The organism is Mycobacterium botniense, from assembly GCF_010723305.1.
GTDB lineage: Bacteria > Actinomycetota > Actinomycetes > Mycobacteriales > Mycobacteriaceae > Mycobacterium > Mycobacterium botniense.
Window position 1 is genome coordinate 856,198 of sequence record NZ_BLKW01000002.1, and the last position, 115,343, is coordinate 971,540.

At 65.5% G+C, this 115,343-nt stretch carries 89 protein-coding genes, 1 tRNA gene, 3 pseudogenes and 1 riboswitch (2 of these 94 only partly in view); of the genes and pseudogenes, 36 read left to right on the top strand and 57 right to left on the bottom strand.

The genetic code is table 11. The annotated features are described in order from the left end of the window. From G6N08_RS04290 to G6N08_RS04310, 5 genes are all read right to left on the bottom strand, one after another. A protein-coding gene (locus tag G6N08_RS04290; RefSeq protein WP_163756673.1) for an O-succinylhomoserine sulfhydrylase crosses the window boundary here: on the bottom strand, nt 1-402 show its beginning. It extends 819 nt beyond the left edge of the window; the window shows 402 of its 1,221 coding nt (coding positions 1-402); the start codon lies at nt 400-402; its stop codon lies off the left edge, out of view. Nucleotides 403-449: 47 nt separating this feature from the next. Continuing rightward, nucleotides 450-854 (bottom strand): rhodanese-like domain-containing protein, encoded by a 405-nt coding sequence (locus tag G6N08_RS04295; RefSeq protein ID WP_163754729.1) that lies wholly within the window; start codon nt 852-854, stop codon nt 450-452. Between the two features lie 34 nt (nt 855-888). Further along, on the bottom strand, nt 889-2,199 hold the full coding sequence (gene purT, locus G6N08_RS04300) for a formate-dependent phosphoribosylglycinamide formyltransferase (protein ID WP_281352691.1): 1,311 nt from the start codon (nt 2,197-2,199) through the stop codon (nt 889-891). Between the two features lie 102 nt (nt 2,200-2,301). Further along, nucleotides 2,302-2,937 carry a PaaI family thioesterase gene (locus tag G6N08_RS04305; protein ID WP_163754733.1) on the bottom strand — a complete coding sequence of 212 codons (636 nt, stop codon included), beginning with the start codon at nt 2,935-2,937 and terminating at the stop codon, nt 2,302-2,304. Then, complete coding sequence (locus tag G6N08_RS04310) at nt 2,934-4,232, bottom strand: adenylosuccinate synthase (protein WP_163754735.1); 1,299 nt, start codon at nt 4,230-4,232, stop codon at nt 2,934-2,936. The genes G6N08_RS04305 and G6N08_RS04310 overlap by 4 nt, the downstream gene beginning before the upstream one ends. On the opposite strand from G6N08_RS04310, the gene G6N08_RS04315 reads away from it, so the two are divergent. Together G6N08_RS04315 and G6N08_RS04320 are read left to right on the top strand one after the other, a co-directional pair. Beyond that, the gene (locus tag G6N08_RS04315; protein WP_246216599.1) at nt 4,231-4,947 is read left to right on the top strand and encodes a peptidase M50; all 717 of its coding nucleotides are present in this window, start codon (nt 4,231-4,233) and stop codon (nt 4,945-4,947) included. The genes G6N08_RS04310 and G6N08_RS04315 overlap by 2 nt on opposite strands. 85 nt (nt 4,948-5,032) lie before the next feature. After that, nucleotides 5,033-5,812: a site-2 protease family protein gene (locus tag G6N08_RS04320; protein WP_163754737.1), complete on the top strand. Its 780-nt coding sequence runs from the start codon at nt 5,033-5,035 to the stop codon at nt 5,810-5,812. Between the two features lie 85 nt (nt 5,813-5,897). On the opposite strand, the gene G6N08_RS04325 is transcribed toward G6N08_RS04320, so the two are convergent. Next, nucleotides 5,898-6,311 carry a DUF3151 domain-containing protein gene (locus G6N08_RS04325; RefSeq protein ID WP_163754739.1) on the bottom strand — a complete coding sequence of 138 codons (414 nt, stop codon included), beginning with the start codon at nt 6,309-6,311 and terminating at the stop codon, nt 5,898-5,900. A 94-nt stretch (nt 6,312-6,405) separates the two neighbouring features. Between G6N08_RS04325 and G6N08_RS04330 the strand changes: the two genes are divergently transcribed. Next, nucleotides 6,406-7,296, top strand: a complete 891-nt coding sequence (locus G6N08_RS04330; RefSeq protein ID WP_163754741.1) for an Rv0361 family membrane protein — start codon at nt 6,406-6,408, stop codon at nt 7,294-7,296. A 46-nt stretch (nt 7,297-7,342) separates the two neighbouring features. Here the strand turns inward: G6N08_RS04330 and fbaA are convergent, their stop codons facing one another. Continuing rightward, nucleotides 7,343-8,380 carry a class II fructose-bisphosphate aldolase gene (fbaA, locus tag G6N08_RS04335; RefSeq protein WP_163754743.1) on the bottom strand — a complete coding sequence of 346 codons (1,038 nt, stop codon included), beginning with the start codon at nt 8,378-8,380 and terminating at the stop codon, nt 7,343-7,345. A 141-nt stretch (nt 8,381-8,521) separates the two neighbouring features. Here fbaA and G6N08_RS04340 point away from each other — a divergent pair, with 141 nt between their 5' ends. Continuing rightward, nucleotides 8,522-9,208, top strand: a complete 687-nt coding sequence (locus G6N08_RS04340; RefSeq protein ID WP_163754745.1) for a VTT domain-containing protein — start codon at nt 8,522-8,524, stop codon at nt 9,206-9,208. Nucleotides 9,209-9,246: 38 nt separating this feature from the next. Here the strand turns inward: G6N08_RS04340 and G6N08_RS04345 are convergent, their stop codons facing one another. From G6N08_RS04345 to G6N08_RS04400, 12 genes are all read right to left on the bottom strand, one after another. Further along, nucleotides 9,247-9,384, bottom strand: a complete 138-nt coding sequence (locus G6N08_RS04345; RefSeq protein WP_163754748.1) for a hypothetical protein — start codon at nt 9,382-9,384, stop codon at nt 9,247-9,249. Further along, nucleotides 9,381-10,730 (bottom strand): 3-oxoacid CoA-transferase subunit B, encoded by a 1,350-nt coding sequence (locus G6N08_RS21025; RefSeq protein ID WP_163754750.1) that lies wholly within the window; start codon nt 10,728-10,730, stop codon nt 9,381-9,383. Before G6N08_RS21025 ends, G6N08_RS04345 begins: the two co-directional genes overlap by 4 nt. Before the next feature lie 76 nt (nt 10,731-10,806). Next, the gene (locus G6N08_RS04355) at nt 10,807-11,904 is read right to left on the bottom strand and encodes a glycoside hydrolase family 76 protein (RefSeq protein WP_246216600.1); all 1,098 of its coding nucleotides are present in this window, start codon (nt 11,902-11,904) and stop codon (nt 10,807-10,809) included. A gap of 52 nt (nt 11,905-11,956) precedes the next feature. Beyond that, nucleotides 11,957-13,123: a vWA domain-containing protein gene (locus tag G6N08_RS04360; protein WP_163754754.1), complete on the bottom strand. Its 1,167-nt coding sequence runs from the start codon at nt 13,121-13,123 to the stop codon at nt 11,957-11,959. Next, nucleotides 13,120-13,734 (bottom strand): SRPBCC family protein, encoded by a 615-nt coding sequence (locus G6N08_RS04365; RefSeq protein WP_163754756.1) that lies wholly within the window; start codon nt 13,732-13,734, stop codon nt 13,120-13,122. Before G6N08_RS04365 ends, G6N08_RS04360 begins: the two co-directional genes overlap by 4 nt. Nucleotides 13,735-13,756: 22 nt before the next feature. Continuing rightward, nucleotides 13,757-14,599, bottom strand: a complete 843-nt coding sequence (locus G6N08_RS04370; RefSeq protein WP_163756677.1) for an AAA family ATPase — start codon at nt 14,597-14,599, stop codon at nt 13,757-13,759. Between the two features lie 26 nt (nt 14,600-14,625). Then, complete coding sequence (locus G6N08_RS04375) at nt 14,626-15,207, bottom strand: nucleotidyltransferase family protein (protein ID WP_163754758.1); 582 nt, start codon at nt 15,205-15,207, stop codon at nt 14,626-14,628. Beyond that, nucleotides 15,204-15,959 carry an XdhC family protein gene (locus G6N08_RS04380; RefSeq protein ID WP_163754759.1) on the bottom strand — a complete coding sequence of 252 codons (756 nt, stop codon included), beginning with the start codon at nt 15,957-15,959 and terminating at the stop codon, nt 15,204-15,206. Before G6N08_RS04380 ends, G6N08_RS04375 begins: the two co-directional genes overlap by 4 nt. A gap of 9 nt (nt 15,960-15,968) precedes the next feature. Continuing rightward, nucleotides 15,969-18,368, bottom strand: coding sequence for an aerobic carbon-monoxide dehydrogenase large subunit (locus tag G6N08_RS04385; protein WP_163754761.1), 2,400 nt, complete (start codon nt 18,366-18,368; stop codon nt 15,969-15,971). Next, nucleotides 18,365-18,847 carry a (2Fe-2S)-binding protein gene (locus G6N08_RS04390; protein WP_163754763.1) on the bottom strand — a complete coding sequence of 161 codons (483 nt, stop codon included), beginning with the start codon at nt 18,845-18,847 and terminating at the stop codon, nt 18,365-18,367. The genes G6N08_RS04385 and G6N08_RS04390 overlap by 4 nt, the downstream gene beginning before the upstream one ends. Nucleotides 18,848-18,859: 12 nt before the next feature. Next, nucleotides 18,860-19,750 (bottom strand): FAD binding domain-containing protein, encoded by an 891-nt coding sequence (locus G6N08_RS04395; RefSeq protein WP_163754765.1) that lies wholly within the window; start codon nt 19,748-19,750, stop codon nt 18,860-18,862. A gap of 66 nt (nt 19,751-19,816) precedes the next feature. Next, nucleotides 19,817-20,962: an XdhC family protein gene (locus G6N08_RS04400; protein ID WP_170301260.1), complete on the bottom strand. Its 1,146-nt coding sequence runs from the start codon at nt 20,960-20,962 to the stop codon at nt 19,817-19,819. A gap of 24 nt (nt 20,963-20,986) precedes the next feature. Here G6N08_RS04400 and G6N08_RS04405 point away from each other — a divergent pair, with 24 nt between their 5' ends. Beyond that, nucleotides 20,987-21,949 carry a LysR family transcriptional regulator gene (locus G6N08_RS04405; protein ID WP_163754767.1) on the top strand — a complete coding sequence of 321 codons (963 nt, stop codon included), beginning with the start codon at nt 20,987-20,989 and terminating at the stop codon, nt 21,947-21,949. Between the two features lie 12 nt (nt 21,950-21,961). On the opposite strand, the gene G6N08_RS04410 is transcribed toward G6N08_RS04405, so the two are convergent. The 6 genes from G6N08_RS04410 to clpB all read right to left on the bottom strand — a co-directional run bounded on the left by G6N08_RS04410 (nt 21,962) and on the right by clpB (nt 28,589). Next, the gene (locus tag G6N08_RS04410) at nt 21,962-22,606 is read right to left on the bottom strand and encodes a TrmH family RNA methyltransferase (protein ID WP_174813249.1); all 645 of its coding nucleotides are present in this window, start codon (nt 22,604-22,606) and stop codon (nt 21,962-21,964) included. Then, nucleotides 22,599-23,504: a hypothetical protein gene (locus G6N08_RS04415; protein ID WP_163754768.1), complete on the bottom strand. Its 906-nt coding sequence runs from the start codon at nt 23,502-23,504 to the stop codon at nt 22,599-22,601. The genes G6N08_RS04410 and G6N08_RS04415 overlap by 8 nt, the downstream gene beginning before the upstream one ends. A 2-nt stretch (nt 23,505-23,506) precedes the next feature. Continuing rightward, a complete protein-coding gene (gene pyrE / locus G6N08_RS04420; protein WP_371868991.1) occupies nt 23,507-24,055 on the bottom strand; it encodes an orotate phosphoribosyltransferase in 549 nt (182 codons plus the stop codon). Between the two features lie 115 nt (nt 24,056-24,170). After that, entirely contained in the window at nt 24,171-24,947 is a 777-nt protein-coding gene (locus tag G6N08_RS04425; RefSeq protein ID WP_163754771.1) for an SDR family NAD(P)-dependent oxidoreductase, read from the bottom strand. 75 nt (nt 24,948-25,022) lie between these two features. Then, nucleotides 25,023-25,925, bottom strand: a complete 903-nt coding sequence (gene ttfA / locus G6N08_RS04430) for a trehalose monomycolate transport factor TtfA (protein WP_163754773.1) — start codon at nt 25,923-25,925, stop codon at nt 25,023-25,025. A 117-nt stretch (nt 25,926-26,042) separates the two neighbouring features. Then, nucleotides 26,043-28,589, bottom strand: coding sequence for an ATP-dependent chaperone ClpB (clpB, locus tag G6N08_RS04435; RefSeq protein WP_163754775.1), 2,547 nt, complete (start codon nt 28,587-28,589; stop codon nt 26,043-26,045). Between the two features lie 220 nt (nt 28,590-28,809). Here clpB and G6N08_RS04440 point away from each other — a divergent pair, with 220 nt between their 5' ends. From G6N08_RS04440 to G6N08_RS04450, 3 genes are all read left to right on the top strand, one after another. Next, the gene (locus G6N08_RS04440) at nt 28,810-29,481 is read left to right on the top strand and encodes a GAP family protein (RefSeq protein WP_163754777.1); all 672 of its coding nucleotides are present in this window, start codon (nt 28,810-28,812) and stop codon (nt 29,479-29,481) included. A gap of 103 nt (nt 29,482-29,584) precedes the next feature. Continuing rightward, nucleotides 29,585-30,745, top strand: a complete 1,161-nt coding sequence (locus tag G6N08_RS04445; protein WP_163754779.1) for an FAD-binding oxidoreductase — start codon at nt 29,585-29,587, stop codon at nt 30,743-30,745. Nucleotides 30,746-30,864: 119 nt separating this feature from the next. Beyond that, on the top strand, nt 30,865-31,755 hold the full coding sequence (locus tag G6N08_RS04450; protein WP_163754781.1) for an aldose 1-epimerase: 891 nt from the start codon (nt 30,865-30,867) through the stop codon (nt 31,753-31,755). Between the two features lie 58 nt (nt 31,756-31,813). On the opposite strand, the gene G6N08_RS04455 is transcribed toward G6N08_RS04450, so the two are convergent. From G6N08_RS04455 to dnaK, 4 genes are all read right to left on the bottom strand, one after another. Then, complete coding sequence (locus G6N08_RS04455; RefSeq protein ID WP_163754783.1) at nt 31,814-32,185, bottom strand: heat shock protein transcriptional repressor HspR; 372 nt, start codon at nt 32,183-32,185, stop codon at nt 31,814-31,816. Beyond that, nucleotides 32,182-33,372 (bottom strand): molecular chaperone DnaJ, encoded by a 1,191-nt coding sequence (gene dnaJ, locus G6N08_RS04460; protein ID WP_163754785.1) that lies wholly within the window; start codon nt 33,370-33,372, stop codon nt 32,182-32,184. Before dnaJ ends, G6N08_RS04455 begins: the two co-directional genes overlap by 4 nt. Nucleotides 33,373-33,562: 190 nt before the next feature. Further along, complete coding sequence (grpE, locus tag G6N08_RS04465) at nt 33,563-34,294, bottom strand: nucleotide exchange factor GrpE (RefSeq protein WP_163754787.1); 732 nt, start codon at nt 34,292-34,294, stop codon at nt 33,563-33,565. Continuing rightward, nucleotides 34,291-36,150 (bottom strand): molecular chaperone DnaK, encoded by a 1,860-nt coding sequence (dnaK, locus tag G6N08_RS04470; protein ID WP_163754789.1) that lies wholly within the window; start codon nt 36,148-36,150, stop codon nt 34,291-34,293. The genes grpE and dnaK overlap by 4 nt, the downstream gene beginning before the upstream one ends. Before the next feature lie 537 nt (nt 36,151-36,687). Here dnaK and G6N08_RS04475 point away from each other — a divergent pair. The 3 genes from G6N08_RS04475 to G6N08_RS04485 all read left to right on the top strand — a co-directional run bounded on the left by G6N08_RS04475 (nt 36,688) and on the right by G6N08_RS04485 (nt 41,686). Next, complete coding sequence (locus G6N08_RS04475; protein WP_163756685.1) at nt 36,688-37,647, top strand: PE-PPE domain-containing protein; 960 nt, start codon at nt 36,688-36,690, stop codon at nt 37,645-37,647. 343 nt (nt 37,648-37,990) lie between these two features. Continuing rightward, complete coding sequence (locus G6N08_RS04480) at nt 37,991-39,889, top strand: hypothetical protein (protein ID WP_163754791.1); 1,899 nt, start codon at nt 37,991-37,993, stop codon at nt 39,887-39,889. Nucleotides 39,890-40,129: 240 nt separating this feature from the next. After that, complete coding sequence (locus tag G6N08_RS04485) at nt 40,130-41,686, top strand: amino acid permease (protein WP_163754792.1); 1,557 nt, start codon at nt 40,130-40,132, stop codon at nt 41,684-41,686. Between the two features lie 126 nt (nt 41,687-41,812). Here the strand turns inward: G6N08_RS04485 and G6N08_RS04490 are convergent, their stop codons facing one another. The 3 genes from G6N08_RS04490 to G6N08_RS04500 all read right to left on the bottom strand — a co-directional run bounded on the left by G6N08_RS04490 (nt 41,813) and on the right by G6N08_RS04500 (nt 45,724). Continuing rightward, on the bottom strand, nt 41,813-43,411 hold the full coding sequence (locus G6N08_RS04490) for a PPE domain-containing protein (RefSeq protein WP_163754794.1): 1,599 nt from the start codon (nt 43,409-43,411) through the stop codon (nt 41,813-41,815). A 365-nt stretch (nt 43,412-43,776) separates the two neighbouring features. Next, a riboswitch (cobalamin riboswitch) is annotated at nt 43,777-43,985 on the bottom strand. Between the two features lie 75 nt (nt 43,986-44,060). Then, nucleotides 44,061-44,603: a nucleotidyltransferase family protein gene (locus tag G6N08_RS04495; protein WP_163754796.1), complete on the bottom strand. Its 543-nt coding sequence runs from the start codon at nt 44,601-44,603 to the stop codon at nt 44,061-44,063. Next, nucleotides 44,600-45,724: an XdhC family protein gene (locus G6N08_RS04500; protein ID WP_170301261.1), complete on the bottom strand. Its 1,125-nt coding sequence runs from the start codon at nt 45,722-45,724 to the stop codon at nt 44,600-44,602. Before G6N08_RS04500 ends, G6N08_RS04495 begins: the two co-directional genes overlap by 4 nt. Nucleotides 45,725-45,892: 168 nt before the next feature. Between G6N08_RS04500 and G6N08_RS04505 the strand changes: the two genes are divergently transcribed. The 9 genes from G6N08_RS04505 (at nt 45,893) to G6N08_RS04545 (ending at nt 53,344) form a co-directional block, all read left to right on the top strand. Then, a complete protein-coding gene (locus tag G6N08_RS04505) occupies nt 45,893-48,220 on the top strand; it encodes a xanthine dehydrogenase family protein molybdopterin-binding subunit (RefSeq protein ID WP_163754798.1) in 2,328 nt (775 codons plus the stop codon). A 3-nt stretch (nt 48,221-48,223) separates the two neighbouring features. Then, nucleotides 48,224-48,850 (top strand): SRPBCC family protein, encoded by a 627-nt coding sequence (locus tag G6N08_RS04510; protein WP_163754800.1) that lies wholly within the window; start codon nt 48,224-48,226, stop codon nt 48,848-48,850. After that, entirely contained in the window at nt 48,847-49,731 is an 885-nt protein-coding gene (locus G6N08_RS04515) for an FAD binding domain-containing protein (RefSeq protein ID WP_163756689.1), read from the top strand. Before G6N08_RS04510 ends, G6N08_RS04515 begins: the two co-directional genes overlap by 4 nt. Further along, complete coding sequence (locus G6N08_RS04520) at nt 49,724-50,230, top strand: (2Fe-2S)-binding protein (protein WP_163754801.1); 507 nt, start codon at nt 49,724-49,726, stop codon at nt 50,228-50,230. The genes G6N08_RS04515 and G6N08_RS04520 overlap by 8 nt, the downstream gene beginning before the upstream one ends. Before the next feature lie 84 nt (nt 50,231-50,314). Next, entirely contained in the window at nt 50,315-50,854 is a 540-nt protein-coding gene (locus G6N08_RS04525) for a hypothetical protein (RefSeq protein WP_163754802.1), read from the top strand. 20 nt (nt 50,855-50,874) lie between these two features. Next, on the top strand, nt 50,875-51,804 hold the full coding sequence (locus tag G6N08_RS04530; protein WP_163754804.1) for an LLM class F420-dependent oxidoreductase: 930 nt from the start codon (nt 50,875-50,877) through the stop codon (nt 51,802-51,804). A gap of 46 nt (nt 51,805-51,850) precedes the next feature. After that, nucleotides 51,851-52,360: a hypothetical protein gene (locus G6N08_RS04535; RefSeq protein ID WP_163754807.1), complete on the top strand. Its 510-nt coding sequence runs from the start codon at nt 51,851-51,853 to the stop codon at nt 52,358-52,360. 102 nt (nt 52,361-52,462) lie between these two features. Beyond that, nucleotides 52,463-53,110 (top strand): oligopeptide transporter substrate-binding protein, encoded by a 648-nt coding sequence (locus G6N08_RS20230; protein ID WP_174813250.1) that lies wholly within the window; start codon nt 52,463-52,465, stop codon nt 53,108-53,110. Nucleotides 53,111-53,197: 87 nt separating this feature from the next. Further along, nucleotides 53,198-53,344: a hypothetical protein gene (locus tag G6N08_RS04545; protein WP_163754809.1), complete on the top strand. Its 147-nt coding sequence runs from the start codon at nt 53,198-53,200 to the stop codon at nt 53,342-53,344. Between the two features lie 126 nt (nt 53,345-53,470). Here the strand turns inward: G6N08_RS04545 and G6N08_RS21030 are convergent, their stop codons facing one another. Next, on the bottom strand, nt 53,471-55,696 hold the full coding sequence (locus G6N08_RS21030) for a PE family protein (protein WP_163754811.1): 2,226 nt from the start codon (nt 55,694-55,696) through the stop codon (nt 53,471-53,473). Nucleotides 55,697-56,164: 468 nt separating this feature from the next. On the opposite strand from G6N08_RS21030, the gene G6N08_RS04555 reads away from it, so the two are divergent. Further along, entirely contained in the window at nt 56,165-58,867 is a 2,703-nt protein-coding gene (locus G6N08_RS04555) for a (Fe-S)-binding protein (RefSeq protein WP_163754813.1), read from the top strand. Nucleotides 58,868-58,900: 33 nt separating this feature from the next. Beyond that, the gene (locus G6N08_RS04560) at nt 58,901-60,175 is read left to right on the top strand and encodes a pyridoxal phosphate-dependent aminotransferase (protein ID WP_371868954.1); all 1,275 of its coding nucleotides are present in this window, start codon (nt 58,901-58,903) and stop codon (nt 60,173-60,175) included. A 34-nt stretch (nt 60,176-60,209) separates the two neighbouring features. On the opposite strand, the gene rfbA is transcribed toward G6N08_RS04560, so the two are convergent. The 6 genes from rfbA to dcd all read right to left on the bottom strand — a co-directional run bounded on the left by rfbA (nt 60,210) and on the right by dcd (nt 66,494). Next, nucleotides 60,210-61,076, bottom strand: coding sequence for a glucose-1-phosphate thymidylyltransferase RfbA (gene rfbA, locus G6N08_RS04565; RefSeq protein ID WP_163754817.1), 867 nt, complete (start codon nt 61,074-61,076; stop codon nt 60,210-60,212). A gap of 10 nt (nt 61,077-61,086) precedes the next feature. Next, nucleotides 61,087-61,455, bottom strand: a complete 369-nt coding sequence (locus tag G6N08_RS04570; protein WP_163754819.1) for a nuclear transport factor 2 family protein — start codon at nt 61,453-61,455, stop codon at nt 61,087-61,089. A gap of 28 nt (nt 61,456-61,483) precedes the next feature. Further along, the gene (locus tag G6N08_RS04575) at nt 61,484-62,239 is read right to left on the bottom strand and encodes a maleylpyruvate isomerase family mycothiol-dependent enzyme (protein ID WP_163754821.1); all 756 of its coding nucleotides are present in this window, start codon (nt 62,237-62,239) and stop codon (nt 61,484-61,486) included. Between the two features lie 203 nt (nt 62,240-62,442). Then, nucleotides 62,443-63,783, bottom strand: a complete 1,341-nt coding sequence (locus tag G6N08_RS04580) for a UDP-glucose dehydrogenase family protein (RefSeq protein WP_163754823.1) — start codon at nt 63,781-63,783, stop codon at nt 62,443-62,445. Nucleotides 63,784-64,168: 385 nt separating this feature from the next. After that, the gene (locus G6N08_RS04585) at nt 64,169-65,698 is read right to left on the bottom strand and encodes a DUF7159 family protein (RefSeq protein WP_443093832.1); all 1,530 of its coding nucleotides are present in this window, start codon (nt 65,696-65,698) and stop codon (nt 64,169-64,171) included. A gap of 199 nt (nt 65,699-65,897) precedes the next feature. After that, complete coding sequence (gene dcd, locus G6N08_RS04590; protein ID WP_163754825.1) at nt 65,898-66,494, bottom strand: dCTP deaminase; 597 nt, start codon at nt 66,492-66,494, stop codon at nt 65,898-65,900. Nucleotides 66,495-66,575: 81 nt separating this feature from the next. Here dcd and G6N08_RS04595 point away from each other — a divergent pair. Further along, nucleotides 66,576-66,649, top strand: a tRNA-Gly gene (locus G6N08_RS04595). 147 nt (nt 66,650-66,796) lie between these two features. Here the strand turns inward: G6N08_RS04595 and G6N08_RS04600 are convergent. The 9 genes and pseudogenes from G6N08_RS04600 to G6N08_RS04640 form a co-directional block, all read right to left on the bottom strand. After that, the gene (locus tag G6N08_RS04600) at nt 66,797-69,937 is read right to left on the bottom strand and encodes an Eco57I restriction-modification methylase domain-containing protein (RefSeq protein WP_163754826.1); all 3,141 of its coding nucleotides are present in this window, start codon (nt 69,935-69,937) and stop codon (nt 66,797-66,799) included. Nucleotides 69,938-69,941: 4 nt separating this feature from the next. Continuing rightward, nucleotides 69,942-71,342 carry a site-specific integrase gene (locus G6N08_RS04605; protein WP_163754828.1) on the bottom strand — a complete coding sequence of 467 codons (1,401 nt, stop codon included), beginning with the start codon at nt 71,340-71,342 and terminating at the stop codon, nt 69,942-69,944. Then, nucleotides 71,342-72,019 carry a recombinase family protein gene (locus G6N08_RS04610; RefSeq protein WP_246216602.1) on the bottom strand — a complete coding sequence of 226 codons (678 nt, stop codon included), beginning with the start codon at nt 72,017-72,019 and terminating at the stop codon, nt 71,342-71,344. Before G6N08_RS04610 ends, G6N08_RS04605 begins: the two co-directional genes overlap by 1 nt. Before the next feature lie 1,260 nt (nt 72,020-73,279). Next, on the bottom strand, nt 73,280-74,191 hold the full coding sequence (locus tag G6N08_RS04615) for a hypothetical protein (RefSeq protein WP_163754831.1): 912 nt from the start codon (nt 74,189-74,191) through the stop codon (nt 73,280-73,282). 40 nt (nt 74,192-74,231) lie between these two features. Further along, nucleotides 74,232-75,425 (bottom strand): annotated as a pseudogene (locus G6N08_RS04620) (bifunctional DNA primase/polymerase); the annotation flags it as partial. Nucleotides 75,426-75,440: 15 nt separating this feature from the next. After that, the gene (locus G6N08_RS04625; RefSeq protein ID WP_163754833.1) at nt 75,441-75,632 is read right to left on the bottom strand and encodes a hypothetical protein; all 192 of its coding nucleotides are present in this window, start codon (nt 75,630-75,632) and stop codon (nt 75,441-75,443) included. A gap of 84 nt (nt 75,633-75,716) precedes the next feature. Further along, nucleotides 75,717-75,980: a hypothetical protein gene (locus G6N08_RS04630; RefSeq protein ID WP_246216603.1), complete on the bottom strand. Its 264-nt coding sequence runs from the start codon at nt 75,978-75,980 to the stop codon at nt 75,717-75,719. 406 nt (nt 75,981-76,386) lie between these two features. Beyond that, nucleotides 76,387-76,710 (bottom strand): hypothetical protein, encoded by a 324-nt coding sequence (locus G6N08_RS04635; protein WP_163754835.1) that lies wholly within the window; start codon nt 76,708-76,710, stop codon nt 76,387-76,389. A gap of 111 nt (nt 76,711-76,821) precedes the next feature. Further along, nucleotides 76,822-77,064, bottom strand: a complete 243-nt coding sequence (locus G6N08_RS04640) for a hypothetical protein (RefSeq protein WP_163754837.1) — start codon at nt 77,062-77,064, stop codon at nt 76,822-76,824. A gap of 161 nt (nt 77,065-77,225) precedes the next feature. Here G6N08_RS04640 and G6N08_RS04645 point away from each other — a divergent pair, with 161 nt between their 5' ends. Continuing rightward, nucleotides 77,226-78,386 (top strand): hypothetical protein, encoded by a 1,161-nt coding sequence (locus tag G6N08_RS04645; RefSeq protein ID WP_163754839.1) that lies wholly within the window; start codon nt 77,226-77,228, stop codon nt 78,384-78,386. A gap of 443 nt (nt 78,387-78,829) precedes the next feature. Here the strand turns inward: G6N08_RS04645 and G6N08_RS04650 are convergent, their stop codons facing one another. Continuing rightward, on the bottom strand, nt 78,830-79,507 hold the full coding sequence (locus G6N08_RS04650) for a hypothetical protein (protein ID WP_246216604.1): 678 nt from the start codon (nt 79,505-79,507) through the stop codon (nt 78,830-78,832). Between the two features lie 692 nt (nt 79,508-80,199). Between G6N08_RS04650 and G6N08_RS04655 the strand changes: the two genes are divergently transcribed. Next, nucleotides 80,200-81,006, top strand: a complete 807-nt coding sequence (locus G6N08_RS04655) for a L,D-transpeptidase (RefSeq protein ID WP_163754844.1) — start codon at nt 80,200-80,202, stop codon at nt 81,004-81,006. A gap of 164 nt (nt 81,007-81,170) precedes the next feature. On the opposite strand, the gene G6N08_RS20560 is transcribed toward G6N08_RS04655, so the two are convergent. The 4 genes from G6N08_RS20560 to G6N08_RS04670 form a co-directional block, all read right to left on the bottom strand. Continuing rightward, nucleotides 81,171-81,962 carry a beta-xylosidase gene (locus tag G6N08_RS20560; RefSeq protein WP_246216605.1) on the bottom strand — a complete coding sequence of 264 codons (792 nt, stop codon included), beginning with the start codon at nt 81,960-81,962 and terminating at the stop codon, nt 81,171-81,173. A 328-nt stretch (nt 81,963-82,290) separates the two neighbouring features. Then, nucleotides 82,291-82,686: an Rv0313 family protein gene (locus G6N08_RS04660; RefSeq protein WP_163754846.1), complete on the bottom strand. Its 396-nt coding sequence runs from the start codon at nt 82,684-82,686 to the stop codon at nt 82,291-82,293. Between the two features lie 60 nt (nt 82,687-82,746). Then, nucleotides 82,747-84,159, bottom strand: coding sequence for a DUF7159 family protein (locus G6N08_RS04665; protein WP_163754848.1), 1,413 nt, complete (start codon nt 84,157-84,159; stop codon nt 82,747-82,749). A 291-nt stretch (nt 84,160-84,450) separates the two neighbouring features. After that, complete coding sequence (locus tag G6N08_RS04670; RefSeq protein WP_163754850.1) at nt 84,451-86,292, bottom strand: Hsp70 family protein; 1,842 nt, start codon at nt 86,290-86,292, stop codon at nt 84,451-84,453. A 365-nt stretch (nt 86,293-86,657) separates the two neighbouring features. Between G6N08_RS04670 and G6N08_RS04675 the strand changes: the two genes are divergently transcribed. Continuing rightward, nucleotides 86,658-87,824 (top strand): hypothetical protein, encoded by a 1,167-nt coding sequence (locus G6N08_RS04675; RefSeq protein WP_163754852.1) that lies wholly within the window; start codon nt 86,658-86,660, stop codon nt 87,822-87,824. Between the two features lie 262 nt (nt 87,825-88,086). Here the strand turns inward: G6N08_RS04675 and G6N08_RS04680 are convergent, their stop codons facing one another. Further along, entirely contained in the window at nt 88,087-89,316 is a 1,230-nt protein-coding gene (locus G6N08_RS04680) for a hypothetical protein (RefSeq protein WP_163754855.1), read from the bottom strand. 236 nt (nt 89,317-89,552) lie between these two features. Between G6N08_RS04680 and G6N08_RS04685 the strand changes: the two genes are divergently transcribed. Then, nucleotides 89,553-90,026, top strand: a complete 474-nt coding sequence (locus G6N08_RS04685) for a nuclear transport factor 2 family protein (RefSeq protein WP_371868955.1) — start codon at nt 89,553-89,555, stop codon at nt 90,024-90,026. Nucleotides 90,027-90,066: 40 nt separating this feature from the next. Here the strand turns inward: G6N08_RS04685 and G6N08_RS04690 are convergent, their stop codons facing one another. Next, the gene (locus tag G6N08_RS04690; RefSeq protein ID WP_163754858.1) at nt 90,067-90,723 is read right to left on the bottom strand and encodes a L,D-transpeptidase family protein; all 657 of its coding nucleotides are present in this window, start codon (nt 90,721-90,723) and stop codon (nt 90,067-90,069) included. A gap of 322 nt (nt 90,724-91,045) precedes the next feature. Here G6N08_RS04690 and G6N08_RS04695 point away from each other — a divergent pair, with 322 nt between their 5' ends. From G6N08_RS04695 to G6N08_RS04705, 3 genes are all read left to right on the top strand, one after another. Continuing rightward, nucleotides 91,046-93,622, top strand: a complete 2,577-nt coding sequence (locus tag G6N08_RS04695) for an FHA domain-containing protein (protein ID WP_163754860.1) — start codon at nt 91,046-91,048, stop codon at nt 93,620-93,622. A 371-nt stretch (nt 93,623-93,993) separates the two neighbouring features. Further along, nucleotides 93,994-95,046, top strand: a complete 1,053-nt coding sequence (locus tag G6N08_RS04700) for an NAD-dependent epimerase/dehydratase family protein (protein WP_163754862.1) — start codon at nt 93,994-93,996, stop codon at nt 95,044-95,046. A gap of 239 nt (nt 95,047-95,285) precedes the next feature. After that, entirely contained in the window at nt 95,286-96,050 is a 765-nt protein-coding gene (locus G6N08_RS04705) for a phthiotriol/phenolphthiotriol dimycocerosates methyltransferase (protein WP_246216695.1), read from the top strand. 252 nt (nt 96,051-96,302) lie between these two features. Here the strand turns inward: G6N08_RS04705 and G6N08_RS04710 are convergent, their stop codons facing one another. After that, nucleotides 96,303-97,544: a hypothetical protein gene (locus tag G6N08_RS04710; protein ID WP_163754864.1), complete on the bottom strand. Its 1,242-nt coding sequence runs from the start codon at nt 97,542-97,544 to the stop codon at nt 96,303-96,305. 385 nt (nt 97,545-97,929) lie between these two features. On the opposite strand from G6N08_RS04710, the gene G6N08_RS04715 reads away from it, so the two are divergent. Both G6N08_RS04715 and G6N08_RS04720 read left to right on the top strand, forming a co-directional pair. Beyond that, nucleotides 97,930-99,051, top strand: a complete 1,122-nt coding sequence (locus tag G6N08_RS04715; protein ID WP_163754866.1) for a class I SAM-dependent methyltransferase — start codon at nt 97,930-97,932, stop codon at nt 99,049-99,051. Nucleotides 99,052-99,176: 125 nt separating this feature from the next. Continuing rightward, nucleotides 99,177-99,887 carry a class I SAM-dependent methyltransferase gene (locus G6N08_RS04720; protein WP_163754868.1) on the top strand — a complete coding sequence of 237 codons (711 nt, stop codon included), beginning with the start codon at nt 99,177-99,179 and terminating at the stop codon, nt 99,885-99,887. A gap of 84 nt (nt 99,888-99,971) precedes the next feature. Here G6N08_RS04720 and G6N08_RS04725 read toward each other — a convergent pair whose 3' ends face one another. Next, nucleotides 99,972-100,880, bottom strand: a complete 909-nt coding sequence (locus G6N08_RS04725; protein ID WP_218033339.1) for a rhamnosyl O-methyltransferase — start codon at nt 100,878-100,880, stop codon at nt 99,972-99,974. Between the two features lie 221 nt (nt 100,881-101,101). Here G6N08_RS04725 and G6N08_RS04730 point away from each other — a divergent pair, with 221 nt between their 5' ends. The 4 genes and pseudogenes from G6N08_RS04730 to G6N08_RS21415 form a co-directional block, all read left to right on the top strand. Continuing rightward, a complete protein-coding gene (locus G6N08_RS04730; protein ID WP_163754870.1) occupies nt 101,102-102,370 on the top strand; it encodes a glycosyltransferase in 1,269 nt (422 codons plus the stop codon). 271 nt (nt 102,371-102,641) lie between these two features. After that, on the top strand, nt 102,642-102,869 hold the full coding sequence (locus G6N08_RS04735) for an MbtH family protein (protein WP_163754872.1): 228 nt from the start codon (nt 102,642-102,644) through the stop codon (nt 102,867-102,869). Between the two features lie 27 nt (nt 102,870-102,896). After that, a pseudogene (locus tag G6N08_RS21410) lies at nt 102,897-110,659 on the top strand (amino acid adenylation domain-containing protein). Then, a pseudogene (locus tag G6N08_RS21415) lies at nt 110,644-115,343 on the top strand (amino acid adenylation domain-containing protein) (its annotated part continues 4,571 nt past the right edge of the window); the annotation flags it as partial. The pseudogenes G6N08_RS21410 and G6N08_RS21415, both read left to right, overlap by 16 nt.

Consider the following 115,343-nt stretch of genomic DNA (forward strand, 5'->3'; position numbering starts at 1 on the left):
CGGCAGAATCTCGTTGCACACCACGAAACAGGAGCCGAACAAGCTGCGCGAGGCGACTAGACGATCACCGGCACCCAGCAGCGCGCCCAACGCGACGAACACCGCCGCCATCCCGCTGGCGGTCGCAAACGCCGCAGCCGCGCCTTCGATCAGCCGCAGTCGTTCCTCGAACATGGTGACGGTCGGGTTGCCGTAGCGCGAGTACACGTAGCGGTCCGTCTCACCGGCGAATGCCTGCTCGGCGGCCGCGGCGGACTCGTAGACGTAGCCGGAGGTCACATAGATCGCCTCAGCGGTTTCTTCGAAGCCCGACCGCATGAGGCCGCCGCGGACACCCACTGTGGCGGGGCTGATGCCCTCGGGCAGCGGCGCCGGTGTGCGAATCGACCGCTTTTCCGTCACCGGGGGCCGCTCCTCCTCATCGCTGCGCCGCGCGTCGTTGCGGGCGCTCACGTCTGCTTCCAGGGCAGCCCGACCGCCCGCCACCCGGCACCGCCGCGATGGCCAGCGGCGTCGAGATGCCCCTCGAAACCGTCGAGCACGTTGTAGGCCGGAGTGATCCCGGCCGCGGTCGCCGCCGCGGCGGCGTCGGCGGAGCGGTGGCCCGAGCGGCAGATGAAGACCGCGGGACCGGTGGGAACACGGTCGAGCAGCTCGGCGAGGAAGTTCTCGTTGGGTGTGCCCTCGGTGGTATTCCACTCGATGAAGACCACATCACGGCCAAGGCTGGAGAGGTCGGGCACACCGACGAAGCGCCATTCGGCTTCGGTGCGCACATCGACCAGCACCGACCGCGGGTTGTCACGGAGCAGCTTCCAGGCCTGCTCGGGGGTAATATCGCCGGCATAGCTCACTGAGCTGAGTTTCGCACATCCGCTCACCCCTCGCTCACGGCTGCCACAACTGGTGCAGCGCGGCCGACACCTGTCGGGCACGGTCACGTGCGGCCCTCACATCAGGCGCGGTGGCCAGCGCCACACCCAATCTGCGTGGCCCGTCGGCCTTGTGCTGCCGATAAACCCGCACGTCGCTTTCCGGCACACGCAGCGCATCGACTAGCGCGCCCTCACTGTTCGGCGTCGCGCCGAGCGCGTCCGGGACGGAATAGATCACCCGCGCAGCACCCGGGGAGATCATGATGGTATCCACCGCCAGGCCAAAAACAGCCCGGGCGGCCAGCTCGAAGGCCGAAAGCCGTTGGGTGCGCAGCGTCACCAACCCGCACTCGAAGGGACGAGCGCTCACGTCACAGAAGTAGACCTCGTCGCCGCGGACCATCACGTCCACCCCGAACACGCCGCGACCACCGAGTGCCTTGACGATACGTGCGGCGATCGATTTGCCGGCGTCCAGCGCGGCCGTGCTCATCGATTGCGGCTGCCAGAATTCCCGGACACCGTTCGCTGGCCCTCCGCGGCCAATCGGTGTGCAAAATTCGATCGCCGGCCCCGCCGGGCCGGCGCTGCACACGGTGAGCAGGGTGGCGTGAAAGTCGATTTCGACCACCGTCTCGGCCAATACCCGGTTCGGCGCTCCCGGTGTGGTGGTGGCTGCCGCGCGCTGCCAGGCCGGCTCGACGTCGTCCGGCCGGCGCAGCACCGACTGCCCCTGGCCGGCGGCCGCCGCCACCGGGCGCACCAACAGTGGGAACCCGGCATGCGCGGCGACCGCCTGAAGTTCGTCGAGCGATCCCGCGAACCAGAACGGCGCGGTGGGCAGGCCCAGCTCGTCGGCAGCCAACCGTCGCAGGCCCTCCACGTCGGCGGTGAGCCGGATGCTGCGGGGGCTGGGAACCACGTGGGCAAATCCGGTTTCGGCCGCGGCGTTCAGCGCGTCGACCGCGAGCGCGTCGGTCGCGGTGACCACAAAATTCGGTCGCTCACGCCCGATCACCTCCGCCAGCTCGTCGGTGTCGGTCATGTCAACCACCAACGAGTGGTCCGCTACCCGGTGTGCGGGGGCATCTGGGTACCCATCGACCGCAATCACTTCGGCGCCAAGATGCTGAAAGGCGATCACCAGCTCACGACTCAGCTCGCCGGACCCAAGAAGCATCACCCGCCTCGAATGCTCAGCGTCCTCGTCATCAGGCTCATCCCGAAGCCGCTCACCCGACGCCAGTTGCGTCGTTTCCGCCGCGTCACAGGCCTCGTGCTTGCCGGGGGGTTCGTGCTCTTCTTCGGTCAGGCCCTCGCTCACGGGCTCACCCTCTCGGTCGGTCATTGCCACACACACTTCCCCGCGCTCCCCATGCTGCCCAAGGATAGGGGGCACGCCCGCAGCAGTGACGGCCGCAGAGCCTCAGGGCTGGCCGGGCAGCAGCCGCACCATCAGCGCGTGCACCTCGGCCAGCACGGTGTCGGCGTCGTCGACGAGCTCCCCGGAGATGAACGCCTTGCGCCCCTCGGTGGAGTCGACGCGGCCGCGCGCAATCAGCGGGGTGTTGATCGGGGTGACCTTGCGGTAGTCGACCTTCAGGTAAGCGGTCCGGCTGATCGGGCGGTTCGCCGCGTGCACCACCATGCCGCACAGCCAGTCGAACACCAGCGGGATCACCCCGCCGTGCACCGCCATATTGCCGCCCACATAAAAGCGGCTGAACTGGCCGCGCATTTCCACACCGTCGGGACCGAATTTCGTCATCGTCCACGGCGGCATCAGCAGGCTGCCCATACCGGGCAGCGAGACAACCCGGCCCGCCGGCGCGACACCCTCCGGCACCTGGTACGGATCCAGCAGCTTGACCAGTGCTTCGGCCCACTCGGCTGCCTGCTCCCAGGTGTCGCTATCGGGGTCGGTGGACACCGCGAGATCCTGCACACGGCGCATCGCGGTGACGAACCGGGCGAAACCCGGGCCGGGATCTGCGGGCTCGTAGCGCGGGAAACCGCCGTGATGTTCGTAATCGGGGTCCACCGACTCGGGCTGATCCGTCATGGCCGGGCCGCCAGGACATCGCGGCGCACAATGGTCTGATCCCGGCCCGGACCCACCCCGATGCAGGAAACCTGTGCCCCGGCAAGCTCTTCGAGCCGCAACACATAGTCACGCGCTTTGGCCGGCAGGTCGTCGAACTGCCGCGCCGCCGAGATGTCCTCCCACCAGCCCGGCATCTCCTCGTAGATCGGCTGAGCGCGGGCGAGGTCGCTTTGTGTCATCGGCATCTCCCGGGTGCGTTTGCCGTCGATGGTGTAGCCCACGCACACCGGCACGGTTTGCAGGCTGGAGAGTACGTCGAGCTTGGTCACAAAGTAGTCGGTGATGCCGTTGACCCGGGTGGCGTAGCGCGCGACGACCGCGTCGAACCAGCCGCACCGGCGCCGCCGGCCGGTGGTCACTCCGTACTCGCCGCCGGTCTTGACCAGGTATTCACCGGTGTCACCGAAAAGCTCGGTGGGAAACGGCCCGGAACCGACCCGGGTGGTATAGGCCTTGAGGATTCCCAGCACGGTGCTGATCCGGGTGGGGCCAATCCCGGAGCCGACCGCCGCGCCGCCCGCCGTCGGGTTCGACGACGTCACATACGGGTAGGTGCCGTGGTCGACGTCGAGCAGGGTGCCCTGTGAGCCTTCCAGCAACACGGTTTCGCCGCGCTCCAGCGCCGTGTTGAGCAGCAACCGGGTGTCGGCGATGCGGTGCTTGAAACCGTCGGCTTGCGCCAGCAGCGACTCAACGACCTGCGCCGGCTCCAGCGCCTTGCGGTTGTAGATCTTGACCAGCACCTGGTTTTTGAATTCCAGTGCGGCCTCGATCTTTTGGGTGAGCAGGGGCGGGTCGAACACGTCGGCGACCCGGACCCCGATGCGGGCGATCTTGTCCTGGTAGCAGGGCCCGATGCCGCGGCCGGTGGTGCCGATCTTCTTGGTGCCCAAATAGCGCTCGGTGACTTTGTCGATCGCGACGTGATACGGCAGCAGCAGATGCGCGTCGGCGGAAATCAGCACCCGGGAGGTGTCCACACCGCGCTGTTCCAGGCCCTGCAACTCGTCGAGCAGCACACCGGGGTCGACCACCACGCCGTTGCCGATGACATTGGTGACGCCGGGGGTCAGCACACCCGACGGGATGAGATGCAGCGCGAAGTTCTCCCCGGTGGGTAAGACGACAGTGTGCCCGGCGTTGTTGCCGCCCTGGTAGCGCACCACCCACTGCACACGCCCACCGAGCAGGTCGGTGGCCTTGCCTTTGCCCTCGTCGCCCCACTGGGCGCCGATCAGGACGATTGCCGGCATGACTCTTCCCGCCTCGGGTCTTCCGCTTAGTGTGGTCCAGCCGGTGACCCACACTATCCCAGTGGCGCACGGGGCCGAGACCAAGACGGCGGTGCTGGTGTTCGGGGAGCGGGGTGTACCCCGCCCGCTGACCGGCCTACCCGTCCGGCACATCGCCGCTGCCCCCGACGTCGACACCGTGATCGGCGTCCACCGGCGGCTGGTGGTGGTCGGCGCCGACACTGAGCTGGCGCTCGTGCTGAGCCGACTGTTGCGCGCCGAGCGGCTCGATATCGAAGTCGGTTACGCACCGCCGCGGCGCACCGCGGCTACCCGGGTCTACCGGCTGCCGGCGGGGCGCCGCGCGGCGCGGCGGGCACGGCGCGGTACCGCCCGGCGGGTGCCGCTGATCCGTGACGAGACCGGTGCAGTGATCGTCGGGGGCGCGCTTTGGCGGGGCGCAAACGGGCCGCTGCACGGCGAGGCGGTGGTCGACGACGCGGTGCTCTTCGACGGTGAGGTCGCCGGGGTGTGCGTGGAGCCGATGGCGGTACCGCCCGGTGTGCGCGCGGCGGTGCTGACGCGGCGAGGACGTCCCCGTCGCTGGTTGAGCGGGCGAGCAGCACAGCTGGGCAGCACCGGAGTGCTGGTCACCCGCGACGGCGTCGGCGCCCCGAGGCCGCTGACGCGCTCGACGTTTTATCGGCACACCGAGGGCTGGCTGCTGGTCCGCTGAGACAGCACCCGCCCGGCCACGGCGCGGCTGGCCGCAGACGCCCGAGACCGGCCTGGTGTTCGGTACGTTTGTGGCGTGGGCGCGTATGAGCATTAGGGGCACACACGAATCCGTGCGGCCCAGCCCGATCTTTTTGGCGATCGTCGGGTTGACGGCGTTCGGCGGCGCGCTGGCCTGGTGGGCCGGGGCCAGCATCCGGCCGCTGGCGTATACCGGGGTGTTCATCTTCGTGATCGCGGGCTGGCTGGTGTCGCTGTGCCTGCACGAGTTCGGGCACGCGGTCGCCGCGTGGCGATTCGGCGACCGCGACGTCGCGGTGCGCGGCTATCTGACCCTGGATCCCCGGCGCTACAGCCATCCGATGCTGTCACTGGGCCTGCCGATGTTGTTCATCGCGCTGGGCGGCATCGGCCTGCCCGGCGCCGCGGTATATGTACAGACATCGTTCATGACCACAATCCGACGCACCCTCGTGGCGCTGGCGGGGCCGGCCGCCAACGTCCTGCTAGCGGCGCTGCTGCTGATCTCGACTCGGGTGTGGTTCGACCCGGTGCATCCGGTGTTGTGGGCGGGGGTGGCGTTCCTGGGGTTCCTTCAGGTCACCGCGGTGGTGCTGAATTTGCTGCCGATCCCGGGTTTAGACGGATACGGCGCGCTGGAGCCGCATTTGAGTCTGGAGACTCAGCGCGCGCTGGAACCGGCCAAGCAGTACGGCCTGCTGTTTCTCCTGGTCATACTCCTTGCCCCGGCGCTTAATCGCTGGTTCTTCGGCGTGGTGTTCTGGTTCTTCGACCTGTCCGGGATACCCGGGGGGCTTGTGGCCTGGGGCGCCCACCTGACCCGGTTCTGGAGCGCGTGGTTTTGAGCCTTACCAGACAGATGCGCGGGCGGCCCCGGCGCCGGTACCGTCCCAGCGCCAGTCCGCGACCCGGTGGGCAGGTTCTTCGACGTCAGAGGCCAAGCTCTGCTCGCGCATCCGGGTCACAGTCATCGAGCAGCTCCAGGCAGCGCACATGCTCGTCGGTCTCACCGATAGCTTCGGCAGCACGCGCCAGCGCGGCCACACAGCGCAGGAAGCCACGGTTAGGTGCGTGCGAGTACGGCACCGGCCCGAAGCCTTTCCACCCGTTGCGGCGGAGCTGATCCAGACCACGGTGGTATCCGGTGCGGGCATAGGCGTACGCGGTGATGGTCTTGTCCTCGGCCAGCGCCTCTTCGGCCAGGGCCGCCCAGGCCACCGAGGCCGCGGGATGCGCGGCGGCCACGACGGCCGGATCCTGGCGAGCACGCAGCTTGGCCTCGGCCTCGGTATCACCAGGCAGCAGAATCGGATCCGGCTGCAGCAGATCACCCGTCGGTGTCATGGCTCCTATTCTGCCGTCGGTCGTCACACCACCCGGAGGGGCGGGTCGCTAAGCTTCCACACAGCGACTCGATAGCGGGAGGACTGTAGCGCTCATGGCCAACCCTTCAGAGCCCGACCGCGACGAAGCGCCCAACCAGTCCGCACCTGATCCGGACGCCACCGCGAACGACTCCGCCCACTCCGATGCTGACCCGGTCGAGCAGCAGATGGCGGGTGCGGACGAAACAACGGACGAAACAGCGGATGACGACGTCACCGAGCACCATGAGGCGGCTTCTGCTGACACCGAGCCCGCTACCGAGGTGATCGCCAAACCGGATGCGGACACTCATTCCCACACCGCGCAGCCGCAGCGCAAGCCGACGGAGCGGCGCTTCACCGCCCCCGGTTTCGACGCCAAGGAGACCACGGTCATCAAGACCCCCGCCGAACCCGCCACCGAAGTCTTGCACACGCGGGTGCCCCACTTTCGTCCCAAACCAGCAATGCCGCAATTGATTCCCCCACGCCTGGGGAAGAAGCTGCGTCCGTCGACTCAACGCAACTGGGGCTGGGTGCTGGCGTTGATCTTGGTCATCCTGGCGTTGGCCGCGATCGCGGTGCTCGGCACCGTGCTGCTCACTCGCAGCAAGGCGCCCAAAGCCTCGCCGGAAGAGCAGGTGCGCACCACGATCCAGAACTTCGATATCGCGGTGCAGAAGGGCGACCTCGCGGCGCTGCGCAGCATTACCTGCGGCGCCATGCGGGACACCTATGTCGGTTACGACGAACATGAGTGGTCGGATACGTACCGCCGCGTAGCGGAGGCCAAACAGTATCCGGTGGTCGCGAGCATCGACCAAGTCGTCGTCAACAAAGACCACGCCGAAGCCAATGTCACCGCCTTCATGGCCTACGATCCGCAGATCCGCTCCACCCGCAGTTTCGATCTCCAGTTCCGCGACGACCAGTGGAAGATCTGCCAGTCCACCGCCGGTAACTAGCACATACGGCAGTGCGGGCCGGCACGGCCCGACAAAAGCCGGATCATCAGCTCGCGCTCAACGACTTTCCGGCACAGGCCAGGTCGTTACAGGCCTCGATCACCCGCTCGGTCATCGAGGCTTCGGCTTTTTTGAGGTAGCTGCGCGGGTCGTAGTCTTTTTTGCGGCCCACATCACCGTCGATCTTGAGCACGCCGTCATAGTTGGTGAACATGTGACCGGCGACCGGGCGCGTGAACGCGTACTGGGTGTCGGTGTCGACATTCATCTTCACCACGCCGTAGCGGACCGCTTCGGCGATCTCCGACTTCTCCGAGCCCGACCCGCCGTGGAAGACGAAGTTGAACGGCTTGGCGTCCTCGGGCAGTCCTAGCTTGGCTGCGGCGACCTTCTGTCCCTGAGCCAGGATGTCGGGGCGCAGCTTGACATTGCCGGGCTTGTAGACCCCGTGCACATTGCCGAAGGTGGCAGCCAGCAGGTATTTGCCGTGTTCACCGGTACCCAGTGCGTCGACGGTCTTCTCGAAGTCTTCGGGTGTGGAGTACAGCTTTTCGTTGATCTCACCGACGATGCCGTCTTCTTCGCCACCGACGACACCGATCTCCACCTCGAGAATGATCTTGGCAGTTGCGGCCGCTTTGAGCAGTTCCTGCGCGATCGCAAGGTTTTCTTCGATCGGTACCGCCGACCCGTCCCACATATGCGACTGGAACAGCGGATTCTTGCCGGCAGACACCCGCTCGGCGGAGATTGCCAGCAACGGCCGGACATAGCTGTCGAGTTTTTCCTTGGGGCAGTGGTCGGTGTGCAGTGCAACGTTGATCGGGTATTTCGCAGCGATGACATGGGCGAACTCAGCCAGCGCTACCGCGCCGGTGACCATATCTTTGACACCGAGCCCGGAGGCGAACTCCGCACCGCCGGTAGAAAACTGAATGATGCCGTCACTGCCGGCGTCGGCGAACCCTTTGATGGCCGCATTGATGGTCTCCGAGGATGTGCAATTGATCGCCGGAAACGCGTAGGTGTTTTTCTTGGCGCGTTCCAGCATCTCCGCATAGACCTCGGGCGTTGCGATAGGCATGAAACTTCCTTTCCTGGCTGCTGTGGCAGAGCAACCTGACGACCATGTGGGGACCGTATCTGTTCAGTATCGCAACAACACGATGGTGTGGACAGCCCGCCTCGACGAGCCGGGTGAGCGGCACCGGTATGTTGGGAGGTCATGGACACCGCCGTGCTGGCCTTGCCCGATCTGCTCGACCCGATGTACTGGCTGGGCGCCCACGGCGTGTTCGGGCACGCGGTGCTGCCCGGCATCCTGTTGATCGTGTTCATCGAGACCGGGCTGTTGTTCCCACTGCTGCCGGGCGAATCGCTGTTGTTCACCGGGGGGTTGCTGGCTGCGAGCGCGCACCCACCGGTCAGCATCGAGGTATTAGCCACCTGTGTTGCGGTGGTCGCGGTGCTCGGCGATCAGACCGGATATTTCATCGGGCGAAAAATAGGGCCGGCCCTGTTTAAAAAGGAGGACTCCCGGTTCTTCAAACAGCACTATGTGACCGAGTCACACGCATTCTTCGAGAAGTACGGTCCGGTGACGATTATCCTGGCGCGCTTCGCGCCGATTGTGCGAACGTTCGTCCCGGTGGTGGCCGGCGTCTCGTATATGCGGTATCCGGTGTTTTTGGGATTCGACATCGTCGGCGGTGTCGCCTGGGGTGCGGGCGCGACGCTGCTGGGCTATTTCCTGGGCACTGTTCCGTTCGTCAACACGAACTTGGAGCTGATCGTGTGGTGCATCCTGTTCGTATCGCTGCTGCCGGCCCTGACATCGGCCGGCCGGGCGTACCTCAGGCGCCGCCGCGCACCCAGCAGCGAGCAGCTTGTCGTCCCGGAAGAAGCCGCCTAAGCGTTGACCGGCCGATACCCCGCCCCCGAGTGCGGAAGTTACCCCGCCCCGGCAGGGCAGCGGCCGCCGGGCAATTGGTTGATGCGGCCGGAGAGCCAGCCGGTGAGTTGGTCAAGTTCGGAGATTCCAGCGGCCACTGTGCCGTTCCTGCCCGCATCGTCGCCGGGGCGGGTCACACAGCGACTTTGAAATCGCAACCCGTCTTGGCCCGCACGTCCCCGACAGTCACCCCGGGATGCAATTCCTTGAGCACGAGCCCTTTTCCCGGCTCGACATCGAAAACGCACAGATCGGTGATGATCATGTCCACCACACCCTTGCCGGTGAGGGGCAGCGTGCATTGCTTGAGAATCTTGGGACTGCCGTCTTTTGCGGTGTGGTCCATGACGACGATCACCCGCTTTACCCCTGACACCAGATCCATGGCTCCGCCCGGCCCCTTGACCATCCTGCCCGGCACCATCCAGTTGGCCAGGTCGCCGTTCTCGGCTACCTGAAGGGCGCCCAGGATCGACAGATCGATGTGGCCGCCGCGAATCATGGCGAAAGAATCGGCACTGTTGAAAAAGCTCGAGCCGGGAAGGCTGGTGATGGTTTGCTTGCCGGCGTTGATCAGATCGGGGTCTACCGACTCCTCACTCGGGTAGGGGCCGATGCCGAGCAGGCCGTTCTCGGACTGCAGCGTCACATTGATGTGCTCGGGAATGAAGTTGGCCACCAGTGTGGGAATCCCGATGCCCAGGTTCACGTAATAACCGTCGCGCAGCTCCTGGGCGGCGCGCCGGGCGATGCGCTCGCGGACGGGGTTGTCGCTGCGCAGCGCTCCGCCGTTGCTCACGGTGCGAAACTCGATGCGTTTCTCATAGCCGCGCCCCTCGATGATGCGGTCCACGTAGATGCCGGGGGTATGGATCTGGTCGGGGTCCAGCTCGCCGACCTCGACCATCTCTTCCACCTCGGCGACCGTCACCGCGCCGCAGGTGGCGATCATGGGGTTGAAGTTGCGCGCCGTCTTGCGATAGACCAGATTGCCCGCCGCGTCCCCTTTCCAGGCTTTAACGAGGGCTATATCGGCGCGGATGGCTTCCTCGAGCAGGTACTCGGTCCCGTCAAATACCCGGGTCTCCTTGCCTTCCGCGAGCGGGGTGCCGTAGCCGGTGCGCGTGTAGAAGCCGGGAATGCCCGCGCCGCCGGCGCGCAACTTTTCCGCCAGCGTCCCCTGGGGTGTGAGGGTGAGATCCAGCTCGCCGGCCAGCACCTGGCGCTCGAACTCTTTGTTCTCCCCCACATAGGAGGCGATCACCTTCTTGACCTGCCGCCCCTTGAGCAGCAGGCCCATGCCGAAATCATCCACGCCCGCGTTGTTTCCAACAATGGTGAGATCTTTGACGCCGCTGTCCACCAGGGCCTGGATCAGATTCTCCGGGATGCCGCACAGACCGAAACCGCCGGCAGCGATGGTGATGCCGTCCTTCAGCAGGCCGTGCAGAGCAGACCCGGCGTCGGGATGGACTTTGTTCATGCAACTCCTCTCATTAGCGCCTCTCATTAGCGCCCCCAGCGCGACGACGCTGTGCGGGCGTGCCGTCCCACCGGTGTCATCCAGTGACCGCACAGGCGGCCTCCATCAGCATCCAACCCGACAACTGCACCGACAGATCCCGTTCGGCCACCGCCGAGCCGGTCACCGCGCCCTCGACGAACTCCGCCTGCTTGCCGCCTGCCGTGGGCAGCTCGGCGCTGCGATCCCACGACGCGCCGAACAGTGGCAGCCCGTCGACCGTCTGCCGATAATCCCAGGCTGACCGCGCCGAGCAGAGGACCAGCGCGCGCGCCGTGTCACGGGCGGTGACATCATCAGCGGAGTTCGTGGGCAAGACGGTCGCAACCAGGGCAAGATAGCGGGCGGTGATACCGGAGAACAGGCCGCCATCCCCGCCGCCGGCGCCCCGGATGACTCCGTTCGGCGCCAGGTGCTCACCCACAGCCGCCACCAGCCGGCGCACTCGCGGCGCGTGCCGCGGATCACCGGTGCGGGCTGCCAGTTCGGTTTCCAGGCCGAGCACCACGCCCTGGCAGTAGGTGTACTGGGCACGCACCAGTGACCCTGCCTTGATACCGTCGAACACCAGATGTGTCTCGGGGTCGATCAGCGTGGCGTCGATCCAGTCGGCGATCTGCTGGGCGCGGGTGAGCTCACCGTAGCGGGCCAGGAAAATCCCCGCCGGACCGTTGGCGGGCGCGTTGAAGAACCGGTCTTGTCTGCGCCAGGGGATGCCGCCGCCCTCGTCGGGAGCCCAAGCGGCGCGGAACTGGCGCGCCAGCGTATCCAGCGCACGCCGAGAGTTGACCCCGGCGACCCGGGCGGCCCGCTCCAACGCCAGAGCCAGCCATGCCATGTCGTCGTAGTAGTCGTTGATCCAGCGGCCGACGTTGCGGAGCCAGTGCGAGCGAATCTGTCGTTTGATCGCGCGGAGCCGGGCCGATTGCGGGTCGCGCAGCTGCGCGTCGAGCAGGCAGTCCAGCAGATGCGCCTGCCACCAGAAATGCCAGCTGCCGAACCAGCGGTCGCGCCGCGACGGGGGCCAGGCCACCACTCCCAGCCGGGTACCGGGCAACCCCCACAGCCGGGTCAGGTGCCGCGCGGTGACCGCGGCTTCGGCGCTGGCCGCCCGGTTCGCCCATAGCTGATCCACACCTGCAGATACTGCCGTAACACGGGCCATGGTGTGGTGCCGGGTAACCCGTTCAGCGGGACGCCAATGCGTAAAAGAGCTCCCGCAAGCTCGACAGCGAGTGTGCCGGCAAAAACCGGTCGCAGTACGGCAGGGCGGCCGCCATGGATCCGGTCAGCGGCTGGAATCCGCTGTGCGCCGCGCGTGGATTGAGCCACACCAGCAGCGCCGCACGCCGACGCACCCGGGCCAGCGCATGGTCGAGCACCTCGGGGGAATCGCTGTCCCAGCCGTCAGAGGCGATGACGACCACCGCGCCGCGCAACGCTGCCCCGTGCGGCGGAGCCAGCAGCGCCGCGAGGCTGCTGCCGAGCCGGGTACCGCTGTAACGGTCGGTGACCTTGGCACTGGCCTGCTCGAGCGCGACCTCTGCGGAGCGATGGGACAGCGCCGCCGTGAGTCGAGTCAGCGACGTCGAGAATGCGAAGACTTCCGGACGGATTCCGGCTAGCACCGCAGCGCGCATCAGGTGCAGGTAGATCGTGGCATAGGGCCGCATCGACCGGCTCACGTCACAGACCAGCACCACACGCCGCGGGCGCTCGCGGCGGCGGGTCCGCGCCAAGATCACCGCTTCCCAGCCGGTCGCGCGCGAAGCGTTGAGGGTGCGGCGCAGGTCGATCCGCTTTCCCTGTTGGCTCAGCTCATGACGCAGCGTGCGCCGGCGGGGCCAGCGGGCCACCGTGGTTTCCAGCCAAGAACCCAGCCGGCGCAGGTCGTCCGGATCGAAGCGGTCGAACGGTTCATCCGCCCGCGCGACGATGCGGCTGGGCAGCACGTCAAATGCGGCGACATCAGCATCGGTTTCCTCGGCGGCCGTCATCGTCGGCATGCGGGTGGCCCACGGCAGTCCCGCCGCCCTATCGGGCGCTCCCGAAGCCGTCGCTGCACTGCCCGGTGTGGTGGGGCGCAGCCGCGCCGGACCATGACCTGTTGCGAGGCAGCCGAATACGCCCCCGAAGACTGCGTCAAAGGCAGCGAGGTCCTCGACGCGGTTGACCAACGTCAGCCGTGCCGCCCAATACAGCTCCGAGCTGCCAGGTAAAGCCAGCAACTGCAGCGCCTGCACCAGCGCTGCGGGCCCATCGGCAGAAACCTGCACCCCCGCGCCGCGCAACCGGGCGACCAGGGCCACCGCGAACGCCGCCCGGTCAACACCGCGCAGCAGCGGGCTGCTCATCTCCGTCGCCGGCGCCGCCGCACCCTGAGCACTGCCAGCACAACCAGCACACCTAGCACTGCCGCGGCGTACTTTTTGATGCTTCCAGCACCGGCCAGCTCAATCAGATCAATCGGCGCGGGTTCGGAAGTCGTTGTGGTTTCGGCGTTTTGCGGCACCTCTGTGTCGGCGGCGGCCAGTTTCTGCTCCAGTGAGGCAACGAACTCACCGAGCAGTTTCTCCGATACCTGCTGCAGCATGCCGCTGCCGAACTGAGCCAGCTTGCCGACGATCGTCAAGTCGGTGTCGACGGTGACGCGGGTGCGCTCGCCATCGCCGTGCAGCTGGGTGGTGACGGTGGCTGAGGCGTTGCCGGTGCCCCGGCTTTCCTTTCCCCTGCCGCTGATGACCGCGCGGTGCTGTTCCGGGTCACGGTCGAGGAACTGTGCTTTCCCAGTGAATTCACTGGTCACTGGGCCGACCTTGACCTTCACCTTACCCAGGAAATCGTCCCCGTCACGACCCAGCAGCTGCGCTCCCGGCATCAGCGGGATGACCTGCTCGAGATCGGACAGCACCTCCCAGGCCCGTTCGATCGGGGCGTTGACGGTGAACTCATTAACTATTTTCATTGCGCGATCCGCTTCCGTCCTGTTACCTATTGCTGTATTCGACAAGCGCCTCACGCATTACGGCGCGGTCGTCGGGTGTCTTGGCGAGAGCGCCGAGACTGGCGGACACGTCCGGGTCGACGAGGTTCGCGACACCGAGGGAAACCAACGCCGCCACCCAGTCGATCGTTTCGGCCACTCCGGGTGGCTTGTCGAGATCGAGACTGCGTGCAGCGCTGACGAATTGGGTCGCGTCCTCGATTAGTGCCGCAGTGGCGCCCGGCACGGTCCGCCGCACGATCGCAGCTGCGCGGGCGGGCTCAGGGTAGTCGATCCAGTGGTACAGACACCGCCGCCGCAACGCGTCGTGCAGGTCGCGGCTGCGGTTGGATGTGAGCACCGCGACCGGTGGGCGCTCTGCGACGAAGGTGCCCAGTTCAGGGACCGTCACGGTCGCTTCGCCGAGGAACTCCAACAGGAGCGCCTCGAATTCGTCGTCGGCGCGGTCGATTTCGTCGATCAACAGCACCGGCGGTGCCGGCCCGCGGTAGCGCACGCATTGCAGGATGGGCCGGTCCACCAGGTACTTCTCGGTGTACAGATCGGCTTCGTCGATACCGGAGCCGCGTGCTTCCGCCAGCCGAATGGAGAGCAGCTGACGCTGATAATTCCAGTCGTAGAGTGCCTCACTGGCAGTCAAACCCTCATAGCACTGCAGCCTGATCATCGGTGTATCCAGCACGGCAGCGAGTGTTTTTGCAGCCGTAGTTTTACCAACTCCGGGCTCTCCCTCCAAGAGCAGCGGTCTGCCCAGGCCAACCGCCAAATAGATTGCCGACGCTGTCCCGGTGTCCAGCAGATAATCCTGCGCGTCAAACCGGCGCATCACGTCGCCGACGTCTGTGAACAACTTCACGAGGGCACCGACTCCATCAGCCGGCGATACTCGTCCCAGGTGTCGACGTCGAGCGGGACGGCACCGTCGACGACAACCTCATGCACCGGAAACCGGCCCGAGCACACCAGCTTCCAGACCGCCTTGTCACCATGCAGCTGCGCGAGTTCACCGAACACACCGCGATCGAACCACAACGGATGACCGACCCCGTCGGCGTAGCGGCATATCGCGATCGGGGCGGCGGTCCTTTCGTCGATCAGCCGCCGCACGACCCCCGGCTGCACGCCGGGCTGATCTCCAAGCATCAAGACGATCCCGGCGGCATGCGGGCTTACCCGTCGCAGCGCGACCCGCAGTGATGCCGAACACCCGGCGGCGAAATCATCGACGCTCACCACATCGACACCGTCCAACCGCACCGCCGCGCGCACGGCCTGCTCGGCAGCTCCCAAGGTGAGGATGATCTGCTCAAGCCCGCAGCCGCGGGCGGTATCCAGCGCAGCGCCCAGTACCGTCGTATTCTGGTATGGCAGAAGCTGTTTGGGTGTACCAAGCCGGCACGACCTGCCGGCCGCCAGCATCACCCCGGTGATCATGAGCCGGCTTTCAGGTCGATGATCGTCTCCGGCGTGACTGTCGGCAGGCCTCCGATGCGGATGGCCGCCACGATCTCGGCGACAATGGACACCGCAATCTCCGCGGGGGTCCTGGCGCCGATCGCCAGCCCCACCGGGGTGTGCACCCGGGCCCGTTCGTTCTCCGACAACGCAAGCCCGTCCAGAATCGAGGCGCCGCGAACCTTGCTGGCTACCAGGCCGATATAGCCGACGCCCGCGTCGAGTGCGGCACGGATGAGCTCAGCTTCCGGTCCCCCATGGGTGGCGATCACCACGGCAGTCACCCCGGTCAGCTCACCGGAATCGTCGTGGCTCACCGTGTAGCCGACCAGCTCGCATATCCGGCTCAGCGCGTCCGCGATCGGGGTGGCACCGCAGATGCGCACCAGCGGTGCTGGAACCTGCGGTGTCAGAAAGATCTCCAGCGCCCCGCCGGACAGACACGGGTTGACGACAACGCACGCGCCGGGCGCCTCCGGGAACTGCACGTCACCGTCGGGCAAAACCCGCAACAGCACACTCTCGTTCGCCTGCAACGCGCCAAGAGCCGCTTTACGCACCGAATTCTGTGCGCAGTGGCCGCCGACGAAACCCTCGATCGTCCCGTCGGGCAGCAGGATCGCCTCGTCACCTGGACGCGCCGAGCTGGGATGCTGCGCACGCACGACCGTCGCGTGTACGAAAGGTGTACGGGCACGCAGCAGTTGCTGCACTCGTTCGCTGATCGTCATGCATACCTTCTAGATCGGCGGTGTGGCCCGCCCCTGCATGGCCTCCCATACCCGTGACGGCGTCAGCGGCATGTCGACATGGCGAACACCGTATGGCGCCAACGCATCGACCACGGCGTTGACCACAGCGGGCGGTGAGCCGACCGTGGCTGATTCGCCGATGCCCTTCGCACCGATCGGATGGTGCGGCGACGGGGTCACGGTGTAGCCGGTCTCCAGGTGTGGTACTTCCATTGCGGTCGGGATCAGATAGTCCATCAGCGAACCGCCCAGACAGTTGCCCTGCTCGTCGAAGGCGATCATCTCCATGAGCGCCATCCCGATGCCGTCGACGATCCCGCCGTGCACCTGGCCCTCGATGATCATCGGATTGATGCGGGTACCGCAGTCGTCGACCGCCAGGAACCGGCGCACCTTCACCACACCCGTGCCGGGATCGACGTCAACCACACAGAAGTAGGCGCCGTACGGGTAGGTCAAATTCGAGGGGTTGTAGCACACCTCGGCATCCAGGCCGCCCTCGATCCCGTCCGGCAGATCACCCGCGCCGTGGGCTCGCATGGCGATGTCCTGGATCGTCACCGACGCTGAGGGGTCACCCTTGACGTGGAACTTGCCCTTCTCCCACTCCAGGTCGGCCACCGACACCTCGAGCATGCCGGAGGCAATGATCTTGGCCTTGTCGCGCACTTTGCGCGCCACCAGCGCCGCAGCCGCGCCGGAGACCGGGGTGGAACGACTGCCATAGGTGCCCAACCCGAATGGAGTCTGGTCTGTGTCGCCGTGCACCACCTCAATATCTTCGGGCGGAATACCCAGCTCCTCGGCGACGATCTGCGCGAACGTGGTCTCGTGACCCTGTCCCTGAGTCTGCACCGAAAGCCGCACCACGGCTTTGCCGGTCGGGTGCACGCGCAGCTCGCAGCCGTCGGCCATTCCCAGGCCAAGAATGTCCATATCCTTGCGCGGCCCGGCGCCAACGGCTTCGGTGAAAAACGACATCCCAATCCCCATCAGTTCGCCGCGTGCCCGGCGCTCCTTCTGCTCGGCCCGCAGCTGCTCGTAGCCGAGCATCGCCATAGCCTTGCGCAAAGTGGTCTCGTAGTCGCCCGAGTCGTAGACCCAGCCGGTCTTGGTGGTGTAGGGAAACTGCTCTGGTTTCAACAGATTTCGCAGCCGCAACTCGGCTGGATCCATGTTCAGCTCGTCGGCCAGGCAATCCACCAGCCGCTCCACGAAATACACCGCCTCGGTGATGCGGAACGAGCACGCGTAGGCCACCCCACCCGGCGCTTTGTTGGTGTACACCGCGGTCAGGTGACAGTAGGCGGCCTCCAGGTCGTAGCTGCCGGTGAACACACCGTAAAAGCCGGCCGGGTACTTCGTCGGAGCGGCCTGCGCGTTGAAGGCTCCGTGGTCGGCCAGCACGTTGGACCGCAGCGCCAGAATCTTGCCGTCTTTGGTGGCGGCGATCTCACCGACCATGATGTAGTCGCGGGCAAAGCTGGTCGAGGTCAGGTTCTCGCTGCGGTCCTCCATCCATTTGACCGGTTTGCCCAGCAACAGCGAGCCGACGATCGCGCACACATAACCGGGGTAGATCGGCACCTTGTTGCCGAATCCGCCGCCGATATCGGGTGAGATCACCCGGATCTTGTGTTCGGGCAGGCCCGCAACCAATGCGTAGAGGGTGCGGTGCGCGTGCGGCGCCTGCGAGGTGGTCCACAGCGTGAGCTTGCCGGTGACCGGATCCAGGTCGGCGACCGCACCACAGGTTTCCATCGGCGCCGGGTGCACCCGCGGATAGACCATCTCTTGTTTGACCACCACATCGGCTTTGGCAAAAGCAGCTTCGGTGGCCGCCGCGTCGCCGGTTTCCCAGTCGAAAATGTGGTTGTCGGTCTTGCCCTCCAGATCGGTGCGGATCACCGGGGCGTCGGGTTCCAGCGCCTTGCGGGCGTCGACCACCGGGTCCAGGGGCTCGTATTCGACGTCGATCAATTCCAGTGCGTCGCGCGCGGAATAGCGGTCCTCGGCCACCACGAACGCCACCTCCTGGCCCTGGAAGCGGACCTTGTCGGTAGCCAGCACCGCCTGCACGTCATTGGACAAGGTCGGCATCCACGCCAGGCCCTTGTCGGCCAGATCCGCGCCGGTGACCACCGCTTTGACCTTCGGATGTGCCTGCGCGGCAGTAGTGTCGACGCCGACGATGCGGGCGTGTGCATAGGGCGAGCGCAGGATCGCCAGGTGCAACATGCCCGGCAGCACGACGTCGTCGACGTAGGTGCCGCGGCCCCGGATGAACCGCGGATCTTCTTTGCGCAGCATCCGGCCATACCCGCATGGCTTCTGGTCGTTGTCGGCGAGGTCTTCCGGAGTGGGTGGACGAGACTCGATGGTGGTCATGCGCTGGCCTCCGCGGCGGTCTTGGGGTGCTGAGCGGCCCATTGGATGGCACGCACGATGGTGGTGTATCCCGTGCAGCGGCAGATCTGCCCGGAGATCGCTTCCCGGATAGTGGCCTCGTCCGGGTTGGGATTGCGGTCGAGCAGGGCCCGGGCGGTAATCATCATTCCGGGTGTGCAAAATCCGCATTGCAGCCCATGACAGCGCATAAACCCTTCTTGGACGGGGTCGAGCCGACCGTCGACTTCCAACCCCTCCACGGTGCGCACGCTGTGCCCGGATGCCATGACCGCCAGCATGGTGCACGATTTCACCGGAACGCCGTCGACGTCGACCACGCAGGTCCCGCAGTTGCTGGTGTCGCAGCCCCAGTGGGTTCCGGTGAGCCGTAATTGATCCCGCAGAAAATGCACCAACAGCATGCGGGGTTCGACGTCGGCGGTGACCGCCTCACCGTTGACCGTCATCGTCACTTGCATCGGCTTTTCCCTTCAATTCCCTTGCGGCAGCGGAATGTTACGAACTCGCTCGACCGCGGTGCGCAGCGTTCGCGTGGTCAGCTCGGCTGCCAGGTGCCGCTTGTATTCGGCTGTGCCGCGCACATCGGTCACCGGCTCGCAGGCTGCCGCGGCGCGCCGACCGCCTTCGGCGAAAACCTCTTCGGTGGCCGGCTTGCCGACCAACGCGCCGGAGACCTCGGCCAGGGCCTCCGCGTCGGGGTTTACCGCAGTCAATCCCACTTTGGCGGCGGCGATCACATCCCCGCCGAGGGTGACCGCAGCGCCGGCGGCGGCGACAGCCCAGTCGCCGACCCGGCGTTCCACCTTTGCGTAGGCACTTGACGTGTTGTGCCGCAATGGAATACGTATCTCCAGCAGAATCTCGTTGTGCGCCAGGGCTGTCTCATATGGCCCAGTCAGAAAGTCCCCGATCGCGATCTCACGCTCCCCCGCGGGTCCACGGGCCAGACACACCGCGTCCAGCACCGTGCACACCGTTGCCAGGTCCTCGGCGGGATCCGCTTGGCACAGCGAGCCGCCAAGGGTGCCCCGATTGCGTACCACCGGGTCGGCGATCACGCGTTCGGCGTCGCGGAAGATCGGGCACCACGCCGCCAGTGCATCGGATTCCAGCAGATCCCGGTGCCGGGTCATGGCGCCGATGCGGGCCAGCGTGGGGTCGGTGATGATGTATCCCAGCTCGGGTGCCAAATCGTTGATATCAATCAGGTACTCCGGGTTGGCGATGCGCAGTTTCATCATCGGCAGCAGGCTGTGGCCGCCGGCGATCACCCGCGCGCCCTCCCCTAACCGGTCCAGTAGTCCGATGGCGTGGTCGACGCTGCTCGCGCGTTCATACTCAAAGGGCCCGGGAACTTGCATGTGACCCACCTCATAGTCAAGGGAGCCTTAGTGTGGGCCCGCTGCTGACGTTGCGTCAACAGTGAGTTAAGGGATCACTGAACTCGTCGTCGGCTGCTGGTCGTGGTGAATCGGGCCGTCGAGATCGGCCAGCCGTCGTCCCCCGCCACCCCAGCGGCGGGCGATAATGTCCGCCGCGATCGACACCGCGGTCTCTTCCGGGGTGCGGGCTCCGAGATCCAGGCCAATCGGACTGGCTAACCGGTTCAACTCGGCGTCGCGCAGACCCGCTGCCCGCAGCCGCACCATCCGATCCTCGTGGGTGCGCCGCGATCCCATGGCGCCCACGTAGCCGACATCGAGGCGCAAGGCCAGCTGCAGCACCGGAACGTCGAACTTCGGATCGTGGGTGAGTACACAGATGACGGTGTCACGATCGACCGCGCCCGCGGCGGCCTGGGCCGCCAGATACCGGTGCGGCCACTCGACCACCACCTCGTCGGCGCCGGGGAAGCGGCCCGGCGTGGCGAACACCGGGCGGGCATCACACACGGTGACGCGGTAGCCCAGAAACGAGCCCAGCCGGGCCAGCGCGGCAGCGAAGTCGATCGCGCCGAACACCAGCAGGCGAGGACGCGGCGCATAGCTGGACACGAAGATCTCCATGCCCTCACCCAGACGCTGCCCGTCGGGCCCGTAGCGCAGCACGTCGCTGCGGCCCACGGCGAGCAGCCCCCGGGCGTCGTCGGTGGCGGCGGCATCAACCCGCGCGCTACCCAACGACCCGGTGACCGCATCCGGGCGGACGACAAGCCGGCGTCCGACGCGGCCGGGGTCGGGGTGAGCGATGACGGTCGCGACCGCCACCGGTCGGCAACTGTGGATGTCCTCGGCCACCGTGTCCAGGTCGGGGAATGTGGCCTTCGACACCGGCTCGATAAACACGTCGATGATGCCCCCGCAGGTCAGCCCGACCGCGAACGCGTCACCGTCGCTGACACCGTAGCGTTCCAGCCGCGGTTTCCCGGTGCGGGCCACCTCGGCGGCGAGTTCGTAGACGGCGGACTCCACGCAGCCGCCCGACACCGATCCGCTCACCGACCCGTCCGGGGCCACCACCAGTGCCGCCCCCGGTAATCGCGGCGCCGAGGCGAAGGTGCGCACCACGGTCGCCATGCCGGCGGTAGCATCCGCATGCCAGATCGACATCAGATCCACGATCACCTCGCGCACAAGTTCCAACGTAGGCTCAATCCCATGACGCCGGCTCAACTTCGGGCATATTCGGCCGTTGCGCGACTAGGCTCGGTGCACGCGGCCGCCGAGCAACTGGGGATGTCTGACGCCGGAATCTCGATGCATGTGGCGGCGCTGCGCAAAGAACTCGATGACCCCTTATTCATCCGGACCGGGACCGGGCTGGCTTTCACTCCGGGCGGGCTCCGGTTAGCCAGCAGGGCGGTGGAAATCCTTGGGCTGCAACAGCAAACAGCGATCGAGGTGACCGAAGCCGCGCACGGGCGCCGGTTGTTGCGGATCGCGGCATCCAGCACCTTCGCTGAACATGCCGCGCCCGGGCTGATCGACTTGTTCTCGTCGCGGGCCGACGATCTGTCCGTGGAGTTGAGCGTGCATCCCACGAGCCGATTCGGTGATCTCATCTCTTCACGCGCGGTGGATATCGCCATCGGCCCGGCCGCGGAAAGTGCAACCGGCTCGGACGGGATCGTGGTGCGCCCATTTTTGAGGTATCAGATCATTGCGGTGACTTCGCCGCACAGCCCGCTGGCGCGCGGTGTTCCCAGCCCCGAACTGCTGCGTGAGCAGGAGTGGATGCTCGGCCCGTCGGCAGGCAGCGTGGACGGCGAGATCGCCGCTATACTGCGTAATTTGGCGATCCCGGAATCACGGCAGCGAATGTTTCAGAGCGACGCCGCTGCGCTCGAGGAGGTTCAGCGTGCCGGCGGAGTAACGCTGACCATCGGCTTCGCTGTCGCCAAAGACCTTGCCGCCGGGCGATTGACGCACCTCACCGGGCCGGGACTGGACGTTCCCGGCGAATGGTGCACGGCCACCCTGCCGCCGTCAGCACGCCAGCCTGCGGTGTCAGAACTCCTGCGCTTCATCACCACTCCGCGCTGCACCCAAGCGATGATCCGGGGCACTGGCGTCGGCGTGACCCGGTTCCGCCCGAAGGTGCATGTGACGCTGTGGAGTTGATGTTTTGGCGCGCTACCAGGCGCGCTCGAGGTCGCCGTGCTGGGCGATCCAGGTGTGCATCGCGATGCCGGCCGCGACGGCCACGTTGATGCTTCGGGTGGAGCCGAATTGGGCGATGGACACCGTCATGGCCGCGCCCGCCCGGGCGTTGTCGGTGATACCCGGACCTTCCTGACCGAAAATCATCAGGCAGTGTCGCGGCAGCGTGGTTTGCTCCAGACGGGCGGCGCCGGGGAGGTTGTCGACCGCGACCACGGTCAGGCCGGCGCCGGCTGCGAAGTCGAGCAGATCGGCGATCGTGTCGTGATGGCGCAGCCGCTGGTAGCGGTCGGTGACCATGGCGCCGCGGCGGTTCCAGCGCCGGCGTCCGACGATGTGCACGGTGTCCACGGCGAACGCGTTGGCGGTGCGCACCACCGCGCCGATGTTCGCGTCGTGGCCGAAGTTTTCGATCGCCACATGCAGCGGGTGCCTGCGGGTGTCGATATCGGCGATGATCGCCTCACGGGTCCAATAGCGGTATGCGTCGACGACGTTGCGGGAATCCCCGTCGCGCAACAACACCGGGTCGTAGCGGGGATCGCTGGGCGGCGGACCCTGCCATGGGCCCACCCCGGCGGCCGGGGCACCCCATTCGGTGGGACCGGGTTCACCCATGGGTGGTCCACACCGCGGCATGAGTGCCGATCACCGCCACCGTCGCATACAGTACCGCGGCGTTGATCTCGCCCTGCGTGCACAGCGACGCGCTGACGTGCACGGCGTCCAGTGACGCCTCGGGCAGGATCAGCACCGACGCCCCATACTTCGCGCAGGCCGGGCTCAGCCCGGAGCCGGGCAGGCTGGGCGCCGCCAGCAGCATCAACGGGCCGCCGCGGGCCGCGGACTCGTCGCGATAGCGGGCGGCGATGCCCTCGGCCAGCAGGCCCAGCAGCATATAACCACTGCCGGTGAATGTCCCCGGCTCACCCAGCGACGCCCGGGTCAGCTGGGTACCGTCGGCGCGCCAGGCCGCCACGCTGGTGGTTTTAACGACCAGACCGGTGTCGTTTTTGTTGGTCGGCAACATCCCCACCGGAAACGCCGCCGGGTAGGCCGCCGCCGTGCCCGCGATCCGGTCCCGCGGCGAGTAGAGATACACCCCGCGCACCGCGCTGCGGTCTTTCAGCGGGCCCAGACACACTGTGCCGGTGAGCCGGTCGGGCGCCGGCGCAGACAGCGCCGCCGCGATGGCCTTGGGCCCTCCGATCGTGGCGTCGCAACTGCCGATGCCGGTGGCTTCCAGGGGGTGCGCCAGCGCGCCGTAGAGGCCGAAGCGAATGTCTTGGGGTTTCGCGTGCGGGGACGCCGGATCGGTTGCGGTGGCGTCGACGTCGACCAGTACGTAGTCGCCGCCCCAGCGCAGGTTAGCCACCTGGATGTGGTAGCCCAGCACCGTCAGCGACTCGCCGAGGCGAACGGCCGGGGCGCCGTAGACGCTGCGCTGCCCGGAGCCGGTGCAGGCGCCCAGACCCAGCGCCGCCACCACAAGGGTCATCGCGAGGAGAGCCCGCATCGCTAGCGGATCGGTGGCGTGTGTGACGGCTCAGCCGCTGTCAGGCCCAGATCCGCCAGGCCAAGCACGCTGCGATAGGCCAGTCCCTCGGCCTGGATCGCCGCAGCGGCACCGGTATCGCGGTCCACCACGGTGGCGACGCCGACGACCTCGCCGCCGGCTTCCCGCACGGCCCGCACCGCCTGTAACGCCGAGGCCCCGGTGGTGCTGGTGTCGTCCACTACCAGGACCCGACGCCCGGTTACCTCGGCCCCTTCGATAAGCCGTTGCATGCCATGAGTTTTCACCGATTTGCGCACGACGAAAGCGTCGATGGGGCGGCCTGGTGCGTGCATGACGGCGACCGCGACCGGATCGGCGCCCAGGGTCAGGCCACCGACCGCCGCGTAGTCCCAGTCGTCGGTGAGTTGGCGTATCAGCCGGCCGATCAACGGGGCCGCCCGATGGTGCAAAGTGGCGCGGCGCACATCGACGTAATAGTCGGCTCGCTGACCCGACGACAGGATGAAACGGCCGCGCACCACCGACAGCCGGCGCACCAGCTCAGCCAATTCGTCGCGGTCGGCCGCAGCGAGCCGCGGCCCGGTTGGCCCGGCTTCCTCGCGGGGCCTGACACGGCGCGCGTCCTCCCCCAGCCGAGGCTGTCGGCCCGGCTGCTCGCCCGACCTAAGTGCGGCCACGGCCCCGACCGATCACATTGGTGGCAACACGCACCAGGTTTCGCGGCACCAACCGTCCAGCCGCGACCATCGCCTTGTACTGCACCCCCGGGATGCTGATCACCTTGCCGCGGGCGATGTCGGCCAGGCTTGCCCGGATCACGTCGTCGACCTCAAGCCACAGAAATGACGGCAGCGATGTCATATCGATACCGGCGCGGCGATGGAATTCGGTGTGCACGAAACCCGGGCATACCGCATGAACACCCACCCCCGTGCCTTTCAACCCGCGGGCCAAACCTTCGGTGAAGGCCACCACCCAGGCCTTAGACGCCGAATACGTCGATCCCCGCCCGGGCAGCAGCCCGGCCACGCTGGCCACGTTGATCACGGTACCGGCGCCGGCGTCGAGCATGGCCGGCAACGCGGCCCGTGTCAGTTCCATCACCGCGGTCACATTGACATCCAGCTGCGCGTGCAGCAGGGCCGGATCGGCTGTCCAAAATTCACCCGATGTGCCGAAGCCGGCGTTGTTCACCAAAACCCGCACCCCGGCGCTGAGCCGGTCGGCCACCGTGGCGCGGCCAGCCGAATCAGCCAGATCAGCGGGCAAAACCTCGACACAACGGCCGGCTTCGTCACGCAACTCACCCGCCAGCCGCGCCAACCGACGGGTGTCCCGGGCGACCAGCACCAGATCGTAGCCGTCGGCGGCATACCGTCGCGCGAAACCTGCGCCGATCCCGGAGGTGGGCCCGGTGATCAGGGCAACACGGCCAGCCATCACCGACAGCGTAGCGAACGCGGTGACCGGTCCGATGCGGGCCGAGACGGATCCGGACCGCCGCCGGTGCGGCTATCAGCGCAGGTGATGCGCGGCCTGATGACCATTACGCGCCGACGGTGGGGGGCTCTGCCCAGCTCGGGAGCGGCCCTCCTCGCGGGCAGTGAAGTCACCACGCGGCAGGTCGCGGTGGGCGGGTCCGCCGTGCGACGGTTCGCGGGATTCCCCGCGCGGCGGCTCGCGGTGGCTCATCTCGGGGCGGGCCGCGCCTTGGCCGCGCCGCGGCACCGCATCTGCGCGGCCAGCCGGCGCCAGCGGACGGCTCGGTGCTGCGTTACGCCGCGCTGCCGGCTGAGATGCCATGGCCTGAGGTGTGGGTGGCAATACCCGCAGCAAGTCGTTGAACTGGCGCACCGTGCGCAATCCCTCGTCCCAGTCGGCCCGGGTGCTGGAGATCGGCATGCTGACCAATGTCCAGTTCTCCTCGTTCCACATGATCTCGGCACAGTCGGGTGCGGTGTGCGCGAAGGTGACCATGCGCCGGTCGCAGGCCCGCCGGGCGGCATCGAGGTTGGTGGAGTACACCATCCGCGGTCCGATCGCCCCGAGCAGCCACGTGTCGCTTTCGCGGGGCTCTTTCAGCCCTTTGAGCCGCATATCGAGGACGACGTTGGTGCCCACCTTGCGGTGCAGCGCGATCACCGTGGCCACTTCTTCGAGATCAAAGATGTAGACGGCCTCCCCGCGAATCTGGCCCAGGACCACGTTTTTTGCCGGCACATCACCAACGGTCGAGATCACCCCGCGTGTCCAGCGTTTGACCAAGTCGGCGGATTCCGGCTCGTAATCGAACCCGTGCGATCGCGCCCAGGATTTACGGCGCCGGCCGCGCCCACGGCGTCGATCGAGGTCGACGTACAGCAGCACCGCCGCACCGACGAAGCACAGTGCGGACAGCGTGAACCAGAGCGGAACCATCCCACGTAGCCTATCGGTTGTGAGCCCGGAACCGGACGGGCTCGCAGGTCACAACCCCGCATCAGCCTCGTGACAGCACGGCCGAGGCGTGCCCCGGCGGCAGGGACGAGTGTCGTCTCAGCCCAAAATCAGCGAGTCACCGTCGGGACTGACGTTCACCGGCACGGTGTCGCCGTCGTGCACCTGCCCGGCGAGCAGCATCTTGGCCAGCTGATCACCGATGGCCTGCTGCACTAGCCGCCGCAGCGGACGCGCCCCATAGACCGGGTCGAAGCCACGTTTGGCCAGCCATTGCTTGGCCGCCAGCGACACCTGCAGCTGGAGCCGCCGCTGGGCCAGCCGTTTCTGCAGCTGGGCCAGCTGGATGTCAACAATCTGGACCAGCTCTTCCGGCTTGAGCGGGTCGAAGATCAGCACGTCGTCGAGCCGGTTGATGAATTCGGGCTTGAACGTCGCCCGCACCGCGGCCATCACCTGCTCCTCGGTGCCGCCCGAGCCCAGGTTGGACGTCAGGATCAGGATGGTGTTGCGGAAATCGACGGTGCGTCCCTGCCCGTCGGTGAGCCGGCCCTCGTCAAGGACCTGCAGCAGCACGTCGAACACATCTTGGTGCGCCTTCTCGATCTCGTCGAACAGCACGACGGTGTACGGACGCCGGCGCACCGCCTCGGTGAGCTGGCCGCCTTCCTCGTAGCCGACATAGCCCGGTGGGGCGCCGATCAGCCGCGCCACCGAGTGACGCTCGCCGTATTCGCTCATGTCGATACGCACCATTGCGCGCTCGTCGTCGAACAAGAACTCCGCCAGCGCCTTGGCCAGCTCGGTTTTGCCGACGCCGGTGGGGCCCAGGAACATGAACGCCCCGGTCGGCCGGTTGGGGTCGGCGACGCCGGCCCGGCTGCGGCGCACCGCGTCCGAGACCGCGAGCACGGCTTTCCGCTGCCCGACGACGCGCTTGGCCAGCTCGTCTTCCATGCGCAGCAACTTGGTGGTCTCACCTTCCAGCAGCCGCCCCGCCGGGATCCCGGTCCACGACGACACCACCTCGGCGATGTCATCGGGGCCGACCTCTTCTTTGAGCATCATGGCTTCCCGCGCCTGGGCCTGCGGCAGCGCGGCATCGAGCTTTTTCTCCAGCTCCGGGATGCGCCCGTAGCGCAGCTCAGCGGCCTTGGCCAGATCGCCGTCACGCTCGGCACGCTCGGACTCGCCGCGCAGGATTTCCAGCTGTTCTTTGAGCTCGCGCACGGTGTCGATGGCGTTCTTCTCGTTCTGCCAGCGGGTAGTGAGCTCAGCCAACCGTTCTTTGTGGTCGGCCAGTTCGGCGCGCAGCTTTTCCAGCCGTTCTTTGGAGGCTTCATCCTCTTCTTTGGCCAGGGCCATCTCCTCGATCTCCAGCCGCCGCACCAGCCGCTCCACCTCGTCGATTTCAACGGGGCGCGAGTCGATTTCCATGCGCAGGCGGCTGGCCGCCTCATCGACCAGGTCGATGGCCTTGTCCGGCAGGAAACGCGCGGTGATGTAGCGGTCGGAGAGTGTGGCCGCGGCCACCAGCGCCGAGTCGGTGATACGCACGCCGTGATGCACCTCGTAGCGGTCTTTGAGGCCACGCAGGATGCCGATGGTGTCCTCCACCGACGGCTCACCGACATAGACCTGCTGGAAGCGCCGTTCCAGGGCGGCGTCCTTCTCGATGTGCTTGCGGTACTCATCGAGTGTGGTGGCGCCGACCAGCCGCAGCTCACCACGGGCCAGCATCGGCTTGATCATGTTGCCGGCGTCCATCGCGCCTTCGCCGGTCGCCCCGGCGCCCACGATGGTGTGTAGCTCATCGATGAACGTGATGATCTGCCCGGCCGAGGCCTTGATGTCGTCGAGCACGGCCTTCAGCCGTTCCTCGAATTCGCCGCGGTATTTCGAGCCGGCGACCATCGAGCCCAGGTCCAGCGCGATGATCTTCTTGTCGCGCAGGCTTTCCGGCACATCGCCGGCGACGATACGTTGCGCCAAACCCTCCACGATGGCCGTCTTGCCGACACCCGGTTCGCCGATGAGCACCGGGTTGTTTTTGGTCCGCCGCGACAGTACCTGGATGACGCGGCGAATCTCGGTGTCACGCCCGATGACGGGGTCGAGTTTTCCTTCGCGCGCCGCCGCGGTCAGGTCGGTGGAGTATTTCTCCAGCGCCTGGTAGGTGGCCTCCGGGTCGGGGCTGGTAACCCGGGCGCTGCCGCGGACCTTGACGAACGCGTCCCGCAGCGCCTGCGGGGACGCGCCGTGACCGTTCAGTATCTTGGCGACGTCGGAGTCGCCGGTGGCCAGGCCGACCAGCAGATGCTCGGTGGAAACGTACTGGTCGTCCATCTCGGTCGCCAGCTGCTGGGCGGCGTTGAGCGCCGCCAGAGACTCCCGGGACAGCTGCGGCTGCGCGCTGGCTCCGGTGATCTGCGGTAGCCGGTCGAGCAAGCGCTGCGTCTCAGCGCGGATGGTGGCGGGCACGACGCCGACAGCCTCCAGCAGCGGCGCGGCGATCCCGTCGGTCTGCGTGAGCAATGCCATCAGCAGATGAGCGGGCCGGATCTCTGGGTTACCGGCGGCCGACGCCGCCTGGAGCGCCGAGGTGAGCGCCGCTTGCGTCTTAGTTGTCGGGTTGAACGAGTCCACAACAGCCTCCATCCGGGGTCATAACCGAGGTATCGACAATGCTTGTCGCGATGTTCAACGCCGTAAATGTTGAGTCTGTTCCGCTCAAGTTTAGCCCGGTTTCGGTCGCCGGGCGTGCCAACAAGGTCGTCGAGGGCCGGCCGAGCTGCCGGAGAATCGGTGTGCACGCCGACTGGCGGGTCTGATCCGGAGGATTTGTCGGTCGGCTACGGTTCTCGGAGTGGCAACGAGCTGGGGTTCGGCGCTGACCGGGCTTATTTCCCTTGCGCTGGTGATCGCCCTGTCGCCGCTGTCGATCATCCCGGCGGTGCTGGTATTGCACACACCGCGGCCACGGCCCACCAGCCTCACCTTCCTTGGCGGCTGGCTGGTGTCGCTTGTCACGCTGACAGCGATTTTCGTCGAAGCCTCCGGGCTGCTCGGCGGCTTGCACCGGTCGCCGCCGGCGTGGGCGTCGTGGCTGCGGATCGTCGTGGGCGCGGTGCTCATCGTGTTCGGCGTTCTCCGGTGGCTGACGCGCCGCCGTCACACGCACACACCGGCGTGGATGCGGTCGCTCACCAACCTCACTCCTGTTCGCGCCGCAGCCATCGGGGCCGTGCTGGCCGTAGTGCGTCCCGAGGTGCTGTTGATTTGCGCGGCAGCCGGTTTGGCGATCGGCAGCGCGGGGCTGGGTGCCACGCGGGCCTGGATGTCGGCGGCCATCTTCGCCGCCGTCGCCGCGTCGACGGTCGCGGTCCCGGTACTGGCCTACGCCGGGGCCGGCGAGCGCCTCGAGCGACCGCTGGCCCGGCTCAAGGAATGGATGGACCGGCACAATGCCGCGCTACTGGCGGCCATCCTGATCCTCATCGGATTGCTGGTGTTGTACAAGGGAATTCATTACCTGTAAGTTACCTGTCAGTAGCGACCGCCCAAGCCCGGGCCAGTGCGGCGCGCCGTGCGCGATCGGCTCGGCTTCGCCGGGTGGCGCCAGCGGCTTAAGATCGGGGCCCGTGGGCCTGGAGGACCGCGATGCGCTGCGGGTGCTGCATGCCGCGATCGACCCCGGTGACAACGACCTGGTCCGCCGCTTCTACACCCACTGGTTTGCTCTGGACGTCTCGGTGCGTGACCTGTTTCCCCCGGACATGCACAGTCAGCGGGCCGCCTTCGCCCACGCCCTGCACTGGGTGTACGGCGAACTGGCCGCGCACCGCGCTCAGGAGCCGGTGGCGTTTTTGGCCCAGCTCGGCCGCGACCACCGCAAATACGGTGTGACCGAGGCGCACTACCAGACTCTGCGCCGGGCGCTGTATGCGACGCTGCGCAGTGAGTTAAGCGACGTGTGGACCGAGGCTCTCGACGACGCGGCCCGCCAGTCACTGAACCTGATCACCGGGGTGATGAGTGGGGCCGCCGACGCCGAAGACGGGCCTGCCTGGTGGGAGGGGACGGTGGTCGAGCACATGCGGGTGTCGCGCGACCTGGCAGTGGTGCGGCTCTACCTGGACCGCCCGCTGCCCTACCACCCCGGGCAGTACGTGAACGTCGCGATACCCCAGTGCCCGCGGCGGTGGCGTTACCTGACCCCGGCCATCCCGCCCGACGAGAACGGCGCCATCGAATTCCATGTGCGGGCGGTCCCGGGCGGCCTGGTCAGCTCGGCGATCGTCAGTGAGACACGGCCCGGCGACCGGTGGCGGCTGTCCAGCCCGCATGGCAGTCTGCAGGTCGACCGTGACGGCGGCGACGTGTTGATGGTGGCGGGCAGCACCGGCCTCGCGCCGCTGCGCTCGATCATCCTGGATCTCGCCCGCTGGGCGGTGAACCCGCGGGTGCACGTGTTCTTCGGCGGGCGCTACCCCTGCGAGCTCTACGATCTTCCTACCCTGTGGCAGGTCGCCGCCCAGAACCCGTGGCTGTCGGTCTCACCGGTGTCGGAATATCCCGACAACCCCCCGTGGGCCGCCGACTACCCCGATGTCACCCCGCCCCGGGGACTACATGTGCGCCAAACCGGTCGGCTGCCCGAGGTGGTGAGCCGGTACGGCAGCTGGAGTGACCGGCAAATCCTGATCTGCGGCGGACCGGCCATGGTGCGCGCCACCAAGGCCGCGCTGATCGCCAAAGGCGCACCGCCGGAGCGTATCCAGCACGACCCACTCTCCGGGTAGCCGACCGGGGAAGTCCGCGACGCCACACCTCTGCATCAGCCCGCACACCGCCACCATCTCAACGTCCCGTCGGCACGCCGGTGGGCATCCCTGCCATCGCAGGCTCGTAGTCTGGCTGGATGCATGTCGTCACATTGCGCGATCCCGTGTCCGCGGTGACAGCACAGTTTGTGCCGGACGCCGGCATGATCTGCACCTCGCTCAAAGATCGTGGCGCGGAGCTGCTCGGCCAGCGCGGCGGCCTGGACAGCTATGTCGCGAAGGGCAAGACCATGGGTATCCCGATTCTGTATCCGTGGGCAAACCGACTGGGCGCCAACGTATATACCGTAGAAGGCACAACGGTGACGCTGACCCCGGGCCAAAACGGTGTGCGGCTGGACCCGAACGGGTTGCCCATTCACGGTGTGTTAGCGGCCTATTCCGGATGGCAGGTGAGAACCGAATCCGCCAGTGAGCTGACCGCCGAGCTGGACTTCGGTGCGGACCCAAAGTTGTTCGCCAGTTTCCCTTTCCCGCATCTGCTCACGATGACGGTCTCGCTCTTTGCGCGCAACCTAACGGTGCGGACCACTGTCACTGCGACCGGAGACCAAGGCGTTCCAGTGTGTTTCGGCTTTCACCCCTATCTGCAGCTGCCGGGTGTTCCCCGCGCCGACTGGGTCATCGAAACACCGCCGCTACGCCACCTGCTGCTGGACCACCAAGGACTGCCTACCGGCCAGAAAACGGAACAACCCGCAGCTTGTGAAAGACTGGGCGACAAGGCCTTTGACGACGGATACGATCAGGTCGCCGACGGCTCTGTTTTCGCCGTTTCCGGTGGCGGCCGCCGTCTGGAAGTCCACTTCGAACAGGGCTATCCGGCTGCGCAGATTTTCGCGCCGACAAGCGAAGACGTGGTGTGTTTCGAACCAATGACGGCACCCGCCGACGCATTGCGCCGCGGTGGCTACCGGCTCGCACGCCGAGGAGAACCCGCCGCCGCCGTGTTCGCGATCCGCGTCTAAACCGGCCGGCGACCCAGGGCCACGTGCCACCAGTTGAGCGAGGAACCGACCAGCTCAACTACCGCCGCGGCTGCCAGACCACCAACGCGGTGCTCTTGGGTAACAGCGCCAGATCACGGCGGCGGCTGGCCCGCAAAGCTTCCAGCTCCGCGGTCATCTCCTTGATCCGCGCCTGCAGCGCCTCAACCTGGTTGGTGAGCTCGATGATCCGCTTGATCCCGGCAAGATTGACACCCTCGTCTTGGGAGAGCCGCTGCACCTCGCGGAGCAGCTCGATGTCACGTTCCGAATACCGCCGCCCCCCACCGGAACTCCGCCGCGGGGTCACCAGCCCGAGCCGGTCGTAGGTGCGTAGCGTCTGCGCGTGCATCCCGGCCAGCTCGGCGGCCACCGAGATCAGGAAGGTGCGGGAATCGTCTTTTTGACTCATTTCCGGTTCCCCGCCCATCCGGCTCTCGGATCAAACCCGCTGGCCCGCTCAGCGGCAGCATAAGCTTCCAGCGCCTCCTTGGCCGCGCCGTTCAGATTTGGCGGAACCGCGACCTTTACCGTGACCAGCAGATCGCCGCTGCCGCCGCCGCGTTTGGGAATACCGCGTCCACGCACTCGCAGCACACGCCCGTCCGCGGTGCCCTTCGGCACCCGAACACCGACTCGGCCGTCGAGCGTTGGAACTGAAAGTGTTGTACCTAAAGCTAATTCGGCGAAGCTGACGGGAACCGTCACGGTCAGGTCGTCGCCGTCGCGACCGAAAACCGGGTCGGGGCGCACATGCACGGTCACATACAGGTCGCCGGACGGGGCGCCACGCAAACCGGCCTCACCTTGTCCGGCCAGCCGAATCCGCTGCCCGTCCTCGACCCCGGGTGGGATGCGCACGTTGATGGTGCGGGTGCGCGTCGTCACTCCGGTTCCCTTGCATTGCGCACACGGATGCTCGATGATCGACCCGCTGCCCCGGCAGTTGGTGCACGGCTCAGAGAAGCCGAATGCTCCCTGATTGCGACTGATCACACCCGAACCGTTGCAGCTGGGGCACACTTTCGGGCTGGTACCCGGCCGCGCGCCGCTGCCGTGGCAATTGGTGCACGGCGCCGGGCTGGTCAGCCGCAGCGGCATCGCCACGCCCTTGGCGGCTTCGACGAAACTCAGCTCAGTCTCGGTCTCCAGGTCGTTACCGCGTCGCGGTCTGCTCGGGCGCTGTGTCGCGCCACGGCCGAACAAGCCTCCGAACAAATCGCCGATCGTCGTTCCACCGGTTTGGCTGGCAGCGTCGAACAAATCGCTCAGGTTGAATTCGACGCCGTCACCGCCCATACCGAACCCGCCGAAGTTGGTGCCGCCATAGCCGGCACCGAACCGGCGACCGAAGCCACCGCCGGCGAACAGGCGGCGGGTTTCGTCGTACTCTTTGCGTTTGGCCGGGTCTGAGAGCACGCTGTGCGCTTCCGACACCGCTTTGAACCGTTCCGCGGCCTGCGGGTTGTTCGGGTTCGCGTCAGGGTGCAGGTCGCGCGCCAGCTTACGGTAGGCGCGTTTGATTTCCTCCGGGCTGGCGTCGGGGGAGACGCCGAGCTCCTTATAGAAGTCTCTCTCGACCCATTCGCGCTGAGCCATATCGCGTCACCCCCTCTCACCTTCCTCTATGCCGTTACCTGCCGTCGGGCCCAGCCTCATTGCCCGACTCCTCCTCACCCCGCTCCACGGGCCGCATCGTCGTCGGGCCCGGCCTGATTGCCCGACTCCTCCTCACCCCGCTCCACGGGCCGCATCGTCGTCGGGCCCAGCCTCATTGCCCGACTCCTCCTCACCCCGCTCCACGGGCCGCATCGTCGTCGGGCCCGGCCTCCGGTACTACTGATTCTGCGTCCCGCTCAGCTGAGGCGATGTCGTTATCGGATGTCGCGACAGCCTGTGTTTCAGCGGGGACATCAACCGTGTCGGTGGTGTCAGCGGCCTCGGCGGCCTCCTCGGGGATGGTGTCGACCACGACCACCAAGGCATGCCGCAGAATCTGGTCGCCGAGTTTGTAGCCCTGCCGCAACACCTTGCCGATCACCGGCTTGGTGCCCTCAGACCCGTCGCCCTCATGCTGCACAGCTTCGTGCAGCAGCGGGTCGAAGTCGTCGCCCTCGGCGCCGAACGCGGACAGACCCAGTGCGGTCAGCGCGCCGGTCAGCTTGTCGGCGACCGACTTTAACGGACCGGATTCCAAATCACCGTGGCTACGGGCACGCTCGAGATCATCGAGTACACCCAGTAACTGACTGAGCACAGTGGCTTTGGCCCGGTCTGCTGCCGCTTGCTGGTCGCGCAGCACGCGCTTGCGGTAGTTGGCGAAGTCGGCTTGCACCCGCTGCAGGTCGGCGGTCAGTTCGGCGACCTTGTCCGCGGTCGCTGCATCGGCCGGGGCCGCCGAACTCGGCGCGGTTTGCGCCGAAGCGGACGCAACGTGACGCACTTCGCCGGTTTCCGGGTCGATCCGCCGCTTGTCGGTAATCGTTACCTGTTCGTGTGCGTTGCCGTTGCCTTCTGTCACTTGGCCTCCCGATCGTCGTCAACCACCTCCGCGTCCACGACATCCTCGGCGCTGCCGGCCCCGTCACCGCTGGCGCCAGCCCCGGCAGCCTGCGCGGCCTGGGTGGCCTCGTAGATCGCCTGGCCAAGCGCCTGCGACTCGTGGCCCAGCTTCTCCATCGCGGACTTGATCGCGTTGATGTCGGTGCCTTCCAGCGCTTTCTTCGCGTCGGCGATGGCCGCGTCAACCTTGTTGAGCACGTCAGCAGGAACTTTCGAGCCGCCCTCGGCCTCACGCTGCTCCTTGACAAACTTTTCGGTCTGATACACCAGCGTCTCGGCCTGGTTGCGCACGTCGGCTTCCTCGCGACGCCTGCGGTCCTCCTCGGCATGCGCCTCGGCGTCCTTGATCATCCGGTCGATCTCTTCCTTGGACAGCGCCGACCCTTCCTGGATGCGGATGGTGTTTTCCTTGCCGGTGCCCTTGTCCTTGGCGGTGACGTGCACGATGCCGTTGGCGTCGATGTCGAAGGTGACCTCGATCTGCGGCACGCCGCGCGGTGCCGGTGGGATACCGGTCAGCTCGAAGGAGCCGAGCAGCTTGTTGTGCGCGGCGATCTCGCGCTCACCCTGATAGACCTGGATCATCACCGACGGCTGGTTGTCGTCGGCGGTGGTGAAGGTTTCGCTGCGTTTGGTCGGGATGGTGGTGTTGCGCTCAATCAGCTTGGTCATCACACCGCCCTTGGTTTCGATACCCAAGCTCAGCGGCGTCACATCAAGCAGCAGAACATCTTTGACCTCGCCCTTGAGAACGCCGGCCTGCAGCGCGGCACCCACCGCGACGACCTCGTCGGGGTTGACGCCCTTGTTGGGCTCCTTGCCACCGGTGAGCTCCTTCACCAGGTCGGTCACCGCGGGCATCCGGGTGGAACCACCCACCAACACGACGTGGTCGATGTTGGCTACCGAGATGCCGGTGTCGGCGATCACCTGCTGGAACGGTTTGCGGCAGCGGTCCAGCAGATCCTGGGTGATGCGCTGGAACTCCGCCCGGGTGAGCTGCTCGTCGAGGAACAGCGGGTTCTTATCGGCGTCGACGGTGATGTAGGGCAGGTTGATCGAGGTGCTCGGCGACGAGCTCAGCTCGATTTTGGCCTTCTCGGCCGCTTCCTGCAGCCGCTGCATGGCCATCTTGTCCTTGGTCAGGTCAATGCCGGTCTGGGCTTTGAACTTGTCGGTCAGCCACTTGACGATCCGCTGATCCCAGTCATCGCCGCCGAGGTGGTTGTCACCTGAGGTGGCCCGGACCTCGACCACGCCCTCGCCGATCTCCAGCAGCGAGACGTCGAAGGTGCCGCCGCCGAGGTCGAACACCAGAATGGTCTGTTCTTTCTCGCCCTTGTCCAGGCCGTAGGCCAGTGCCGCCGCAGTCGGCTCATTGATAATGCGCAGCACGTTGAGACCCGCGATCTGGCCGGCTTCCTTGGTGGCTTGCCGCTGGGCGTCATTGAAGTAGGCGGGCACGGTGATGACCGCATCGGTGATGTCTTCACCCAGGTAAGCCTCTGCGTCGCGCTTCAGCTTCATCAAAATCCGGGCGCTGATCTCCTGGGGCGTATATTTCTTGCCGTCAATCTCGATCTTCCAGTCGGTGCCCATATGCCGCTTGACCGACCGCACGGTGCGCTCGACGTTGGTTACGGCCTGGTTCTTGGCGGGCTGGCCGACCAGCACCTCGCCGTTGCGGGCGAACGCGACGATCGACGGAGTGGTGCGCGAGCCCTCGGAGTTGGTGATGACGGTGGGGTCACCACCTTCGAGGACACAAACGACGGAGTTGGTGGTCCCGAGGTCGATACCGACCGCACGAGCCATGATGAATCCTCCTGAGTATGAGCGTGTTCGTGCACTATGCTGAGTGAACCCCGCTCAAGCCTGCCCCCGGCCGCGCCGCCTGTCAAACGCAGGGTTGAGCTAGGTTCACTCAAGTTGTCGATCGGGTTAACGGCGCTGGTTGGTCATTTGTTCCCGCGGATGTGGATTTGTGGATTCCCGGGTGTCCTGCCGGTTCCCCGAACTCATGTGGCCCCATGTCGACGTTTCCGACCGTCTGTCGCGTTTCGCGGCTGACGGTCTGGCCCGCAAGCCGGCAGCGACCGACAGGAAGCGGCCCGGTGTCACACCTCGCGCCGCGACAAAAGCTCGCGAGTATCCCCGCTGTCCAACCACCCCACCGACATCGCCGCGGTGAGCGGGCCGCTGCGGCTACCCGCAACGGACTCACCTGAGAATGCCCGATTCCCGGGAACTTCGTGAATCGGCGATTACCTTTAGGCGCGACGATGCGACCAGATCACACGATGGGCGCGCCGGAGGGCAAACCGGAGAGCAAAGGAGGCAGCGGTGAACAAAATGCTCGCGTACGGAACCGCCGTTGGCCTGATCGTTGGCGTAGCCGGCGCGGCGATCAACCACTTCGCCCACGCCGAGGTGACCCTGCTGTCCGCGGACGGCCCGCTATCCGGGAGCGACACAGCGATCATCCTCGGCGGAACCACCGAGCCCACGCCGTCCACCGCGTTCGCGCAGGCCGTCGAGAATCTGTATCTGCACCCGCTGGGTTTCGACGACGGTGCGACCTACTCGACCGTCTGCGACATGATCGGGACCAACCCGTGCAGCGCACCGCTGCAGGTGCTGACCACACCCGAACTGGTCCAACAGGGCCCGAGCAGTCTCACCGCCGCGTCGGACGTCGTGCTCGCCGTGGAAAACGAATTCAACGCGGACCCGGGCGCTTTCAGCGCCGAGCACCCGCTGACAATCTTCGGATACTCCCAGAGCGCCACGGCCGAGTCGATCGCGATGAGCCGACTCGCAGAAGCCGGCATCCCCAGCGCCGATCTGCACTTCGTGTTCATCGGCGACCCGTCCGCCCCGGGCGGTATATGGCCCAACCTGGAACCGGACCTGGATGCGATATTCGGCCCAAGCCTGACGAACGCCATCGTCACGAATCTCGACCTTAACGGCGTGCTTGGCAACGTGACACCCGACGATGTGTACCCGGCGACGATCTACACCCTGGACACCGACGGGGTAGCCGACTTCCAAGAAGACTTTAAGGCCGGAGGTCTGCTGGATCCGTTCGTGCACTTATTCGTCCAGCACGTGGAATACCTGGGCCTGACGCCGGCACAGATCGCTGACGCGACCACGTCGACCGTTGGCGACCTCACCTACGTCGACATCTCCGACAAGATCAATAACGTTGACGCGTGGATCGGTGCAATTGAGCACGGGGTCGCCAGCAGTGGATTATTGGAGAGCGTATTCGAGTCTCTCGTCCTGTATTTCGGCAATATGTTCTGACCTGACTTGTGGGCACACCCGGCAGACGCTGCCAGCGCGGTTGCCGTGGTGATCGGTGGTCAGCGGGGTGCGCAGCAGGCCGACGGGCCTTCGTCTGGAGGGCGTCTGGCCGGGTGAGCGTGGCAGAAACCCCGCACCGGATGCGCCGCCGGCTGACAGCAATCAACCAAAACATTCGGGTGCGACCGGTTCCGGCGAGGCGCCGACGATGTTTCGCGGACATTCCGCGAGCCGAGCCGCCCCGTTGACAGTCATCTCCCGCTACTAGACAATTGCCCAATTGCCGCACTGCTTGACGGCTCCACGTGTAGCGTTGTCGGAGCAGGTGGTCAGGAGCGGGAAGATGACCGAGAACTGCACAGCTTCTCGCACCCGCCGACGGCGCAGGCGCGCAGCGCTGGCCGGCGAGGCTTTGATCGCTGCCGCGGTGGTTGGGCTCGGCGTCGCGCACCTCGATGGAGCCGCCCCGGTGCACCCGCTGAGCGCCCTGCTGCACCTGTTGACCGCAGCAAGCCCGACGGGCCCCGACGCCTTCACCATCGGCCCCTATACCTTCGATCCCTTCACCGACCTGGACTGCTCGTACTGCGCCGAGGACCGCATCGACCCGTTCGGCGTCTCCGGCTTCTCCATCCCCACCGAAACCAGCGAAGGTTGGACCACGTTCTCCCCGATCGGCTCGGCGGCACCGTTATTCGAGCTCGGTGGCGGGACAGACAGTGGTATCCCCCTTGCCCCCCAATTCCTCGCGGTGTTCAACTCCAGCGGCACCGTCGTCGGGGTCATCGACGTCTCCAACGTCATGGCGACCGTGATAGGCAACCCCAACCTGGAGATGACCATCGTTGGGTCGTGGCTGCCCGATGGGGCACCCATCTCGGAGCTGCCGTCGGGAGCGGTATACGACATCTTCAACCTCAACCTGCCCATCCCCGACTTCCCGCCCTTGGCGAACGTCTACGTCGCCAATCCGGGAATGTCCCCTACCGTGCAAGACTTCATCGTGACCTCGTCCGGCGCCCAAAACGTCGACGCTTCCGTGGTCTTGCCGAACAACTTCGGCACACTCGACCTGCAGAACCTGTTAAATGTCAACGCCGCCGCGACGATGGCGCCCGGTGACGCCTTCACCGGTCTGCAGACGACCGCTGACAGCAGTATCAGCGCAGACGCCTTCACCATTGGCGCTTTCACCTTTAACCCCATTCTGTCCAGCGGCGCCGTGGGTTATAACACGATCGATTTTCTTGGCGGCGCCCCGCCGCTGCTGGACCTCGGCGGGGGCATCATCGATGGCAGTTCTCTGCTCACCCAAGAGTTTGATGTGTACAGCGGCACCACCGAAGTCGGGTCAATCGACACCAATGAGATCGTGGCCACCTTCTTGGGCATGACCAGCACGGAGTTCACCGTCACCAGTGCCACTCCGGCCAGTGGGGAAACCACCGCAGACCTGCCGGCGGTAGGAACGGTATACGACGTGTTCAACGTGTCCCCGCTGGGCATCGGCGACGATGAGATCGTCTACATTGCCACCCCGACAAGCGCTACCGAGACCCTGGTGACGCCGACCGGCGACATCCCCCTCCCGGTCCCCTTCAATGCCGCCATCGGACCCGACATGGGCACCGCGTTGGCTGCTCTGTCAGCGAACCAACCGTACGACAGCGTCATCAGTCCCCTCGCCTTCACCATCGACGGCCTCACCTTCGCCCCCGAATCGTCTACCGGAGCATTAGCCACAGCCTTCAACGCAGTGCCTATCACGGTTACTGCCCCGGCGCTGGTCCCGTTGGACCTGCAGATCGGCGGCGGCTATGCGGACGGCTTCACCCTTGCGTCGCAAGAATTTTTCGTCTACGAAGGCAGCGGGTCAACTGCCACCAACATCGGGTCGCTGAACTCCATCGTGACCGTGACGAACCTCTTGGGCTTCACCAGCACGGAATTCACGGTCAGCAGCACCACCGAGGCCAGCGGGGCAACCACCGCCCCGCCGGCGGTGGGGACGGTCTACGACGTGTTCAAACTGGCCCCCGACATCGTCAACGTCTACAGCGCCACCCCGACCGGTGATGTCGCCGACACCCTGATAACGCCGTTGGGGCCGCTCTTCGACGTGAATCTGTTAATCCCTGGAATCGACGCCGCAGCGCCGCTCAACCCCGGCGACGCGATCCCCTCCGGACTTGATGTGGCGTCCGCGGCCGCGTCCGTTTTGGGGGCGCTCCTCCCCTTCTGACGCTGCGCTGACGTCAACGTCTGCCACTCAAGGTCGCCCCGCGGCTGCCGGCCCCGCCCACGGGCCGGCCCGTGCCCGTCGTCAGGCTGCGGGTTCGATGGTGACGTCCTGCGAGGGCATGGGTTTGGCGATGATCGGCGGGCTGCCGGGGACCGGCGGGTTGCGGTAGCCTCGCAGCCAATCCGCTCCCCGGGTGTGCCCGGGTCGCAGCGTCGCACCACGCCACGCGAGAGGAACCTGATGCCGCCCCTGCCCCACACGCCTCGCGTCGCTGACACCGTGCTGCTCACCCGCGAGGACGCCGGCTATCACCACGACCTGCATCGCCGCCAGCTGCAGATGATCGCGATCGGCGGCGCTATCGGCACGGGGCTGTTCCTGGGAGCCGGAGGACGGCTGGCGTCGGCGGGGCCGGGCTTATTCCTGGTCTACGGGATCTGCGGGAGTTTCGTATTCCTGATCTTGCGGGCGCTGGGCGAACTTGTGCTGCACCGCCCCTCGTCGGGCTCGTTCGTGTCCTACGCCCGCGAGTTCTACGGGGAGAAAGCGGCGTTCGTCGCGGGCTGGATGTATTTCCTGAACTGGGCGATGACCGGGATCGTGGACAGCACCGCGATCGCCAACTACCTGCATTACTGGAAAGCGTTAAACGCGGTGCCGCAGTGGGCCTTTGCGCTGATCGCCCTGATGGCGGTGGTGTCGGTGAACATGATCTCGGTGAAGGCCTTCGGCGAACTGGAGTTCTGGGCAGCGCTGATCAAGGTCGTGGCGCTGACCGCGTTCCTGGTGGTCGGGCTCGTCTTTGTGCTCGGGCGTTTCCAGGTCGACGGTCGCGACACCGGCTTCGGCCTGTGGAGCGATCACGGCGGGTTCTTGCCGACCGGGCTACTGCCTTTGGTGCTCGTCACTTCGGGAGTGGTGTTCGCTTATGCGGCCGTGGAGCTGATCGGCACCGCCGCCGGGGAGACCGCCGAACCGGAAAAGATCATGCCCCGGGCCATCAACGCGGTGGTGACCCGGATCGGGGTCTTCTATGTCGGGTCGGTCGCCCTGCTGGCGCTGCTGTTGCCCTACACCGCTTACCGCGCACATGAAAGCCCGTTCGTCACGTTTTTCTCCAAGATCGGTTTCACCGGCGCCGGCTCGGTGATGAACGTCGTGGTCCTCACCGCGGCGTTCTCCAGCCTGAACGCGGGACTGTATTCGACCGGCCGGATTTTGCGGTCGATGGCGGTCAACGGCAGCGGCCCGAAGTTCACCGCGCGGATGTCGCGCAACGGCGTACCCTATGCCGGCATCTTGCTGACCAGCACGATCGGGCTGTTCGGTGTCGTGCTCAACGCGGTCAAACCTGGCCAGGCCTTCGAGATTGTCCTCAACATCGCCGCTTTGGGCATCATGGCGGCCTGGGCCACGATCGTGGCTTGCCAGTTGCGGCTGTACCGGCTGACAAAGGCCGGCATCATGCAGCGGCCGCGATTCCGCATGCCGCTGGCTCCCTACAGCGGCTACCTCACCTTGGCTTTCCTGGCCGCTGTGCTCGTGTTGATGATGTTCGACGCCCAACGCGGCCCCTGGATCATTGCGACGCTGGGGATCGGAGTGCCGGCCCTCATCGGGGGCTGGTACCTGGTGCGGGACCGGGTGCAGGCCACCGCCGCGGAAATCCCCACCCACCCCGGCGACACTGCGACCGCGGCGGACATCGCAGCCGTGGCCGAGCTGCCGATCGCGGCGGACGGCCCGGCCACCGGGGATTTGCCGGTAGCCGCCAACCCGGCGGACCACAAGGACTGAGACCGGCCGGCCGCGGCGCCGCGCAGCCCGGCCGCTCAGGCGGCGCCGGGCACGCGACCAGTGGCGGACCGATCGTCAGCCGCGTGCCGCCCGCGCCAGCACCCGACGAGCGGTGCGTGACCGTCCTCACGGGCCCCAGGTGCCCGGCATCATCGGCATGTGCGGGCCGCTGCCGAATTCGTCGGGCAACGTGGTCAATCCCGCTGCGGCAGCGGCGGTCTGCTTAGCCGCGGTACCGGCAAAACCAAGCGGTTTCCCACCCTGATCTGAAGCCGTGACACTTTCTGGCTCCCGATTCAGGTATTCGTAGCCGCGCCCGCGTTCGTTGACCTGTGTCCGCCGGCGACGGTGCAGGTGTGCCTTCTCTGGGGGCGCCGCCGCGGCTGCCGGGGCCGCGGCGGCGGCGGGCTTCGACGCTATCTTCTTGACGCGGGAACCCGACGCGGTCTGCGAACCTATGCTCAGATCACCCACCAGGTAGGGGAAGGATCCCGGGCCTGCAGGTGGGGGCGGTGGCGGCGAAGCGCCGGGCACGGCGGGCGCGGAAGTCGCAGGCGGCGGTGGGGGCGGGGCCGGGGCTGTGACCGAAGCAGGGGTCGGATGTGGAAACAGCGGCGGGCTCGAGGCCGGGGTGAACGCCGCGGGCACCGGGATCGACACCGACGCCGGGTGCACCAGACCAACCAGTCCTGTCAAACCCGTGCAACCGCCGATGGCCCCCATGGGCGTGGCCAGCGCGGGAAACGCCGCACCCATCGGCAACAACGGAGTCGTCGTGGCCACAAAATACAGATACTGCAGCAGCTGAGTACTCCAGTCGAAGAAGACCTCGATCGCGTAAACCCCCGACGCGAACATCAACAGCGGCGTGTTATTCCCAATCGCCGCCACCACTCCTTCATACCCAGACCAGTAGATGCCGGGTAAGGACAGCAGAGATTCCGTTGCCCCAAGGAGGTTCAACGGTTGGCCGGTGGTGAAACTGGTGGGTGGACTGAGGATGTACGCGATCATCGCCTGCAGATTCGCAAGGCTCTCGAAGTCATAGAATGGTTCGCCGACATAGTAGGGCGGGCCGGTGAGCCGAGGGCCGAGAATCTGATCGATGAGCTGGTCCAGCTGTGCAAAGACGGTGAATATCGACTTCGCTGGAGAGGCCGGGTCGGAAGAGACTGGCGCAGCATCGGATTTCACGATCGAAGGTGCAGGCGTGGTCTGTGGCGTCGCCGCCACCGCCGCGTTGGTCACACCCTGGTAGGTGCTCATGACGGTGGCGGCCTGAACCCACATCCGCACATAGTCGGCTTCATTGAGCGCAATCGGAATGGTGTTGATCCCGAAGAAATTCGTGGCGACCAACGCCGCATGGACGGCGTGGTTGGCGGCTAGCTCCCCCAACGTCGGCATGGCCGCCAGCGCGGTGGTGTAGGCGCTGGCCGCGGTTTCGTGCTGAGCGGCCATCGCCGCGCTGTCGGCGCTGGCCTTTCTCAGCCACGCCAGATACGGGACATGAGCGGCCACATACGATTCCGCACTGCGCCCCGCCCAGGCTCCGGCCTGCACCGACGCCGTAACCGCGCCGAGTTCGTCGGCCGCCGAGGCGTATTCGGCGCTCAACGAATGCCACGCCCCGGCCGCTGTGAGGTACGATCCCGGCCCCGGGCCGCTGCTCAGCAACGCCGAATGCACCTCCGGTGGCGAGGACATCCAGATCGGCGCGGTCATCGCACGCCAGCCGCGTGCAGAGACGACCACGCCGTTCCGCCACGATCGACCCGATCCGGGCCAAGCGCGGCCCATAATGGATGGCGCAGACCGAAGTCACCAGATACCAGTCGGGCACGATTCACTGCGCCCGCCTTTTCGGCGACGCACCCGGGTTGCCGGTCTTTGCCGGCGCAGGGCGGGTCACACAAGGCTGCGGTGCATGGTGAAGGAGTCATCAAAACGCCCCTCAGTACGACGGGATGCTCGCCGCCCTACGAGACGTTTGGCCGCCGGAGCCGATCACGCGCCGTCAAAACGGCATCCGCTCGGCACCCGCTTACGGCGATCCGCCCAATCCACGAGGCGACGCGCTGCCGGACACGGCGCGCCCGGCACAACTGGCAGGTCTTCGGACTCGCAGGCCCACACCGAAAACGGTGCTCCTACTAACCGTCGCTTCCCAGCCCCAGACATCTGCCGCGGACCAGTGCTCCTGACGGCGGTCGTTCCTGCATACCGCTGCGGGACAGTCCCGGATTCGCACCGGGTTCCCTCTCACGGCGGACCCGTACCAGCATCCGCCGCTCGATGCCGTTGCCACACAGTGTGACCGCGGCAAACCAGTTGCGCACGACATACTACGTGCCCCGGCACCCCGTTGGTTTCCTCACCCCGGCTCGTCGATGTCGCGGCCGCTGGCGAGGTCGCTGCAGTCGACGACCTCCACGTCGCCGCGGGCGCGCAGGTAGGCGCCCGCACCGTGATCGCCGCTGATGCTGGCCAGGACGGTCGGCCAGTGGCGGCGGGCGATGACTACCGGATGACCGGGACGCGCGCCGAAATAGGCGCGTGCCAGCCCACTACCAGAGGCCAACGCCCGCTTAAGAACTCGCGCGATTACCGCGGGACCCACATCGGGGGTGTCGACGACGTGCAACACGGCGTAGGCCGCGTCGATCCGTTCGGCCTGGGTCAGCCCGGCGCGCACCGAGGCGCTCAGACCCTCCTGCCAGTCGGGCACGCTGACCACGGTGACCCCCGGCGGCGCCGGCACGGCAGCCGCCCCGACAACCACAATGACCTCGGTGCAGCCGCCGGAACGTAACGCCGTCACCGCGATATCCAGCCAGCCGTCGACCAGCACCTTGGGCATTCCGTAGCGGCGTCCGGCGCCGGCGGCTAACAGCACCCCGGCGATGCGGGGAGTCATGGCATCGGGTCGTGGTGAATGCGGCCATCCAGCTCAGTGAGTGGTCTGCCACCGCCGCCCCAGCAGCGCGCGATGATCTCCGCGGCGATCGACACCGCGGTCTCTTCCGGGGTGCGAGCACCCAGGTCCAGGCCGATCGGGCTGGCCAGCCGGCTCAGCTCGGCATCGGTCAGCCCCGCCGCGCGTAATCGGTTCAGCCGCTCATGGTGGGTGCGACGCGAGCCCATGGCACCGACGTAGCCGACATCGAGGCGCAACGCCACCCGCAGCAGCGGTACGTCGAATTTGGGGTCATGCGTGAGTACGCAGATCACGGTCCGGGCGTCGATCGCGCCCTGCTCGGCCTGCGCCGTCAGGTAGCGGTGCGGCCAGTCGATGACGACCTCATCGGCGGTGGGGAACCGCGCGGGTGTCGCAAAGATCGCCCGCGCGTCGCACACGGTCACCCGGTAGCCCAGAAAACTGCCCTGGCGGGCCAAGGCCGCGGCGAAGTCGATCGCGCCGAAGATCAGCATTCGCGGCGGCGGTGCGTGGCTGGCCACGAATACCTCCATGCCGACGTCTTGGCGCTGCCCGTCTGCGCCGTAGCTGAGCACCGTGGAGCGGCCCGCGGCCAGCAGCCCCCGGGCGTCGTCGGTGACGGCGGCGTCGGCGCGCGCCGAGCCCAGCGATCCGTGCACCGAATCCGCGGTGATGACCAGTTTGCGTCCCAGCCGGCCGGGGTCGGGATGGGCGATGACCGTGGCGACGGCGGTCGGGCGGTGCGCGGCGAGATCGTCGGCCACCACCTGCAATTGCGGGAAGGAACGCCGCGATATCGGTTCGGCGAAGACATCGATCTCCCCGCCGCAGGTGAGACCGACCGCGAACGGGTCGTCGGCACTGGCACCGTAGCGCTGCAGTTGCGGACGTCCGGATCGCCGCACCTCGGCGGCGAGTTCGTAGACCGCCGCCTCGACACAACCGCCCGAAACCGACCCGGCCACTGTCCCGTCCGGCCCCACGACCAGCACCGCCCCTGGTGGCCTTGGTGCTGAGTGCCGGGTGCGGACCACGGTGGCGACACCGGCGGTGTCACCGGCACGCCAGATCGTCATCAGCTCGCCGAGTACATCACGCACGATCGCTGACGTTAGTGCGGGAGGTGCCCATTCGGCGTGCGATAATGTCACTCTCGTTTTTGACAGATTGCTTCTCGATGTACGATAACCACCCTTCTATAGTTTTAGTGAGGGGTAGTCCGGCGCATTGACACAGACCCGAACAGCCGTCGGATGGGAGCGATTGCCATGACCCGGCCGCGCGAACAAACCGCCACCTCCCGCTACGTCGGCACCCGGGTCCAGCGGGTGGAAGACGCCCGACTGCTGACCGGCCACGGCACGTTCGTCGACGATGTCACCCGGCCCGGCATGCTGCATGCCTGCTTCGTCCGCAGCCCGTTCGCCCGGGCCCGCATCAACGGGATCGACGCCTCGGCGGCCCTGGCGCTGCCCGGTGTACACGCCGTGTTCACCGCCGCAGACCTCAACCCCGACGTCAAAGAAGCCTGGCACGCGGTGGCGGGCAAGGATGTTCCCGATACTCCGCGGCCGCCGCTGGCTGAAGGCGAGGCGAAGTTCGTGGGCGACCCGGTGGCCCTGGTGATCGCCGAAAACCGCTACATCGCCGAGGACGCAACGGACTTAGTGGAAGTCGACTTCGGGCCGCTGCCGGCGATCGCCGACTTCACGAAGGCGCAAACGTCGGACATCCTGGTGCACGAGGGATACCCCGGCAACATCGCGGGCGGACTGTCCGGGGCTCCGCCGGACGAAGAGGTTTTCGCAGCGGCTCCTTGTGTGGTCTCCGAGACCATCTCTCAGCAGATCTATGCGCCGGTGCCGATCGAAACCCTCGGCATCGTGGTCGAATGGCAGGCCCCCTCTGAAGAGTTGACCATCTGGGCCTCCACCCAGACCCCGCATGAGCTGCGAGCGTTCGCCGCACGGCTGCTGGGCATTCCCGCCCAGCGGGTACGGGTGATCATGCGTGACACCGGTGGCGGGTTCGGCCAGAAGGTCGTCCCGATGCGCGAAGACATGTGCATCATGCTGGCCGCGCGCAAACTGCCCGCCGCGCTCAAATGGATCGAGGACCGCCGAGAGAACCTGATGTCGGCCGGCCAGGCCAGGCATGTAACCGGCAGGGCCCGAATGGCTTTCGACGAGGATGGCAGCATCTTGGCCGCCGACATCGACTTCGTCCAAGACGTCGGCGCCTACCCGACGCCCTATCCAGTACTGACGGCGGCCGCGATCGGCATGTTCTTCCCCGGGCCCTACCGTGTGCCCAAGGCCAGCTTCAACTACACGACGGTCTTCTCCAACACGGCCGGCCTGGCGGCCTATCGCGGTCCGTGGCAATTCGAGTCGTTGTCCCGGGAAATCTTGCTCGACATCGCCGCCCGCAAACTGGGGATGGATCCGGTCGAGCTGCGCCGTAAAAACCTGCTGCGCGCCGATGAGATGCCCTACGTCAACCCCAACGGCATGCCGTATGACCATGTCGCGCCCAGCGACACCTTCGAGCAGGCGGTGAAGATCCTCGACCACGAGGGCTTCCGCAAGCAGCAGCGGGACGCGCTGGCGCAGGGCCGCTATCTGGGGCTGGGCTTCGCCGCCTATATCGAACCGACCGGCGCCGCAACCGGCCATCTGGGCACTGAGGGCGCCACCATCCGCGTGGAGCCGACGGGTAAGGTCAACGTCTACGTCAACGGCGGATCCACCGGCAACAGCATCGAGACCACCGTCGTGCAGCTGACCGCCGACGCGCTGGGGGCCGATATCGATGATGTGGCCACCATCCAGGGTGATACTGCGGTCACCCCCTACGGTGCCGGCACCCAGGGCAGCCGCAGCGGCCCGATGACCGCCGGCGCGATCCACGAAGCCGGCACGCTGCTGCGCCGGCAGATCACCGCAATGGCCGCGCACTATCTCGGCGTGGACGACTCGGCGATCGAGCTGGCCAACTCACGTGCCAGCGTTCGTGACGATCCTTCCAGAAGCGTGACTTTCGCCGAGCTCGCCTACCGCGCCTACTACCAGCCGCAGCAGTTGCCGCCGGGGATGTCGGCCTCGCTGGAGGCCACCGCCCGGTTCACCTCGCAGGCACCCATCCATTGGGCCAACGCAACACATGCCTGCACCTGTGAGGTCGACGTGGCCACCGGCAAGGTCACTCTGACGCGCTACATCGTCAGCGAAGATGTCGGCCCAATGATCAACCCGACGGTCGTGGAAGGTCAGATCGCCGGAGGCACCGTGCAGGGTATCGGTGGCGCACTGCTGGAAAACCTCGCCTATGACGACGACGGCAACCCACTGGCCACCACCTTCGTCGACTACCTGCTGCCCACAACCACCGAGGTGCCGCCCATCGAGTTCGGCCATGTCGAGATTCCCGGCCCCGGGGTCGGCGGCTACAAGGGCGTCGGTGAGGGCGGAGCGATCGGTTCGACGCCGGCGGTGATCAACGCGATCAACGATGCGCTGGCGCCGCTGGGCGTGACCATCACCCGGCTGCCCGCCAGTCCGGCAGCCATTGTCGCACTGCTTGCAGACAAAGGATGACAAGTGGAGTTAACCAACGAGTTCCGTGTTCCGGTTCGGGTGGGCCAGGCCTGGGAAGTTCTGACCGATGTGCAGCGGATAGCGCCGTGCTTGCCGGGTGCGCAGGTACTCAGTGTTGACGGGGACGAGTTCACCGGCACAGTTAAGGTCAAGGTGGGCCCGATCACGGTGCAGTACAAAGGCAAAGCTGTCTTCGAACACAAGGACAGCTCAACCCACCGCGCGGTGATCAGGGCCAGCGGCAAAGAGATTCGTGGCCAGGGCAACGCCGCCGCGGTGGTCACCGCCGAGCTGAAGGAGGACGGCGACAGCACAACTTGCCTGTTGACCACCGACCTCACCATTTCCGGCAAAGCCGCTCAGTTCGGGCGCGGCGTATTAGCCGATGTGGCAAACAAACTCATCGCACAGTTCGCCGAGCGTCTCGAGGAAGACTTGCTGTCGCAGGCCAATTCGGCCGCACAACCGCAACCTGCGCAGCCGATATCGAGCGGAGCGGCCCGCGGAACAGAGCCGATCAAGATCGTGTCGGTGGTCGCCGGGCCGCTCGCCAGACGGGCAGCACCGGTGCTGGCCGGGCTGCTTGTCGGCGCTGTGATGGGGTGGCTGCTGGGCCGGCGCAGCTCATGAAACCCGCCGCGTTCGACTATCACCGCCCCGATAGTGTCGAAGAGGCGGTGTCGCTGCTGGCCGAGTTGGGCGAGGACGCCAAGATCCTCGCCGGCGGACAAAGCCTGGTACCGATGCTGTCGCTGCGACTGGCGTTCTTCGACCACCTGATCGACATCTCGCGGCTGGATGAGCTCAAAGGCATCGAGCGCCGGGGTGACGCGCTGTGGATCGGGGCTGGGACCACCGACGCGACCGTCGGAGCCGATCGACAGGTCAGCGCCGCGGTGCCGCTGCTTACTCGGGTGACGCCATTTGTCGGGCATTTCCAGATCCGCAACCGCGGCACGTTCGGCGGTTCGATCGCACACGCCGACCCGGCAGCCGAATACCCAACCGTGGCACTGACACTCGACGCGGTGATGGAAGCGGTATCACCGCGGGGGCGACGGGAGATCGCAGCCGCTGATTTCTTCACCGGACTGTGGGAAACCGCGCTGGAGCCCGACGAAGTTCTGACTGGCGTCCGATTCCCGTTGTCCAACAGCAGGTCGGGTTTCGGTGTCCACGAGTTCGCCCGTCGCCATGGTGATTTTGCTATCGCGGGGTCAGTAGTTGCCGTGCGGCTTGAGGAGGACCGGGTGTCGCACTGCGCGATCGGCTTGATGGGCTTGGGTTCCACGCCGCGGCGGGCGGCGGCGGCGGAGGCCGCGGTTCTCGGCATGCCGCTTGGCGAGCTGGACCCCAAGCAGATCGGCGAACTGGCGATGAGCGGTCTCGACGACGTTCCCGCCGACCTGCAGGGGTCGGCATCGTACCGCGCTCGGGTCGGCGCCGTCATGACCGCGCGTGCCTGGACCGACGCCGTCGCTGAAGCCGGCGGGGAGGCAACCCATGCATGAACAGCCCGTCCGGTTGTCGATCAACGGACGTCCCACCGAAGCCAGTGTCGAACCGCGGATGACGCTGGCGGATTTCCTGCGCGAGAAGTGCGGCCTGACCGGTACTCATCTGGGTTGTGAGCACGGCGCCTGCGGGGCCTGCACGGTGTTGCTGGACGGCGATGCGGTGCGTTCGTGCCTGCTGTTCGCGGTACAGGTCGACGGGATGGAGGTGACGACGGTGGAGGGTATCGCCGCTCCGGACGGTGAACTCTCGCCGGTACAGTCGGCGTTGCGCGAGTGCCATGGGCTGCAGTGTGGTTTCTGTACACCGGGGTTTGTCATGTCGATCACCGCGCTGCTGCGCACCAACCCGCACCCATCCGACACCGAGATCCGCGAGGGCCTGTCCGGAAACTTCTGCCGGTGCACCGGCTACCAGGGCATCGTCGCCGCCGTGCACCGCGCCGCTGAACTGATGCGCGCTGTCGAGCCGGCCCCGGCCACCCATCGGGGTTAACAGCTTCCCGGGCAGCGTTGGGCTCAACGGCTGCGCGCGTCACTACAGTCACTGGCGTCACACACTGCGTAGGCTGGCTCTGATATGTCGCTGATCCTTCGTGGTGGTGAACGCGCACGCAGCTGCGGGTGTCTGCTGGTGGCGGGCGCGGCGCTGCTGGGCGGATGCAGCGTGACCGTCGACGGCAAACCGGTGGGGTCACCGCATGCGGCCGCGCCGTCCCACCCGACCCGCGGGCCGGCCCCGCCGCCGGCCCCGACCGCCCCGAGCCCGCCACCCGGTGCGATTCCGCTTCAGCCTGATAAGAACGGTTACGTGTTCATCGAAACCAAGTCCGGGCAGACACGTTGCCAGATCGCGGTCGACAACGTCGGCTGCGAGGCACCGTTCACCAACTCCCCGATTGAGGATGGCGTGCACGCCAACGGCGTCAACATCACCGCCGACGGTACCGTGCAGTGGGTTTTGGGCAATCTCGGCGCCATACCCACCGTCACCATCGACTATCGCAGGTATGACGCGCAGGGCTGGACAATCGATGCCACCGCCGAGGGCACCCGCTTCACCAACGACCGCACCGGACACGGCATGTTCGTCAGCCTCGACAAGGTGGACACGTACTGACGCGGTTTACCCTGACGCTAATGGATTTCCGGGTATTCATCGAACCTCAGCAGGGCGCCAGCTACACCGACCAGCTCGCGGTCGCCCAGGCCGCGGAAAAACTCGGCTTTTCGGGTTTCTTCCGATCCGACCACTACCTCGCCATGAGCGGCGACGGGATGCCCGGACCGACCGATTCGTGGGTGACCTTGGGCGCCATCGCCCGAGAGACATCCTCGATCCGGCTCGGGACACTGGTCACGTCGGCGACCTTCCGTCATCCCGGGCCGCTTGCCGTCGCGGTCGCCCAGGTCGACGCCATGTCCGGCGGCCGTGTGGAGATGGGTCTCGGCACCGGTTGGTTCCAACGGGAACATCAGGCCTACGGGATCCCCTTTCCGCCGGCGGGCGAACGATTCGCCCGGTTGACGGAACAACTCGAGATCATCACCGGGCTGTGGAAGACACCCCTTGGGGAGACGTTCGACTACGCCGGAGCCCATTACGCCCTCAACGACTCGCCCGCATTGCCCAAACCTGTCCAGCGGCCCCATCCACCGATCATCATCGGCGGGCTGGGCGCCAACCGGACACCGCAGCTCGCCGCGACGTTCGCCGACGAGTTCAACGTGCCGTTCGCGAGACTGGAAACCATCCGCAACCAATACCAACGCGTTCAGACCATGGCCGCATCGGTGGCCCGCGCCCCGGGTTCGATCACCTACTCGGCGGCGTTCGTCGTATGCGCTGGACGCGACGATGCGGAGATCACCCGCCGCGCCGATGCTATCCGGCGGGATGTTGCTGAGCTGCGCGTGAACTCCCCGCTGGTGGGCACGCCGGCCGAAATCGTTGACCGGCTCGGGCCGGTCGCCGACGCCGGGGTGCAACGGATCTACCTCCAGCTGCTCGACCTGTCAGACCTGGACCATCTCGAGCTGGTCGCCGCCGAGGTGATACGCCAGCTTTGAGCCGAAGCTCACCATTGGGCCTGCGGCAGTCAGTACGATCGGGTGCGTGGCATCTAACGTCCCGCCGGACGACTTCAGCAACCAGCCAACTCAGCACGCCAATTTCGGCGCGCTGCCGCGCGAAACGGCCGGACCGATCGAAAGCGAGCCGTTCGAGCCGGAACCCCTCCCCTGGTACCGCAAGCCCAGGGCGCTGATTGCCTGGGCCTTATTCGTCTTGGTCCTCATCGCGCTGATCATCTACGGCATCCTCCAGCTCATTAAAGGGGGTCCCAGCCGCCCTACCCCCACCCCGACCCCGAGTCCGACCAGCACGACCACGACCACACCGAGAACCACCACGCCCGTGACCACAACCACCGCACCGACGAGCGCGACGACACCGGCACCGCCGCCACCCGCCACCGGGCCGGTCACACAACCGCCGCAGCGGCCACCTGAGCAGCTTCCGCATCGCCCGCACCTGCCGGAGGAGATTCCGAGGCTGCCCCCGCTCCCCTCGGTGATAACGCTGCCCCAGATGCCGACCGTGATCACGCTGCCACCCGGTCTTTGACCCCGGCCGCCCCGTATTCCGTCGCAACAGCTCGGCAACGACCGCGACACCACCCGCGTGGCGACGGTGTTTTCCGCACCGGAGCCGATACCATCAGCGGCCGTGGCAGGCTACGGCCCTTCCGGTTACGGCGACGACGAACCGACACAGTACGCCGCTAACTATCGGGAGAGCAGCGACCAGCCGACCGCGTATGCGGCCGGCTACAGCGCCTATGGCGCCGAGCCCGGATACGGTGCGGGCGTTGATTACGGGGAGGGCACCGAGCAGTCCGAGCCGCAAACCACCCCCTGGTATCGCAAGCCCGTGACGCTGATCGGGTGGGGCGTACTGGTCGGGGTTCTGATCGCGGTGATCGGCTACGGCGTCGTCGTGCTGTCGAGGGGCAACCACGGCGGTGCACCCGCCACCACAACCCCGTCGGCACCGGCCACGACAACCATCCCGCCCGCCACCACGACCGCCGCGCCGATCGCGCCCGCTACGACCCCGCCGACCACCACCCCAGCGCCGACGACGACCACCACCACCACAGCGCCGACGACGACCACCACAACGCCGACGACGACCACCACCACGACCACCACGACCACGACCACGACCACCACGACCACGACCACGACCACCACGACGGCGACGACCACCACAACGCCGACCACCAGCGCAGCTGCACCGGGGGCCTTCAACCCGCCGTCGCAGATCACGTTGCCGCCGCTGCCGACCGCGATTCCCCTGCCTCCCGGCCTGTGAGGCGCTGACCTGGCCGGTATGCAGCCGTAGTCCGACGTTGTTCAGCCGGGCTCAGCAGCGCCTTGGCCGAACTCGACCGGAGCGCTCATGCCGCGCGACCACCTCGGTCCCCACGCCGGCGTGCACTGCGGGTGGCAGCTGCGGATGCGGGATCCGATCACGATGGCCGCGAACACAATTCACCACCCGACGGAGTTCGACGGCCACGTGAAACAACCGCTATATCTGGGCTGACAGACACAGGTCATCAGGGCCGATCGGTGACTCCTCGGTGATGCGCGCGGCCGCGGCTTCCGTTCGTGCAGTGCATGTCACCGGGCTGCTACGGCACGGTGAACGCATCGGCACTGCCCACAGCCGCTACGACGCCAGGTTCGCCCCCGGTGCCGCCGGCGGTGGCGGGTTGTAGACCGGCACCGGGTTCTCGGCCGAGTTGCCGCCGAGCCCGCCGACGCCGGGAGCGGTGTTGCCGTCGCTGGCCGGCCCTATGGAGCCTCCGATGTTGCCGACCGGACCGTTACCGGGCACGCCGGGCGCACCGTCCACGACCGGAGTGGTACCGCTGTTACCACCAGCCCCGCCTGTGCCGGCGGTTCCGCCAGTGCCGTCCGTCGAGGTGGCATTGCCGCCGAAGGTGCCCCAGCCTCCGTCACCGCCGGAGCCGCCCTCGCTGCCGTTGGCGCCGGCACCACCGTCCCCGCCGTTGCCGCCGACGCTGCCGCCCACACCGCCATAGCCGCCATCCCCACCATTGCCGCCGTTGCTGTCAATACCGGTCACCGTGCCGCCCGCGCCACCGGTTCCGCCGTTACCGCCGGTCAGACCGCCCGCACCGCCGTCACCACCGGGCCCGCCGGGCCCGCCGACACTGTACGCGCCACTATCGACGCCGGCGGCGCCGCCGGTACCGCCATTGCCGCCGGTGACGCTGCCAGCACCGCCATTCCCGGCGAAACCGCCAAACCCGCTGGTGCTCAAGCTGCCGCTGTCTGCACCGCCGGTCCCGCCGTTACCGCCGGTCCCGCCGGTCAGACTGCCGGCGCCGCCGACTCCACCGGTGCCGCCCATACCACCGTTACCTCCGGTGCCGCTGGGGCCGTTCACACCGACGCTGCCATCGGGTGACCCGACCCCGGCGGCCCCGCCTTGTCCGCCGGCTGCGTCGGTCCCCGCGTTGCCGCCGTCACCGCCGGTTCCGCCGGTACCACCGGTAACTCCTGTGCCCCCGGCGCCGCCGGTGCCACCGGTACCGCCGTCACCCTGCGGCCCGCCGCCGCCGCCGGGACCACCGGCGCCGCCGCCCCCGGTATGGCCGAAGATGCCGCCGGAACCACCGTTGCCACCGGCACCACCGGCCCCGCCGACACCACCATCGCCACCATTGCCCCCGGTGCCGCCGGCGCCGCCGGCACCACCGGTAGTGGAAGTGTTCACGCTGGTGACATTAGAGGTCGCATCCTCGGCGCTGACGCTACTAGTGGGCGCATTCGCCCCGGCCCCGCCGGTGCCGCCCATGCCGCCCGCACCACCGACCCCGCCGTCACCGCCGGCCCCACCGTTACCGCCGGCGCCGCCATCACCGATAAACGAGCCCGCAGCCCCACCGGCGCCACCGGCCCCACCGGCGCCGCCGGCGCCACCGACCCCGCCGTCACCGCCGGCCCCACCGGCGCCGCCCGCACCGTCATTGGTGCCCAACGCCCCGGCCGCGCCCTCCGTGCCGGTTGTGCCCGTGGTGCCGGTCGCCCCGCTCATTCCGGCCCCACCGTCACCACCAGGGCCGCCGTCACCGAACAACACCGCCGAACCACCCGCACCACCGGCCCCGCCGGCCTCACCCGCGGTGGCGGCGGCCGCGCCAGGGCCACCTTCACCACCATCGCCCAGCAGCAACCCACCGGTGCCCCCCGCACCACCAGCACCCCCAGCAATCCCGGCGCCGCCGGCGCCCCCATCACCGATCAGCCCGGCCGACCCCCCAATCCCGCCGGCACCCCCATCAACCCCGATCACCCCCGTCGCCCCGATACCGCCGTTACCGATCAAAAACCCGCCATCCCCCAGATTGCCGAACAACCCCGAGCTACCCAACAGCGAATCATTAGTCCCGGTGAAATCATTGATCCCGTTACCAATCAAATCCCGGCCAAACAACAACACAAACGGGGTGTTGATCACCTCATCAACAGGCCCCCCGATCGGGCTGGTGATCCAATCCTGAGCCACCCCGTTCACCACACTGTTGAGGTCTTGCACCACCCCCACCAGCGCCGCATCCACTCCGCCCAGCGGATCAACCGACACCGACGTGGCCGACCCCACATCAGCCAGCCCCCCGACACCCAGCGCCGCGGCGGCCCCACCCAGATCACTCATCCCCGCACTCAGCGCGCTCATCATCGGATCAATAATGGGATCGATGATCACATCCACAATGTCGGCCCGCGCCCCCGGCGCGGTAGCACCCGCGGCCACCATCAACCCCGCAGCCGCCGCACCCACACCAAAACCACGCACCACCACCCGCCGACGAGCATCCCCACCCGCCCGACGCCGCTGCCGCCGACTCCGCGAACCACCAGCCATGACCTACCCCACCTCTCACCCACCAGCCCACCTGCCTGAGCCCTGCCTAAGAACACGCTAAACCTGCCCGTCATTGCTCATATGCGAATTGAAAAAATATTTCGAGGAAAAAAAATTTTCACGGGTAGTGGTACCGAGTGGAAGTTGAGGATTGACCGGGCTGTGAACGCCCGCCGCTTGCTGACCGAACAGGTCGCTCTGACGGCGTTTAACCGGCGATCATAATCCTCATCCAGCAAACACCGACCATGGTGGATGAATCGATGGAAAGCGCCGCTCCACGCCGTCGAGGTCGCTTACCCGCATCAATGCGTCCGGGACGAAACGGAAAGCACAACAACTGGTTAGCCCAGCCCGTGTCGCGGTAAACAGCACGAAGATGGCACTATGGGCAGGTCTAAGCGATCAAGTTACCCACCAGCAACACAATTGGTTGCTGTAAGTGGCGAGCATTTGGGGAGATGATCCGTGACCACGCAAACGCTGATCAGACTGGTCGTCGGCCTGGGCATGACCGCGGTTGTGGGGGTGTTCGCCGCCCGGCGGATCAGCTGGCTGGTCAAACTCATCCGCTCCGGCCGGCCGGCCACCGGTCGCACTGCCAATCTGGGAACCCGGATGTGGACCGAACTGGCCGAGGTGTTCGGGCAACGGCGGCTGCTGAAGTGGTCGGTTCCCGGTTTGGCCCACTTTTTTACCATGTGGGGCTTCTTCATCCTGCTGACGGTCTACATCGAGGCCTATGGCCTGCTGTTTCAGCCCAACTTTCACATCCCGATCATCGGCCGCTGGGATGTGCTGGGCTTTCTGCAAGACTTCTTCGCCACCGCCGTGTTCATCGGCATCACCGTTTTCGCGATCATCCGCCTGCGCACCAAACCAAAGGAACACGGCCGCGACTCCCGCTTCTACGGCTCGCACCTCGGCGGCGCGTGGCTGATCTTGTTCATGATCTTCAACGTCATCTGGACCTATGTGCTGGTCCGCGGCTCGGCGGTGAACAACGGCACCCTGCCTTATGGCAAAGCCGCGTTTCTGTCGCAGCTATTCGGCGCGATCCTCAAGCCGCTGGGCCATACCGCCAACGAGACTCTGGAAACCGTGGCGTTGCTGCTGCATATCGGGGTGATGCTGGCCTTCCTGATCATCGTGTTGCACTCCAAGCACCTGCACATCTTCGTGGCACCGATCAACGTGGTGTTCAAGCGGCTGCCCGACGGGCTGGGCCCGCTGCTGCCGATCGAAGCCGACGGTAAGCCGATCGATTTCGAAAATCCGCCTGACGATGCCGAATTCGGCCGCGGCAAGATCGAGGACTTCACCTGGAAAGCAATGCTGGACTTCGCCACCTGTACCGAGTGCGGGCGCTGTCAGTCGCAGTGCCCGGCCTGGAACACCGGCAAACCGCTTTCCCCCAAGCTCGTCATCATGGATCTGCGCGACCACTGGATGGCCAAGGCACCCTACCTGTTGGGTGACAAAGAGCGGCCCGCTGACGGTTTCGACCCCACGGCTGCCCACGATAGCGGCCACCACGTACCGGAATCCGGGTTCGGTCGGGTGGCGGGTTCTGGTCCCGAGCAGGCCAGCCGCCCGCTGGTTGGCACCGCCGAGCAGGGCGGGGTGATCGACCCCGACGTGTTGTGGTCGTGTGTGACCTGCGGCGCCTGTGTCGAGCAGTGCCCGGTGGACATCGAACACGTCGACCACATTGTTGATATGCGCCGCTACCAGGTGATGATGCAGTCGGAGTTCCCCTCCGAGTTGTCGGTGCTGTTCAAAAACCTGGAGACCAAGGCCAATCCGTGGGGCCAGAACGCCGCCGACCGCACCAACTGGATCGACGAGGTCGACTTCGACGTGCCGGTCTACGGCCAGGACGTCGACAGCTTCGACGGGTTCGAGTATCTGTTCTGGGTGGGCTGTGCCGGCGCTTATGACGACAAGGCCAAGAAGACCACCAAGGCGGTCGCCGAACTGCTGGCCGCCGCCGGGGTGAAGTTCGTGGTGCTGGGCGCCGGAGAAACCTGCAACGGCGACTCCGCGCGCCGCTCCGGTAACGAGTTCCTGTTCCAACAGCTGGCCCAGCAGGCCGTGGAGACGCTCGACGGGGTGTTCGAGGGCGTGGAGACCGTCGACCGCAAGATTGTGGTGACCTGTCCGCACTGCTTTAACACCCTCGGCCGCGAATACCGGCAGCTGGGCGCCAACTACACGGTGCTGCATCACACCCAGCTGCTCAACCGGCTGGTGCGTGACAAGAAGCTGATCCCGGTCAAGCCTGTCGACGGCGACGGGACGTCGATCACCTACCACGACCCGTGCTACCTGGGGCGGCACAACAAGGTCTACGAAGCACCACGTGAGCTGATCGGAGCTTCGGGTGCACGACTGACCGAAATGCCCCGGCACGCCGACCGCAGCTTCTGCTGCGGTGCGGGCGGCGCGCGGATGTGGATGGAAGAGCATCTCGGCAAGCGGATCAACCACGAACGCGTCGACGAGGCGCTGGCTACCGGCGCCACCACGGTCGCCACCGCGTGCCCATTCTGCCGGGTGATGATCACCGACGGTGTCGACGACCGCGCCGGGGCTGCCGGGCGCGACGGTGTCGACGTGCGCGACGTCGCTCAACTGCTGCTCGAGTCACTGGACCGCAGCAAGGTTCAGCTGCCGCCGAAGGGCACAGCCGCCAAGCAGGCCGAGAAACCTGCTCCCAAGGCGGCCACCACGCCGGCGGCACCGGCCAGACCGGAGACCCCCGAACCGGAAGCACCGGCCCACGACAAGCCCGCCAAAGCCGTCACCGGCCTGGGTATTGCCGCCGGCGCCAAACGGCCCGGCGCCAAGAAGGCCGCCGCCCCAGCACAACCCGGGTCCGCGTCAGCACCGGAGGAGAAACCCCAAGCGGGGACCAAAGCGCCCGGGGCGCCGGTGAAGGGCCTGGGTATTGCCGCCGGCGCCAAACGGCCCGGCGCCAAGAAGGCCGCTGCCCCAGCACAACCCGCCGGAGACGCCGCCGAGCCCCCGTCAAAAGCCCGCCAACAGGGTAGTCAGCAACCCGAGTCACAATCCGAGCAGCAGGATCGCAACGCCACGGCCACGTCTAAGGCCCAACCCGTGAAGGGTTTGGGCATCGCACGCGGCGCGCGTCCACCCGGTAAACGCTGAGCCCAGCAAATCGAATTGGACGGCCATGGCAGTATGGTTGACGTGACTACTCATCAGCTGCCGTGGCACACCACCGCGCATCACCCGCGGCAGCGCATATTTGCCCAGTCATCCAAACTGCAGGATGTTCTCTACGAAATTCGCGGCCCGGTGCACCAGCACGCGGCGCGGCTAGAGGCCGAAGGGCACCGGATTCTCAAGCTGAATATCGGCAACCCGGCACCGTTCGGATTCGAGGCGCCCGACGTCATCATGCGCGACATGATTCAGGCGCTGCCCTACGCGCAGGGCTATTCGGACTCCAAGGGCATCCTGTCAGCGCGGCGCGCGGTGGTGACCCGCTACGAACTGGTCGAGGGTTTCCCGCGACTCGACGTCGACGACGTGTATCTGGGTAACGGGGTCTCCGAGCTGATCACGATGACGCTGCAGGCTCTGCTGGACAACGGTGACCAAGTGCTGATCCCGGCGCCCGACTACCCGCTGTGGACGGCGTCCACATCACTGGCAGGCGGTACGCCGGTGCACTACCTGTGTGACGAGACCCAAGGCTGGCAACCCGATATCGCCGATCTGGAATCGAAAATCACCGAGCGCACCAAGGCGCTGGTCGTGATCAATCCGAACAACCCGACTGGCGCAGTCTACAGTCGCGAAATCCTCACCCAGATGGCTGATCTCGCTCGCAAGCATCAACTACTGCTGTTAGCTGATGAGATCTACGACAAGATTCTCTACGACGATGCCAAACACATCTGCATGGCATCGGTAGCTCCGGACTTGCTGTGCCTGACGTTCAATGGCCTCTCGAAGGCCTACCGGGTGGCCGGGTACCGCGCCGGATGGGTGGCGATCACCGGCCCTAAAGACCACGCCAGCAGCTTCATCGAGGGCATCAGTCTGCTGGCGAATATGCGGTTATGCCCGAATGTCCCTGCCCAGCACGCGATTCAGGTCGCGTTGGGCGGCCACCAAAGTATCGAGGATCTGGTACTTCCTGGAGGCCGCCTGCGCGAGCAGCGTGACGTGGCCTGGACCAAACTCAATGAAATTCCGGGAGTATCGTGCGTCAAGCCGGCGGGTGCGCTCTACACGTTCCCGCGGCTCGACCCCGAAGTTTATGACATCGAGGACGACGAGCAGCTTGTCCTCGATTTGTTGCTCTCGGAGAAGATCCTGGTCACACAGGGCACCGGGTTCAACTGGCCCACTCCGGATCACCTACGCATCGTGACTTTGCCGTGGTCACGCGATCTCAGCAATGCGATCGAGCGGCTCGGCAACTTCCTGGCAAGCTACCGCCAATAGGGATGAGCCATCGGCGAATCGGGTTACGCCGCGATCAGTTTCGCTCCAACAGTTTCAGCAGGTAGTTGCCGTAGCCGGACTTGAGCAGTGCGTGCGCCCGCTGGGTCAGCTGCTCGTCGTCGATCAATCCCATTCGCCACGCCACTTCTTCGGGCACGCTGATCTTCAAGCCTTGCCGCAGTTCCAGGGTGCGGACGTAGTCGGCGGCATCCAGCAGTGAGTCGAATGTGCCGGTGTCCAGCCACGCGGTTCCACGCGCCAGCACCTCGACAGACAGCCGGCCCTGGTTAAGGTAGGTCCGGTTGATATCGGTGATTTCGTACTCACCGCGTACTGATTTCGTTAAGTGGCGGGCGATTTCGACAACGTCGTTGTCGTAGAAGTACAGGCCCGGCACCGCGTACTGCGACTTGGGAGTGGCTGGCTTTTCTTCGATAGACAGCGCTACGCCGTCGGCGCTGAATTCGACAACGCCGTACGCAGAGGGATTAGCCACCCAGTATGCAAAAATTGCTCCGCCGCTTATATTTTGGAAGCGTTGCAAGCTCGTTCCCAGACCAGGTCCATAGAAGATGTTGTCTCCCAAAACGAGTGCGACGGAATCGGTACCGATGTGGTCGGCCCCGATGACGAATGCCTTTGCTAGACCGTCGGGATGGTCCTGGACAGCGTAGCTGATATTGATGCCGAACTGTGCTCCGCCGCCGAGGAGTCGGTGAAAGGCAGGTGCGTCATGTGGGGTGGTAATCACCAGAATGTCGCGGATGCCAGCCATCATCAGCGTGGACAGCGGATAGTAGATCATCGGTTTGTCGTAGACCGGCAGCAACTGCTTGCTGACGCCCATTGTGATCGGATACAGCCGCGTACCCGAACCGCCGGCTAAAATGATCCCGCGCATGCGCGTCCCCTCAGTCGACGCGGTCCGCTTCGGTGAGTTCGGTGGCAGCCAGCGCCGACGCCAGGTTCTCATGCCGGAACACTGACGTCACCTGATCGTGAACCACCCGGAACGCCGACGCGGCCGTCGTGCTCGCGCCTTGGGGACCGGTGATCTTCTGTTCGACAACGACGACGCCGCCGCGCACGTACAGCCGTCCCGGCTCGACCGTCGTCTTTCTCGCGGTGGCCCACCTGCGCAGCGAATCGTGACCCTGCCCGGCTCCGTGGGAGTCACCGAACTCGATGTCGTCGCTGGACAGCGCGACCAGGGTATCGAGATCGACTGCGTTGAGGGCGTCATGCCAGGCCAAGACGGTGGCGATCTCCGATGTGGTCATGATCAGCAAGGTACCGTGTGCGGCGCGGTTAAAAAGGGGTGTGGTCCAGCCAGTTCTGCCAGACCGTGGTATCGCCGAAGACGGTGATAGCAGTTTCAGTGACCGGGATTCGGCGCGAGAGCGCCAGCAGCAGCTCGGTGGCGCTACCGCGCAGTGCCGCTGTGCCCTTGCCATGGTCGTGGGACCAGACGATCCGTCCGCCGCCGGCGCCGATCGTCCATTCACCCGCGGCACCTAGCCCTGGGTCGGTGGCGTGCAAGTGGATGGTGCTGCCGTCCCGCAGTGGCAGCGGTGCCCCCTCGCTTCCGGCCTGGCTCGCCACCCGCTCAAGCCATTCGCTAATACCGTCGGCAGCCAGCTCGGGTGCCAGCGCGTAGTCGACGCCTAAGGCGAGCGCCGCGTCGGCGCGGTGCACGGTTGCCTCGTGTAGCCGGCGGCGGATCCACCAATAAGCTGGCCGCGGCCCGAGGAACGTCCACACCGGTGTCTCCACACCCACTAGCTCGACAGCATCGATCAGCTCCTGCGCGCCGCTGTGCAGCCAGGAAATTGCCTCGCCGGCATCCGGAGGCGGTGTGCCGCCCTCGACAGTGCGCGGATCGAGGAAGTGGTCGGCACGGTCGCGGATGATCTGTGCGGCCCACCGGTCCCCCCGACCGACATGGCGCAACAACTCCCTGAAGGTCCAGCCGGGACAGGTCGGCACCGGTGTAGCGGGCTCACCACTGCGGATGACATCGCAGAACGCGTGGTTCTGGTCGAGAAATGCTGCCGCGTAGTCCACGCCGTTAGGCTACGCGGCTTCTCCCGCGGCTACGCCGCAGGCATCGTCGCCCGGCAACCCCCACCTGGCCGGCTCCTCCTCCCGCGGCTACGCCGCAGGCATCGTCGCCCGGCAACCCCCACCTGGCCGGCTCCTCCTCCCGCGGCTACGCCGCAGGCATCGTCGCCCGGCAACCCCCACCTGGCCGGCTCCTCCTCCCGCGGCTACGCCGCAGGCATCGTCGCCCGGCCGCGGCCGAGGCAAAACACCCGCCAACCCGCCCGCTGCCAACGGGTGATGTCCAGGCAGTTGCGCCCATCCACAATGACTCGGGCCCGGACCTGGTCAGCAAGCTCGTCGGGGTCGAGGTCGATGAACTCTTGCCATTCGGTAAGCACCAGCACAGCGTCCGCCCGCTCGCAAGCCTCCGCGACAGACACCGCATAGTTGAGGGTGGGAAACAGTCGCTGGGCGTTCTCCAAGGCCTTCGGGTCGAAGACGTTGACGGTAGCTCCGTTGAGCTGCAACTGGCCTGCCACATTGAGCGCTGGTGAATCGCGCACGTCATCGGATTCGGGCTTGAACGCTGCACCCAGCACAGCGATGTTGGCGCCCAGCAACGACCCACCGCACGCGGTCGTGGTCAACTCCACCATCCGGGTGCGACGGCGCATATTGATATTGTCGACTTCACGCAAAAACGTCAGCGCCTGATCGGCTCCCAGCTCACCCGCGCGCGCCATGAACGCACGGATGTCTTTGGGCAAACAGCCACCGCCGAAACCCAAACCCGCGTTGAGGCATTGGCGCCCGATCCGGGAGTCGTATCCGAGCGCGTCGGCCAAGACCGTGACATCCGCGCCGGCCGCCTCGCACACCTCCGAGATCGCGTTGATGAACGAAATCTTGGTCGCCAGAAATGCATTGGCGGAAACCTTCACCAGCTCCGCGGTCTGCAGGTCAGTGACCAAGAAGGGCACCCCCGCCTGCAGCAGCGGTCCGTACAACTCGCGGATCGCCGACACGGCTAAAATCGAATCAGGTTGTACACCAAGCACAATACGCTCGGGGTGCAGGGTGTCGTGTACCGCGAAGCCTTCTCGCAGAAACTCGGGATTCCAAGCCACTTCGATGTCGATTCCCGGCGGCGCCAACACGCGAGCTCGCTGGCCCAGCTCTGCTGCGGTGCCGACGGGGACAGTGGACTTGCCGACGAGGACAGCGGATCGGGTCAACCGCGGCACCAGCGTGTCGATGACGGCGTGAACATAGCGCAAATCGGCGCTGTATTCGCCTTTCTTCTGAGGAGTGCCGACCCCCAGGAAATGCACGTCGGCAAACCCGGCCGCCAGGTCGTAATCGGTGGTGAACCGCAACCGACCCCTGCTGAGGTTATCCGTTAACAGCTTGCGCAGACCGGGTTCGTAAAACGGAATGTCGCCTCCGGCCAGCTTGGCAACTTTGCCGGGATCAGTGTCGACTCCCACCACCTCGTGCCCTAGTTCCGCCATACCCACGGCGTGAGTAGCACCCAAGTAGCCCGTACCGAAGACGGTGCATCGCATACTGCCCTGTCTAGCCTGTCGCGATGAGCTAACAGCGTCACACCACTAAGCGGCAGGCGAACGGCTGGTAACGGTTGGTTGCCAGCGAACTAAAACCCGTTACCGGGATTACCCGTGAAATGGGTAGCGGAACCTGGATGCGGCGGGGAGGCCAGCTCCGCGGGACTGAATCCGGCGCGCACCGGCTGTAACGAGCAATCCGCGCCGGCGCCGGGTCGTCGGCCACCGACGCTGGCCCACTCGGCTGGTGCGCGTGCAGACATGTCGCGACTACCTGCCCGGAATGCACGGGTTGTGACTGAGGTCGTCCGATACACCAACGGCGCCCCCGTCACAACCCCTTGGCTCCTGGCGGCCCTGCCCGGGCGCTGACGGTGTCGCCGGGCTAGAAGCGGAGATGAAACCCTGGGACGGGCAGTGGGATCATCGGGCCGCCGAACCCGCCGCGGCCGCGGCCATGGCCCCAGCCCCCACCGCCGTGATCGCCGCCCCACGGGGCGACCGGCGGCCCCGGTGGGGGAGGAGCAAATATCTGCGGGAGCAGCGGCGGAATCGGTGGCGGCGGCAAGGCCGGAGCAGGCAACGGCAAGGCCGGAGCAGGCAGCGGCAGCGCCGGAGGCGGCGGCGGAACAGCCGGCGGAGGCGGCAACGCCGGCGCCACAGCCGGTGCCGGCCGCGGTGCGGCGACGGGTGCGGGCACGTGCGCAGGTGCTGGTGCAGGGGCGGGTGGCGCGGGCACCTGAGCTTTAGGGAGCGGTGGCGGTGCTGCCGGTTGAGCGGGCGTGACAACGTTTTGGCTCAGGCTGGGCTTCTGATCGATGTGCGGCCGAATCGTGATTGCCAGCGACAGCACCAATGCCACCACACCCACGACAAAGATCGTCAACACACCCATCGCGGTCAGGAACGGTGTGCGGGCCGATGGCTCGCCGGGTTCCGCCGCGAAGTCGGGGTACATCCCCGTTGTAAAGTCTTCCTCCCCGGCGACCGGGCCGTAGGCGTCGGGACCCTCGGCGGTAAAGATGTCGGCGTCCCCGTCGGGGAGAGCGCTATATGCGAGATCCCCGTCCTCCGGCGCCGCAGCTCCCCCAGGCACGGCGAGGTATCCGGCAAGCAGAAAGGGACTCACTTCGCCGGTGCCCGGATCCTGAGCGTAGGCCAGTGCCGCTGTCGACGAGGCAAATAACGGCGCATTTGCCGACGCCAGCGCTGCCCCCCGCGCCAGCGCGGTCTCGGGCTCCTCCGGGACACTCACCGGCAGCGATGTGGCTTCCTGCAATGCCGGTTTGATCATCGCCACATCCACATCGGCACCGACGACGAAGATTCCCCCTGGGGCTGGTTCTATCCGCTCGGCATCTTCGACCATGTCGGCGAGCTCTGCGACGGCCTCGTCGTCATCGTCGGGAAGAGATCGCCGGCACACATCAGAGACCGAGCCGTCAGCGGTGTTGACAACCGCCAGGGTCGCGGTGTCGGGTTCGATGAACAACAGCGCGGTGCGATCGTAATCGGTTGCGCTGCCGACGGCGTGCGCCAGCGCGGCGGCGGCCAGGAAGGCCGACACCAACATGACGTTCTCGATCTTGCGTGCGCCCAGTTCCTCGCGCAGCACGGCCGCATCGGCGGGGTCGATCCACGTCACCCCGGTTGACGCCAGCTGGTAGCCGCCCTCGGCAGCGCCTTCCCGGGTGCCCAGAATCGCTGCGATAACACGTTGCGGGGCGGTGCCGACCGGTATCTCGCCGTCACTTGTGATGTCGATGTTGTCTTGGTCGATGGTGGGACCGTCGGCGTTTCGGCCCTCCACCAGCACCATGCGGACCATCGTTGGTGCCATCGACACACCAAGTACGGTTTCCACTACCCCTCCAAGGAGTTTGCTCCCCACCCGCAATTCGCGGAGGCAGCGCACCGTCCCGCTGATCCTGGTACTTCGACCTTACCTGCCGATGCGGTGATACTGCCCGGCTGTTTCAGCCGAGGACGCCGGTGGGAGCCGCCGCGGCTGTACCCGCCGTCCCGGCACGCGCGACCCCGGAATACCCGCCGGGTCTGCCCCCACGTCGGCCCCGAAATCTGCCCCGACCGAACAAACCGTTCCTAGACCGTTGTCATTTCTCGCGGTACGAAGCGGACCGGGAGAAGTCGATGAAGTTTTGGTAGTAACGCGACGGCGTCGGCCCGCGTTGTCCCTGGTATTTCGAGCCCGCCCGGGCACTTCCGTAAGGATGCTCAGCCGGGCTGGTCAACCGCAGGATGCAAAGCTGGCCGATCTTCATTCCCGGCCACAGCGTGATCGGCAGATTGGCCACATTGGACAGCTCCAGCGTGATGTGGCCGCTGAAACCGGGATCGATGAAACCTGCGGTCGAGTGCGTCAACAAGCCCAGCCGTCCCAGCGACGACTTGCCTTCCAGTCGTCCGGCCAGGTCCTCGGGCAAGGTGAACAGTTCCAGCGTCGAACCGAGCACGAATTCACCGGGATGCAGCACAAACGGCTCACCATCAACCGGTTCCACCACGCTGGTCAGCTCATCTTGCCGCTGTGCGGGGTCGATGTGCGTGTACCGCGTGTTGTTGAACACCCGAAACAGGCTGTCGAGGCGCACGTCCACGCTGGATGGTTGCACCAAGGCGTCGTCGAAGGGATCAATGCCGAGCCGCCCGGCAGCGATTTCGGCCCTCAAATCCCGGTCAGAGAGCAGCACCCGTTGAGCCTATCTGCTGGGTCCGTCCCATGAGGGTGATGAACGGTGCTGCCTGAGATGCTAGCCTTCGGAAACGACCGCGCCGATGTAGTTCAATGGCAGAACATCAGCTTCCCAAGCTGAGAACGCGGGTTCGATTCCCGTCATCGGCTCCACATCTGAGCAGCGCCGACGTGGTGGCGCGCTGCTTCGGCGACCGGCGGCGGTACCTACCCGATACCTACCGCCACAGCTGGGTACGACCTGGGCTCAAGGGCACCCTGACACGAAAAACACCCGCCAGCTCGCCAAACGATGTGCGGTTAGTCGTCCAGCAGGCTATCCAGCGGCTCCTCGGCCACTTCGATCGCCTCGATCAATGCGCGCTCCTCGTCGGTGATCCGATAAAGCCGGTAAACGATCTCGTCGATTTCCCTCTGAGCGGCGACGGCCTGGTTTTCGAAAGCCGCACATTCGGCAGCGGTCTTGTTGAAATACGTCAGCAGCTCATCTTTCTGAGTGAGCGACAACCGGAGCCTGGCGGCCGCGAGGAACTCATCGAAGTCGAGCCGCCACCAGGTCTTCAGCTTCCTGGCGTTCCAGTTCTGCCCGCCATATTCCGACTTCATCACCGTCAGAACGTGCTCGCTGCGCTCCCGCAGGTTCGCAAGCGACTTCGCAACGCTATGAGCCAGGTCAGCAAGATCGGCTTGGTCCTTCCGCGAGATGCGCACCATCGGCAACTGCTCGATGTTGGACTTGTTGATCGCCAGATATCCGCCGGCCAGGTGCTTGTCGGCGAACTCCGTCCGGAGGTAGTAGCTCATGAAGGCACTGTTCAGGACCGCGGTCAAGGCTTCCGGGTCGATCCCGCCGAAGTCGTATATGCCGTACGCCCCAACACCTAGGGCCAGCGGTTCGGGGACGTAGACCGCCTCGATCCGCTTGGTCATGCCGGCAATGACCACCTTCGGCGCCTTCCAGAATGCGTACTTGCTCGCAGCGATTTCCGGCGAGCCCAACGTGATGTAGGGGTGCTTGTACACCGACTTCATGTACGGCACGCGGGTCGTGTCGATCTGAAACGGGTCCACGCCGCCGCTGACGGCGAACGGGATGCCCGACCCGGCCTCATTGAGTAGACCTTTCACCACCTGAGCCTCGAAACCGGTTGTGCCCGCGTTCAGTTTGATACCGAAGTCGGCAAGGGTCTTGAACCTTCGGAGGCCGTTGCCTTCGTCGGGATATTGGGTGAAGTTGCCGAGGTGCTCAGGCTCGGAGATGCTATACCGCTCCACCGTCGCCGATTCCGACCGGTTCATGTTGCCGAGCAAGATGATCGGGTACACCCCAACGCCCTTGAATACCGACAGCGTCGACACGTTTACCACCGACTCAAGCGACGACCCGGACATAAATTCCTGAGCTGGCCGCGCGTAGTCCGCGATCAGGTACTTGTTGGGGATGATCCAGCCGTACCGCCCTTCGGGCTTCAGCAGCTGGATGCCGCGCAGCAAGAACGCTACATAGATGTCGTACGAGCCGGCCAGTTGCGGGTACTTCTCCACTAGGTGGGCGCGCTCGTCCTGGGTCATTAGGCGGGCATTGATGTACGGCGGATTACCGATCACGACGTCAAAGCCACCCGATGCCATGATGTCCGGGAAGTTGTCTCGCCAGTTGAATGCCTTGCTCCCGCCCTGGTCCGGGTCGTCGACCAACGAGTTCCCACACTTGATATTGTTGTCCAGAGCGGTAAGCGGCTTGCCTTTCTCCGCCGTCTTCAGCCAAAGGCTGAGCTTGGTGATCTCGACCGATTCTTCATTAATGTCGACGCCAAAGATGTTGTCGGAGAGTATCTTCCTCACGACCTCGTCGTACGACATCAGGGTCCCGCCGAGAATCTCGTTGACGCGCAGGTTTTCCTTCAGCAGGTAATCGAACACGTACACCAGGAAAGCACCACTGCCGCAAGCGATGTCGACGACCTTGATGGCCTGGAGAACGGCCAAGTACTCCGAGTACATGCGGCGCTGCCGCTTGTCATAGCCCTCTTCGGTCTTCATTAGATTGAGCTTGTGCTTGCGCTTCAGCTCATCCTCGCGAAGCCGCAGATATGCACCGAGGGTGTTGTCGACGATGAACCGAACGATGTAATCGGGTGTGTAGTAGATGCCCTCGCGCCGCCGCCGACTTTTGAGCCCAAGCGGGTTCTTCTCCGCCCGGACTTTCCGACGGATCTCCTCCAAGTTGGTGATCGACTGCTCGAAGATGTGGCCAAGGACGTTGACGCGCAGCTCGTTACGGAAGTCGTAACGGGATAGACCCGCCAGCTTCCGCATCACCGGGTCAGAGATTGTCAGCGCGTCGATCCACGGGTCCTCAGCGAATAGGCCGCCGTTGTACCCGACCGGGATGCCCAGCGCAGCACTGCCCTTATCTATCGACCGGAACAATCGCTTGAAGAATTCGAACAACGGCTCGCCCAGCGGGTTGTGGTTCTCGGCGTGGTTCAAGACCGTCGCAACGATCTGGTCGGGCAGCAGATCCATGTCCTCGGCGAAGCACGCGAAAACCACTCGGTCGATGATCGTCTGGGCCTTGCGGATGGCGAGATCGAACTTGTCGCGGGTGGCAGGATTGTTCCGCCAGATGTCCTGCAGCAGCTCGATGCGGATGTCCTTGTACTCCGCATAGAACTGCTCGCCGACCTCCTCCTGCTCCTGCCGGATCGCGCTCAGAAGGGCCTGCGTAGCGGATGGCCCCTGGCGGGAGACCATGCTCTCCGCCCTCATCAGCACGTACCAGGTCTTGAACTTGAGGTAGTCGTCCGTGGGGTCGATCAGGTCGTCGAGCGTCCAGCGCTCGAAGTCCAGCTGGTTGTCGTTGTACAGCCGGAACTCGTAGAAGTTGCTGACCACCACGAAGGGGCAGGACGCAAACTGCGGCTTGTACTTGAAACCCTGCTGCACAGGGCTGAGGTTGCCTTGGCTCTGCTGTGGCTTGTCGAGCGAGACGTCCGCACCCTTCAGCTCAACCACGGCGGCGATGTTGTCGATCCCTGCGACCGGTTCCGCGTAACGCAGCACGGCATCCGGCGTCTGGCCGCCCTTGGCGGTGGTCGCGGCCTTCGGCGTGAAGGTGAACGGGACGTGCGGCTTCTCCCGGTAACCGAGGATCTTGATGAAGAAGTCTTGGTTGTAGGCCTGCTCCCGGCTAGTCTCGTTGTCACCCTTCAACGATCCCCGGCGGTAATCGTCGAGCCACGTCTGGATCAGATCGATGCACCACGCGATGTCCTTCGTGTCGACCTTCTGCGCCAGGCCGCGCACCTTCTTCTTGCCGAACAAGCTAGCCACGGATTCCAGCTTAGAGGGACAGGCCGAGTTTGCCGTGGCGAACCAGCTGGCCAACAGCACATCTATTGCCCCCGCACCCGGAGCATCACTGCCCACCACGGTCACCTGCTCAGCTTGACGATCCCGACCGACACCACAGAGGTATGACGTTGCCGGACGCCGCGAGGCTCCCCATTGCCCCGAGCGCGGCCATAGCGTCGGCGTGGTTGTCCTCGAACAGGTGCGCGTAGATGCCCATCGTCGTCGTCGGCTTCGCATGCCCCATGAACCGGCTGACGTCGAACGCCGGTATCCCCGCCGCGACGCACAGGCTCGCGTACGTGTGGCGGAGCGAGTGGAACTTCAGCTCCGGCGACAGGCCAGCGGTCGGCGTAAGCCTGTTGGCTCGCAGCACCGCGGGGCGGTAGACCGCCTTGTACCAGCCGCCATGCTGGAGCGGCTCCGACCAATCGAGCACTAAGCGGTCTTCCGCTTCGGCCACCGATAGGTCGGCCAAGGCGGTAGCCTGCCGCTGCACCACAGCTCGGCGCTCCCTGCTCGTGGGCTTCCCGTCCGGACCCACCGCCCGCACGCCGGTCGGCTTCGGCATCTTCAGCGTCACCGCCGGGAACAGCGGCGCGGTTGAATCGTCGGCGCGCGGGTGCTCCGCGAGGTAGTCGCGCAACAGCGCCGTCGTCACCGCCGTGAGCAGCACCTTGCGGCGGCTGCCCTTGGTCTTGGGTGCGAGGTAGGTCATGGTGGTGCCGACGAGCCGCGCCGTTCGCTCGACCCGAAGCACGCCGGGTTTCGTGGGTGCGTTGAGGTTCGGCGACGTCTTCGATAGCTCAACATCACCGACCTGTAGCCCGGCCAGCTCCGCCGCCCGGAGACCACTCCACGGGGCAATGTGCACCAACACGTTGTATGGCCGAGGCGTCGCGGCGACAAGCGCCGAAACTTGCGCCCCCGTGAGGAACTGCGCCGGGTCATCCACTACGCCGGAGTCGCCGTGCTCAGTCGGGAGCTTCACGTAATCAGCGGGATTGCTCGCCAGCCGGCCATCCGCGACCGCCTGGGCGAGAACCATCCGCACCGTGAAGTAGGCGTGCCGCACCGTGCTGGGCTTCTTGCCCGCCACAACCATCTTCTGCACCCACATTGAAATCTGGTCGCGAGTGATCTTGTTCAGCGGGTAACCGCCGAACGTCGCGTCAATCCCAAGCGTCTTTCCGTCGCCCCGGCGCGTGCTAGCTGGGGCCAGGGCGGCTTCGTGCCCGGCCTTCGTGGTGGGCTTCAGGTCGTGCCGGGAGGCCAACCACAGCTGCGCCGCGTCTCGGAACAACATCCGCCCGGCCTTCGGATCGAAGTACACCCCGCGCCTGATCTTGTCGGCGGTCTCCGTTGCGTAGTCCTCCGCCGCCTTCCGCGTGCGGAAGCCGCCCTTGGTCTGATGCTTGCCGTCTGGGTCCTTCCACTTCACGATGTAGGCGGCGCTGCCGCTCTTCGTGTTTCGCTTCTGCACGTACGCCATCAGCTTGCGTCCATTTCTGTTGCGGCGGTGGCACTCGCGTAGATGCGCCGCACGGTCGAGGTCTGCCAGGTGGGCAGGCCGGCAGGACTCAAGATGCCTTCGGCCGCCAAGGTGGTCGCGATCTTGGCGAAGCTCAGGCCCGTGTGGCGGTCCATTACGATTCGCCGCACGACACCAGGTGGCGCCTGCCTGGGCCGGCCAATGCGCTCGCCGCGCGCCCGCTTCGCAGACAACGCCACTTTGGTCCGCTGGGAGATCAGCCGACGCCCGAATTGAGCGAAGGTCGCCATCAAGTGGGCCATCGCTTCGCCCGCTGGGGTCGTAAGGTCCACCCCCAGATCCAGCACCACCAGCGACCAACCTTGCGCCTGGGCGGCTTCAATGATGTTGACGGCGTTGATGATCGACCGGGCAAGCCGGTCCATCTTGGCCACGACAAGACCGTCGCCTTGCCCGCTTGCCAAAAGTTGCAACACTTCTCGCAGCGACGGGCCGATCATCTTGCCGGTCACGCCGTCGTCGCTGTGGTGCCCAACCTCCCAACCCCGCCGTGCGGCCTCGGCGTCGATGGCGGCGCGCTGAGCCTCCAGCCCGTTGCCGCTGGCGGCCTGCTCCTCAGTGCTGACGCGGCAGTAGCCGAACATGAGCGGGCCTTGCGGATTTCGTGCCGCGCTCATGCTTCTGGCTCCAGGTCCGCGTCCGGGAAAGCCACGGCCTCCATCAGCTGGCCTAGGCGAATATTGTTGCGCGTCAGGCGGTCCGCGAACACGTTGGTCACAACGCCCACCGCGCCAATCACCGTCGTTCCGGTCCAGTCGAGTGCGTCGGGGGTGCGCCGCGTCAGTGATTGGCTCGCGGCCCTCGTTGGTCACCGACACCACGCGTACGCGGTCGCCGGGTTTGAATCTGCTCACTTCGGTTCCTCTCGTCGGGGCGGAAACGACCGGTTCCGCCTTACGCCCCGAACGCTACGCCAGGTAGCACACTCGCTGTTGCCACTTTAGCTGTGCTTTCGCTGTCTGTGGCTAATTACGCCCGCGCGCCGGCTAGCCCGCGCTACATCGGCCAGGGCATCCTCGGCAGTGATCAGGCCCGCGCTCGGCGGCTTCGTAGGCTCTGGGAACGCTCGGCGCAGCGACGCGGGCTGCTCGGCGGGCTTCGCACTCTCTACGGGTGCGCTAGGCCGCGTTACGCCAGGCTCCTGGGGCCGTTCGGCGGGCTGCGTCGGCGGCCCCGGTGGCCGGGTGGCCCGCCGCTGGCGCGGTAGCGGCTTCCCCGCGTGCTTGGCCACGGCCTTCGCCAGCCGCTTATCGGCCGGCGACACGCTCGGGTCAGGTGCTATACCGCGCACCGCGCGCTCCAACATGATTGCCTTCGCGAAGGCGAGGCCCTCCTGCGCTTTCCGTTGTACATGTCGTGTCGCCCCGCCATGGAGGCGGCACACCGTCCCGCCGCGAATCGCAAAGCGGCCGCACGGTTTACCATCGCGCTGCCGTCGCGCGGCGCAGCGGCGTGGATGGTTGAGGCGCTGCTCATACGTCAGTGCATTTTCTCTATTCGCATTCTTATGTCGCTCGCTCATCGGTCACCCGGCCTTGTTCGGTCGCATGGCCAAGGCGGCATTATCGGGTTACGGGGTGGCCGGTTTGGTCTGCGCGTCAGATAGGCCGCAAGCCAGTACGGTGGCATCGGCGGGGTGTAGACGTTAATTGCAATCTCCAATCGGTAGTGACGGTTTCCTGTGTTGCTCGGCCAGGGCGTGGTTCAGAGGGGGAGGCGGGGAGAATCTCCCCCTGTGCCGCGCGAGATTTCGCGCCTCGTGCATATCCCGCGGATGAAGAAATCCAGGTTTCCTGGTCTTTTAGGTCGGCCTAAGTCAAGAATATTCGCAGCAGGCGGGGAGACCGCTCCCCCTCTTCCCCTCTGACACTTGCCGTTCATCTGCCCTCCTTCAAGCGGAACAGATATCCTTCGTTGCCTTGGTACTCAATCTGTTTGGCTTCGACATCACCGACCTGTTGCAACAATTCCAGCGCCGGTTCGACATACTGCCGGTCGTCGTTGCTAAAGCACTTCTTGACTTCGTTCAGCGTCCGGTCATTCTGCTTTCGCAGCTTTCGGCGTATGCCCTCTGCTACCCGTGTAATCGCCTTCTCCCGCAGGACATCTGCCTTCACAACTTCGCGTTCGGCATCTGCACGCCCACGCATTCTGTTTGCCTCTCCCGCCTTGGTTTTCAGCGCCGCTTGAACCTCGGTTCGCGACGCGTTCGACACACTCATCACGACACCGGCAAGGTCCCAGTCCTCTTCGGTCACTTTGTCGGTGCGGCCGTTCATCCACATCAGCCCCACCGCCACCTTCAGCCGCGCGAGGGTCGCGTGTGCATCTAGCGCCTGGTTCTCTGGGACTTGGCCGCGTAGCTTCGCCTTCTGTTCTCGCCGCACTGTCTCAACCACGCTCGGCGGCAACCCCAGCACGTGAAACCCGGACTTGTCGGCGGGCATGTCCAGCTTGTACTCATCGCGTGGCCCAAACTTCAGCTTCGGGCCGTCGTCGTCGGCAGTAGCCTCCTGTTCATCACCCGGTCTCGGCCATGCGGGTAGGCGCAGCGGCTCAGGTTCTTCGGGCGGCTCGTCCGGTGCATCTGGGTCGGTCGTCGGGAGCCAGATAAATCGTTGCGGCGTACCGCCGTCGGAATCCTGCAGGAGTGCGCCACCACGCCCCGGCTGGACACCAACCACCATCGTCATGCGGTAGCGGTGGCCCACCACCACGACGGCCTTCTCGGCGTTCGCCCAGCCGAATCCAAGCCGTTCGCCCATCCAGGCCTTGCGAAGCTCCGGCATCAGTGTCGACCCGCCACGGCCCGCGAGCGCCGCGAATGTGTCAACCTCGCCTACCCGTGAACATCACCGCGTTACGCAGGTTTATCTGCTGCGGCTCCTGATTTTTCGGTTTTGTCACACAGGCGTACTGCTTGAGGATGCCTTCGCCACTACTCGGCGTGGCGACGAACACAAATGTCTCGCTCGCGACAAAGTCTTCAGCCGCCGCTTCAGAGGTGTTCTTGCCGAAGCCGGAACGGGCCACCAAGGCGACGAACAAATTCAAGCTCGCCTCCGACCCAATCGTTGGCGGCAGCACAACCTCGGGCGGGATTGTCGCGATCACACGCGCCAGGACAGCGCCCAGCGTTGACCACGGCCCCACACACCGTGCCCGCGCGAACGTCCGCAGTCGCTCCAATTCGGGCCGCGCCGACCAGAACGCCTCAAGCTCGGCGTCAGTCAACAGCTCGTCGTTTCGGTGCGCCCTGTCGGGGTCAGCCTGCGCCGCAGCCCACTTCGCCATCCGCATGTACTCGTCGCCAAGCTGAGCCACGCGCTCGTGCTCAGCTCCGGCGTCGAATCTTGCTGCGTAAGTTGAGTGCAGCGTTCCGAATGCCTCGCGGGCCGGATAACAGCCGGCCATCGCCTCCGAGAACGCCCACGGTAGCGCGGCAGTCATCTTCTCGTGCCGGGACGCATTACCGTCAACCTGCGCGTCGAACCAGTCGGCTGGTCCGCTCACGTTGTGCCGGCAGTTCTCCCGTCCACACCCGCCGGGGGGTGCATCCAGGAATGCCTCCAACTCCGCGTCGGTCAGTGGGTCGTTTTGGCCAGCGGCCTCGGTCAGGCACTCTCGCAACACTTCCGGCAACGGTCCCACTTGGCCGACCCTGATCTGGCGGTAGGTGCCACCTTTGGTTTCGGCGTCAGGGTGTGGTGTGGGCGCGGCGATGATGACGCCGTTCTTGCCCCTGACTTCGCCGCAGGCTGTGAAAGCGCCCGCGCCGTTGCCGAATTCGCTGTCGGGCGGCATCGCGAACATGTAATGCCCACGGTCACCGTCATGACGGGTGCCTTGGATCGCGGTAGCCGTGAGCATCGCGTCGGCCAAGTCGTCACGCCCATAGACCCTGATGCCATCGATGCTGTCTAGGTCAAGATCAAACACAATCGCACTGGATCGCCCGCAATGAAGGGCGATTCCGTAATTGGGGTTTACTTTCCACCATCGGCGTAGTTTGTCGGGGTCACGGGTGGACTTACTTTGCTAATGTCCGCTAACAACACTGCCGGGGTTCTTGATGTCGTCGGGATCAGTCGGCAGCACGTACCATCCGGCCTCCGCGTAGGCCAAAGCGGCGTTCAACAAGCTCATGTCAGTGACGTCGGGCAGACGCAGGCCGGTGTCCTGCGAGAGCGCGAACGGATTTCGGCGGCGGGGTGCGTCAGGCGGTATCATAAAAGCCAGGCCTTGATTGTTGGAGCAGTTGGGTCTCGCGGTTCGCCCTCAGCCCGCCCGCCAGGTGTGGGGTTGGGGGTGAACTCATTTCTGAGTTCCTGCAGCAGATTTCGCGCGGCACGCATTAGGGCCGACAAAGCGACTGGCAGCAGGCTGCTTCTGTGCAGCGATGAAATTCCAGCCGTCAGTTTTGCTGAAAAAATTGCCGATCCCCAGACGAGTGGGGATGATCTTCCGGTCTATAACCGCGTGCTTAATCGCACGGCGGCTGACCGGGATTCCCTCGTCATAGTGCAACCATTCCCAGAGTTCCTGCTCCGTCATGGTCGGCTTTTCATCATCGATCACGGGCGCACTCCAAAGACATCAAAGGGTTTTGGATTTGCGCCCGCTTCCAATCCCCGGTTTATATAGGAAGCGCGTCCGGGGGGAGGGTCAGGCCGGTGACGGCCCTACACCCCTAGTACCTTACCCGAACCGACGCCGACACTCGCCGCTTTACATCGCAAGTGTCCGTGTAAAACGGTCTGTTCGGTCTGGCCAGTACTCGGCGCAGGGGAACGCCCGGCACTTCGCTATCGGCCAGCTCGGCCACGCCTACGGCAGCGGCGGTAGCGGGCTACCGGGGTCAATCACCCCACCGGGTGGCAGGTCATCCTCGGCGTCCCGGCGCATCAGCATCAATCCGTCCTCTGCGGCTTCGATGGCCCGGTCGCGGCACGCGGGGCACACCATGAAAAGCAGCAAGAACGAGTCACTTCCGCCATGGCCAGAACTCCATGTTGCGTTCGCCGATACCGCCGCACGTTGGTGCCTTGCGTATTTGGCAAAAGTCAGCCCGCGCCGTGCGCACGGTTTTGTGCCAGGTACGCCGGTAGTCCTCTGCGTAGTCGTCTAGCAACGCGGGTTCGGCGGGTACGACACGAACCTCATTGGTGCCAACAATATGCACGAACACCGCCGGGGTGCCGTAGTCGTTGATGTCGCTGACGTGGCCGTGCTTATCGAAGCAATCGATGTCGCCCGCAGCTATCCCCAAGCGCATACTACGGTGCGCGGCAGCGGCGATCTTGTCCATCTCAGGGGACCGCGCCGGGGAACAAGTCGTTCAGGCCTGTGTCATCACGCCAGTTGAACATCTTGGCCACCAGTCGGTCGATGGCCCAGCTGGCGTTGGGGTCCATGTTGTTCATGATGCCCTCTCAGCTCGGGACATTGCCCAATCGAACAGGTCTTGTGTCGAGAACATCAGCGCCCCGCCGACTTCGCGGCTTGGTATCTGGCGCTTGGGCGCGGCGGTGGGGACAAAGTTCAGGGTGACTGGCACGCCGAGCACGGTCGTGAGCCACTCGTGCGCGTCCTTGCGGCCGCACACCGTCAGCAACCGCGACAGCTTCACGCCGCTTGGTGGGGCTTGTTGCGTCTTCGCCATTAGAAGTGAACCTCCCTGTCTAGCTTCGACTTTACTCCGATTAGCCCCAGGCCGCTCCGACTAGCCGAGATTCGCCACGGTTGTGTGTTAAGCACCGCCACAACGCATTTCGCAGCATACGCTCTCGTCTAACGCACTAATAACTGCTTAGGACCAATGACATGCCACAGGACACACTGACCAACAGTCGCTTCCACATTTGGGGCGGTTCCGGGGTCGGTGACACTAAGGGTGTTGCGACGCGCGGCGACGCGCTCGTCAACATGACCGCTGACGGCGTTGACCTCAACCAAATTTGGGCTCAGGTACGGGAGGTCAATTCGCTGTGGAACGCCGAACGCAAAAGCATCACCGACATCCTGTCCTTCCAGACCGTCAACGTTGCCGACGCCATCGCGCAAAGCATCACTAGTGCAAGCTTCGAGGAAGCAACGGAATTTGGTGTGCTGGCAGCGATTCGGCCTCCGAGCGATGTGCTGAAGCTTGGGTACAACTTCAAGGACTGGGACCTGCGAACGAGCTTCACGTGGAAGTTCCTACGCGAAGCGACCGCCGAGCAAGTCACCGCCCACCTGCAGCGCGTCTACGAGGCTGACAACATACTGACAACAGGAACGGTCTTCAACCGATTGCTCAATCCGGCAACGGTATTAAATGAATGGCAGCACACTTGCTACGGGTTGTGGAATGCGGACGGAATGGTGCCGCCACCGTTTCTCGGCAAGAAATTGGACGGCTCGCACTCGCACTACCTCACCACGTCCTCAACGACTCTCGACCCCGTTGAGAACATGATCCAGCACGTCTATGAGCATGGCTACGGTTATCACCCAGCCACGCAACTCGTGCTGCTGCTCAACCCCATCGACTTCGACGCAAGCCAGATCGCGTCGTGGAAAGCTGGTATCGAGATTCGCCCGGGTCAAGCGCCCGCCTTTGACTTCATCCCGAGTGCGCTGATGCCCGCGTGGATCAGCAACGAGACCATCCACGGCCCCATCCCGAATTCGGACTATAACGGCCTGCGTGTGTGGGGCAGCTACAAGAACGCCTTGGTGATTCAGTCCTACTACCTGCCGCAGGGGTACGCGATCGTCGCCGCCACGGGCGGGCCGAACAGCGACGCCAACCCTGTTGGCGTCCGTCAGCACGTCAACCCGGCATACCAGGGGCTCAGGCACATTCCTGGCCATGGGCCGTACCCGCTCGTGGATTCAGTCTTTGTGCGTGGCTTCGGCACGGGCACCCGGCACCGTGGCGCGGCGGTCGTCGCGCAGATCACCACGAATGCCAGCTACACCGCGCCGGTGGTGGAGACGTAATGCCCCATTACACCCACAACCCCTACCCCGAACCGGACCCAGCGCCAAGCTATGGGCAGTCTGGCGGTGCCTGTGATCCGCTGCGGCTCCACCGCGACCACCCCGGCGACCAAAGCACCGAGTTCTCATGGGGGCCGGGGCCGGTCGCGCCGCACCTCAATGGCCGGCCCCCGAGTGAAGGCGGGGTTTACAGGGGTCGCAGCCCAAGGGTTGACCCGCCACGCAACGCGGAGCGCGTGGGACGGCCACGCATACGCCCTGGGCCGCTCGATGAGGCACGGGGTTACCCCGGTGACCCGGTGGCCCCATGAGTCGTGGCCAGGGTGGGTTTGTGTACCCGGTGCCCGCCTTGGCCACCCAGCGCACCAGTGCCGCCGAGCTGCCGGTGCCCCGCGCACGCGGCTACGGCCACGCTAGCCGGTAAGCGGCACCCTAATCGGCTGTCAGGATTCTTCTGCGTCTTCCGCGCCGGTCAACAGCTCGATGTCTTCGTGAATCGGCTTCCAGACTTCGGGGTCCAGATTGGACAGATCCGCCGGTAGTTCAGCGCCGACTTCCGCGCTGTAAATCTTGACTTTGCCTGGGATTTCAACGTGTGTGTCTGCGGTCACCGGTGCCGTGAATACGGAAGGGTCAAGCTCAAGCAAGCCTTCATTCACGAGGTGGCTGATCAAGTAGAGAGTGTTGTTCGCACAGGCGCCAATGCGGGCATACACGCTTGCGGCTGCCTGGTAGCGCTGATTCAAACTCAGAGACTTGCCGACTTCCGACTGGATGATCTGCGTGTGCAAGGCATCCGAGTTCAGCCACAGATTTGCCAGCTGAATGTCGGTCAACTTGCCCTTATCGGTCACCACGTAGTACGCGTGCGCTACTTGTGAGCCCTCGACGACATTCGACCAGTGCGCGCGCAGACCCTCGATATCAACCAACTCGGCTAGCGTTTCCTCGCTCAGGAGTGCTTCCAGCGCATCGAGCACCAACGCCCAGTACACCGGCTCCTTGCTCATCAAGAACGGTCGCACTCTCGCAGCGAAAGACTCGAACGCCTCCTCCGGTGGGAGCTCCGTAAGGACGCTGTGGTCAGTCTCGCCGGTTTTTGTGTTCACGACGATATTCATCTTGACAGTGCCGGAGCCCAAGTCGTTCAGGAGCTGTCCGTGCTCGCGGACGAGTGAGTGGGCCATCATCCTCCGTGCGCGTAGGACAAATCTCCCTACACGGTCGCGAGGATCAAGAAGAGGCATGCGGCCAGCCTATGGGCGCTCACCGACACATCTCGGCGTGTCGCCGCGTGTCTTCCCGGTACCTACCTTGTACCTACGACGCAACCAAACTTTAGCCGTACCGATGCTGAACCGGAGTTGTGCGCTAGCCGTACCTAAATAGCTGCTAGAGCCGTGATTCGCCTTAGCTATTCGGGCGGTCTACCAGGCTCTTTCGTTCACCCGTTCGAGCCTGTAACCAGCTTCCCAAGCTGAGAACGCGGGTTCGATTCCCGTCATCGGCTCTGCTCTGCTGACCACCGAATGCTGCGTGAAAGCGTTCCATGTCCTCTGCGGCCGTCACGGGCGTGTCGTACCGCGATTCAACTCCACTCCAGTCGGCTGCAGCGTTTTGTCCTGGCCCATCGTCAGGCCGGCGTCGTGGCGCCTGATCAAAGCGGCCTGATCCGCGCGCGACGACGGTGCCGGGTTGGCCCGCCTGTGGCCAAAACGTGACAGAGACTTGACCGAATTACTAACGCGTGCCTACACATTCGGTCTTCACAGCAGCTCTACCATCGCAATGACATAGGACAGGGATCGGAGCCATGCGGGCGGTTGTTCGGTGCGTTCTGGCGATAATCGGGATCGCTGCGATTGTGGTGACGGGGCCAGCCTGCGTCAGCCTGGCCGCAGCGAACCAGTCCTCTAGGTTCGCCATCGCATCCGTTCTACCGGCGCCGGGCGAGATCGTAGGTGTTGCTCACCCCCTGGTGGTGATGTTCAGCGTGCCCGTCGCCAACCGGCGCGCGGCCGAGCGTGCCCTCGAAGTCAAATCGGCGCCCGCGATGAGCGGCACATTCGAGTGGCTCGACAACACCACGGTGCAGTGGGTACCCGACCGATTCTGGCCAGCGCACAGCACGGTGGCGCTCTCGGTGGGAAACCTGTCCACGGATTTCAAGACGGGTCCCGCCGTCGTGGGCGTTGCCGATATCTCGGATCACACCTTCACCGTGCGTATCGACGGGGTAGGCGCCGGGCCGCCGCCTCCACGACCAGCACCGCATCACCGACCTCACTGGGGTGAAGAGGGGGTGATGCCGGCCTCTATGGGGCGGCCGCATTTCCCGACCCCTGTCGGCTCCTACACGGTCCTGTCTAAGGAACGCTCCGTGGTGATGGATTCCAGCAGCGTCGGCGTCCCGCTCACCGACCCCGAGGGTTATCGGGTGCCGGTGGATTACGCCGTCCGGATCAGCCGCCGCGGCCTCTATGTGCACTCAGCTCCATGGGCTCTTAATTCACTGGGGGTTGAAAATGTCAGCCACGGCTGCATCAGCCTGAGCCCTGCCGACGCGGAGTGGTATTTCAACGCGGTTCATATTGGCGACCCGGTGATAGTGCAGGAATAACAGCGGCAGCCGCCGCGGCTTCACAAGGCCCAGACCTCGCTGCCATCCCGGTGGAGGTACGTCACCTCTGCTCGAGCTCGCTGCAGGACAATGCCGGATGATCCTGGCGATAAGAGCTGCCGCGTTGCCGGACCAAGCCCGCATATCCGGGCAGAGGACCGGCCTTAGCTTGCGCCCGGAGCTGAAACGGCTGCCTGCGGGGGCCCGGGCAGAATGGGCTGACCGGGCACAGGCCCACTGGCCGGCACCGGATCGCTTGGCTGACCTTTACCCCGATAGCTCCCAGCCATGTCAATGAGCGGAGCACCCGCCGGCACCGGGGCACCCGCCGCTACCGGAGCACCTGCCGCTACCGGAGCCCCCGCCGGCACACCCGCCGCTACCGGAGCACCCGCCGGAACCGGAGCCCCCGCCGGCACACCCGCCGGAACCGGAGCCCCCGCCGGCACACCCGCCGGCACCGGAGCCCCCGCCGGCACACCCGCCGGCACCGGAGCCCCCGCCGGCACACCCGCCGGCACCGGAGCCCCCGCCGGGGCACCCGCGGGCACCGGAGCCCCCGCCGGCACACCCGCCGGAACCGGGGCACCCGCGGGAGCACCCGCCGCTACCGGTGCACCCGCGGCACTACCGGCCATCCCAGCGAGAGGAGCACTGGCCGCAGGAGGAACACACCCGCCCGCGGCCAGTGGTCCACCCGCCGCTGCCGGTGGTGCACCCGCGGCCAGTGGTCCACCCGCCGCTGCTGGCGGTGCACCCGCGGCCAGTGGTCCACCCACCGCTGCCGGCGGTGCACCCGCCGCTGCCGGCGGTGCGGCTTCGCCCGCCTTACCTTGCATGCATGTGTAGCCGCCCGTCATCAGCGGGCTGGCCGCCGCGGTCGGGATCAACGCTATCGCGGCCCCGCACACGCCAGCGCTAATGACGGTGATGGTGAATCGATCGAAGATCGTCATCAACGTCCACTCCTTTACCCGCGCTCAGATATTTCCGCAATCAATAAGGCGCAGCAGAACCGCATAGCCGTATCGAGGTCGCGTTAGACGACCGACTAATTGTTAGCAGCTGCTGTGAAATACGCGGCGTGGCGCACCGCGCCGTTTCCAAATGGTGACGTTCGGTCTAGGCCGATCCGTCAAAAAGAGGTGCTTGACCGCAGGAGTTTTCCGACGGCGTCAGATGTCAGGACAATTCCGCATGCCCAGACAAGCCTGCGCGGATGTCTTACGCCTCGGAGCCCTCGATGGCACTGCTGAGAACGTGCGTTGGATTCCAGTCATCGCCTTACGAAGTCGGCCCCGCCGTCTCCTCTGGATCGTCGAGGGCGCTCACCGCGATACCGTATGGCAGAAAGCGGACTTTGCGTTTGGGATCGGTGTTGTTCTTGTTCGCGCGTAAGGCATCCAGTTCTGTTGCGTAGACCTCTTCGACATGGGCACCGCCGTTATCGTCGACGGTATAGATCGCCCATACCCCGTCACCGGCCTCACCGGCGGTCTCCGGTTGTGAACGCGAGCGCCGCGCCATTTCTTCGAAAAAGGCCGTCCACCCGGCCCGGTCGCCAGGACCAGTGAAAAAGCGGCCTATCCGTTCGAACGCCTCACGCAGTCCTTCGCCCGCGTCGCGGATCACGCGATCGAACTCTTCGGGAGTGAATCCAAACGGACCGTATTCACCCATGGCGGCCTCCTGCCAGCTCAGAGCGGTAACACCCAGTGTGCGCGCGGCAGCCGCCGCGGGCTAGGGGCCCGGGGGCGGAGGTGGTGGCGGTGGATTGATCGGAATCGGCACCGTGACGAACGGCAGACGCAGATACATGGTCATCGGCGGCATCCGCGGGGGAGGTGGTGGCGGGGGAGCTGCCGGAGGCGGCGGCGGGGGAGCTGCCGGGGGCGGCGGGGGTGGGGCGGCTGGTGGCGGGGCTTGGTCTTGCGGCGGTGGTACGTATACCGGAGCCCGCCGGGGCGGCGTCGGTCGAACCGGTGCCTCAGGCGGGATGCTGCGAGGCGCTACCACCGGTGCTGGCTCGGGAATAGTTTCGGGTGCCGGCCCGGGGGCGACCGGCGCAGGTGGGGCCGCCGGCGCGGGTGCGGCGGGAGGTGGTGAGGGCGCAGCAGGCGGGGCCGCTGCGGGCGGCGGAGCGGCCGGCGGGGGCGGCGGGGCCTGCTTAGTCGGCAGGACGATATTCCCACTGGGGCCAGGGTGCTGACCGGCTGTCGGTCGGACATCGGCGGCAAGGGAAACCACCAGCGCCACAGCACCAATGGCGAAAAGCGCCGCCAGTGCGCTACCCGAGAGCACCAAACTTCGCCGTCGCGGCTGCCCACTGTCGTCCTCGTCCGCTACCTCGCTGTAGGCCAGCGCCCCCGAGCCGAAACCGGCATTCGCCACGACATCGATATAGGTCGGAGCGATGCTGTACGGGTTGACTTCGCCGGTGCCCGGATCTTGAGCGTAGGCCAGAGCCGCGGTGGATGAGGCGAACAGCGGCGCATTCGCCGACGCCAGCGCCGCCCCGCGGGCCAGCGCCATATCAGGCTCCTCTGGTGCACTCACCGGCAGCGAGATCGCCGACTCCAGCGCCGACTTGACCGGCACGATATCAACCCCGCTTCCGACGACGAACACCCCGTCAGCCCTCGATTCCAGCGAATCCAGGCTGGTGATCATCGCGGTGAGCTCGTCCACCGCATCTGCGCGGATCAGCCGCCGGTGCAAATCGACAATGGAACCATCGGCCGCGTCGACCACTGCCAGTGTCGCACTCTCTGGCTCGACGAATAACAGCGCGATATGGCTGTAATTCATCACTGCGCCAACCGTCTGAGCCAATGCGGCCGCGGCGAGCAATGGAGCGACCAGCATCGTGTTACCCAACCCGCGGGCTGCGAGCACATCCCGCAGCGAAGCGGCTTCGGCGGGATCGGTCCAGGTCACGCCGGTCGAGACCAGGCGGTAGCCGGCTTCCGTCGCACTTTCGCGGGTGCCTGAGATCGCCAAGACCACCTGCTGGGCGGCGTTGGGAGCGGTCTCGTCGTCTGTGGTGACCTCGAAGGTGTCTTCCTCGACGGTGACCCCGTCGGCGTTCTCGCCTTCGATCAGCACCATGCGAACCATCGACGGTGCCGTCGATACGCCTAGAACGATGTCCAATAGTCCTCCAAAGTCCTCAGCCGGCCACGGTCGGGGCGGAGGCGTGCACCGCGCCGGACTGTTCCGACGGCGTCACCGCAGGCGATACGGCGTACCAGCTGGGTTAGCTGGCTGTTATGAACTTCTGATCAGTCCGTGACGGAGAGTTATGGCAGGCCCCCGCCAACCTCGGTACTTCAACCCTACTCGCAGGTTTCCGCGTTGGGCCCCGATTCGATAGACAGGCTCGGAGCGCATAGCTGCACATGTCGCCGAGAGTGGCCACCCGGGTGCACCGGCAGGTGCCGAATCCTACGGCCGGTTTTGCGGAACCGGAACGGGTATCGGAACCGGCACCAGCGGGAGAGTCAACCATTCGGTCGTCATCGGCACCTTCGTGGTGGTGGTCGTCGGGACCGTGGTGGTGGCCGGCGGCTCGGTGGTTGTCGTGGTGGTGGTTGTCGTCATCGTGGTGGTGGTCATCGGTGGTGCCGTCGTCGTCGTGGTCGTCGGCGGAGGCTGGTATGTGGTGGTGCTGGTGACCGGGGGCGGAGGGGGAGGTGAGACCTCGCTCGGTGTCGGTGCGATGCTCGGTGTTGGCACGACGCTGGGGGTGGGCTCGATGCTTGGCAGTGGCGACGGGACAGGGCTGGGCGCCGGTGGTTGGGAGCTGGGCGGGGGCGGCGCCACGCTGCTGCTGGGCGCGGGCGGAGCCTGGCGTTCAGTGGTGCTGGTGAGCGAGTAGACCACACCGCCGACGGAGATCATCGCCACCAAAGCGGCGAGACCGACAACAAGCCGGGCCAGACGATACCGGCGACCGGGTCGGGGCTCAGCCGGCTCTATCTGCGGTGTATGGCCGGTGGGTGCCCCCTCCGGTGCGTAGGCTGTCGGTACAGCCCGGGTGAGGACCTCCTCGTACACTTCGGTGTAGGGCACCAGCTCGTCGTCGGTGTCATCGGCCTGCGACCACGCCAACTCCGGAACCGTCTCCGAAGCTGCGTCCTCCTCGACCACATCGACGGTGGGCAGGCCCAAAATGCTTGTGGTACCGCAACCATCGTCGCTACTATTGCCCACTACCGCGGCCATCGCCGTCGGCGCCTCGATCTCAGCGCCGGATTCGCCTGAGGCAAACAGCGCAGCGCCCACCGCCATCGCAAACTCCGGTTGCGGGGCTGTCACGAGGTGTGTCCGTGTGTGAGACGAAAGATACTGCTCAACAAGGGGTATGTTGGCGCCACCACCGACGGCTACTAGCGCTGTGACGTCATTCCAGCCAATGTTGTTGCGCATCAACATGTCTTCAAAGGCCGTGATGACGCTGGCGATGCCGTCGTGCATCAAGGACTCCAGCTCATCACGCGTTACCTGGATGCTCGTGCGATATCCCGGCAACTCAGCGACGAGTTCGGTGATGGTCTGAGTAGAGAGAAACTCCTTGGCCTGACGGCATTCTTCGGTGAGCAGCGTCAGCTGTCCGACCGCGGTGGTACCGTCCGGGTCGCTCCCATTATGGCCGACGTTTTCCAACACATAAGCCAGCAGCGCCTGGTCGATTTGGGCACCGGAAAACTGTTGGTAGCGAACAGTTTCGCCAACAGGTGTAAAACCTGCCCCGGCATCTGCCAACGTCATTGTGGTGCCACCGCCGCCGAAGTCAAGCAATCCCACCACGCCGTGCGATGGCAGACCGACTTGGGAGTTCACTGCCGTCAACGCTGCCACAGCATCCGAAACCAGGCACGGTGCTACTCCGGTTCGGACGAAACCGGCATGGGTGCGCAACCCCTCCTGCAACCCTCGCACCGCTGTGGATCCCCAATGGGCGGGGACGGCGATAGCGATCTCTGAGGTTGCCGGGTCAGCGCCGGCCGCCGACACCATGGCGTCTAGGGCCTCGACCAGCAGCAAATCGGGTTCGTGGGCAGACCCCTCACCGGACACCAACGCGACAGCGTCGCCGATTCGCTCCACGAACCCGCTGACCACCGTGCCGGGCTCAGTCAGGCCGGGATTCTCCGCGGGTGCGCCGATTTCGGGCGCGCGATGACTGAACAGGGTCAGCACAGCCCGACGCCGGACCGGTGGCGTCCCGTTACGAACCGCCACCAGGTTGGTAGTCCCAATCGACAACCCCAATGGGTCGTGCATAAACGATTACCTTGCAGCGTGAACGGTCGGCGGCTGGCCTCCACGATAACGGCCGGGGTGCTCTATCAACGTCAGACACACCGGGGCGTTGTGACGATCATCGGCGGTGCACGCCGCCGTCTGTGCTGCGCCCGTGTCGCCGGCAGCTGTCTCTTCCCGAGTTGGGTCGACGTGGAACGCAGCGATAAACAAAAATAGATAAACAAAAATATTGTGGTGCAGGGTAATAAGAAGACTAGCGTAGCGCCGACGCGCAGAGCCGATCTTCACCCGGCGGCAGTGGGCGCGATCGTTGGGGCTGCTGCTCTGATGCACGGACCGCTCGCTGTAGGGTAACGACACAATCCAGCGGAAAGGGGCGGATCATGTCGGCGCTTCGTGCCTGCGGAATCGCCCTTGCCGGCGCCAGCAGTCTCCTCACCGTCACGCCGGTGCCAGCATCGCTTCCTGATGTTCACATTCCCGCCATCGTGCTCACCGCCGGCACGGGTCTGCCGGGCGCTGCCGGCGGCCTGATTGGCTTGACCAGCCCCTTGACCACAGCCTTGGGGTCCTCAGACACCCAAACCGGACTGTTGAGCGGGCTGCAGATCGAGAACATGGCCGGTGGGCTTGACCACCTCAACACTGCGCTGGGCGCGCCGACCGACTCCGGCAGCCTGCTGACCGCGTCGTCTGCCACTTCCCCTCTGGCCGATGTCGTCACCCCTTACCTCGACCTGTTCACCCACACGCTCGCCGACCTGCACGCGATTGGGGCCGAACGGCTTGCCGACCCGGCGCCGATCCTGTCGGCGATCCTTGCCAACCAGGCCGGTTACGTCGAGCAGGTTCTGGCCAATCCGGCGTCGATCGGGGACATCCCCGGCGAGATCGCGGGCCACGCGGAAAACGTGTTCGCCGCCCTGGTCAACCCGCTCACGATCACCATCGATTACACGAGTTCGCCGAACACGATTGACATCACCTTTGGCGTGCCGTTGGAACTGCTGCTGGTTGAGCCGTCATTTCTGCTGGGCATCAACCTGGGGGCAGTGAAAACCATCGTGGCGGGGTTGACCAGCGGCGATCCCACGACGGCGCTGGCTGCGCTCATCGATGCTCCTGCCACCCTCGTAAACGGTGTGCTCGACACCCTTTTCCTCCCTGACACGGACTTCAGCGCCACCCTTACCGGTGACCAGGTCGACCAGCTCAACCCGACGCTCATCGAGCTGGGGACGAACCCGATATCCGCCGGTCTCGGCATCACCCCATTTCCCACCGGAGCTACGGTCGACGCCACGGCTGGGCCGTTCGGCGGGCTGGTCGACATCCTGGTCAACTATGTGCCTCAGCAGATCGGGGCGGCAGTTTCGACGACACTGGCCGACCAGGTGACGCCGGGAACCGTTGACATCGGAGCCGATATCGTGAGTTACCTGTCGGGGTTGTTATCCGGTGCGGCAAGCGACCTCTGGTCAACAATGGCCGCCGACCTCGGCGCTCAGCTGCCCTCGCTGCTGATGGACCCCCTCGCGTTGCTGCCGTGATGATTTGGGACTGCCGGTAGCGGTGCGTACCCAAACGTGGTCACCGGGCGATTGTTTGCCGCTTGGCTGATCTACACCGAGTCGCCGATGTCTGCGCTCCACAAGGTGATGGTCACCCCCGGCGGGGGGTCGCTCAGCCCGTGCGGCCGGTAAACGACCAACCACAGGCAGAACACCAATCACAATGCCGCACAACATCATACGAAGGTCACTACGCTGCACGCCCGCACCGCTACCGCGCGGTGTGACACCGGAGAAGCGCTCAGACCACAGTGAGCGGCAAGGATCGCCGCGGCTGAAACTGAAATGTCGACCCACGGCTGACCTTGGTTACCGAAACCTCAGGCAGTTCCGCGGCCGCGGTGTCGGTGTGCACCAGTTCGGCAGTCCAATCGGTGCGCGTCCCGGTGACCTGCACGCTAACATGCGGATCAACCGCAGTGGCGATGGCCTGCACAGGCTGGATGGACTCAGGTGAACACAGCGAGATCCAGGCGCCGTCGTCGTGCGCCGGTGACTGGTGCACAACCAGCTTCCCCCGCCCGATTTCAGCGCTGACATAACCGGCGGGATTGACCAGCGGGTGCAGTTCTAACACGGCTGACACCCCGTCGATGCCGCCGGCCAGCGACAGCGCACGCTGAATCCGCTCAGCGCCCAGCCCGGCCACGCCGGTCAGCTGGCGGATCCCGATGGATTCAGCCAGCACGGCGTCGGCTCGTGCCCGCAGCGCGACCGCGAATGACAGGTACAACAGATGCATCTGCAGACACACCTCGTCGGCGATGCGCACCAACGCCGAATGCGAAAACGCGCCGAAGTCCAGATCCGAGAGCAGTGGCCCCGAATAGTCTGGAAGCCCCTCCTGCGATCGGTCGATCGCATCCAGTTGCCATGTAGCGGCACGGGTTTGGCTGACCACTTGGAGGGCGGGAATACTCTTGGCCGGCGGGTGGGACTCGTCGATGGTGACGGTCCATGCACAATGCGGATGCCGATCCGGCGGCACCCGGGGCGGGCGGTGCAGGGGCCGCATCCGCGCCCGCGGATTGGTGGCCACCGCGGTGGCGTCGAATGTCGGGTCTTCGATGGTGTGGCACATGCCGAAGACGTAGTCCTCACCCATCGGCTCCACATCCAGCAGCGCACCGCAGTGGTCGAGGTGAAACTCGCCGTGCCGACGGTCGTGGACGGTGTAGCGGAAATCCATGAACTGCGGTGGGGCACCGATGTCGAGCTGCAGACCTTTGAAAATAGTGGGCACGTCGTCGCCCTCGAAGTTCAGTGCTCGCTGCATCCGTTTGGTGTAGATGGGGCTGGCGCCGGCCCACTCCTCGATGGCGATTTGCACCATCTGCTCGTGGCCGAACTGCTGGATACACCAAGCCATCCCGGAACGGTCGATCAGATGTCCGATGAGCAGCAGCTCCGGGACCAGCGCGGCCAGCTCGCCGCGGGACAGCCGCGCATAGCGGCTGCGGGACTCACTCACGCCTTCACGATAGCCAGTTCTCGCCTGCGCTCATCAGGCGGTGCACCGGAGTGCCGACACCGGCGTCACGTGCGCTGCGGCGAGTGCACGCGGAGGACGTGGCTTTGGCTGCCGATCGCCACCCGCCGGCCACGCCAGACCGGGCCGAGCCTGTGTGAGTGGTCGGCGGCGTGCGAGCGGCCCAGAGGCCGCACCCGATGGCCCGTCCTCCACCCGGGGCGTGCTGCAATGTCGGGATGAGCCCTCACGATGTCATCGCCGACATAGCAGCGATCAAACAGGTCAAATACCGCTACCTGCGGGCGCTGGACACCAAGCACTGGGACGATTTCGCCGCCACGCTGACCGAGGATGTCCGCGGCGACTACGGGTCGTCGGTCGGCGAAGAGCTGCACTTCACCAACCGCGCCGATTTGGTGGACTATATGCGCTCAGCGCTCGGACCGGCCATCATCACCGAACATCGGGTGACGCACCCGGAGATCGCGGTCACCGGCGATGAGGCAGTGGGCAGCTGGTATCTCCAGGACCGCGTCATCGTCCCCGATCTCAAGTTCATGTTGATCGGCGCGGCGTTCTACCACGACCGCTACCGCCGTACCGACCAGGGCTGGAAGATCAGCGCCACCGGCTACGACCGCACCTATGAGGCGACAATGTCGTTGGCGGGCAGCGACTTTAAGGTCACACCCGGGCCCGCGCTGGCCTGAGACGCCGAGATCGCTGGGCGCGGCCGGCCGCGGATGGTCCCTATTGTGCAATCGCGATCAGCGCGCCGGGCCGCAGCCATCGGATAATCTGCACCAGGGTGCCGTCATCGACGGCCACACACCCCTCGGTCGGCCCGCCGTCGGTGGTGTGGAAGAAAAACGCCGCTCCGTTGCCCGGGATGCGGGCGTTGTTGACGCCCATCACCACCGCGTGCTTGTACTGCGGGATGTCGAGGTTCTCGCTCTCCGCGGTGTTGAACGGGCACTGGTCTTTCCGGCACACCTGCATGGTGTTGAAGGTGGGACTTTTCGCGTCGCCGTCCCACCAGTAATCGGGCCCGACCTGGACATATCTGAGGCCCGTGCCGGGATTGGGCGCGGTGCCGAACGCGTAGGGCAAACTGAAGATTCCCATCGGAGTCGCCGGGTATCCGCTTTTGGCCTGCGGAGTCATCCCCGCCGACCCGATATGCGCGGCGATCCCGGCCGCGACCGGCTGCCAGCCGGTCGCGCTGCGCTGATAAACATCCAGCTTCGCATTCGAACCACCCACGCCGACAACGGAAATCACCTGACTGGCAGTGCCGACCGATCGGGCGAACCACGGGCTGCCCACTGCAGCACTCATCGGCGCGACCATCAGGGTCGCGCCGATCATGCACGCCGCAACGCACAAGAAGGCCACCAGTCGGCGCACCGTTTCATGATCAATTCCATCCAGTCTCAGGGTCAAGTAAAGGTTTAGATTCGGTTAGGTCACCGCGCCGCGACGCAGCGGTGCTCGTCCAGGCGGTGAGCCGGATCGGCCGATATGATCGGCGACGATGTCCGTGTCCGGCGGCGACATGACCCGGCAGCTCTGAAGATTTCAGCGGCGGGGCGCTTGTGTCTACCGTCTGCCAGTGCATCGCCAGGTGCCTGCGCGGCGCACCGCGACATGGTCATCACCGCTGAAGGTCGGCCGTCGCCCAGGCCGGACATGCCGATTGACCAACGACCCCGGGGGAGAACGTCGTCCAATGGCATCGAAAGATCGCCCCGGCCCAGAGTCTGCTGACGTCCAAACAGCCAAGCTGGCTGTCGCTGGTGAGGTGAACACGCCGCCGTTGACCGTCTGGCTGGGGTCAGCGATGTACACCTTTCCCACCGACCGTGATGTGACCGTGGGCCGCGACCGCGACTGTGACATCTATCTCGGCGACAGCGACCCCGCGACCGGTCAGCTGATCTCGCGCACCCACGCGATCCTGCGCTTTGACGGCACCCGGTGGGTACTCGTCGATAAAAGCCAAAACGGTGTTTTCGTCGATGGTGCTCCGGCGGATTTGATCGCCATCCGCGACCGCCAGAGCATCAGGCTGGGCAGTCCGAACGGACCGCAGCTCACCTTTCGGGTCGCCGAGTCCCCGTCGCCATCGGGTCCGCAGAACCCGCCGACCCTCACCCGGATATCGGGGAAGCCTGCGCCGGATACCGTGCAGACGGCCCGCCTGTCGATACCGCGGATCCTGCGCGGTCCGGCGCGGACGCAGCCGTTGGCCTGGCAGACCCTGCGCGACTCGAGAGGCGTCCAACCGGATCTGTCGCAACGGGTTGGCGACACGGTGCGCATGCTGTTGCCGCCACGACCCGCCACACCCCCGCCAGGGTCGACCACGATCGGGCGCGCGAAATCCAACGGCATCGTCGTGCATGATGCGCTGGCGTCGCGTGTACACGCCATGCTGGTTTTCACCCCGGCTGGTGTCGAGATCCGTGACAACAACAGCAGCAACGGCACATTCGTCAACGGCCAACGTATAACGAGGACGCTGCTCCGCGACGGCGATATCGTCACCATCGGCAACACCGACCTGGTCGCATCGGGCAACATGTTGGTGCCGCGGATCGCGCCGACACTCACCAGCGGACTCGTCGCGCATACCCTCGGCCTGACCGTTGATGGTCACCGCCTACTCACCGATGTGTCGTTCACTGCGAGGCCGGGTACCCTGACCGCCGTCATCGGCCCCTCCGGGGCGGGCAAGACCACACTGATCAAGCTGATCGGCGGCGCCGCCGAGCCCAGCGCCGGGCTGGTCACCTTCGACGGGCATGACGTACACGCCCACTACGCGTCGATGCGCTCCCGCATTGGGATAGTGCCCCAGGACGACGTCGTGCACCGCCAGCTCACCCTCGAACAAGCGCTCGGTTACGCCGCGGAACTGCGGTTGCCGCCCGACACGTCGGCCGCTGACCGTCGAAGGGTAGTCGCGCGGGTCCTCGACGAGCTGGAGCTGACCGCACATAAGAAAACCCGCGTCGACAAGCTTTCCGGCGGGCAGCGCAAACGTGCGTCGGTCGCTCTGGAGCTGCTGACCGGCCCGTCGCTGCTGATTCTCGACGAACCCACCTCCGGGCTCGACCCCAACCTCGACCGGCAAGTGATGACCATGCTGCGCCGGATCGCCGACGCCGGGCGGGTGGTGATCGTGGTCACCCATTCGCTGAGCTACGTGCGCATGTGCGATCAGATCGTGCTGCTGGCACCCGGCGGCAAAACCGCATTCGCCGACCCGCCGACGCAGATCGGGCCGGTGATGGGAACGACCGACTGGGCCGACATCTTCGCGCGCGTCAGCACCGACCCCGACGGCGCACATCGGGCTTTTCTGGCACGGCACCCGCCCTCGCCCGCACCGCGCGCACCTGCGGCAAGCGCGGCGTCACTGGGCAGTCCCCCGCACACCAGCCTGTGGCGCCAGATGTCGACGGTGGCGCGTCGCCAGGTTCGCCTCATCACCGCCGATCGCGCCTACTTCGCGTTCTTGGCCATCCTGCCGTTCATCCTCGGCGGTTTGTGCCTGGTGGTGCCGGGCAATACCGGGCTGGGTTTCGCCAACCCGCGCGGATCGCAGCCCGACGAGCCCAGCGAGTTGTTGACCCTGCTCAACCTCGCCGCGGTATTCATGGGCACCGCGTTGACCATCCGCGACCTGGTCGGGGAACGGTTGGTCTTCCGCCGCGAGCAGGCGGTGGGGCTGTCGGCGTCGGCCTATCTGGCCGCTAAGGTTCTCGTCTACAGTCTCGCGGCGCTGATTCAGACGGCAGTGGTCACTGCCATCATGGTCACCGGCAAAGGCGCGCCCACACATGGCGCCGTGCTGCTGGGCAGCGGCACAGTCGAACTGTACGTGACTCTGGCGGCCACGGCCATCGCCTCGGCCCTGGTGGGACTGGCACTCTCTGCGCTGGCCCACTCCACCGAACAGATCCTGCCCATGCTGGTGGTGGCGGTCATGGTTTCGATGGTGCTTGCCGGTGGCATGATCCCGGTGACCGGCCGTATCGGGCTCTCGCAAGCATCGTGGCTGCTGCCGGCCCGCTGGGGTTTTGCGGCCACCGCCTCCACGGTTGATCTGCGCGCCGTCGAGTTCGACGTGCCGGCCGACAGGTTGTGGACGCATTCGCTGCGGATCTGGCTGCTGGACATGGGCATGCTGGTACTGCTGAGCACCCTGGTCACCGGCTTCGTGCGGTACCGGTTGCGGCTGCCGGTGCACACTCATGGCAGCCGCACTGGCTCCCGCGCACATCACACCCGCACCAGATGACTGCACCCGGATGCCGTCATCGCGCACAAGATGTCGGTGAACATCGTTGAGAAAGAAGGAATTTCGACAAACTCCGTCGTGACCCTTCCTCGATTCACGCCGACAGCATCTGGTCGCAGTCACCCCGGCCGGCGTGCCGCACCGGCCCGCGTGCTTGACCTTGCCGGGCCGGTGGTGTTGCCGGCGCCACGCCGAGCGGTCGGCGGCAACACAAGCGAGCACCCCGGTGGCCTTACCGTTCCGCCGCGCGCGGACCACCGTGATAACGGAAGTTCCCCGGATATGATCGTCCCGGGCCGCGCACTCAGCAATGCGTGCCGGTCGTCTATTTCCTCCAGCGGAACCGGAGGCCTCGGCCCTTGTCAACATCCGTGCTCGTTACTGGCGGGGCAGGATTCATCGGGTCGGCGCTTGCGCGCCGCCTCGTCGAAGCCGGCTACGACGTCGCTGTGATGGACGTGTTGCACCCTCAGGTGCACGGCGCACGGCCAATGATTGATCTGCCGCCTTCTGTGCGGTTGTTCACCTGCGATGTCACCCATGGCCCCGATTGGGATGCCGCACTTCGGCTTTTCCAGCCTTCGCAGATCGTGCACCTGGCAGCCGAGACGGGAACGGCGCAGTCGCTCACTCTGGCAACGCGTCACGGCTCAGTAAACGTGGTGGGCACCGCCCAGCTCCTTGACGCCCTGACCCGTTCAGCGCTCGTACCCGACCAGTTCATCCTGGCGTCGTCAAGAGCAGTCTACGGCGAGGGAGCCTGGCGGTGCGGCACCCACGTCTTCTATCCCCGGCCGCGCAGCCATGCCCAACTGTTGGCTGGGATCTGGGATCCCCAAGGACCCGCAGGCGAACCCGCGGTGCCGCTTCCCAGTTGCGCAGGCCAGACCGAGCCCCGGCCCACCAACATCTACGCCGCGACCAAGCTTGCGCAGGAACACATGTTGGCGGCATGGGCGACGGCGCACGACGCCAATCTCAGTGTGCTGCGGCTGCAGAATGTTTACGGCCCGGGTCAGTCGCTGACAAATTCGTACACCGGAATAGTCGCTCTCTTCGCGCGATTAGCGCGTGAGCAACGCGCCTTGGAGGTCTACGAAGATGGCCGGATCGTGCGCGATTTCGTCTATATCGACGATGTGGTCGACGCGATGACAGCTGCGGTCCAGAATCCGGCGGCCGAGTCACGTTGCCTCGACATCGGATCAGGCATCGCGACCACCATTCATGAGCTGGCCCGAAAGATCGCCGCTCTCTGCAACGCCCCTGAACCGGTCGTCGTACCGAAATTCCGCGATGGTGACGTGCGCGCCGCAAGTTGCACCATCGAGCCCGCGACAAACGAACTGCACTGGCGTCCGAAGTGGGGGCTTGAGGACGGTCTGCACGCACTGCTCGAATGGATCGGGAAGCAACCCGAATAAGCTGGGGGGCCAAGCGATCACACGCACGTACCAGGCCGTCCCGAAATAGGCCACCACGGTGCGTGCCGGTGACGGCGCCCCACCCCACGCTGGCGGGCACGACCGGTCGATGGGTGCGCTGACGCCGCCGGGCGGATTGAGCCGGCCTTGACCGGCCGGACTTGAGAGCTCACTGACGCCGCTGCCGCCGAGTAATATAGCCGCCCGTGACACACAGAGGCCGTGTGGCTCGCACCGTATTGTGGAAACTCAACGCAAAAATTCACAAACCGATGTATGCCTACATCGCCCGCCGTGCCGATGACGACGTGCTCTTCATGAATTGGGCGTACGAAGAAGACCCGCCCATGGCCCTGCCGCTTGATCCCGCTGATGAACCCCACCGCTACCCCATCCAGCTCTACCATGCCACCGCAACCCAAAACGGTGACCTCGCCGGCAAACGGATTCTCGAGGTCGGCTGCGGACACGGCGGCGGCGCCGCCTATCTGACCCGTACACTCAAGCCCGCGGCCTATATCGGGCTGGACCTCAACGCCGCCGGCATCAAGTTCTGCCGCCGCCGCCATCAACTACCCGCGTTGGAGTTCGTCGAGGGCAACGCTGAAGACCTTCCCTTCCCCGCGGAGTCATTCGACGCCGTGATCAACGTCGAGTCCTCGCACTTTTACCCGCACTTCGACCGGTTCCTCAGCGAGGTCACCCGAGTGCTCCGACCGGGCGGGGCGTTTCTCTACACCGATGTGCGGCAGTGGTTCCACTGCGAGCAATGGGAGGCGGACCTCAAGGGTTCGGGTATGCACATCGTGTCGGGGCGGGAAATCAACACCGAGGTGTTGCGGGGCATCGAACTCAATACATCGCAATGGGAAGCGGTGTGGGATCGTTTGGCACCGGGATTCTTGCGGCCAGTCGGCCAAGCACCCACGAAAGGCGCCCGCATCTACCGGGACCTGCAGACCGGAAAGCAGTCCTACCGTATGTACTGCCTCGTCAAGTCTTAGCTAGTCCGCCGTGGCAAACCCCGTGGGGTGACACCCGTGCAGACATGCTGGCGCCGTCTTTGGGCGTCCCGGCCGACGTGTATAGCGCCCCCGTGCCGGCACCGGGTGGCGCAGAGATCGCCGGTATTCCGATAAGACCCAGGCTGTTGATTGAAAACGTTTTACCCGAACGTAATTCATCATTTCGATGCTTTCGGCGCACTGTTGAGACGCCAACTTTGCGCGTCGCCCACCAGCGAGCTGACCAAGGCTCTACAGCGACAGGAATGGCAGCAGCACGTCGATGAGGAAGTTGCCGCCGGTAGCGTTCGCGGCGAGCATGTCGCCGAAGGCCGCGGCGAGGTCCAGATTGCCAGCTGTGATGAGGTCAGAGCCGGCTAAGGCGCTGCTGCCAGTGCCGATGATCGTCGCGATGTCAAGGTTGCCGAGGCCAGCGGTGGAGCCGCCGGCAATGGCCTCGTCGAAAGCACTGCCGGTGTTGAGCGCCGCAGCCAAGTCGGCGATGCCGTCGAGAGCTTCGGCCTCGGCGTTGGTGCCGAAAACGGCGGCGACGTCAAGGATGCCCGACGCCAGGGCTTTGATGTCGGTGCCGAGCGAGAAGGCCAGGCCCACAATGCCTCCCGCTGTAGCGTCGCTGTTACCACCGTTGCCGAACGCGGCTTCCAGCAAGCCCAGGGCCTCTGCGACGCCGCCGAAGTCGCCGACAGCGAGGTCGGCGGTGCCCACGCCTGCGCTGGCGCTGCTGTGAGCGCCGAGGGCGGCAGCAAGGTCACCGAGGCTCGCGACCACAAAAGCGGTGCTGTCCTCACCGAAGGCGCCGGCGGCTCCCAGGACAGCGCCGAAACCGGTGTCGGCGTGACTACCGGCCCCTAAGCCGACCGCGGTGTCAAAGAAACCGAGCGATCCGGCACCGACATTGCTTGCGGCGCCGTCGGCGATGGCGATGTCAGAAACGCCGCCAAACCCCGCGCCTGCGGTGCTGGCAGTGCCGTCGGCAATGGCGACGTCGGCGACGCCGCCGACTCCGGTGCTGGCGTTGCTGCTGGTCCCGTCGGCGAAAGCGAGGCCCAAGATACTGCCCAGCCCGGCCGCCGCTCTACTGTCAGCGCTGTCGGCAATCGCGGCATCAAAGATGCCGATATACCCGGCGGTGGCGCTGCTATCGGTGCCGTTAGCGACGGCGAGGTCGAAGATGCCGGTGGTGGAGGCAGCATTGGCGCCGTTGCCGATGGCGATCGCGATATCACCCACACCCGAGGTGGCGGTGGCGGTGTTGTCTGCTGTCGGGAACAGATCTATTCCACTGATGGAGACCTGCATATCCAAAGCCGATGCCGCCGGGGCGGGCACTGCCAGGCTACCCGGAGGTATGTCGATCCAGAGAAACGGCTCGGCAGACGAGTCAGCTGAGGCCACCGTACGCGCGACGGCGAATACGGCCCCAATGCCCAGCCCGGCTGCGACGATGCTCCGTCGACCGACACGGCTACCCATCGGCCTTCCTTCCTCTGGGCGCAGCCAGCCTGTTCGCACTGTTTTCGCACCAGTGCACGCGCACCCGTTGGATGACGCGAGATGATACCCTGCGCACGACAGCGGTACACCTATTCGGCGCAAGTATTCGACGGAAGTATAGTGTCGGGGTTTCTGCTGTTGACCACGCCGCCGGCGGGCTTCGGCGAGCCGGTTGGGCATCCGAACGTGTCAGCGATGACCCCGTTCGGCGGGGTTCAGGTGCACCGTACCGATCACGGCGTGGTGCGCCCACGCGTGTGCGTGTCATCGGCTCGTCACGACCCGGGGTGCACGAAACCCCGGAAACGCTTCATCGGGCCCGTGCGGTAGGGCCTAGTCTGACCGAGAAGCCGGGTGCGAACCGGTGGGCGCAATCGGTAGGCGGACAGTGGATCGGACCAACCTTCATCGCATATGGAAAGCGATTCTTATTGGCATCATACTTGTCGTGGCAATGGCGTGTTATTTCGTGCCGGTTCTCCTCGTGACGATTGGCTTACTGCTACTGTTGCTCCTCTGTGCCCGCTTTGCTTATCAGGGCCGTGACCGCTACATCCCAAACTTATATGCTCGGGACATCAGGGTCTATGATGACGACTATCGCACGTTTATCGTTCGCACGCTTTCAGATTTGCGCAAACGCAGGATTCACGGCCACACGCTCTTGTGGGAGACATCACGGCTCGCGACACCATGTCACCCGGATTCTGACGAATTACTGCTTGACCTTGGCGTCTGGATTGGCTGGTCGACCCGGCTTATATCTGATATATGTGGCCGTACAGTGTACGGCTTTGATACCTTCTCGGGCCTTGTTGAAGACTGGCGAGTCGACGACCAGACTGTCATAAAGCGTGGGACCTTTTCGCTCTCAGAGCCATTCGCCCAACGTTTTCTGCGGGATACCGGCGTGACCTTGCACGAGGGCCTGCCCGCCGCCCTGGGGCGCCCGGTGCAGTTCGTCAGGGGAAGTACCTACGATACGTTGGCGCCGTTCCTGGCTGCGCGGCCGGACGCCTCAATCAGGCTTTTCCACATGGATCTGGATACATATGAAAGTTGTTTACATGCGTTAGAAACCTGCAAAGATCGCTTCATTGAAGGGTCGATCCTTGTCTTCGATGAGTACCTGGTCACCAATGGTGAAATGCGGGCGTTCTATGAGTTTCAGAGAAAGTATGAGCTGGAATGGCGGTACCGCGCGTGGGGTCTCGAAATCTGGGAGATGAATATCGAGATGGTGACCGCGCCGTGGAAACGTGTGGCTTATTACATCGTGGCAATTGCCTTATATTGGTTGCTGGGAGACGGTCGCTACGCATGGGCATGTTTCAGCAGGCGATTTTGGCGATTTTGGTTGAGCGCACCTCTCGGCGATATCTTTTTCATGCTCGGTGCTGCTGGACAACGCAAATCGGTGAGCCTTGAGATTACCGGTCTGGGTAAGCTCGAACGGATCCGCCGGGGCGACCAACGAAGCGACTGACGAATAGTAAGTCGGCGACAATCGCGCACTGGTGTTGGCACGAGACGCCCGAGAGCACGCGGAGCCGAACCGAAGCTGTGGACTTACCCCTTGTCAGCGGCCCCCGTGGCGGGGAGGATCGTCGCGTGAACCGGATCAAGGCCGTCCAGCGGGCACTCGCGGGACGGGCAAATCGCATCTATCTCGAAATCGGAGTTTCGCGTGGATTTACGTTCCGCCGCATCAGCGCCGACGTGAAGATCGCCGTCGACCCGGCTTTGAGGCTGTCGGCGCGCTCCCGTCGGCTCGCTGACGAGAAGGCATGCGCCACTTACTATTTCGAGATGACCAGCGACGCCTTCTTCGCCAACGAAACGAGTTTTCTCGAGCAGCATGGCATCGACGTCGCTCTCATCGATGGGCTTCACACCTATAAGCAGGTGGTCTGCGATGTGGAGAACACCCTGCGCTACCTGCGGGACGACGGCGTCATCTTCCTGCATGACTGCAATCCCGCGCTTGCTTTGATCGCTCGGCCCGCAGCGTCGCAGGCCGAGTTTATGGCCCAGCAGAGAGGGCCGCTGGTGATTGGGGTATGGAGCGGCGACGTCTGGAAGGCGATCGTCTACCTGCGTAGCACCCGACCCGACCTGCGGGTTGCGGTGCTGAAGTGTGACATGGGCGTCGGGGTGATACGAAAAGGGACTCCGGAGTCGCGCTTGTCTTATTCAGCTGCGCAGATCGAGGCGCTCAATTACACGGACCTCGCCAACGACCGCGAACGCTTGCTGAACTTGAAGCCGTCACGGTACCTCGCAGAATTTCTCGGAGAGCGCGCGGAACTTCCGCCGACATAACATCCGCATCGTCTGCCCCTCCGGCCTGCCCGGGCCGGATGAACCACGACACCGGCATTTCCCACGACGACGTCGCGTCCCACGCTAGGTGCGGATCAAATATCCGTGGGGTGCGAATGTCCAGCCGAATTTAGTTTCACGCTCCACGTCATGTGTGTAGTCATCCGGGAATTCTTGTTCGTATGCTTCGATGGCTTCATAGGGGCCCGGTCCCCATCCCGGGAGGACGGGGTGCCCATTCAGAGTGGAGTCTTCGACTATGAGGTAGTCGCCGGCGGAGAGCAAGGGACGCAGTAGTTTCATCTCAGCCAGCACGTTATCCTTTGTGTGATCGCTATCCAGGATGGCGAAGATCTTTCCAGGGAAGTCGTTTTTGAGGCGTTGGATGTGTTCGGCAACAGCCGGGACGGTGGATCGCGATTCGACGAACACAATATCGGGATCACGCCGCGCCGCCGGCTCAAGGCGTTCATGGGTGATGTCCACGGAAAGCACCTTGAATGGTGCGCCGATCTGCCTCATGATATTGGCGAAAAAGAGCGCCGAGCCGCCGTGTGCCGTGCCGAACTCGATCACCAACGAGGGTTTCAGCTCAAACAGGATCTCCTGGTAATTCCACATGTCAGCGACAGATTTCCAGCAGTTGACCCCCATCCACGTGGTCTTCTTCCACACGAAGGTGTTGAAGTACCACTTGTGATATTCTTCGGATTCTGAGCCCGTCGGCTGGTAGGCATAAACAGCCACGGCAGCCCTCGCCAGCTTCTGTAGCGAATCTGCAAGTTTCCGTAACGACGTAACATTGGCTGCGGCAACTCGAAGGATTCCGTTCTTGTCCTGAGAATTAGGAGACTTACGAGAATTCGCAGAATTCGGCCCGCAGGGCGCCTTGCCGCGGTTCGGCGCCAGGCGTATGCGCCCGGGCTTCTGCTCCGCATGGTCTCGACGCTGCCACCGCACCGCAGCATGGTAACAGCAGACACTGCCATCCATCGGCGTCGCGGCTGGCCTCGGCGCTCGCTGCGCTGCTCGGTCAGATAGCGGGGATCGTGGGGCTCTCCCGCGCCCGTTGGCGGTCGCTTACCGAAAACTTCTGGATACCCGGTCGATAGCGCAGATGTCGGGTTATGCTGCCGGGCACCCGAGCCGGCAGGTGGATACTGCCGCCGGCATTTCGGAATAAGCGCACGGACAGTGAAAGGCCAGGCTCCGCGATGATATTTGCGCTGGCATGCTGGGGAAGTCGCGGCGATGTCGAGCCTTGCGTCGCGGTCGGTCGTGAACTGTTGCGCCGCGGGCACGAGGTGCATGTCGCCGTCCCGCCCGACCTGGTCGACTTCGCCACGGCGGCCGGACCTGCGACGGTGCCGTTCGGACCTGAGACGCGGGCCGTTTTAGACGCGCATCGCAATTTTTGGACGTGTTTCTTCCGTAATCCCTGGAGGATCCGGGAGCTGACCAGGTCGCGACGCGATGTCGCGCAGCCCATTCTGCGGTGTTGGAGGGAAATGAGCGCCACGCTGATGACGCTGGCCGACGGGGCCGACCTCCTCTTCACCGGCGTGAATTTCGAAGACGCCGCCGCCAATGTCGCGGAATATTACGACATTCCGTTGGCCACGCTGCATTACTTTCCACTGCGGCCCAATAGCCAGGTCCTGCCCTTCTTGCCGTCGCCGGTGGGCCGCTCCGCAGTGGCGGCGTTTTGGTGGCTGTCGTGGCGGGGGACGAAGAAGGCCGAGGACGCGCAGCGCCGTGAACTGGGCCTGCCGAAGGCCACATGCCCCGCGCCGCGGCGGATCACCGAGCGTGGTTCGCTGGAAATCCAGGCCTACGACGAGGCGTGTTTTCCCGGGCTGGCCGCCGAATGGGCGAAATGGGATGGCCAGCGCCCCTTTGTCGGCACGCTGACGCTGAACTTGCCGACGGACGCCGACCAGGAGGTCGCCGCGTGGATCGCCGCGGGCACGCCGCCGATTTTCTTCGGGTTTGGCAGCATACCGGTCGAATCCCCGACCGACACGCTCGCCATGATCAGCTCGGCGTGCGCGCGGTTAGGTGAGCGGGCGCTGGTTGGCGCCGCTGGGACTGATTTCGGCCACCTCCCCCGGTTCGAGCACGTCAAGGTGGTGGGTGCGATCAATTACGCGGCGATCTTTCCCACGTGCCGCGCGCTCGTGCATCACGGCGGCTCGAGCACCACGCCTATTGGGCTTCGGGCCGGAGTCCCTCAGCTGATCCTTTACTGGGATCTCGTTCACGCGATCTATGGCGCTGCGGTCAAACGACTGCAGGTGGGCACCGCCCGGCGTTTCTCGACTGCGACCGAAAAAACGCTGGTGGCGGACCTGCGGAAAATCCTGGCGCCCCCCTACCGCACCCGGGCCCGCGAGATCGCCACCCGGATCACCCCACCCGCGGAGAGCGTCGCGGCTGCTGCTGATCTGGTGGAAGATTTCGCGCGGCAGCGGCGGGTTGGCTGACTGGCGACACCGGAGCTCGTTACCCCACCGCGCGCGTTCGTTAGGGGCGTTAATCCGCGGGAGCGTCGTGCGTCGCACACGTCATCTGCTGCAAAAATCCTGCAGCTGGCCGGTATTGAAACGGCAACGCCAGAGCTGGCGCCGCCGGCCACTATTGAGCTGTGACAGAGGTCACAGTCGGAGGCATTTTGACCCTGGACCGATCCTGTTGACCTCCAGTATGGTCTAGAACTTGTTCCACTCATGTTGAACGGGCGGTTATGGAGACGCGGTGAGCATCGATCCGTTCGATGATGACAATGGCACGTTTTTCGTCTTAGTAAACGGCGACGAGCAACATAGCCTGTGGCCGGCCTTTGCCGACGTTCCAGCGGGCTGGCGAGTGGTGTACGGCGAAGCGGGCCGCGCCGCATGCCTGGACTACATCGATCAGAACTGGCCCGATATACGCCCGAAGCGTCTGCGCGAGAGCCTGGCCGAGGCCCGGGCTTCTGAATAGGTGACGTGTTTGAGGTCAGGGAGTCCGATGGAACTGAACGATCGCGCACTTCCGCTGACGAGGGGACAGCTGGACATATGGTTGGCGCAGGAGACAGGTCACTCCGGGACAGAGTGGCAGATCGGCCTTTTGGTGCGAATCGAGGGCGCGCTAGAACGTGATGCCCTCGAATGGGCGATCCGCCGAGTGATGCAAGAGGCTGAACCGGTCCGGGTTTCCTGTTTCGAGGTAGACGGCCAGGTTTACCAACGAGCGGTCGATTATCCGAATATCGAACTGGATTTTTATGACGTGAGCTGCTTGGCCGATCCCGTGCAGGAAGCGCAGGAGATAGCATTATCGATCCAGCGCACGCCAATGCCGTTCACCGGCCCGCTGTTCAAATATGCATTGTTTCGGACGCGGCCCGATGAATACTATCTATTCGGATGCTACCATCATATAGTCATTGACGCGGCTGGTATCGGGTTGGTGGGCAATCGGATTGCCGCTGTCTATTCTGCAATTATTTCCGGAGAACCGATCCCGCCCGCCTTCTTTGGCTCATTGCAGGACCTGGTCGACTGCGAATTAGAATACGAAGCGTCCCAGGATTATCGCGACGATGAGGCTTATTGGACGGGGAATCTTCCAGCGGAAAGCAACCTGACTTCCGGGTCGCTGCAGGCTGTCGATGGGCACGATCCGAATTGGCGTTCAGCGCCAGTGCGATTGGACCCTGCGGTGCTTCGCCGAGTACACGAGTTGGCCGACATGTGGAATATGCCTCGGTCGTCGGTCATCACCGCCGCGTGTGCCCTTGTGGTTCGTGGGTGGTGCGCTGAGGGCTCCGAAGTGGTGCTCGACTTCCCAGTCAGCAGGCGAGTACGTCCGGAATCAAAGAGACTGCCCGGGATGGTTGCCGGAGTCGTGCCGCTGGTATTGAGGGTCTCTGCGGCATCTACGGTTGCCGGTTTTTGCGACCATGTTCACACGCGAATCCGGGAAGCGTTGCAGCATCAAAGATTTCCAGTGCAGGCCCTCGAGCGCAAAGTCCACCCCCGTGGTCCAGGGCAGTCGGTCGATAGAGTCGTCGTTGATTTCTTCCCCACCTCATTCTCGCTGGACTTCGGCGGTATCGCGGCGTCGGCGTCAATGACCAATTCCGGTCTGGTGGGCGGCTTTGGGTTGATCTTTTCGGGTGTCGGTGACGAGCTGTTTCTCACCACGTTGGGTGCCGGGCAGCTGTTTTCGAATTTTGACGTCACCGATGTGGCATCGCGGTTGCAGCGGGTGTTGGTGGCGATGACGGCGGATCCGGGTCGGCGGTTGTCGTCGATTGAGGTGCTGGATGGGGGGGAGCGTGCCCGTTTGGAGGGGTGGGGTAATCGGGCGATTCTGACCCGGCCCTCACCGGTGCTGGATTCGATTCCGGGGTTGTTCGCCGCGCAGGTGGCGCGTGTGCCTGAGGCGGTGGCGCTTAGTTGTGGGGGCCAGTCGATGACCTACCGCCAGCTGGAGGAGGCGGCGAACCGGTTGGCGCGGGTGCTGTGTGGTTATGGGGCGGGCCCGGGTGAGTGTGTGGCGGTGCTGATGGAGGCTCCGCGCAGGCGGTGGTGGCGATTTTGGCGGTGCTGAAAACCGGGGCGGCCTATGTGCCCATTGATGCGGGGGTGCCGGCGACGCGGATACGGTTCATGCTCGGTGACGCCGCGCCGATCGCGGTGGTGACCACCGGGGCGCTGGCCGGGCGGGTCGAAGGCTGTGATCTGCGGGTCATCGATGTCGATGACCCGGCGGTGCGCACCCAACCCGGCACCGCGCTGCCCGCCCCGGCCCCCGACAATATCGCCTACATCATTTACACCTCGGGCACCACCGGGGCGCCTAAAGGGTGGCGGTCCCGCATGCGAATGTGGCCCGGCTGCTGGCGGTGCTGGACCGCGAGATGGGTTTGGGTGGGGGGCGGGTGTGGTCGCAGTGTCATTCGTTGGCGTTTGATTTTTCGGTGTGGGAGATTTTCGGGGCGCTGCTTTATGGTGGGCGGTTGGTGGTGGTGCCCGAGTCGGTGGCGCGGTCACCAGAGGATTTCCACGCCCTGCTGGTTAAAGAGCGGGTCAGTGTTTTAAGTCAGACCCCGTCGGCGTTTTATGCGTTACAAACCGCTGACGTGTTATCAGCTGAGCTGGGGCGCCAACTTGTGTTGGAGGCTGTGGTGTTCGGTGGGGAGGCGCTGGACCCGCAGCGGCTGCGCACCTGGCTGGATAACCATCCCGGGTCACCGCGGCTGTTGAACTTGTACGGCATCACCGAGACGACGGTGCATGCGTCGTTTCGGGAGATCGGCGGCGGTGATGTTGATAGCGCGGTCAGCCCGATCGGGTGCCGTTGGCGCATTTGGGTTTTTTCGTGCTCGATGGGTGGTTGCGGCCGGTGCCGGTGGGTGTGGTGGGGGAATTGTATGTGGCCGGCCAAGGCGTCGCTGTCGGGTATGTCGGGCGGGCGGGGTTGACGGGGTCGCGGTTTGTGGCGTGCCCGTTTGGGGGCCCGGGTGCGCGCATGTATCGCACCGGGGATTTGGTGCGCTGGGGGGCCGATGGGCAGCTGCATTATCTGGGGCGCGCGGATGCGCAGGTCAAAATCCGCGGGTATCGCATCGAGTTGGGTGAGGTGCAGGCGGCGTTGAATGCGCTGCCGGGGGTGGGGCAGGCGGTGGTGATCGCCCGCGAGGACCGTCCCGGGGATAAGCGGCTGGTGGGGTATGTGACCGGTGCGGTTGAGCCGGCCGCGGTGCGCGCGGCGTTGGCTGAGCGGCTGCCGGGGTATATGGTGCCGGCCGCGGTGGTGGTGTTAGCGGCGCTGCCGTTGACGGTTAACGGCAAACTCGACACCCGGGCCCTGCCGGCCCCGGAGTATCAAGACGCGGATCGTTACCGCGCCCCCACCGACGCGGTGGAAGAGATTTTGGCCGGGATCTACGCCCAGGTGCTGGGTTTGCCGCGGGTGGGGGTCGACGACTCGTTTTTCGAACTGGGTGGGGACAGTATTTTGTCGATGCAGGTGGTGGCGCGGGCCCGCGCCGCCGGGGTGGTGTGCCGGCCGCGCGATATTTTCGTGGAGCAGACCGTGGCCCGGCTGGCCCGGGTGGCCAAGGTGGCTGACACTGCAGTCGATGTGGTCGATGAGGGTATCGGCCCGGTGGTGGCCACCCCGATCATGTGCTGGCTGCAGGGTATGGCGGGCCCGGTGGAGCAGTTCAACCAGACGATGCTGCTGCAGGCCCCGGTGGGGGTGAGCCAGGCCGATGTGGTGGTGTTGTTGCAGACGCTGCTGGATCGGCATGCCATGTTGCGGCTGCGTGTCGATGATGACGGCGCGGGGGGGTGGTCGCTTCGGGTGCGTGAGGCCGGGGCGGTGGATGCGCGCGGGTGCCTGCACACAGTGGATGCGTTGTCTTATGAGGCGTTGATACAGGCGCGGTCACGGCTGAACCCGGCGGCCGGGGTGATGCTTAGCGCGCTGTGGGTGGCCTCGGCGGGCCAGTTAGTGGTGATCATCCACCATCTGGCCGTCGATGGGGTGTCGTGGCGGATCCTGGTGGAAGACCTCAACATCGCCTGGGCCCAGCATCGCGGTGGGCAGCAGGTGGTGTTGCCGCCCACCGGGACATCATTTGCCCGCTGGGCGGCGCTGCTGGCTGAGCATGCCCACCGCCCCGATGTGGTCCAACACGCCCACACGTGGCGGCGGTGGTGGCGGTCCCGCCCGCGCTGCCGGCGGCCTGCCCCGAAAAAGATAACTACCTGACCGCCGGGTACTTGTCGGTGTTGTTGGATGGTGAGACCACCCAGATGCTTGTGGGTGAGGTGCCGGCGGCGTTTCATACCGGGATACACGACATTTTGTTGATCGCGTTCGCCTTGGCGTGGGCGGAGTTTTTGGGTGTGGGTGACGCGCCGATCGGTATCGACGTGGAGGGCCACGGTCGCCAAGAGGAACTGGGCGCCGATGTGGACCTGTCGCGCACGGTGGGGTGGTTCACCACCAAATACCCGGTGGCCTTGGCGGTGGGGGGGCTGGACTGGGCGCAGGTGCGCGCCGGTGAGCCGGCGCTGGGGGCGGTGATCAAAAACGCTAAAGAGCAGCTGCGGGCCCTGCCGGATCCGTTGAGCTATGGTGTGCTGCGCTATTTAAACCCCGAGGTGGATTTAGGTGGGCCCGACCCGGTGATCGGGTTTAACTATCTGGGGCGTGTGGGCGCGACGGTGGGCGACGTGTCCGCTGAGGGGTGGCGCATCTGCCCGGACGGGTGGGCGGTCACCGCCGCGGTCGCGGCGATCCCGTTGCCGCTGGCGCACACGGTGGAACTCAACGCCGGCACCGTCGAAACCGACACCGGCCCACGCCTGCACGCCGGCTGGAAGTGGGCGTCCTCGGTGCTTAACCAAGACCAAGCCAACCGGTTAAGCCAGTTATGGTTTGACGCCCTAACCGGTATCTGTGCGCATGTGCGCCGCGGTGGGGGCGGGTTAACCCCCTCCGACATCGCTGCCCGGCTCAGCCAGCTGCAAATCGACGAGCTTCAGCAGCACTATGCGAATCGCTGATGTTTTGCCGTTGACCCCCCTACAACAGGGGCTGCTGTTTCACGCCAGCACCACACACACCAGCGATGACGTGTATGCGGTGCAACTCGATATCACGTTAACGGGCCGGCTTGACCCAAACCGGCTGCGTGACGCGGTGCACACGGTGCTCACCCGCCATCCCCACCTGCTGGCCCGCTTCTCCGACAAATTCGAAGAACCGGTGCAAATCATCCCGGCTGATCCGGTGGTGCCCTGGCGGTATGCCGAACTGGACCCCAGCACCGAGGTCGAAGAACAGGTTCAGCGGATCTGGGCCGATGAACGCGCCGCGGTGGGCAACCTCGCCGACCAACCGCCTTTCCGGGCCGCTTTACTGCGCACCGCCGAGCACCAGCACCGGTTTGCGCTGACCAACCACCACATCGTGCTCGACGGCTGGTCGCTGCCGATCCTGCTGCGTGAAATATTCGCCAGCTACTACGGGCAGCGGCTGCCTGCGGCCCCCTCCTACCGCAGCTTTGTGACCTGGCTGGCGGGTCGTGACCGTGACACCGCCCGCGCGATCTGGCGGGAGGTGTTCACCGGTTTTGACACCCCACCTTGGTGGGAGCCCCCGACCGGTGGGGGCTGGGGCGGCGCGACGTTACCTCCTTTCGGGTGCCCGAACACCTCACCCAGGCCCTGGGTGAACTGGCGCGCTGCTGCCACACCACCATCAGCACCGTGCTGCAAGGCGCCTTCGCCCAACTGCTGATGGGACTGACCGGCCGCCACGACATCGCCTTCGGCACCACGGTTTCGGGGCGCTCGGCCGAGGTGGACGGCGTGGACTCGATGGTGGGCCTGTTAATCAACACAGTGCCGGTGCGGGCCAGCCTCACCCCCACAACCACCACCGCTGACCTGCTTCACCAGCTGCAAACCACCCACAACCACACCCTCGAACACCAACACCTCGCACTCAGCGACATCCACCGCATCACCGGCCACGACCACCTGTTCGACACTTTTTTCGTCTACGAGAACTACCCCATCGACACCACCGCGTTAACTGGTATCGACGGGTTAGCCATCACCAAGCTCACCAACCGCGAATACAACCACTACCCGCTTGCCATCCAGGCCCTGCCCGGCCCCGAACTCGGTCTTCGCGTCGAATTCGACACTGATGTGTTTGACGCCGCCACCATCCAAACCCTCATCGAGCGGCTGCAACGACTGCTGACCGCCATGACCACCAACCCACACCAACCACTGTCATCCATCGACGTACTAGACCACACCGAACACACCCACCTCGACACATGGGGCAACCGGGCGATTCTGACCCGGCCCTCACCGGTGCTGGATTCGATTCCGGGGTTGTTCGCCGCGCAGGTGGCGCGTGTGCCTGAGGCGGTGGCGCTTAGTTGTGGGGGCCAGTCGATGACCTACCGCCAGCTGGAGGAGGCGGCGAACCGGTTGGCGCGGGTGCTGTGTGGTTATGGGGCGGGCCCGGGTGAGTGTGTGGCGGTGCTGATGGAGCGCTCCGCGCAGGCGGTGGTGGCGATTTTGGCGGTGCTGAAAACCGGGGCGGCCTATGTGCCCATTGATGCGGGGGTGCCGGCGACGCGGATACGGTTCATGCTCGGTGACGCCGCGCCGATCGCGGTGGTGACCACCGGGGCGCTGGCCGGGCGGGTCGAAGGCTGTGATCTGCGGGTCATCGATGTCGATGACCCGGCGGTGCGCACCCAACCCGGCACCGCGCTGCCCGCCCCGGCCCCCGACAATATCGCCTACATCATTTACACCTCGGGCACCACCGGGGTGCCTAAAGGGGTGGCCATCGCCCACCACAACGTGACCCGGCTGCTGGCGGCACTCGAGACCGAGCTACCCCCGGAGCAGGTGTGGTCGCAGTGGCATTCGTTGGCGTTTGACGTGTCAGTGTGCGAAATGTGGGGCGCGCTGCTTTATGGTGGGCGGTTGGTGGTGGTGCCCGAGTCGGTGGCGCGTTCCCCAGAGGATTTCCACGCCCTGCTGGTTAAAGAGCGGGTCAGTGTTTTAAGTCAGACCCCGTCGGCGTTTTATGCGTTACAAACCGCTGACGTGTTATCAGCTGAGCTGGGGCGCCAACTTGTGTTGGAGGCTGTGGTGTTCGCCGGGGAGGCGCTGGACCCGCAGCGGCTGCGCACCTGGCTGGATAACCATCCCGGGTCACCGCGGCTGTTGAACTTGTACGGCACCACCGAGACGACGGTGCATGCGTCGTTTCGGGAGATCGGCGGCGGTGATGTTGATAGCGCGGTCAGCCCGATCGGGGTGCCGTTGGCGCATTTGGGTTTTTTCGTGCTCGATGGGTGGTTGCGGCCGGTGCCGGTGGGTGTGGTGGGGGAATTGTATGTGGCCGGCGCCGGGGTGGGGTATGGGTATTGGCGGCGGGCGGGGTTGACGGGGTCGCGGTTTGTGGCGTGCCCGTTTGGGGGCCCGGGTGCGCGCATGTATCGCACCGGGGATTTGGTGCGCTGGGGGGCCGATGGGCAGCTGCATTATCTGGGGCGCGCGGATGCGCAGGTCAAAATCCGCGGGTATCGCATCGAGTTGGGTGAGGTGCAGGCGGCGTTGAATGCGCTGCCGGGGGTGGGGCAGGCGGTGGTGATCGCCCGCGAGGACCGTCCCGGGGATAAGCGGCTGGTGGGGTATGTGACCGGTGCGGTTGAGCCGGCCGCGGTGCGCGCGGCGTTGGCTGAGCGGCTGCCGGGGTATATGGTGCCGGCCGCGGTGGTGGTGTTAGCGGCGCTGCCGTTGACGGTTAACGGCAAACTCGACACCCGGGCCCTGCCGGCCCCGGAGTATCAAGACGCGGATCGTTACCGCGCCCCCACCGACGCGGTGGAAGAGATTTTGGCCGGGATCTACGCCCAGGTGCTGGGTTTGCCGCGGGTGGGGGTCGACGACTCGTTTTTCGAACTGGGTGGGGATTCGCTATCGGCGATGCGCCTGGTCGCCGCCGTCAACCGCGCCCTGGACGCCGCGATTTCGGTGCGCGCGGTGTTCGAGTCGCCCACAATCGCGCAGTTGGCGCCCCGAATCGGTGGGCATGAGCGCCGACTGGAACCGTTAGTGGCGGGTGAGCGACCCGCGGTGGTTCCATTGTCGTTCGCCCAAAGCCGGTTGTGGTTTATCGACCAGTTGCAGGGCCCTCACCGATCTACAACCTCGCGGTGGCGTTGCGGCTGAGCGGGCACCTCGACACCGACGCGTTGGGTGCGGCGCTGGCCGATGTGGTGGATCGCCAGGAAAGCCTGCGCACACTGTTCCCGGCGGTGGAGGGGGTCCCGCGGCAGCTGGTGGTGCCCGCCGACCAAGCCGATTTTGGGTGGGCCGTGGTGGATGCCAGCGGCTGGTCGCACACCCAGCTGAGGGAAACCATCGACACCGTGGCGCGTGACCCATTCGATTTGGCGACCGAGATTCCGCTGCGGGCACGGCTTTTCCGTGTCGGCGACGAGGAGCATGTGCTGGTGGCGGTGATGCATCACATCGCCGCCGATGGCTGGTCGATCATCCCGCTGGTGCATGACTTGGGGGTGGCCTATGCCAGCCGGTGTGCGGGGCGGGCCCCCGACTGGGCTGATCTGGCGGTGCAGTATGTCGATTACACGCTCTGGCAGCGTGCGCAGCTAGGGGAGCTCAGCGATAGCCGCAGCCGCATCAGCGAGCAGTTGGCCTATTGGGAGGATGCCCTGGCCGGCATGCCCGAGCATTTGCAGCTGCCCACCGATCGGCCCTACCCGCCGGTCGCTGATTACCACGGCGCCAGTGTGGCCGTCGACTGGCCCGCCGAGCTGCAGCAGCGGATTGCTCAGTTGGCCCGCGACCACAACGCGACCAGCTTCATGGTGTTGCAGGCCGCCCTGACACTGCTGCTGTCACACCTGTGCGCCAGCACTGACGTGGCGGTGGGATTCCCCATCGCCGGGCGCCGCGACGCCGCGCTGGATGAGCTGGTGGGTTTTTTCGTCAACACCTTGGTGCTGCGCGTCGATTTGAGCGGAGATCCCAGCGTCGCCGAACTGCTGGCCCAGGTGCGGCGGCGCAGCCTGGCCGCCTACGAGCACCAAGATGTGCCTTTTGAGGTGCTGGTGGAGCGGCTTAATCCCCCCCGAAGCCTGACCCATCACCCGCTGGTGCAGGTGATGTTGGCCTGGCAAAACTTCGCCTGGCAAGACAGCAACGCCGCCGGGCTGGCCTTAGGGGATGTGCAGATCACACCACTGCCGCTTGACACCCACACCGCCCGCATGGACCTGTCGTTTTCCTTGACCCCACGCTGGAGCCAAACCGGTGAGCCCGCCGGGATCGGTGGGGCGGTGGAGTTTCGCACCGATGTGTTTGACACCACCACCATCCAAACCCTCATCGAGCGGTTGCAGCGGGTGTTGACCGCCATGACCACCAACCCACACCAACCACTGTCATCCATCGACGTACTAGACCACACCGAACACACCCACCTCGACACATGGGGCAACCGGGCGATTCTGACCCGGCCCTCACCGGTGCTGGATTCGATTCCGGGGTTGTTCGCCGCGCAGGTGGCGCGTGTGCCTGAGGCGGTGGCGCTTAGTTGTGGGGGCCAGTCGATGACCTACCGCCAGCTGGAGGAGGCGGCGAACCGGTTGGCGCGGGTGCTGTGTGGTTATGGGGCGGGCCCGGGTGAGTGTGTGGCGGTGCTGATGGAGCGCTCCGCGCAGGCGGTGGTGGCGATTTTGGCGGTGCTGAAAACCGGGGCGGCCTATGTGCCCATTGATGCGGGGGTGCCGGCGACGCGGATACGGTTCATGCTCGGTGACGCCGCGCCGATCGCGGTGGTGACCACCGGGGCGCTGGCCGGGCGGGTCGAAGGCTGTGATCTGCGGGTCATCGATGTCGATGACCCGGCGGTGCGCACCCAACCCGGCACCGCGCTGCCCGCCCCGGCCCCCGACAATATCGCCTACATCATTTACACCTCGGGCACCACCGGGGCACCTAAAGGGGTGGCCATCACCCACCACAACCTGGCCCACTTGGCGGCGTCGTCGCCCCCACACCTCCCGGCGGAGCAGGTGTGGACACAGTGTCACTCGTTGGGTTTCGACTTTTCGGTGTGGGAGATTTTCGGGGCGCTGCTTAGTGGTGGGCGGTTGGTGGTGGTGCCCGATTCGGTGGCGCGGTCCCCAGAGGATTTCCACGCCCTGCTGGTTAAAGAGCGGGTCAATGTGCTCACCCAAACCCCGTCGGCGGTGGCCACACTCCGTCCGCAGGGCCTGGAGTCGGTGGCGGTACTGCTCGGGGGGGAGACCTGCCCGGCCGAGGTAGTCGATCAATGGGCACCGGGGCGGGTGGTCATCAACGCCTACGGCCCCACCGAAGTCACCGTCTATGCGTCGATGAGTGCGCCGCTCTCGGTCGGGACCGGTGCGGCCCCGATCGGCTCGCCGGTATCGACCGCAGCGCTGTTCGTGCTGGATGGGTGGTTGCGGCCGGTGCCGGTGGGTGTGGTGGGGGAATTGTATGTGGCCGGCCAAGGCGTCGCTGTCGGGTATGTCGGGCGGGCGGGGTTGACGGGGTCGCGGTTTGTGGCGTGCCCGTTTGGGGGCCCGGGTGCGCGCATGTATCGCACCGGGGATTTGGTGCGCTGGGGGGCCGATGGGCAGCTGCATTATCTGGGGCGCGCGGATGCGCAGGTCAAAATCCGCGGGTATCGCATCGAGTTGGGTGAGGTGCAGGCGGCGTTGAATGCGCTGCCGGGGGTGGGGCAGGCGGTGGTGATCGCCCGCGAGGACCGTCCCGGGGATAAGCGGCTGGTGGGGTATGTGACCGGTGCGGTTGAGCCGGCCGCGGTGCGCGCGGCGTTGGCTGAGCGGCTGCCGGGGTATATGGTGCCGGCCGCGGTGGTGGTGTTAGCGGCGCTGCCGTTGACGGTTAACGGCAAACTCGACACCCGGGCCCTGCCGGCCCCGGAGTATCAAGACGCGGATCGTTACCGCGCCCCCACCGACGCGGTGGAAGAGATTTTGGCCGGGATCTACGCCCAGGTGCTGGGTTTGCCGCGGGTGGGGTCGACGACTCGTTTTCGACCTGGGTGGGGATTCGCTATCGGCGATGCGCCTGGTCGCCGCCGTCAACCGCGCCCTGGACGCCGCGATTTCGGTGCGCGCGGTGTTCGAGTCGCCCACAATCGCGCAGTTGGCGCCCCGAATCGGTGGGCATGAGCGCCGACTGGAACCGTTAGTGGCGGGTGAGCGACCCGCGGTGGTTCCATTGTCGTTCGCCCAAAGCCGGTTGTGGTTTATCGACCAGTTGCAGGGGCCCTCACCGATCTACAACCTCGCGGTGGCGTTGCGGCTGAGCGGGCACCTCGACACCGACGCGTTGGGTGCGGCGCTGGCCGATGTGGTGGATCGCCAGGAAAGCCTGCGCACACTGTTCCCGGCGGTGGAGGGGGTCCCGCGGCAGCTGGTGGTGCCCGCCGACCAAGCCGATTTTGGGTGGGCCGTGGTGGATGCCAGCGGCTGGTCGCACACCCAGCTGAGGGAAACCATCGACACCGTGGCGCGTGACCCATTCGATTTGGCGACCGAGATTCCGCTGCGGGCACGGCTTTTCCGTGTCGGCGACGAGGAGCATGTGCTGGTGGCGGTGATGCATCACATCGCCGCCGATGGCTGGTCGATCATCCCGCTGGTGCATGACTTGGGGGTGGCCTATGCCAGCCGGTGTGCGGGGCGGGCCCCCGACTGGGCTGATCTGGCGGTGCAGTATGTCGATTACACGCTCTGGCAGCGTGCGCAGCTAGGGGAGCTCAGCGATAGCCGCAGCCGCATCAGCGAGCAGTTGGCCTATTGGGAGGATGCCCTGGCCGGCATGCCCGAGCATTTGCAGCTGCCCACCGATCGGCCCTACCCGCCGGTCGCTGATTACCACGGCGCCAGTGTGGCCGTCGACTGGCCCGCCGAGCTGCAGCAGCGGATTGCTCAGTTGGCCCGCGACCACAACGCGACCAGCTTCATGGTGTTGCAGGCCGCCCTGACACTGCTGCTGTCACACCTGTGCGCCAGCACTGACGTGGCGGTGGGATTCCCCATCGCCGGGCGCCGCGACGCCGCGCTGGATGAGCTGGTGGGTTTTTTCGTCAACACCTTGGTGCTGCGCGTCGATTTGAGCGGAGATCCCAGCGTCGCCGAACTGCTGGCCCAGGTGCGGCGGCGCAGCCTGGCCGCCTACGAGCACCAAGATGTGCCTTTTGAGGTGCTGGTGGAGCGGCTTAATCCCCCCCGAAGCCTGACCCATCACCCGCTGGTGCAGGTGATGTTGGCCTGGCAAAACTTCGCCTGGCAAGACAGCAACGCCGCCGGGCTGGCCTTAGGGGATGTGCAGATCACACCACTGCCGCTTGACACCCACACCGCCCGCATGGACCTGTCGTTTTCCTTGACCCCACGCTGGAGCCAAACCGGTGAGCCCGCCGGGATCGGTGGGGCGGTGGAGTTTCGCACCGATGTGTTTGACACCACCACCATCCAAACCCTCATCGAGCGGTTGCAGCGGGTGTTGGTGGCGATGACGGCGGATCCGGGTCGGCGGTTGTCGTCGATTGAGGTGCTGGATGGGGGGGAGCGTGCCCGTTTGGAGGGGTGGGGTAATCGGGCGATTCTGACCCGGCCCTCACCGGTGCTGGATTCGATTCCGGGGTTGTTCGCCGCGCAGGTGGCGCGTGTGCCTGAGGCGGTGGCGCTTAGTTGTGGGGGCCAGTCGATGACCTACCGCCAGCTGGAGGAGGCGGCGAACCGGTTGGCGCGGGTGCTGTGTGGTTATGGGGCGGGCCCGGGTGAGTGTGTGGCGGTGCTGATGGAGCGCTCCGCGCAGGCGGTGGTGG

Coding starts and splice junctions, on each gene's coding strand:
- G6N08_RS04615 (WP_163754831.1), bottom strand. CDS start 74,191: ATGCCGGAGCTTCGCAAGGCCTGGATGGGCGAACGGCTTGGATTCGGC.
- G6N08_RS04405 (WP_163754767.1), top strand. CDS start 20,987: ATGACGCCGGCTCAACTTCGGGCATATTCGGCCGTTGCGCGACTAGGC.
- G6N08_RS04660 (WP_163754846.1), bottom strand. CDS start 82,686: ATGGGTGAATACGGTCCGTTTGGATTCACTCCCGAAGAGTTCGATCGC.
- G6N08_RS04545 (WP_163754809.1), top strand. CDS start 53,198: ATGCCGCGCGACCACCTCGGTCCCCACGCCGGCGTGCACTGCGGGTGG.
- G6N08_RS04485 (WP_163754792.1), top strand. CDS start 40,130: ATGCCGCCCCTGCCCCACACGCCTCGCGTCGCTGACACCGTGCTGCTC.
- fbaA (WP_163754743.1), bottom strand. CDS start 8,380: ATGCCTATCGCAACGCCCGAGGTCTATGCGGAGATGCTGGAACGCGCC.
- G6N08_RS04310 (WP_163754735.1), bottom strand. CDS start 4,232: ATGCCGGCAATCGTCCTGATCGGCGCCCAGTGGGGCGACGAGGGCAAA.
- G6N08_RS04325 (WP_163754739.1), bottom strand. CDS start 6,311: ATGACACCGACGGGTGATCTGCTGCAGCCGGATCCGATTCTGCTGCCT.
- dnaK (WP_163754789.1), bottom strand. CDS start 36,150: ATGGCTCGTGCGGTCGGTATCGACCTCGGGACCACCAACTCCGTCGTT.
- G6N08_RS21030 (WP_163754811.1), bottom strand. CDS start 55,696: ATGGCTGGTGGTTCGCGGAGTCGGCGGCAGCGGCGTCGGGCGGGTGGG.
- rfbA (WP_163754817.1), bottom strand. CDS start 61,076: ATGCGCGGGATCATTTTAGCCGGCGGTTCGGGTACGCGGCTGTATCCG.
- G6N08_RS04340 (WP_163754745.1), top strand. CDS start 8,522: ATGGACACCGCCGTGCTGGCCTTGCCCGATCTGCTCGACCCGATGTAC.
- G6N08_RS04570 (WP_163754819.1), bottom strand. CDS start 61,455: ATGACCACATCGGAGATCGCCACCGTCTTGGCCTGGCATGACGCCCTC.
- dnaJ (WP_163754785.1), bottom strand. CDS start 33,372: ATGGCTCAGCGCGAATGGGTCGAGAGAGACTTCTATAAGGAGCTCGGC.
- G6N08_RS04320 (WP_163754737.1), top strand. CDS start 5,033: ATGAGCATTAGGGGCACACACGAATCCGTGCGGCCCAGCCCGATCTTT.
- G6N08_RS04390 (WP_163754763.1), bottom strand. CDS start 18,847: ATGCAAGTGACGATGACGGTCAACGGTGAGGCGGTCACCGCCGACGTC.
- G6N08_RS04395 (WP_163754765.1), bottom strand. CDS start 19,750: ATGCAAGTTCCCGGGCCCTTTGAGTATGAACGCGCGAGCAGCGTCGAC.
- G6N08_RS04580 (WP_163754823.1), bottom strand. CDS start 63,783: ATGCGATGCACCGTCTTCGGTACGGGCTACTTGGGTGCTACTCACGCC.
- G6N08_RS04375 (WP_163754758.1), bottom strand. CDS start 15,207: ATGATCACCGGGGTGATGCTGGCGGCCGGCAGGTCGTGCCGGCTTGGT.
- G6N08_RS04305 (WP_163754733.1), bottom strand. CDS start 2,937: ATGACGGATCAGCCCGAGTCGGTGGACCCCGATTACGAACATCACGGC.
- G6N08_RS04525 (WP_163754802.1), top strand. CDS start 50,315: ATGTCGCTGATCCTTCGTGGTGGTGAACGCGCACGCAGCTGCGGGTGT.
- G6N08_RS04605 (WP_163754828.1), bottom strand. CDS start 71,342: ATGGCGTACGTGCAGAAGCGAAACACGAAGAGCGGCAGCGCCGCCTAC.
- G6N08_RS04710 (WP_163754864.1), bottom strand. CDS start 97,544: ATGGGTAGCCGTGTCGGTCGACGGAGCATCGTCGCAGCCGGGCTGGGC.
- G6N08_RS04655 (WP_163754844.1), top strand. CDS start 80,200: ATGCGGGCGGTTGTTCGGTGCGTTCTGGCGATAATCGGGATCGCTGCG.
- G6N08_RS04645 (WP_163754839.1), top strand. CDS start 77,226: ATGCCACAGGACACACTGACCAACAGTCGCTTCCACATTTGGGGCGGT.
- G6N08_RS04650 (WP_246216604.1), bottom strand. CDS start 79,507: ATGAATATCGTCGTGAACACAAAAACCGGCGAGACTGACCACAGCGTC.
- G6N08_RS20560 (WP_246216605.1), bottom strand. CDS start 81,962: ATGACGATCTTCGATCGATTCACCATCACCGTCATTAGCGCTGGCGTG.
- ttfA (WP_163754773.1), bottom strand. CDS start 25,925: ATGGTTCCGCTCTGGTTCACGCTGTCCGCACTGTGCTTCGTCGGTGCG.
- G6N08_RS04730 (WP_163754870.1), top strand. CDS start 101,102: ATGATATTTGCGCTGGCATGCTGGGGAAGTCGCGGCGATGTCGAGCCT.
- G6N08_RS04370 (WP_163756677.1), bottom strand. CDS start 14,599: ATGCGCCGGTTTGACGCGCAGGATTATCTGCTGGACACCGGGACAGCG.
- G6N08_RS04640 (WP_163754837.1), bottom strand. CDS start 77,064: ATGGCGAAGACGCAACAAGCCCCACCAAGCGGCGTGAAGCTGTCGCGG.
- G6N08_RS04610 (WP_246216602.1), bottom strand. CDS start 72,019: ATGAGCGCGGCACGAAATCCGCAAGGCCCGCTCATGTTCGGCTACTGC.
- G6N08_RS04675 (WP_163754852.1), top strand. CDS start 86,658: ATGTCGGCGCTTCGTGCCTGCGGAATCGCCCTTGCCGGCGCCAGCAGT.
- G6N08_RS04530 (WP_163754804.1), top strand. CDS start 50,875: ATGGATTTCCGGGTATTCATCGAACCTCAGCAGGGCGCCAGCTACACC.
- G6N08_RS04685 (WP_371868955.1), top strand. CDS start 89,553: ATGAGCCCTCACGATGTCATCGCCGACATAGCAGCGATCAAACAGGTC.
- G6N08_RS04625 (WP_163754833.1), bottom strand. CDS start 75,632: ATGATACCGCCTGACGCACCCCGCCGCCGAAATCCGTTCGCGCTCTCG.
- G6N08_RS04495 (WP_163754796.1), bottom strand. CDS start 44,603: ATGACTCCCCGCATCGCCGGGGTGCTGTTAGCCGCCGGCGCCGGACGC.
- G6N08_RS04315 (WP_246216599.1), top strand. CDS start 4,231: ATGACTCTTCCCGCCTCGGGTCTTCCGCTTAGTGTGGTCCAGCCGGTG.
- G6N08_RS04410 (WP_174813249.1), bottom strand. CDS start 22,606: ATGGGTGAACCCGGTCCCACCGAATGGGGTGCCCCGGCCGCCGGGGTG.
- G6N08_RS04695 (WP_163754860.1), top strand. CDS start 91,046: ATGGCATCGAAAGATCGCCCCGGCCCAGAGTCTGCTGACGTCCAAACA.
- G6N08_RS04670 (WP_163754850.1), bottom strand. CDS start 86,292: ATGCACGACCCATTGGGGTTGTCGATTGGGACTACCAACCTGGTGGCG.
- G6N08_RS04380 (WP_163754759.1), bottom strand. CDS start 15,959: ATGACGATCAGCGAACGAGTGCAGCAACTGCTGCGTGCCCGTACACCT.
- G6N08_RS04330 (WP_163754741.1), top strand. CDS start 6,406: ATGGCCAACCCTTCAGAGCCCGACCGCGACGAAGCGCCCAACCAGTCC.
- G6N08_RS04725 (WP_218033339.1), bottom strand. CDS start 100,880: ATGGATGGCAGTGTCTGCTGTTACCATGCTGCGGTGCGGTGGCAGCGT.
- G6N08_RS04475 (WP_163756685.1), top strand. CDS start 36,688: ATGCTCGCGTACGGAACCGCCGTTGGCCTGATCGTTGGCGTAGCCGGC.
- G6N08_RS04385 (WP_163754761.1), bottom strand. CDS start 18,368: ATGACCACCATCGAGTCTCGTCCACCCACTCCGGAAGACCTCGCCGAC.
- G6N08_RS04480 (WP_163754791.1), top strand. CDS start 37,991: ATGACCGAGAACTGCACAGCTTCTCGCACCCGCCGACGGCGCAGGCGC.
- G6N08_RS04560 (WP_371868954.1), top strand. CDS start 58,901: ATGGTTGACGTGACTACTCATCAGCTGCCGTGGCACACCACCGCGCAT.
- G6N08_RS04365 (WP_163754756.1), bottom strand. CDS start 13,734: ATGAAAATAGTTAATGAGTTCACCGTCAACGCCCCGATCGAACGGGCC.
- G6N08_RS04450 (WP_163754781.1), top strand. CDS start 30,865: ATGCATGTCGTCACATTGCGCGATCCCGTGTCCGCGGTGACAGCACAG.
- G6N08_RS04360 (WP_163754754.1), bottom strand. CDS start 13,123: ATGAGCAGCCCGCTGCTGCGCGGTGTTGACCGGGCGGCGTTCGCGGTG.
- G6N08_RS04425 (WP_163754771.1), bottom strand. CDS start 24,947: ATGGCTGGCCGTGTTGCCCTGATCACCGGGCCCACCTCCGGGATCGGC.
- G6N08_RS04505 (WP_163754798.1), top strand. CDS start 45,893: ATGACCCGGCCGCGCGAACAAACCGCCACCTCCCGCTACGTCGGCACC.
- G6N08_RS04415 (WP_163754768.1), bottom strand. CDS start 23,504: ATGCGGGCTCTCCTCGCGATGACCCTTGTGGTGGCGGCGCTGGGTCTG.
- G6N08_RS04455 (WP_163754783.1), bottom strand. CDS start 32,185: ATGAGTCAAAAAGACGATTCCCGCACCTTCCTGATCTCGGTGGCCGCC.
- G6N08_RS04490 (WP_163754794.1), bottom strand. CDS start 43,411: ATGACCGCGCCGATCTGGATGTCCTCGCCACCGGAGGTGCATTCGGCG.
- G6N08_RS04515 (WP_163756689.1), top strand. CDS start 48,847: ATGAAACCCGCCGCGTTCGACTATCACCGCCCCGATAGTGTCGAAGAG.
- G6N08_RS04520 (WP_163754801.1), top strand. CDS start 49,724: ATGCATGAACAGCCCGTCCGGTTGTCGATCAACGGACGTCCCACCGAA.
- G6N08_RS21025 (WP_163754750.1), bottom strand. CDS start 10,730: ATGAACAAAGTCCATCCCGACGCCGGGTCTGCTCTGCACGGCCTGCTG.
- G6N08_RS04635 (WP_163754835.1), bottom strand. CDS start 76,710: ATGGACAAGATCGCCGCTGCCGCGCACCGTAGTATGCGCTTGGGGATA.